The sequence below is a fragment of the Legionella fallonii LLAP-10 genome (genome assembly GCF_000953135.1).
Taxonomy (GTDB): Bacteria; Pseudomonadota; Gammaproteobacteria; order Legionellales; family Legionellaceae; genus Legionella; species Legionella fallonii.
The window spans coordinates 525,001-640,343 of sequence record NZ_LN614827.1 but is presented as its reverse complement, the minus strand read 5'-3'; the positions used below and the strand labels follow the sequence as shown (position 1 = coordinate 640,343).

Sequence of the window (115,343 nt, the reverse complement as noted above, 5' to 3'; positions counted from 1 at the left end):
TCTTGCTTTATAATACTAATTCATTACTGTCAGATCTAAAGAATAAATTTCAGACATTCCTCCAGGAATATTTTTTATCACTACTTTTAAATTAACCTCGTCACCAATATCTTCAAGTGGGACCAAATCGGCAATCAATTTATTTTCTTCTATTCGCAACCAAGTTGGAAGCTCATACTCTTCAGCAAAGTTAATCTCATAAGGAGCGTCATCATATTCAGGATAGATATCTCTATTCGCTACAAAATCATAGAAAAAAGGTTGCCCCGGATAGATCATTGGCAATATTGGGTTAGCTGCTTTAAACCGCGGTGTTCGTTCTTTATTTATATTTATTTGCAAAGGAATAGTTATCGGATCGGAGCTACCGCCCACTGAAGTAGTCGCTCGCAATGTCAGTTGAAATAATTGACCTGTAGCATCAGGAGGAATAGCCCCTTCTAAAACAGTAGGGTTAAGCGAGGAGACACTAAGCCAAGGCACTTCTGGTTCTACCTTATCGAAAACTACTCTAAGACTAGAATCATGAGCAGGATCATTTATATACTCAGATAAATCTTTATAAAACTGAGTACCTGCAACTTTTTTCAACTCAAACGCATCAATTACCGGTTTCATTGTCGGGTCATAAGCAATGGGAATTTTTATTGTCAGAGGATCTGAGTCGCCACCGGTATTAGAGGAAGCAATAAGAGTAACCTCCACTTCTTTGCCCGCTGCATACTTATCTACTTTGCCCACAAGCCGGGTATTATCTTCTTCTGAAATACTTAACCACTTAGGGTGGCTAAAACGGGGATCGATACGGAAAGTAATCTGATTGGTTACCATAAAGCCAATCTGTGGCTCAATTAATTCCATGAGATTGATACTGTATCGCTGCTCCGGTAAGGCACTAGCCATTGAGTAATGTTGTTTAAAAACAGGCTTATCTTTAGCATTAACATGAACCTCTATCTGCATATCAACAGGAGCCGCACTGCCATTAGCATTTTGTGCACCAACTGTGAAGAAATAGATTCCAGTACGTGTTGGTGTTCCTGCTATAGAAAAACTGGCCTGATCAAAGCGTAATCCATCTTGTTCGATAGGATTGACTACTCCTTGGGCTGGTAGACCGGCCCTCTGATTTTCATCATAAAATTTTACTGATGATTTGAGATTATATACAAAAGGTTGATTTGCCGTAGCTTCCTGAATAGGGATGGGCAACATGGATAAATTATGAGGCACGATAGTAATGGCTAAACTATCTGTTTGGCTTGGCTGATAACACATAGTGAGATTCGGTGTCCTCCCATCAGGGTGCGTTTGACAAAGAACAGGGCCGCCTGATAATCCACTGGCAGGTAGTGCACTGCCTATAATGGTTAATGTGAGCGTGCATGTAGAGCCTTTGGACCCAAGCGAACATGGACCGTTGTTTTGACTCACTCCTGTTTGTGGCGAGATGACCAGGTTATGGGGTTTGGATGAATTATTGATTATAGTGTATTTCACCGTGGTGGTACCTGTTGAAGTCACCGACGCTTTAGGTGGGAATCTGGTGTCTGGTACAAAACTCCATACAGAAATCCCCGCCTGCGCTGCAGCGGCAAAACAAAACGCATTTAAACCAATGCTCAATTGGCGTATTAAATGTACTAATTTCATGATGCACCTATGCGATATAGGTGATATGAATGATGAAAAATAACAAGGTTAAAATAATATAAACCTGATATTTTACAAAAAAAGATACTAGACATTCCGTTAATTTTGATTGTTGGCACTTACTTAATTTTTCCATGAGGTTACTCCTTAGTTTCTTCCATATGGCATTTCCAAGCCGATTGCAATCGTAAACAAAGGAGTAAAACACGTCAATTAGAAAGAAAAAAAATATTTTATTTTCATGAGGATATGCCGAAATTAAATCCAATTTAATAGACTTTTTTCCAAACTCTATGCAGTGAAGAAATACCGTGCGCAGAACCAGAGTCACTGCAATTAAGTTAATTTCACCTACTTCGGAACCGTTTGGACTGAGGAGGCCATAACCGTCAAGCTAATAACGAAATATCCTTCTAACGCCCTCTCCCTAACCCTCTCCCGCGATTGAGTATTAGATTCTAATAAAAACTCCTCGCGCGGGCGAGGGGACTGTTTGTGCCATCTGAATATTATTCTGTCTCTGTACTCCCTCTCCATCGAGAGAGAAGGGGGAATTTACTTCATTTCTTCCTTAGCTTGACGGCCATGGGTGGTAACCCCGCCACGAAGCATTGGGGCGCTTGACGCAAAACTTCGAGACGGCATAAATGCCTCCTCAGTCCGAACGGTTACGAAGTATACAAATTCATTAACTTAGTATGAGTTTTGGATAAGACAGAGTTTGTAGCCTGGGTGCAGCATTAGCGTAACCCAGGAGCAGGATTGACTTTATTGCACCGGATTGAATATACAAAGAATTTCTAATGCCGTGTTTATCCTGATTTTTGCTGCCACACCGTTTCTGGGTTACGCTAGCACTGATTTTCCTGCGATCTTATCCAAAACTCACGTTTACATAATGGCAGTGAGAACCATAATATACACGAAAGTCACAGGAGGATTCGACCACCAGATCGATGGCTCAGCAGTCTATTACAATAACGTTTCGCAAGAGGTCTATTAATTAATCTTTAGCATGGAGCACTTCATCGGCGGCACGTTCGCCAGAGCGTATTGCCCCTTCAATGCTACCGCTCCAGTCTGTTGCGGTTTCTGTAGCGGCCCAATGAATACGGCCACAAGGTTGGCGTAGAGCAGAACCAAAACCGGTGAGTACTCCCGTTGCGTAGTGGGCAAACATATCGCCGCGGCTCCATTGTTCGGCAGCCCAATCCAGATCTTTATAAAAAATAGGAGAAGCGGCTTTTAAGCCAAAGCGTTTGATGAGTCCTGTTATAAATAATTTGCGTCGCTCTTCGGCAGATATGGTTGCAAAATATCGTGCTGGAGGTCCAAAAATATACGCAGTAAGAACACCTGGTTTTCCTTCTCGTGGTGTCAGATCGATGGACGCTTGGGGTACTTCATCTAGATCAATTCCTTGACCTGTAAAGCCTTCTGTACGCCAAAATGGTTCTGGATAAACAGCATAACAGCGAATTGCTTGCCCTGCTGGGGAACGATCGAGAAGTTGTGATTTAATCAGAGGAAGTTCTGGTTCATAACTCATTCTTGCGGCAAGACATGGGGGCACTGCATTTATTACTCGCTTCGCTTGCACACAAAGTGTATCTGCAATGATTTCGACACCCTGTTCATTTTGCTTTATCACTCGTACCGCGGTATTCAGGTGCACCGAGGTATTTAATTTATTCATTAACTGTTCGGCAACTGCCTGCATCCCACCGACAACCACATCCTGCTGCGCTCCTCCTTTCGCTCCTTGAATCCATTCTAAACTTTTAAGTGAATGAATCATTTGCAGTGCATGTAATAGAGAGACTTCTGCCGGATCCGACATAAAAATCTCCGTGAAGGTAGTATGTAATATTTTTTTCGCGGTACGTGTTATTAAATTTCTGTAAGAATCTATCCAGCTACCGAGACTTTGTTTGTCATATTTTGGGGCTTTAGCGGCCATCCAGGGATTAGCAATTGGCACCTTGCTTGCCATTTTCTCCAACTTTTTCACTGCGAGGCCATAGTCAATAAGACTAAAAATATTAATCCTTGGTATTCCGTTGGAATATTTATATTTTTTTCCATTGAGAAAAATTAGATTTTTTCCTTGCGTGTATTGCTCGCAGGTTTCTAATTGCATTTCTTTGATTAGAGTATATAAACGATCGTGTCCTTCCCCGATAAATGTTCCTCCCCAATTCAGTGGAGTGCCATCAGGAAGAATTTCGGTATAAACTCGACCACCTACTCTATCTCGTGCCTCGAGAACCATCACCGAATGTCCTGCCTGCGTCAGTTTGTAAGCAGCAGCTAATCCAGAGAATCCTGCTCCGATGATACAAAACTCCGTTTGCATCTGTTCCATTTTATTAAGCCCCTGAGGTTACAGCGAATTGGAGATCAATTTTTTAAAGACATGCTGATTAACTAATAGACTATTTAAAATAAAAAATCTATTTTAATGATGGAAGTATGGTTCTGCTTCTTAGTCACATCAGTGCGTTGTGCTTTTCTTGCTATTGGTGGCTAAGGGTAAAGGTTATGGTCATTTATATTTATCGGGTCAGGGAAGGATCGTTGGTGTCAGATCAAGGAAGAAATGAGGTAAATTTCTCCCTCTCCCTCAATGGAGAGAGAATACGAAGTGGGATAATCTTTCGATAGCACGAAAAACTCCCTCGCCCGTATTGTGATATTTTACCCGAGCGAATGTGGTTATGAATAATTGAACTAATGCTCTTTTACAGGTAATAACGTCGGACAAATGGTTGCCCGGCCTACAACTTAATGTTGTGTCAAACTGCCCCACTGACCTAGTTCGTCAGTGGGGCTTAATAAACAACGTGAAGACATTAGATTTAAACCGCGCTAGTACACACTCTTTTATTAATCCACCAAGCAAGTAACACCGTGGTGAGTACCCCAAGATAAGTCCCCGATTCTTTCCAACCAGCTCCTACCAGTTGTAAGGCGTCGGGAGAGTGGAAAATAGAAAAGGGAATCGCTAAGAGGACATCCATAATGGCAGAACCAGCAACAAGCCCACAGGCGATCAACGTACCTTTTTGCTTTCTCGCAACTAGCTCGTCCTCATTATGATTGAGACGTTGTAGTCTTTTTTGCACGAATAATGCAATCATACCGCCTATAAATAGGGGGAAGGACGAAGCCAAGGGTAAATACATACCTATAGCGATACCTAGAATGGATAAATTGATCCAACGCTTTAATTTAAAAACATGGTTTACGAAAATAGCTAACAAAATGATGCAAGAACCAACCAGCATCATGGCCCAGGGCAGTGATTTTCTAAATACGGCTTCAGTGATTGCCGCCATAAGCGCTGCTGTTGGTGCAGGTAACGATTGACTGATATCCATACCCTCATGAGGCATAACCCCGGCAATACCATAAACATCAAATAGCAATTGCATTACTGGTGGTATAACCAAGGAAGAAACGATCACCCCCAATAACAACATGACTTGCTGTTTCCATGGGGTTGCCCCCACTAGCTGCCCGACCTTTAAATCTTGAGTATTATCATTGGCAATAGCTGCAATGCCAGTGACCACAGAACCTATGATTATGGTAATGGCCTCTGCCGCCTGAATTTGTTCCGCACTTAAAGGTAGAGGTAACAAATGATCTATGAAAGTAAGTAATAACCAAGCTGCGAACAACATACCAGCAATAACTACGGAGCTTCCTGGGCTTGCGGTCACCCCAACCATCCCGGAAAAATAAGCAGTAATAACCGAAAATAAAAAACCAATAACTAATACATAGACCACACCAAAAAATATAATGGTAGGAGAAAAACCATTTTCCAAACCAACTTGGCCTAGGGGAAATATAAACTGAAAAAATAAAAACAATATTGCCGCCATCATGCCGATACCCATGAGAATAAAAGGCATGGGAATATCTTTATCCGTGCGCGGTATTTGTTCGTTAGCTTTTTCTTTAGAAATAAATGCCTTAAACGAAATGCTGATACTTTTAGATAACGGCTTTATTAGTTTTACAAAGGTCCACATACCAGCAAATAACATGGCGCCTATTCCTAAATAGCGCATTTCGCTGCTCCATAGTAATGAAGAAGCTTGCTCCGGCGAATATTGATTTAAAAATTCAGGATACAGCTGGCTAACTATAGGTAAAGCAATTAACCAAGAAATAACTGCTCCCAGAAAAATGCTAATCGCCATATCATGGCCAACCAAATAACCAGCACCTATCATGGTTGCTGAAAAACCGGTGCCTAAACCAAACAATGAGCGCTTCACTACAAACCAATAGTTCCAGCTACTAGCAATTAATTTAAAACCTATTTGTAATAACTCAATAAAACCACCGATAAGGCCGCCAATAAAAATATCTTTTATTCCTCCCACCTTATCAGCAGATGATTTTAATACCTCAGCAATAGCACGACCTTCAGGGAATTTTAAGGCCTGTTCATTGACCAAAATACGGCGCAAAGGAATAGAAAACAAAACACCTAAAATACCGCCACAAGCAGCAATTAAAAAATTAGTTGTATAATCAAAATGATGCCAAAAGCGAATAATAATGAGCGCGGGAATAGTGTAAACAATCCCCCCTGCTACTGCCTCACCGGCAGAAGCAGCGGTTTGCACTGCATTATTCTCTAAAATGGTAGAATTTTTAAATAAGCGCAAAATACCCATTGATATAATGGCAGCAGGAATAGAAGCAGAAGTCAAAATTCCTAACTTAAGGGCAAGATAAGCATTGGACATAGCCAACAATACTGTCAGTATGATGGCTAATAAAATGACTCGAAACGTTAACTCTGCCACCTTCTGATTTGCTGCTATAAATGGAGTATCAGCCATTAATGACTCCACACTGTTGCAGAAATTTTAGGTTTCAACATGGAAGAGATTTTATCTAAAGGTATCGCAACAGTTTGTTCACCATAGACATAAGCAGCAACTTGATAACTGTTAAATATAATAGCGAGCCCTTTATCATTAAAAGACCAAACTTCGTAGTTCTTTTCTACAGGTTTAGTCCCTTCTTCTATCCATTTAGCATCCGATATTTTTTTGGCAGTAATGGCTTGCTTACAAAACGCAGCTATAGGTTTTAAATAATCAGCTCCAGAAGCAAATAAATCAGCCAATTTAACTGGATGTCCTTCAACAAAGTTTTCCACTACAACGTTATTTGCAGGATGAGCTGCGCCCCGATGATAAATAGAAACGTTAAAACGAACACTCAACGCTTTTTTAGATTCATAAGGCACTGAATAGGTAATATTCAATCCAGTTTTCCCTGGAGCATCCGCCGGTGTGTCGGCATCTTCAGCCAAACTTTTCATAAACTGGGCTTGTGTTTTATCTATGAATGCTTTGATTGTCGAATTCACTTCAGAAGATTGAAATCCTTGAGGATATTTAATATCAACCAAGTATTTATCAGTTTCTTTATTTATAGCTACCGGGGTAATTGCTTGAGCAACCATCGCATTCAACAAAAAACCTAATGAAAATAATATCCTTAATGAGCAGCGTGATGGGTTTTGCATTTCATTACTCCTAAACAGTATTTTTTATTGAGAGCCATTGTCCTTCAATCATGGTTCGATGTGGGACAGGACAGGCAAAATAATAACATAGTGCAGCACTATCATTTATAGACCATAAAACTAAATCAGCCACCTTGCCAGAAGCAATGCTCCCTACTTCTTTGTCGACACCTAATGCTTTCGCTGCCTGATAAGTCACCGCAGCTAAAACCTCGGGTACTGATAAAGAAAAAAACTGGCAAGCCATACTCATCATCAATAAGAGAGAAGTCGTTGGTGATGAGCCTGGATTACAATCAGTAGCAATAGCCATACCAACGCCCGCTTCGCGCAATAAGGCTACCGGTGGTTTCTGTTTTTCCTTTAAGAAATAAAAAGCGCCAGGAAGCAAAACCGCTACTGTATTTGCTTTTGCCATAGAAGATGCCCCAGCAGCATCGAGAAACTCCAAATGGTCACAAGATAAAGCGCCTAGTTCTGCGGCTAATGCACTTGCCCCCAAATTAGATAATTGCTCTGCATGGCATTTGATAGGCAAATTCAAAGCCCGAGCAGCAAGGAAAATTTGTTCTGTTTGCTCCAGAGAAAAGGCGATTGTTTCACAAAAAACATCCACGGCATCAGCTAAACCCGTTTCCTTGACTGTGGGTAACATATCCTGACACAAATAATCAACATAAGCCTGGCTATTACCTTTATACTCAGGAGGTATGGCATGAGCCCCAAGGAATGTTGTTTTTACTCTTAATCCAGTTATTTCCGCCAAACGCCGAGCAACGCGCAACATCTTAAGCTCATTAGCGAGATCCAGGCCATAACCTGACTTGATCTCAAGAGTAGTTACCCCTTCATTTTTCAAAGCAAGAATTCTTGGTAAAGATTGGGAGATCAACTCCTCTTCGGACGCCGCTCGAGTCTGTTGTACGGTAGAAATAATTCCGCCTCCGGCTTTCGCAATTTCTGCATAGCTCACTCCTTGGAGTTTCAATTGGAACTCGGCCGCTCTATTACCGGCATAAACTAAATGAGTATGGCAATCAATTAACCCTGGTGTAATTAATTGTCCTTGGCAATTTTCCTGGGATAGAGCCCCTGCAAAAAGTGCGGGGGGTAATTCAGCCTGAAGACCAGACCACTCTATCTTGCCATTTTTGATAGCGATGGCTTGATTTCGTAATTGCATCCCTTGAGAATCAATTGTGGTGACGTTAAGTAATAATTTATCGCAGCTATTCATTAAAAATCCCAATGTAATACCTGATGCGGCGGTCTTAACCAATTACTGTGATGCCCGGTATCATAGATATCCCATTCTTGGGATACATAAGTCCCTCGATCAACGCCTAGTAATAACCACGCTAAAAATTCCGCTACTGTTTCCGGTGCTATTAATCGACTATTTTCTTTTAGACGTCGATAAAAACGAGTGTGTTCTGGATCCATATTGACCCCAGTCCTTGCAATAGTCTGCATATCAGTATCTATGATTCCAGGTTTTACGCTTGCAAAAGCAACTGATTGTGACTCCAATTGCCAACACTGTGACAACATGGCTAAAGTGGCTTTGGAAGCACAATACGCTGACCATCCTTTAATAGCAAAATAAGCAGCCTGAGAACCAATATTTAAAACGCGACCATTGCTCAATTTATCATACAAAAGTTGTGACAAAAAAAACGGGGCATCCACGTTAGTTCGTAAGGTATGATGCCATTCCTCGTGCTTCATTTCTTGGATAGGCACTATAGGCCCCAAGGTACCGGCATTATTAACTAACCCAGAAAGTTGCGGCACATTATCCACATAGGCTTTAATTGATTGTAACCCTTCATTAGTAGAAACATCCGCGCAAAGATATTTAATTAATGAAGAAACAGATGCAGTTTCTTGCAATGCTTGCTCTCGGCGTCCAACGATTAATACCGCTTTTCCCTGTTTTGCTAAAGTCAGAGCTAGGGCTTTTCCTATACCACTGCCTCCGCCTGTAATAATAAACACACCAACTCCATCCGTTATCAATAAATTGCTGCAAATGATAACAGACATTAGATTAACTTGGGATATTTTTATCCTTATTGTAAGCTAGCCGTTATAAAAATAATCTGTAGTAACATCAGTCACAGGAGAATCCGATGTTTCCTCATCTTGCAAATTATCAACCAGCTAATCCTTCACTATGGCAAGGTCGGAAAGACACTTTAAATGCGGAGCGTTTTCATCAAAAAATTGCTTTTATCAATCATCCCGATGAGCTGATGTCACAAGAGAAAAAGACTATTTTTCTTGGTTTTGCTAGTGATGCTGGTGTAACACGTAACTTAGGAAGACCTGGAGCCAAACTAGGTCCGGATCAAATTAAAACACAATTGGCTAAGTTACCCTGTCCTATGGATGGGCCTTTTGTCGATCTAGGCACTGTCTTTTGCGATGGCGATAATCTAGAGTCGGCACAAAATCAATTTGCCGAATTAATAGGATTGTGTCATCACCGGGGGCATAAAACCATTGCCTTGGGAGGTGGACATGAAATCGCTTGGGCTCACTATCAGGGTTTGGCTTCCCATTATTCCAAATTAGGGATTATTAATTTTGATGCACATTTTGATTTACGTCCTTATAAGAAAGGGGATCTAGGAACCTCAGGAACTCCTTTCTCACAAATTGCTGAATACTGTAAAGAACGTCATTTACCCTTTGATTATTGCTGTATAGGTGTTCAAAAATTTGGTAACACCCCGACTCTCTTTCAAAGAGCGAATGAATTAAATGTCAGTTATCTTTTTGCCGAAGAACTCTTTGAAAAAAGTCAGGCCTGGCAAATGGCTTTTCTTGATGAGTTCATGCTGAATCTGGATCACATCTATCTGACCATCTGTCTTGATGTCTTAGCAGAATGCTTCGCACCCGGAGTAAGCGCGCCACAAGCCATGGGTCTTTTTCCTTGGCAAATCATACCCTTATTGAAATACATTATACAAAGTGGCAAAGTAGTAAGTTTTGACATTGCAGAGCTATCGCCACCACTAGACGAGGGGCAAAAAACTGCTAGACTAGCAGCTCTTATTATCGCAGAATTGCTAGATACTATTTAAGGAGCGTATTTCATGAAGAGAACCATGCTGTGGGGAGCTTTATTTACTTTGATGTGTACTCAAGTACAAGCAGAAGGGACTCAGCCACCTACGCAAACGCAAAACCCAGGTTCCGCCGCCATGCCAGTGACTAATCCAACACCGGTCACTACGCAAACCACACCGAATACACAACCAATGCAGGGAACTCAACAGGTTCAACCACAAGTACAAAACCCATCGCAAACAGTTGTTCAGCCACAAAATCAAGGCCAACCAACCCCTGCTCAAGTACAAAATCCACATCAAGCCCAACCAGGACAGCAAACCACAGTAACTCAACCACAAGCACAACCAGCTCCAGTGATCAATTGCGAATATAAAATTTCTGCGCAAACGAAAAGTATTGAACAATCTTTAGTTTTAACTTGGTCTGAAAAAGCAGTAGTGCAAGCCTTTGACTTTGCTCCAGCAACTTTAGATTCACAAATGCAAAAACTAAAACTTTGTTTTACTGAGCAAGGATGGGCGGGTTTTAATTCAGCATTAGAAAAATCAGGCAATATAGAAGCAATTAAAACACAAAAACTAACGGTAAGTAGCCAACTCGATGGCCAACCACAAGTAACTGAAGCGAAAGGCAATCAGTGGAAAATCACATTACCACTGCAAGTGGTTTACCAAAACGATAAAGAAAAAGTAACACAATTACTTAATGTTAATGTAACCGTTGGACGCAAAATGTCCGGGGATCTGGGAATTGCTCAAATGATCGCTACCCCAAGAACGCCTGGAGCTACGCAACAACCTAGTGGTTCAGCTACACCAAACAAAGAAAATCCTACTCCAACCACATCAGGTACTCCACCGACAAACCAGCAGCAGCCCACCACAACTGCACCTCACTAAATTTTATAGGGAAACGCAGCATTCTTAACAGTAGAATGCTGCATTATTTGATATAGGAAGATCATGCGCGCATTACCCACTGCTGTTTTCTGCTTGTTGGCTATCAATGCCCATGCAAACGTTATTCAATACTTTGCAGGATTAAGTTATAGCAATCCTTCAGGCTTGTTTAAAGTAAAAAAAGATTTATTCGTTATCGGTTCTACAAATAGTTATGCTGATCTAGGTTTTACTGGAAGTGTTCTTAATTTTAATACCTTGCAATATGGTTCCGGTGTAAATCATTCAAAAACATTCACCCCAATGCCTTATGGACGATTAGCAAAACGGTTAAATGAAAAAACAGTTGTTGGTCTTGATGTAACCGAGCCCTTTAACTCCAATTTGAATTCGGGCACAGATCGCTTTACTCGCTATGCCAATACTCAAAACTATCTTACTGATGTCGATGTCAGTCCTAAAATGTCTTATGCTTTAACCAAAAAGTTGCAAATTGGCGGAGGAGTAAACTTTAATTTTCTAGCCAATAATGAGGTGAATTTTGCTTTGCCAATAGGTCAATCAGCCTATGCTAACTTGGTTAATCCAACATCAAGCTTTGGTGTAGGATTTAATGTGGGAGCAACTTATTTTATAAACCAAACTAACTTTTTAGGCTTCACCTATTATTCTAGAATTAAGCAGAATACTACGGGAATAAGTACCCTCGGGCCTTTTATTAATCCTAGTCTCGCTCTTAGTTTCTATATGCCAACTACTATGGTTGCAAACTACGTTCATATTTTTAATCCCGAATGGCTCGCTAATTTTACAGTATATCACTCTCAGTGGAGCGCTAATCAATTTGTCCGCCTCTATAATACGGCATCGCCACCACCAATGAGTAATTTTTCTTTTAAAATGGGCTTTGGCAACTCGTTTGCTTATCTTGGTGCATTACGCAAGCAAGTCACCAAAGAAATGGGATTAACATTAGTTGGTATGAGAGATAATGGACCGGAAAGAAGTGATCTGAGAACAATCACTTTTCCGTCTTTTACACAGTACTTTATTGGCCTACAAGGGGATTATCATTTTAATAAGAGTACATCCATAGAGCTCTTATATGGGCATGTATTCTCAACTCCCAGTATTCAAAACCATGTGACTGTAAATAACAATGTAATTCCCTTTACCACAGGTAAAGTGAATATTAATGTTGATGTAGTTGATATACAACTAAAGGTTGAGGGTTAACTCTATCTTCCAATGGTAGTCGCTCGGTAATAGCGTTAGCTTAAGCCTTTGCAACGTAGCCCGTATTACTGGGCTACAATTATACGCCGCAGTAACGTCGGTTGGGCCAAAGGACACCCTCTCCCTTAACCTGATTCAACCATGTTTCCAAGACAATTAGATTTCCTAAGCTGTCTGTTAACGAGATCCCCAAGTTTTCATTGGAGCTTCGATTAAGAATTTGGTTATTGACTACATCAATTTGATAACTATAAAGCGGTTGGTCCGCTGTAATTGTGGTTTCTTTAGCATTGTTCTCAGTATAGGATTGAATGAGATATTTGTTCTCATTATCAGGAAGCCAGGGATTAGTTAAGACTTTTAAACTGCCATCGGTACCATACACATCAAACTGCCAAGACATTTCCCAATCATCAGCAGTTGAGACAACGGCCATAGCATCATCTGCAAATTTTAATAGAGCGCTTGCCTGATTATCAGTTTGCTTTTTTATATCGCATCGTCCTGTTGCAATAATTTCTACAGGCTCTGCCCGTGCAAGCAAGCGAATAAGTGATATGGGATAGCACCCTAAATTGCGAATACTGCCACCGGCTATGGGATTCGCTACCTGAGCAATATTTGCCGTATAAGTCGCAGTATATAATCTTATTGTGCCTAAAATGCCACTTTGAATTATTTCACATAATTGTGCAGTCAATGGATGACAGCGATACATCAATGCTTCCATACAAAAAACTTGTGTTTCTTCAATTACAGCCATCACTTCGCGTGCCTCTGCTGCATTGAGTACCAACGGTTTTTCACACAGTATGTGCTTGCCAGCCCGGGCGGCACGAATAATCCATTCTTTATGCAAATGATTGGGTAATCCTATATACACCACATCAATGTCTCGATCATCAAGAAGTGATTGAAAATCATCGTATGCTTTTGGAATTGTAAATTCATGCGCAAATCGTTGGGCGGAAGCCAGAGAACGACTGCCAACAGCAATTAATTGACCTGTTTCAGAAGTATGAATTGCCTTTGCCATTACTTCTGAAATAAAGCTAGTGCCTAAAATACCCCAATTAACTTCCTTCCCTAAAGTCATTTTATTTTCGTCCGTGAAGCTCCAATAAATGGAGGTTATTGTTGTTTAATGTTCGGGGGAGTTTGGACAAAGGAGCCTGATGTATCCTCAGACAGGAGCCCGACCTTGTCATCCAGAGAAACTTGCAACGAAGGATCTCCTGAATGTGACATAATATGTTTTGCAGGAGATTCTTCGCCACGCTCTGGATGACAGTAATAGTAAAAGTAGCAACTTATTGGCTGCAGTTCAAGACAGTTGCTACGTTGGATTATTTTCAATCCAACGTTTTCATTGGACTTAACGTTGTTGCACCGGCACCGCTCTTTTCACACCATTTTGATCTGGGTATGCAAGAATAGTCACTCTAGCGCCTACACGTAAAAACTCTTCGTTAAGCCATTTTGCAGCACTGGGAAGAATACGTACGCAACCGTGGCTTGATGGGTGCTCTGGGACTTCATAAGCTGCATGGATAGTAAATCCTTGATAAAAATACATGCAGTAAGGCATTTTTGCTCCACCTTTAGTATCGACTGGATACTCGCCTGAGCGACATTCCTTTCCTCGTTTATTATAGATACGGAAAGTACCAGTTACGGTTCTGCACGATTTAGATGAATCTTCTTCACAAAAATCAACACCTGCGGAACCACTCCCGGTCATCACACGCTTACCCTCTTCATCATAGGCAGCCCATGCAGACGCTTTAGGATCAAAAATAAACTCTTTTTCTCCAGTGGCTTTGATTTGCATAGGGAAATAATTGCGCCCTCTTTTATCCTTTAAATAATGAGTAGTTCTATGTACATATCCGGCGTCATCAGTAATTAAAGTAGATTCATCATATTCAACGCATGAGGATAAACCAAGACAAAGCGCTAAAGCCGCCCAAAACAACTTATTCATTTAAATTTTATCTCCACAAAAAAATTTCTATTCAGCCAGTTAAAGGGCTAAATGCGATGATTTGAATAGGGTCTTTTAGACCCTAATTATCTAGTCCTTTAGTCGTCTATACTTAATCCGCGATGGTTTAGTAGCATCATCACCTAATCGACGTTTTCTATCCTCTTCATAATCACTGTAATTGCCTTCAAAGAAAGTAATTTGTGAATCCCCTTCAAAAGCCATCAAATGAGTACAAATGCGATCTAAAAACCATCTATCATGCGACACCACAATGGCACATCCTGGGAAATTAAGAACAGCATCTTCCAATGCACGTAAGGTTTCTACGTCCAAATCGTTACTGGGTTCGTCAAGTAATAAAACATTACAACCGCTTTTCAATAATTTTGCCAAATGAACGCGGTTACGCTCCCCTCCAGAAAGCTGTGACATTTTCTTTTGTTGATCGGTACCTTTAAAATTAAATCGTCCAACATAAGCACGTGAGGGTATTTGGAAACTTCCCACTTGCATGATGTCATGACCGTCTGAAATCTCTTGCCAGACGGAGTTGTTGCCATTTAAGTCATCACGCATCTGATCTACATAGGCCAGTTTTACTGTCTCACCAATACGAATGGCGCCACTATCAGGTGCTTCTTGGCCGGTAATCATTTTCAAGAAAGTTGATTTACCCGCACCGTTAGGGCCAATAATTCCTAAGACACCACCTTTGGGTAATTTAAAATCTAAGTTATCGATTAAAATGCGATCACCAAAGGATTTACAAATCTTTTCCCCTTCCAATACTAAATCGCCCAAACGCTCGCCTGGTGGAATATAAATCTCACTGGTTTCATTGCGTTTTTGGAATTCTTTTGAATTTAACTCTTCAAAACGTGCTAATCGAGCTTTGTTCTTAGCGTGTCGGCCTTTGGGAGATGTACGAACCCACTCCAACTCTGCTTTAATAGAGCGTTGGTGAGCATCTTCTTGTTTTTTCTCCATCTCTAGTCGCGCTTCTTTCTGCTCCAGCCAAGAAGTATAATTACCTTTGTAAGGAATTCCCTCGCCTCTATCTAATTCCAAAATCCATTCCGCTGCATTATCCAAGAAATATCTATCATGGGTAATGGCCACAACTGTTCCTGGGAAGCCTTCCAGATAATGTTCTAGCCAAGCAACACTTTCCGCATCCAAGTGGTTGGTAGGCTCATCAAGTAATAACATATCTGGGTTGGATAATAATAATCGACATAAAGCAACCCGACGCTTTTCTCCCCCAGACAACTTCCCTACAATAGCATCCCATTCTGGTAATCTTAAGGCATCGGCTGCAATTTCTAATTTTCTATCCAAGTCCCAGCCGCCACCAGCTTCAATCTCATTTTGCAATTCACCCTGATCTGCCAATAAGGAGTTCATCTCATCATCACTCATTGGTTCTGCAAATTTCATGCTGATTGCATCAAAACGGGCTAATTTATCCTTCATTTCCGCCACGCCTTCTTCAACTATTTCGCGTACGGTTTTCTCTTGATCCAATATAGGTTCTTGCGCAAGGTAACCAATTTTAATGCCTGGTTGTGGTCTTGCTTCACCTTCAAATTGCGTATCAACACCAGCCATGATACGGAGCAGTGTTGATTTACCCGATCCATTTAACCCCAAGACACCAATTTTAGCTCCTGGATAAAAACTTAATGAAATATCTTTTAAAATAAATCGCTGGTTTTCAACGATTTTGCTCACCCGATTCATGGTGAAAATATACTGTGCCATAACTATTTTGCCTCTCTTAAAAACAAAGGTCTGTCGACAGAGCTGATCGCTGTGTCAACAATCCTACTACCAATCCAGTATCACTTTTCCAGATTGTCCTGAAGCCATAATTTCAAAAGCTTCCCGATAATCATCAACTGGAAAATGATGAGTCATGATGGGTTCTATATTCAAACCGCTTTGAATCATGGCAATCATTTTATACCAGGTTTCATACATCTCACGGCCATAAATCCCTTTGATAACCAAACCTTTAAAAATAACCTGATTCCAATCTATAGCAGTCTCTTGTGGAGGAATACCAAGCATAGCCACGTGACCGCCATGATTCATAGCCTTCATCAGATCATTTAAAGCCGTAGGATTGCCTGACATTTCCAAACCGACATCAAACCCTTCGGTCATACCTAATTCAGCCATCACGTCACTTAATTTCTCATGCTGAACATTAACGGCTTTAGTTGCCCCCATTTTACGGGCCAAGTCGAGTCGCAACTCATTCACATCGGTAATTACTACATGTCGAGCTCCGATATGTTTGACAATAGCAACTGCCATAATTCCAATTGGACCAGCACCAGTAATTAGTACGTCTTCTCCAACAACATCAAAGGCCAAGGCACAATGAGTTGCATTACCAAGAGGATCAAAAATTGACGCCTGTGCTCCAGTGATATTATCTGGAAGAACAATGACATTTGATGCAGGAAGAGATAAATATTCGGCAAAACATCCTGGTCTATTGACACCAACCCCTAAAGTGTTACGGCATAAATGACGTTTCCCAGCACGACAGTTACGACAAAAACCACAGGTTATATGCCCCTCACCAGAAACTCTTTGCCCTACTTTTAATCCCTGGACTTCCTGACCAACTTCAACAATTTCGCCATAAAACTCGTGACCTACTGTCATAGGAACCGGGATAGTAGCTTGCGCCCAATCATCCCAATTGTAGATATGGATGTCCGTACCACAAATGGCTGTTTTCTTAATTTTAATTAGTACATCATTAACGCCATATTCAGGAGTCGGCACGTCGTGCATCCAAATGCCACGCTCTTTTTTTGCTTTCACTAATGATTTCATGTAGCTCCTCAGAATAATTTCGTAAGGTTTACTAGGGGCTGCTTGTAATTCATCAGCTAAAGCCCAAATGTCTTGATTTTCTCGCAATGAAATACAGAGAATCAAAGCATTTGGGCCAAGATGATAGAATAATCAACAGCGCCTATATAACAGAAAATTCCTTGCCTACCGTCTCAAAAGCCTGAAGCGCTTTATCTAAATGATCCATATCAAGAGCAGCAGACATTTGAGTACGAATTCGCGCCAAACCTTTTGGCACTACTGGATAAGAAAAACCAACAACGTAAATACCTAATTCTAATAAACGATTGGCTATACGCCCGGCTAAAGCCGCATCACCTAACATGACAGGAATAATGGCATGTTCGCCAGGGATTAAGTTAAACCCTAATCGTGTCATCCCCTCACGGAAGTAACGACTATTACTTTTTAATTTTTCAGCTAAATGATTACTTTTCATCAAGTTATCTAAAACAACACAAGAAGTTTGGGCAATCATTGGCGCTAAGGTATTAGAAAATAGATAAGGTCTGGAACGTTGACGCAACCAATCGACGATGACACGATTTGCGGAAGTGTAACCGCCAGAAGCACCTCCTAACGCTTTACCGAGAGTTCCGGTAATAATATCAATTCGATCACTTACTCCGAAATGTTCTGGAGTTCCTCTACCTGTCTCGCCCATGAATCCAACCGCGTGAGAATCATCGACCATGACCATAGCATCGTACTTATCAGCCAACTCACAAATAGCAGGTAGGTTCGCCAGAATACCATCCATAGAAAACACGCCATCAGTAGCAATCAAACGAAAACGGGCGTTCTTCGCCGCAATTAATTGCTCCTCTAAGGCTTTCATATCATTATTGGCGTATCGGTATCGCGCAGCCTTACATAATCTAATTCCATCAATAATACTGGCATGGTTTAATGCGTCGCTGATTATCGCGTCCTCTTCCCCTAATAAGGTTTCAAAAAGACCGGTATTCGCATCAAAACAAGATGAATATAATATAGTATCTTCTTTGCCTAAAAATTGGCTGATCTTTTGTTCTAGTTGTTTATGAGGAGTTTGAGTTCCACAGATAAAACGAACAGATGCCATGCCATAACCGTATTCACTCAAGGCCTTCTGGCCTTCAGCAATTAATTGTGCATCGTTAGCTAAGCCCAAATAATTGTTAGCACAAAGATTGATAACCTCTTTATTATTGACCATTACATCTGCTTGTTGCTGACTAGAAATAATACGCTCTGCTTTATATAAGCCATCAGCTTTTAATGTTTCCAATTCAGTTTGCAAAAAATTAGTGAATTGCTCAAGCACTGTACTCTCCTTGGATAGCTAAAGTTGCAAATCATAACAAATTTTAAACATAGTCACCATGCAATACGGTTAAGAAAAATCAGAACTTTATTATTTTAGAACTAGAGCAATTGTATTAACCTAAGAAATATCTGGGGTTTACATGCTACAATAAATCAAATAGTGATTCTTAGCGCAATTGTTCTAAACTAATCACCCAATAAATTTGACAATTATGAAAACAAAATGATAATGTAATGCGCAATTTAAAATGATTTTGAGACTTATATGCCAAGTAATAATTTATCCATCACTGATCGCTATTTATCATCTTTTCGCTCTCGCAATGATGATTTTTCTTACAGAGCCATCAGAATATTAACCGCATTCCAAAAAGAACTTACTCACAATACCCCTGAACTAAATTCAGCTTATACTGATCTAGGCTATCATTATTGGTTAAATCATTTTGATAAAATCGAGATATCCAGCAAGGAATTGCCCAGTTATCTATTGATGCAAAAATTTATAGATGAGATAGAAAAATCAGGTGAAAAAACAACATTAACTGCTCTTTTTAAGAGATTCAATGAAGAAGCATTAATGCCCGCATTAAAAAAGTATCAGGAAGCTCTATATTCTTCTCTCTCATCTCTAACTCCAACTTCTCTAAGAGAATTAGAAACAATTTATAATGCTCTTGATTTCTGTCTTGAGAATCATTTAGGAAATAGACTAGAACAAATTAAAAGAAAAGGCTCGGGCATAATACAACAATTACAACAACAATTTAGTGAAGTGGGATTGACTCTTGAACTTATTAAAGATGGTTTTAATGCTGCCATAGATGTAGCTAGTGAGAATCAGGACTTACTCGTTGTAGGTATGTTTATGACTCAATTTAAAATCGTCTTAACAAATCAAAGGAACAAAACGAGTGACCTCCTTAGCTTAAAAGAAATAGCAAAGGAAGCCGAAAAACACCTATTGGAAATGCCTGAAATAAAAGAAGTGAAACAATTTCATTGGCTAATCAATTTATTTTGTAATTTTGTCAATAATTACATTGTCTATGCCTTCGAATCGCAACAAAGAAAAGATGTAAATAGATTTTTTAAACAATGGAATGAAGTAATAAACGAAGCTGAAAATCAAGAACTCTATGCAACCATACAAAGCTCTCGATAATCAAAACGGTTAAAGAACGTTAACTAGCATAGATTAAAACGATAGGGTGTCAAAACAGTCGCGTTAACCCAAGAAATATCTGGGGTTAACGGTCTATCATAAATCAAATCGTGAAAAGACAAAGAGTCAATGGAATAATGCCAGTTGGCAGCAACTAGCTATCTTACTCAGATTCACAAGTCAAGTGATTTTTAGCGTGATTGTCTTGATTTTCGAATATTAATCCTTAGCACATCAGTCAATTTCTTGCTAAAATCACCCCAAAGTTTTAACCTATACTCCCTTCGTAAAAGTCGTAATTTAATTAAAACAATACGAAGTATATAAACCCAATTAACTCGGTAGAACAAATGAGCAATCACAATGCACGTATTAACATGGTCAAACAACAGTTAAGGACTGGCGATGTTTTAAATGAATCTATCCTGGATTTATATGATCTAATTCCTCGTCACGAATTTGTACCAGAACTGTATACTCATTTTGCCTATTCTGACATGCAAATTCCTTTGGCTCATGACCAAAAGATGTTAACTCCTCTTGAGGAAGGAACCATATTACAAGCCCTGGAACTTCAGGGAACGGAAACTGTTCTAGAAGTAGGAACAGGTACAGGCTTTCTCACTGCGATGCTCAGTAAATTATGTAAACACGTAATCAGTATTGATTATTTTGCTGATTTCACATCTAATGCTGCGCGTAAATTACAAGCATATCAGTGTGATAATATTGAGCTAATCACCGGCGATGCATGTCGCGGATGGTTAGAAAAGGCACCTTATGATGTTATAGTGTTTACCGGCTCGTTACCAAAGCTAACCAAAACACACAAACTTCAGTTGTTACCTGGTGGGAAATTATTCGCCATAGAAGGCAAAGCACCTATAATGAAAGGGAATTTATACAGTTTGGATCATAATGATAATTGGCAAACATCATTGCTTTTTGAAACTGACATTCCCCCACTTTTGGATAACTTAAGGCCAAAAGAATTTGTATTCTAGGAACGTTTTGCATGAAAAAATCGTTGTTCTTTTGTATGGCATCTTTGTGTCTGACGACCCATGTCTATGCCACAGACCTCATGGATATTTACAAACAAGCCCTTGAGACTGATACGACATTTAAAAATGCTTATGATACTTATATGTCGAGTACAGAAGCTATTCCTCAAGCACGAGCAGCGCTTTTTCCTCAAGTTGGGATTAATACCCAGGCCGGAAGAAATGTTCAAAGAGTCGCTGATGGAATCTTTAGTTCCAATGTCTATTATGGCAATACTCAATGGCAAGTTACAGCTTCCCAGGCCGTTTTTAATTATCAAGCCTGGGCTAAAATACAACAAGCCAAGGCCTCTGTTAAAGCAGCTCAAGCAACATTTAACGATGCAGCTCAAAATTTAATTTTAAGAACCGCCAAAGCTTATTTTGATGTGTTGTTGGCTAAAGATACTCTAGAGTTTGCTGAAGCCAAAAAACGTGCCAACAAGCGTCAGCTGGATCAGGCAACACAGCGTTTCAACGTAGGACTGGATGCTATTACTTCGGTTTACGAAGCGAAAGCAGCTTATGATCAATCCATTGCTACTGTCATTGCTGCGCGCAATAACCAAATCAATCAAAGTGAAAATTTAAGAAAACTCACCAATCATGTGTATGATGAACTGTCTCGATTGAGAGATAGTAAAATCCCTCTGATTAAACCAGAGCCCAATAACGTTGATCAATGGATAGATACGGGATTAAAGCAAAACTATAAATTATATGCGGCCAAATATAATCTTGAGATGGCCAAAGAAAACGTAAAAGCCCTGTCAGCAGGTAACTGGCCAGTGTTTGCCATTCAGAGTAATGCCACACAAACACGTAATATATCCCGTGATACCAACTCCGTATTTGTTCCCTCGAAACAAACTCAAGCCAACATTGCCATTGCCATGAATTTCCCAATTTTCCAAGGTGGATTGGTTCAATCAAAAACCCGGCAAGCCCAATTTAACTATCAGGGCAGTAGTGAACAAATGGAGCAAACCTACAGAGATGTAGTGGTTAATAGTCGTATTGCATTTAACACCATTATTGACGGCATTAGTAAAGTCCGAGCAGACAGACAAACCATTATTTCACAAAAGAACTCTCTAGAAAGCACTGAGGCACAGTTTGAGGTAGGTACTCGCACCATGGTTGACGTAGTTAATTCCCAACAACGCCTATTTGAAGCACAACAGCAATTGGCAAGTGATCAATATAACTTGATTAATTCCATGTTAACTTTAAAATATCTTGCTGGTACATTAAACGTTAATGATTTAGAATTAGTCAACTCATGGTTAGCTACTACCAGGGTAAATGGATTTTATCCTGATAAAAACCTTGCTTCCAAATAACATATTCAGGTTGTTTTATGTCATCGAATTTATCTTCTGTCGAAAAAAAATTATTGCACTACACCGGTAAAGCAATTGCCGACTTTAACATGATCCAACGCGGTGATAGAGTCATGGTCTGCCTCTCCGGTGGCAAAGACTCATTCACCATGTTAACGCTATTAGAGCATTTACGGCGTCGCTCAGGAAATAAATTCGAGGTTTTTGCCTTCACTTTGGATCAAGCGCAGCCTGGATGGAATGATTCCGCACTGCGTCAATGGCTTGAAAACAAGAATATTCCTTATGAAATACTCAGCCGCGACACCTACAGCATAGTCAAAGAAAAAATTCCCGAAGGAAAAACCTATTGCTCTTTATGCTCTCGCCTAAGAAGAGGAATTATTTATCGCTATGCGGAAGAAAAAGGCTTTAACAAAATTGCTCTGGGCCATCATAGAGATGACTTGATTCGGACCTTAATGATGTCCATCTTATATAATGGTGACATCCGCTCCATGCCTCCTAAGTTATTAAGTGATAATAAAAAGCATATAGTCATTCGTCCTATGAGTTATGTTCAGGAAAAAGATATTATTGCTTTTGCCACAGCGCAGGCGTTTCCTATTATTCCATGTAATCTATGTGGCTCCCAAGAAAATTTAATGCGTAAGAAAGTAGCTCATCTGATTGATCAATTAGCTGCAGAGAATCCTAAAGTACCGAGTAATATTCTTCACGCGCTACAAAGTCTCAAACCAAGTCAATTAATGGATCAAAGCATGTGGAATTTTAAAAATTTGGAGCACGAATTAATTACTCCTCATGCTGATATTGAAGCCGAGGTTTTTCAAGCTGAAGAGTTTGAAATAATTGAGGATTAAGTGATTGTAGGTTAGGGAGAGGGAACGCTATCCTATTTATTCCTTTGTCAATGTAGCAACCTTGAACTGCATCCAATAGTTGCTATTTTTACTATTACTGTCATCCAGAGCGCGGCGAAGGATCTCCTGAAAAAAGTATTGCCCCCTTTAGGAACTCCTCTGGATGACTCGTAGTTCGGGCAATTAGTTGCCCGAACTACGAACAAATGCCTGGTTTGGGAGTTAATGACAAATACTGTTTCAAATAATTGACTTTATTACAATCTATAGTAGTCCAGTCATCTTTTAGAATTCCTCCGGTATTACCGCTATTAGGATTCCAATCCCAGTAAAACCAACTGGGCGAAACAGAATTTCCGTCTCCCATTTTAGTTAAATAGGTTGCTACATTGATTAGTGTTGCCACGTCTTGTCTATAGTACGGATCGCTAGGCTCAAATTTCCCACCAAACTCACCAACAGCGATAGGAAATAAATGGCAAGTACCATTGATACAAAAACCACTCTGATGGATATTATTTACATTAAAAAAATTATTAAACAAATAACCGTTTAAACGTGACCATGCAGCATAAGCCACTCCTTGATTTGAATGATCGGGGCCACCATTATTTGTTCCATCAGGCCCATAAATATGAGGAGAAATCACTATTTGATTAAGATAAGGAGCCGAAAGCAGCTGGGTAAAAAGGTTTTTAGGATTACTAATTCCTTGAGAAACCGTTACATCATCCGTAGCAAAACCATCACCCCAATTAGCGCCTAAAGCAGCTTGCCCTGTTCCTTCGATAAATAATAATTTGTTGGGATCAATAGCATAAATGGCCTGCGCTGCCGACATAACTCCTGTTCCCCAAGCAGTACCTTGAGCACTCCCTTCCCAAGTCAAGCCATGTGAATCAGGCTCATTGTACAGATCATATCCTACCATGGGATTATCACGAAACATTTGTGCAACACGTTGCCAACCGCTGATCCATTTTCCTTGGTTTGTCACGTAGGTATTGTCTTCATAGTGATCATCTATTAATACAAAAATGCCATTATCGGTAAATTGTTTAACGACCCATTGGAAGGTATGTAACGCGCTATCCCTAGGGACATTGGTATTGCAAGGACTACCTTTACAATAATTAGCAATACCACTAGGAGCGATGCTTGGATTGAAAATAAAATCAAATTGAAAAGGAATACGTACCGCATTAAATCCTAGAGATTTGATCTGACCCAACATCGTGTCAAAATCTGATTGCCATAATCCATTAACCACATGATTTTCATTATTAAACCCAAACCAGGAAACCCCTTTAAAAGTTATAGGGTTACCATTTTTATCAATAATATGACCATTCTTAGTAGTAAACGGTCCAATAGAACTGAGGCTATTAGCAACAGGCGTCACAGTAGACGTGGTTATATCATTATGAATACTGCTATTTACCCTATCTAAATCTGTAGACCTAGTGTCGCCCACTTTAAAGACAAAAGGTAACGAAGGTTGAGGGACATCAGTAGCAGCATTAAATTGAATAGTAAGCGGATTAGTACAATTAGGATCTGAAGGTAAAAACAATTCATCAGGTGTTTCTCCTCTCAATACTACTGCGGTACCCGCTTGATTTGCTACACGCCAACTTATCCCTAAATTTCCCCAGATATTGGTGGGCATTGGCGCCTTATAATTAAAAATAAATTCTATATTTTCTAAAGGAATGCTCTTGGAGGAGTTGTTGCATATGGAAATCGTTTCAACCCCTCGTGCATTATCTACAGTCACTTTAACCTGAGCAGGAGATAATGAAGTTTTAAACGGAATTGACAAGAGATAAAATGAGTCCTTTGACCATGCTGGTGACACAATATGAAAAGCAAATACGCTCATTAAGATAAGTCTTAGAAATTTTATCATTACGTTCCATTTTTAAATAAAATGGGTCACAGAATATCATTTTTAGATTATTTTTCAACCAACCTTTCCAATTAATATCACATTTGACTTAATTATTAATTTCTTGATTGATTTCAAACACAAAATAACTTACTGTAAACTAAAACAAATTGAACTAATTATTAATATTGAAGTTTTTCAGATTGACAATTTATTAAATTTTTTGGGAAATAAAGCAATAGAGAAAATAAGTTACTTTATGACCAATAAAAAAACAAATCTTGATTTATAAAATAAACACCTTAGTCTAAAAATAGGTTCCACCCCCTTTACAATAATGCAATCCACTCTTTACAATAATGCAACTTTGGATCCAGGAACTTTGAGATGATTGGAAAGAACATAATGAATCCGCGTAAATTTCGTGTATACACTAAACGCTATTTAAAATTTGATTTTGTAGCGGGAATAGTTGTATTCCTTGTTGCAATACCTTTATGTCTCGGTATCGCCTTAGCCTCTGGCGCCCCTTTATTTTCAGGAATAATAAGTGGAATAATCGGGGGGGTTATTGTTGGTACTCTAAGTGGATCTCATGTCAGCGTCAGTGGGCCTGCTGCTGGTATGGCTGCTGTCGTTGTTACTGCGATAGCTCATTTGGGTGATTTTAATACCTTTTTATTCGCTCTTGCTTTAGCAGGCTTATTGCAAATAATCATTGGTAGTTTTAAAGCAGGCTTTGTTGCTGATTATGTTCCTTCTAACGTGGTTCAAGGCTTGCTTTGTGCTATAGGTATTTTATTAATAATCAAACAGTTGCCTTTAGCATTCACTCTATCTGCCGACTATAATGAGCTAAAAACACATCTACTAGAGATTACAGAAGGATTCGCTATAAGCCCAATTTTAGCGCTTTATCACCATCTTAATTCTGGAGCCATATTAATCACTGTCGCATCATTAGCTATTTTAACTTATTTCGACTGTACAAAAAACAAACTACTAAAGGAAATCCCTGCCCCTATTGTGGTCGTTGTTCTGGGCGTACTGTTGAATGAGGTCTTTATTTGGAGTGACTCTTCGCTGGTACAAAGCTCACCCCAATTGGTCAATATCCCTAAAACAACGGGTTTGCATGACTTTTTTAGTCATCTGGAGTTTCCTTCTTGGTCTGCTTGGTCTAACCCCCAAGTCTATGTCTATGCTTTAATTTTAGGTATTGTCGCCTCTCTTGAAACACTACTTAATTTCAAAGCGGGTGAGCGCTTAGATAAGAAAAGACGCCATAGCTCCACAAATCAGGAATTGATTGCTCAGGGGGTAGGAAACATGGCTGCTGGTTTTATAGGCGGTATTCCCGTAACCTCTGTAATCGTCAGAACTTCAATTAATATTCAAGCTGGTGCTGCGACTAAAATGTCGACTATTTTGCACGGTCTTTTTATTTTATTTGCCGTTATGCTTATCCCAGGGGCTTTAAATAAAATCCCTTTATCGTCTCTAGCAGCAATATTAATTTATACGGGATACAAATTAAATAAACCCTCAATATACAGCAGTATCTATGCCCAAGGAATGGATCGTTTTATTCCCTTTATAGTGACGGTCATCAGTATTATTGTCTTTAATTTACTTGCTGGAATTTTAATAGGTCTATTTATCAGTCTATTCTATATCTTAAAATCAAATAGTCAGGCACGCATTGATATCTTTAAAGAAATTTATCCTAATGGAGTCACTAGCCGATTAGTGCTACCACAACAAATGACCTTCTTAAACAAAGCAGCCTTAATTGCTGAACTGGAATCCATCCCCAAACACTCACAACTTATTATTGATGCACGCTATAGCCAATACATTGATAAAGAAATTATGGAGCTGTTAGATAGATTTAAAGAAGAACAAGCCCCCACCAAACATATTGCCTTAAATTTAACTGGATTTAAGGACAGTTATAGAGTTCATAATTACATTGATTTCATTAATGTAACCACTTATGACGTTCAATCAAATCTCACTCCAGCCCAGGTATTGAATATTTTACATGAAGGTAACCAGCGTTTTCTCCAAGATATTCGTATTCACAGATCAAATCGCATAGACATTAAACATACAGCTAAAATGCAACACCCTATTGCTGTTGTTCTCGGATGTATTGATTCTCGGGTTCCAGTAGAAACTGTATTTGATATGACTTTTGGCGATATCTTTTGCGTACGCGTTGCTGGTAATGTCGTCAATGATGATATTTTAGCGAGTATCGAATATGCCTGTAATGTGGTAGGAGCTAAACTCATAGTAGTATTAGGCCATACTCGATGTGGCGCTATTCACTCCGCTTGCGATGGTATAGAAAAAGGGCATATTACTCAATTGCTGTCTAAGATTAAACCCGCAGTAAACGCTGAGACAAAAACTAAAGAGAACAGAACAGGACAAAATATTAATTTTGTTAATCATGTAACCGAACTGAACATTGCCAATACTCTGCAAAATATTTATCTGCAAAGTGATATCTTAAGAACTATGATAAAAGAGGATGAAATTGCCATGGTTGGAGCGGTATATGATGTAAATAGCGGCAGAGTGAAATATAAAAACTATGCTGAAGAATTCACCGCTTTAGGCAATGAAGAAAATAAAGAATTGGCTGAAAAACTCCAGCAAGTTATTACAGAAGCCAAAATAAAATAAGTTGAGTCCTATATAAAACCTGCTCACCTTGATATCCCTTCTCGGAGATGCACATCCTGGTCCCGCGGACAAAGCCGCGGGACATAGCAGGCAACACTTCAAATTGAAGATGCAAACCAGGCGATCCACCGAAATAACCGGCATAGTCTTGATGCACTAGCGCCCCCACTCCCTCATCATAATTCTCCAGGCAAATCATGACTCATAAACTGCACCCAAGTTTTTATTTTAGGTTGCATATAGCGCCCTGGATGATAGTACAAAAATACAGGAATCTGGGGCATACGGTATTGAACTAAAATTTCTACTAATTGTCCCTGAGACAATGCATTGGCTACTTGATAATGATGCAATGCGACTACTCCTAAACCGTTTATAGCAGATTCCAGCATGGCCTGAGCATCATTTAAATAGAGTATTGGCTTTAAATAAATGATTTCACCTGAAGAAAAAACCCAACAATCATTGGGCTCTCTCATGGTATGAGTAATATAACGGTGTTCTTGTAATTCAGCAGGATGCTCTGGTTGACCATGAGCAGTTATGTAGGAAGGAGAGGCACAAAATACATAACGTGTCGTCGTGATTTTTTTTTGAATTGAATTAGAGGCAACCTGCGCGGACATACCATAAACCACATCTAAGTCTTCTTCTAAAAGATGAGGTATTTGCTCTGCAATAAGCAAATCTAGAGTTACTCGCGGGTAGGTTCTCATATATGCTGATAAGCGAGGAATAATGAAATGCTCAGCGAAATAACGCGAACTTTTCACACGTAATAAACCAGAGGGTTCGTCTTTTGCCGCAGCAATAACTCCATCGGCCTTATCTAAGGCAAGTAACACATGTTGAACTTCATGGTAGTAAATGCTCCCTATTTCAGTCAAAGTGACTTGACGCGTCGTGCGATATAACAACGCCACCCCAAGCTCGGCCTCTAATAGCCCTATTTGTTTACTAACAGCCGCAGAAGAAATTTCTAATGATTTGGCTGCACCAGTAAAACTGGCACACTGCACTACCTTACAAAAAGTTTGGATAAGTCCTAAAGTATTCATCGGCCTTCCCTAAATTTTATCGCAAATTACTGCATGATAAGTATATAATGATTCCCTTTCAACTTAGACTTTTCAGGAGCAGAAATGCGTGCGTCTCAATGGTTCTTATCAACCCTGAAAGAAACTCCTAATGATGCGGAAATAACATCGCATCAGCTGATGTTAAGAGCAGGTATGATCCGTAAACTGGGTTCAGGTCTTTACACCTGGATGCCATTAGGCCTTAAAGTATTACGTAAAGTAGAGCATATAGTTCGTGAAGAAATGAACAGGGCTAATGCCATGGAAGTATTAATGCCTGCGATACAACCCGCTGAATTATGGCAAGAAACTGGGCGTTGGGATACTTTTGGTGGGCAATTGTTGACTATGAAGGACAGCAATGAAAGAGAATATTGTTTTGGCCCAACCCATGAAGAAGTGATCACTGATTTGATGCGCAACGAATTGCAGTCTTACAAGCAGTTGCCTGTTAACTTTTATCAAATACAAACCAAGTTTCGCGATGAAATAAGACCACGGTTTGGCGTAATGCGTGCGCGAGAATTTATCATGAAAGATGCCTATTCATTTCATTTAACTCTCGAAAGCTTGCAAAAAACGTATCAAAATATGTACCACGCTTATTGTCGTATATTTGATCGGATGGGGCTTAAGTACAGGGCAGTAGAAGCAGATACCGGTGCTATCGGCGGTTCCGCTTCTCATGAATTTCAGGTATTAGCTGACTCAGGTGAAGATCTAATTTTTTATAGTGATGCCAGTGATTATGCAGCTAATATTGAACAGGCAACTAGTTTAAAACCGCAGAAAGCAAGCCAACCAATTACTAACACCATGAGCTTGGTTGATACTCCAGCGCAAAAAACTATCGCGGAAGTCGCTAATTTCTTGAATATCGAAGCGAAACAAACGATTAAAACATTAATCGTTAAAGGTAGAGAACATCCGATGGTCGCTTTGGTATTAAGAGGCGATGATGAACTTAACGAAGTCAAAGCAATAAAAAATCATTTGGTTGCTACCCCACTCGTTTTTATAGATGAAGAAACCATATTAAAAACGTTAAAAACACCAATAGGCTCTATAGGCCCAGTTCAATTAGACATACCTGTCATTGTAGATCACAATGCTTTAGCAATGGATTCATTTGTTTGTGGAGCCAATCAAGCTGATAAACACTATATCAATGCTGCATGGGACAGAGATACTCGTTATCATGAAGCCTATGACTTACGTAATGTTAAAGAAGGAGATATAAGTCCTGATGGTAAAGGAACATTGCACTCTTGTCGTGGCATAGAAGTGGGCCATGTTTTTCAGTTAGGCGATAAATATGCAAAAGCAATGAATGCTGCGGTCATTAATGAGCAAGGCCAATTGCAAACCATGATGATGGGTTGTTATGGTTTAGGTATAACTCGTGTAGTTGCTGCAGCAATTGAGCAACATCATGATGCACAAGGTATTATCTGGCCTTTAGCTATAGCCCCTTTCCAATTGGTTATCATCCCTATTAATGGACATAAATCCCAAGCCGTTAGGGAACATGCTGATGCCCTGTATCAACAGTTTTCTGACTTGGGAATTGATGTATTGCTTGATGACCGTAATGAAAGACCAGGAATTTTATTTGCTGATAATGATTTAATTGGTATACCTCACCGTTTGGTTGTTAGCGATAGAAATCTGGAGCAAGGTTGCGTGGAATATAAGTCCAGAATATCCAGTGAGTCTCAACAAATCAATAGGGATATTGTGGTTGATTTCATTGCCAATCTGATTAATGTGACCTCTATATAAAGTGCCCTCGTAATGGTCTAGCGTCAGACCAAAGGCCTGACGCTACAATCAGTGCTGTTGTTTTTTACAATGCAGAATAGTCCAATAATTAAATAAATTAACTTTTTGGGAATTTAATAAATTAAATTGATCATAATCTAAAATGTGATGCATAGAAAAATCAGAGTTAAATCCTATTATATTATTGATATGAGCAAATTTTTTCTCTAGAAAGCGAGCGAGAGGTTTCTCCGAGGAAAAATGATTTACAAACACAATATCACTCGATGGTTTAGATACGCGGGCAACTTCATGCAGAAATGCATCGATATCAGGGACAACAGATGCAACATACATGGCCACTACAAAATCAAAACTATTATCTGGAAATTCTAAACTAGCCGCGTCCATAATTTTTAAATTAATATTAGTTTTTACTTTATCAGTAAGAACTCTCTCTTCAGCTTTCTTTAGCATCTTTTCTGAAATATCAACACCAGTAATATTCAAATCAGATCTATATAAAGGTAAAGACAAACCAGTACCCACTCCAAGCTCTAGAACATTTGCATTGGCAACCGCATTCTTATTTACTATATCGACAGTAACATGACGCCCCTCATTAAATACTCGGCCAAAAACAAAATCATAAAACCAAGCATAAGCATCATAAACTTTCCTTACTGATGAAAGAGACATACCAGCTCCTTTTTATTAAATTCTGCACGGCTATAAACACAAGAACTTATTGTAATAAAACTAAGCCCTTACAATTATAATGTCGACTAAACCAATAGATTTGTCAATTTGATTTAATGCGTAACAAACATGAAAGACTACGCTCAGAATAGAGGAATTATTTTCAGTTTAATCTGAGTTAATTATGACTCACTTCACAGCCAAGGGCTCTTGTGTGTCATTGGTCATTGTAGGTTGGACAATTTGTTGCCCAATGGCACTACTTTAAGGAAAGGAAAGAAAAATCGTAGTCCGTATTAGTGCAGCATAATACGGGAATGCCCTAGCTCAGTGCACTGAAATCCCGGATTACGCTGCGCTCATCCAGGCTACAAAAGCTTAAGGTAGTGCCATTAGACAATTTGTTGCCCAACCTATGTTATGATGTAAAAGCCTGTTCGGAGTATTAAACTTATTATCTCGCCCATTGAGAGGAAGATCATTTATTATCAAACTCTTAATATCCCACTCATTGTTGGTTCTTCACGCTCAATTGCATGCTCTTCGTTTGCAGCAGTTGGTGAAGACATAGGGTTCTCTTCAGTAGAAGGGGTTGAAGGAACAGAGGGAACAGAATGGATAGCCTTATAACTCCTAAGCTCTATTTCAAAATCATATAACTGATCAAGATTTGTAAATCTCTTTATAATAACGCGGCTTTTTCTTTTTTCTTCATTAATTTGTTGTTGTAAAAAATTAATTTTTCCCCCTAATAGTGAGTTAACACTACGAGCCGCCCGTTCATGGGCATTTAATTGAGTAGATAAAGTATCTATTAATGCATTTACTCTCGATTGCAGCATAGATCTTAATTGATCACTGGGCATTGTCCGCACAATAGAAAACTGATAAGCCAAATCTTCACTAGTTTCTCGAGAAGAAAAAGGACTAGCCAAAAATGACAGTACTTTTGAAAAAAAATTTTGTTCTTTTTGTGAAGCTAGTTCGTTTATTTTATTGTATAAAATAAGAAATTCCGCTTTTATTTTTTCACTTTTAAATTGAGCTATTTGTTCTAAATTAAGTTGAGTTATATCAAGCATCTTAACTAGCTCTTTATCATGAAAAAGATCCTGCTCCTCTTGAGAAAAATCACTTAAATCCCCTGACGCGACGTCTGCGAGAAAGTTTTTTAAACGATGTAATTGGCCTATCTGCTCATGGCAATTAGGAGGAAATAATTCTTTATCCAAAGGCTTATTCGGATCAGAGCGAAACTGAGGCAGTTGTTCTGTTTGCAATTTTTGCAAGGCGCTGATCCACTCATTAATTTGCATTCCCCGATTGACAAAACCTTCTTGTTCTTTATCCAACTCTGATAGCTGTGAATTGTAAATGAGAAAACTATCAAATAAAGGACAGGAACCAGTTCCTTCTATAATTAAATCAAAAAACTCATGAAATCCATTTTGACCATGATTTATAGTCACATTCTCTACTGTATAATCGCTTAGGGCATGTAGATTTTCACGCAATTGTTCAGCCTTGATTTTCAAATGTTTGCTCTCGTTGATCATTTCCTTATGATTTTGGGCAAACTTATCCCAAATACTGCGCAACGCCCCCCTTAGTTCAATCACTAATTTAAATAAAGAAGCGTCAGAGGGTAGGCCAGATAGATTCAATTCTTTACTAATCTTGGAAAGTAAATAATATAAATCATCTATAGCATAGACGGTCTTATTGTCACTTTGAATGACATGAAGTTGCTGTCTAATGTGATTCCACCGTGGATTATCCTGTAACCAATTGTTTTGACTTTCTAATTGTTCAATAACGGTATTAAACTGCGCTTTCATTACACGGGAATAGGCCTCTTCTTTGCAATCTTGAATAAAAGTAACATCCAATTGCTCATACCCGCTGCCAATTACAGTAAGGGTATCTAAAGTCTTTAACGTTTGATTAATCACATCACGCGTATTTCTATGACCAAAAGAAAATATCCATAAATCCTCGAGTTCAGCCTGATGATGGGCAAGTAGCTTATAAAGATCTTTAATTGCCTGTTTGCGAGTCGCAGTATCTATTGCATTTTTTACTGCATCTACGGCAACTAACAGATCTTGAGCGGCTGTTTTAACTGCGGTTCGTTCCAGCCAATACTCCAGCCCCCATCCTCTATTCTCCTCAAGGGCCCAAGATAAATTTTGTTCTAATGAATACGCAACATCAAAGGCAACATTATTAATATAAGTATTTTTTAGTTCTTCTAAATCATGAATTTCAGTCAATTGCAGACTAGAATAGTCATAGACTCTTAATAACTCGTTGATCATAGGTTGCATAAGATATCGTTCTGCTAAATTATCAAAATCAAACAAACTAAAATAATTATTTAGAAAACTGGCAATAGCTAAAAAGCTATCTATCCCTTTTAAACGTTCATTTAACATAGACTTGGATGCGCTACTTAAAGAAGAGGAATCGATCACTTGTGCAATTTCTGCAACTAGAAATTGAATCTGATTCTTGGCAAACACCAACTTATAGCGCTCCTTGGAAGCATCTGAATAAGCAAGCATGGCTCCATTCACATCTAAACCAAAATCCCCTGCTCTACTCATTTTCTTCTTTGCGCTAAAGATTGCTTTTCTTTTTTGACGGTCAGCTAATTGTTTTGCTTTTAATTGCTCTTCTAAAGATACTCTTTCTAAATAATGACAACGTAATTCATTGACAGAGCCTTTTTGAGTTTTTCCTACAGTTTTTCCCTTAAGAACATCACATTTTGTTTTCCAGATTGTAGCAACAGCTTGTTCATATTCCTTTAACGTCTTGTTTAGAATAGATGTTTGCAATTTCCCTTTTCTATCTCGTCTGATATAAGGATTAAAATATACTTTATCCGGATCTGAACTTGCCAAGCATTTAGTCCATTCTTCTTCTAATAAAGTCCTCAACTCCTCTCTGAAAACAAATAACTCGCTATCTAATCTTTTCCATTCATTTTTAGGATATAGTAAATGCAGCAACGCTTGCCATTCATCAATTTGTTGTAAAACGACTAATTGGATATCAGCAACAGCTTGCGTGTAATAACGCTCAATAGCAATTTCTTGACTTTTTTTACGATGAATTTTAGCTATTATGTCTATAGTACTGTCTTTCCCCTGCTCTGCTTGGTAAGACCAGGAACTAGAACACATTACCCGCTCCTCTTCATAGAGGACTACATAGCAACCAGGTCTATTTTTAGGCACTATTTGTTCAATAAATTTTCTTGTCTTATTGGGAGCTTCTGAATAAGTATGTATCCCCAAAAATCCACAATAATGATCGGTATTAAAGAAATGGCCTTTAGTTAATAGCGATGTGGCAATAGTAATTGTATTCGGTTGCCCCGCATGATTTGCTATCCAATCTGTTCTAGTTTCTTCACACTCATCGCCTGTGAATGCCCCTAATTGCACCGCTTTGCCATCTTTAGCAAATTGTTGGCTTAATTCTTGGAATAATTTCTCTACTTGATAAGCATCTTGAACTAATAAAACAATAGGTTGCCCTGATTGCGCCTGGGCAATGATACTCTTAATCTTTTGCAAAAGCGGTTCATTAATTGGTAAGTGATGGCAATCTAACTCTTCACGTTGATATTGCTCATGTGATGGCACGCGAATAGCAACCTCAATATTCAGCTCATTATTTTGTTTGGCGAGCTCCTGTTTCATAGTCGATTTACCAAAAATAGCCATAATACGGCCATTTTGTTTATAAAAATCAAATAACTCTTTAGAGGATACTGAATCGATAACTTCTTTTTCTGCGGTAATGAGAAACTGCAAAGAAGGATATTTTTTTTGTAATCGAGCATATAAAAAATGTTGTATTTCATGGCTAAAGAAAAAAGATTGTTGCTGCTTTTTTAAATAAACAGGAACTGCAACTGATGCCGATTGTTCCGTCGCATCAACGATAAAATCCTCTCCCTCTACTAATTGCTGCACTTTACAAGCTAAATTAATCCAGGAACTCAATGCTGTATCCGACAGCTCCTCTAATTGCTGTTTATGAATTGATGTCTTCGCATGGTTTTCAAGAAAAAGCTTTAAATAAATAACATCGAGCTCCTCATCCCATACTTCATCAGATAAGGTGTCTCTATTTCTGAACTCTTTTTGATTGATGAATTCATTAATTAAAGGATAAATCCACACATAAGGATTAAGTTGATGCACTTTTGATTGGTTGGCACTAGCTAATAAGTCAAATAATGTCCTGTTATTTAAAGAGGAACCATCCAATCCACTAATAATCACATTACTTGAAGGTTCTCTATTCCGGTCATCTGCAGTAAGAACCTCCTTTTCCTTTTGGGCACGTGAACGATACAACGCCAGATCAGCAATAGTCGTGTAATTTATACCATCAACCTGATAAGTGCCTGCCGGATCATCTGCTTCTACAGTAGCTGAAGGAATGTTCATCGCCGTAAAGAACAATTTTGCCCCCAACTCCCCATAATCTTTCGCTACCGCCTCCCGATAGGGAATACATACATCAACAGAACCTCCATCAGCGTTCACCCATTGCATCGCCGCACATAACAGCGTAACCAATTTTCTTTTTTCTTCTGGCTCTATTTCTATAAGGATGTTGTGTTGCTGATTATTCAAAGAAACTAGTACAGATAATATTTGAGTAGAATCAATAAATTGACCAGTAATGCGGAAGTATTGCTCTCTCATTACTGCAAGTAAATTTAATTGGGCTTTTAATCTAGATAATTTAGTGTTTTCACCAAAGATTGGAGTTCTTATCTGAACGGTTAATACCTTAGAAAGTTCACGTAATTCTAGCCGACTAAGCTTAGTTAAATCAGTATAGGTTTTATTTTTTACCATCAGAGGATGATCTTTGCCAATGGCATTGATATAAGTGACTTGTTGGGCCAATTCGTATTGCAATTCCGTGGTTAGATATTCTCTATTAACTGAATTGCGCATTTTGGCTATAACGCGCTGCACTTGTGATGTATCAAATTGTTGCTTAAGAATTTGCTCTGTAGACTGAATTATTCGGCCCTCAGCAGTATATTGAGGCGATCGCCTCTCCCAAGGATCTCTATCAAAAGTTTCTATATACGCTTTTAATTTTTTTCGCTCTTTTCCTAAAGCAGCAACAAATTGCTCTATATTGGGATAAGGTTTGTATCCATATAATTCCACAATAGAATTCAATAGAGTGCTGTGCTTTTCAAGTCCATCTTGCACGTCAAACAATAATCCTGAATGCTCGATCTTCTCATTTTCAGCAAGTGCAGTATGTACCATTATCCATTGCCTGATAATCTGATGATTGACCGTGCTTAGTTTATTTACCAAATTCAGATATCGAGACAAATCGTCCTGATGGCCAGCTCTACAATCATTGAGTAATAAAGTAAGCCAGGACGCTATAGAAGGAATATGTAGTATTTTCTCGTCAATAATCTTTTTTGTTTTTGCCATCGCAGAGTGAAGCAATTGCTCGTTAATCTCAGAGTCTTTTGTTTCGGAAGCCTGAATTACTGCTTCAAACATTGCTCTAATTTCAGGAATAGCATTATTTATTTTTGGTGTTCTCCGAGCGTCCTCAAATCGTTGTTGTACTTGAAAACGAACGGCTGTTTCCTTTTTCCCTTCGAGCCAATTTTGTTTTGCTTTTCTGATCTTAATAGGTGGTGTACCTTCACTTTTCATGTAGCTACTTCTCCTAAGGACATACGTCGTTATACCCTGCTTGTTAAACAGTTTAGTAAACGGTATGCCTTGTAAATATCGTATTCTCTTTTGTATAACCCACAAATTAGCTTTAGTGTCATCTATTCATGGTGAGCAGAATGCAACCGACAAACATTACCCAAAGATAGATTACCTAATCACAATTAGACTTCCTCCGGAAACTCGCTACAGAGAGAGAAGTGCGAGGAGCATACACGCATCGACGAAGCAACTCTCCTCTGTAATAGAGTTTCCACAGAAGTCTATTATGTAAAGGACACAGGCTAAGCACAAAGTCTAATAATTGCTTCGAATAGTAACACAGGAATACTACAGACCGTATGAAGAATTAGCTAAGATCTAATACTGCACTTAATAATTGGCGAGTGTATGGATGTTCGGGATGTTTAAGGATACGATGACAGCTCCCAAATTCTACTGCTACCCCATCTTTCATCACCAATACGTCATCAGCAATATAAGATACAACCCCCATATTATGAGTAATAAAAAGATAAGAAATTCCCGTTTCTTGTTGTAATTCTTTTAATAAATTAAGAATTTGTGCCTGTACAGAAACATCTAAAGCACTTGTTGGCTCATCGCAAATTAAAATATCCGGCTCTGTTGCTAAGGCTCTAGCAATACAAATCCGCTGTCGTTGGCCGCCTGAAAACTGATGGGGGTAGCGCTCTAAACTAGTGCTGGGTAAATTAACTTGATTAATCAGTTTCTTTAACTTTGTGTTGATTAGTGAATGTTTCACTCCTTGGGCATACATGCCTTCAGCAATAATTTCGCTAACAGTCATTCGAGGATTCATAGAGGAAAAGGGATCTTGAAAAATAATTTGTACTTGTTTTCTATATCGCCTCAATGCTCGACCTTTAAGAGAAAGAATATTTTGCTCTTTGTATCTGATTTCTCCTCCAGCCACCGGTAATAAACGTAACAAGGCTCGGCTTGTACTTGTTTTTCCGCAGCCCGACTCTCCTACTAAAGCTAAAGTTTTACCTTTTTGTAAATGAAAAGACAAACCATCAACTGCCTTAAAAATAACTTTATGGCGACTAAAAATCCCCTTTTTTTGCTCAAAATGAACTGATAAATCCTTAACGTTTAATATAGTTTCCGTCTGTTCATTGGTTACATTCCAAACCAGCTTATTTTTTTCCAATGGCGGTAACTGATTTAAATCAGGATATAAATGACAACGTAGCAAACGATTATTGATTACTTGTAATTGCGGTTCCTCTTGTTTACATCGCTCAAATACGTAAATGCATCGTGTATGAAAACGGCAGCCTGAAGGCAAAGCATCTAAAACAGGTACAGAGCCAGTGATCACTGATAATTTTTCTTCTCGTTTAGCAAAAGAAGGAAGTGAAGCGAGTAATTGTTGTACGTAAGGATGACCAACCTGAGAAAAAAAATCCTGTGCTGATGCTTGCTCTACTACTTGCCCAGCATACATAACACACACTCGGTCCGCCATTTCTCGAGCTACCCCTAAATCGTGAGTAATCAGCAATAAACTCATTTTATGGCTTTGCTGAATCTTTTTTAATAAAGCTAAAATTTGTGCTTGAATTGTTACATCCAAAGCGGTAGTTGGCTCATCAGCAATCAACACATCCGGTTTGCATGCTAATGCCATAGCAATCACTACTCGTTGTTTTTGACCTCCTGAAAGTTGATGAGGATATTGATGGATTTTTATATGTGGTTGAGGCATTTCCACTTCATTGAGTAAGCTTAAAAGTGCTTCTTTTAATTCAGTACGAGTAAAATCATGATGCCTGATGAGAATTTCAGAGATTTGCTCTCCTATGGTCATTACAGGGTTTAAAGAGGTCATTGGCTCCTGAAATATCATTGCCAGCCGCCGCCCCCGTAACTGCCTCATCATGCGTTCGGGTAAATTTAAAATATCAACTCCATTAACATACAATTGACTATCAACGCCATAAACCCCTGTTCGAGGCAACAAACGCATCATAGCAAGGGAGGTTAATGATTTACCACAACCCGACTCACCTAATAAAACTAAAGTTTCACCAGGGTATAAATTGAAACTAACCCTATCAATTGCAGAAATAGTTTTATGGCCACTTTGAAAAGCAACTGATAATTGATTAATTTCTGCAGTGTTTTCCATGATATAAATTAGATATTTATGATGATTCACTGTAACAAGACAATAGCGGCATTAGCAATAAGAGCATTTAAATTTACATGGATAATCTGTTTCTAATTGATGGATTATTGGGTTAAATTACAGAAACAAAGCAAATGGTTCATTAATAAAAGACACCTCAGTACGAGCTCCATATATCCCAATATTAAACTGTCCTTTTTTAAACATACGCATGATTTCAAATCCCGATAGCTAATTCCATTAATTTGCTCTGGTTAGTTTAAATTATAAACTAATGTTCGTTTTTGCAGCGAAGCCATGTATAAAGTCTTGTGGTTTTTATTGAACAAATAGAAGAAAATGAGTACAATTAATCGCAAATAAAAACATTCCCTGGTAGGCTATGAATAGCAATCTCTTTAATAAGCATTTCTTCGATCTTTCATTACACCAAGATCCAAATAACTTTCCTACAATTTATAATGAAGCGCCGGTCTATTTTGTTGCTGTTTCTGAACAAGATACCAATACGCAATTAGTCGAATTTAGACAGTCTTCCGCTTTTCCATTATTTAAAACTCAATTTGAACTATTATTAACGAAGATAGACGAATGGTGTTTTAATCATAATATCCAGGAAATTTTTCCTCAAAGAAATAATCTCTCCGCAATCTCAATATTTAAAGAAAATTTATTTGCTGAGAACAGACATTTTGATATTGGTGAAGCAGTGCTTTTTAACCAGGGGAAAAAAGCGCTCGAAGAATTATTTTTGCTTATAGAGAATAATCAAATTTCTGTTGATGGGAAAAAAAATGTGCTCTCTAATTTGCAAAAAGGGATTGTCGTTTGTGTTGGTGGTGTATTAACCAATGTAGTCGATGCCAAGGATGATTTAAAAGCTCATACAGGAATCAACGAAATCTTATATAAAATCAAAGTCACATTTATTCAACAAATAGCAATAACGGAAATTCGACAACGATATGGCAATACAGCAGGAAACGAGATTCACTATGTAAATGCCTATTATAATAGTGTAGCTAAAGATTATAGACTAAAACAAAAAGAAGATAATTTCATTCATTATGCATTAAAAAATATTAATTCAATTGACTTAGAAGAGTTTAAAAAGACGCTCAATGAGCGTTTTACTCCGAAAATAGTGTTTAATAATCTTATTGATAAGCTCAAAGAGGATTGGAACACACTCTATAATGCCCTTCTTAAGGATCTGGACAATAATCCTCGTATTCAATCTTCTGAATCAGAAAAACTAAGCCGCCTCTTTTTTTATCAGGAACAATGGAATCAAAAATATGCTGCCTTATTTGAACTCAGCATTTATGATTTAGGCAACGCACAAGACGATGGGGATTTCATACTCCATGATCTGATGATACTAAATTCAACGCTTATCCCCAAAGTAATAAAATATTTTAGCGAACGCTACCTAAATCAAGCAAGAAAACGTCTCCTGCCCATCAATGATAACGCTTATATCAGTTATTGTGATGAACTACTTTGGTGTGAAAACCAAGGTAATCCCGAATTAGTCACTCTAGAAATCATGCAACAGATTGATAAGGAATCTCTATCGCCTGAAGCGATGATTAACTACTGTTATGTGATGGAGCAATTGTTAGTGGAATATCCTAATGCTAAAGAACAACTTTTGCATCTATTAAATCCATTAAGTGATGAGTTTTCCCGTATTATTTTAGAGCATATGTTATTAACTCTTATATTTTTTATAGAAAAAAATGATTTGGCTCGTGGTTTAAAGGAGCGTTTTTATTCTGATACCAATCGATTGCATCAATTAATCTCTGCCTATCCTGATGTAATATTAAATTACTTATTTGAACTAAAAAACGCACACCACTTCCAAGATCCTGCCTTTATTAATGATGTTCTTGATGAAATGTATGATAATGAGGATGCAGGTGAAGCGACTACGCTACTTTGGTATTTAGTACATTATGGAATGTGGAGCTCAGTTGATCTATTAATCCAAAACCAATCAATTACTATCAAACAGTTAACAATTGCCCCAGTAAATGGAGTTTATCAAGGAGTTAATACGTTAAGACTTTTAGCTGATATGCAGCAATGGCACTTAATAAAAAAGCTTCTATCTCTTAAGCTCATTACTTCAGAACAATTAGATTCAATATCTCAACAAGGAAAGTATAAAAAAATGCCTGTGCTATGGCTTTTTGCTTGTTGCAATCAATGGGAAATAATCAAAGAGCTTATACAGCAAAATTTAATTACATCAATGCAGCTCTCTTTCTTAATTGAAGGAATGAATCTACTCTGGATTTTCGCAAATTATAGTCAATGGGAAATAATCCAAACACTGATCAACAAAAATTTGGTTAGTGCAGAACACCTGCTTTCCAAACCACAAGAGGGGCCCAATCAAGGAAAAAATATATTGTGGTTTTTGGCTGCAAATCAAAAATGGCAACTATTTGATGATTTTTTAAATCACTTTGTAATTACAGCAGAACAGTTATCCTCCTTAGCAGAACAAGGAGAAGATAAAGGCATCAACATACCGTGGCTTTTAGTGCGTTATGGTCAATGGCGGTTGTTCAAAAAGCTTTTAGAACAAAGGCTAATTACCTCAGAACAACTCCTTCCCGTGCCACAACAAAGAGAATTTCAGGGAAAAAATGTTCTGTGGCTTTTAGTGCTTCAATTCAAATGGGAATTTATTACAGAACTGTTAAAGCAAAAACGCATCACCTCAGAACACTTACACTTTACTCTCCAAGAGGGAAAAAATAAGGGACTACCTATAACATGGTGCTTAGCAGCTCATCCGCGTCAATGGAGCATATTTGAAGAATTGGTTCGTCAAAAGCTGATTACTTCAGAACAATTATCATTTGCACCACAAGAAGGTCCAAACAAAGGAGCCAATGCTCTATGGCTTTTAGCTTATAGGTGTCGATGGGAAATAATAGCAGAGCTAGTACAGCAAAAACTGATTACATCGCAACACCTTTCATCCATGCTTCACGAAGGTGATAAGCAAGGCATAAATGTATTGTGCTTTTTAGCTTATCATCGCCAATGGAGAACAATTGAAAAGCTTTTACATCAAAAGCTGATTACATCAGAACAGTTATCTTGCCTCCCACCTAAAGGGGCAGAGCAAAATGTAAATGTGCTATTGTCTTTAGCCTGTCACCATCAATGGAGTCTTATCAAAGAGTTATTGCAGCAAAAATTGATTACATCAGAACAACTCTCGTCTACTTTTTCTGATGGCCCCAGCCAAGGAAAAAATGTGCTCTGGCTTTTAGCAAGACATCAGCAGTGGGAAATTATAAAAGACCTTTTACATCAAAAGCTGATTACTTCAGAACACTTATATTCTTCCCCCAAAAAACAAACGAGCCTGCTAAGCTATTTTATCATCAGTAAACGGGAAAAAGATGAGGGAAAAAATGTTCTCTCATTCTTGGCTGCTCATCATCAAAAGCACATCTTTAATGAACTTTCAAAGCAAAATTTGATTAACAAAGAGCAGTTATCTTCCTTATGCCCACCAAAAGATAAAAAGGAAAAGAAATTCAAACATGGTTTATTTAAAGATCAAGCTCAGCAACAAAAAGAGAACACACAAAATACATCCCATAAAAGGCCTGGGACTAAAGATCGGGCTCCATTGAAAAAACGAGCATTAGTTTATAATTTAAACTAACAAGATCGGTGAATTCAACTTATCAATGCAACTTTTGTATATAAAACAAACAGTAGAAGAGATTAAACTTCACACTGTTTTAATACAGGAGTTCATTAATGGGTTACAAGCGTTTGGATTATCTTAGGCGTTTATATCCCATAGCTCAACTCCTGTACAAAATCAGCAAAGGATTTTACCTTAACTGAACTGATTGTTTTATATACAAAAGTTGCATTAACGAGTTGAATCCGCTTTCATAGTCTTCAATGATAGAAATTAAGCGTCTATCCGCATTCTTCATTGAGGTATTTTATGAAAGTACTCGGAATAATGCTCCAATTTATATTTCTAATTTAGAGCCTGTATTTCTACCATAGAAGAACTTGTGATTCCCAGGCGACTTGCAGCCGCATAAGAAAGATCTATAATTCGCGAACTATAAAAGGGGCCACGATCATTAATACGAACCACCACTGTTCGTCCATTTTTTACATTCTTAACTCGTAGTCGGGTATTAAATGGAAGCGTAGGATGTGCAGCCGTCATAGAATACATATTGTATCGCTCTCCATTAGATGTCTTATGATGATGGAGGCGTTTACTATAAAACGAAGCGAGTCCTCGTGCTTTGTACCCTTTTGCAGATCTAACAGGTGTATATACTTTACCCTTAACTTTATAAGAAGCTATTTCATGTCCGAGAGGCTTTGTTTTCATACAGGCGGTTAAACTAACTAACAATCCTGTAATGACAAAATATTGCATAGTTTTACTGGCTAATCTCATGCTTATCCTCAAATACCAAATGAGCCTGGAAACATAGCATATTGATTAAAGTCTGGCGACATATTCGTTGAATACTGAGAATACTATCTAATACTGGATCCTTTAACATAGATAGTCAGCATCTCCAAATTTATGACAATTATGCTATTTTATAAGTCATAACAAAGGGGTTGATTATTCGCATAATATGCCTCCGACTAAAATGGTAATTTGCTTACCTGAACCCCTAGTAGTAATCATTACTTTAAGCCCAACAAATCCTTGCCGATAGTTCATGTTTATACAGAGAATGCAAATGCTCTCCACCTGTGATAACTAATAAGTTATCTTTAGAAAAGTTCTTTAATGCATTCAGTTTAGTCATTAATATAAAAGTAAATCTATCTAATATCAGAACTAATCAGACTTAATATAGTTGAATTCATCGCTGAGGAAAAATTGCCCACGCCTACTCTAAACTAATTCATATTAATTGATATTCAACTTAATCTTGGAGTTTCTTGAAGCGCCAAGTGCTCAATTTCATCCATTTCACTTACATTTTTAATTTTGTTTCCATGAAATAAAATATCGAGTTCAGAAAAATCCTTCTTCAGACGAAATAAATGAATTGCACCTATTCTGCCTATATTGTTGAACTGTATGCTGAGCTGAGTAATTTCATTAAAATCGCTTAGTTGTTCACTTAAAGTAACCGCACCTTCATCCGTAATCTTATTCCTATCCAAATCAATGATGGTAGGGGTAGGTTTCCTTTGTTTTATCGTTTCTATTATTTCTTTGATTTCATAATCCTCGATTTCCATATCTACTAAACTTATTGTTGTCATATTCTTATTCGCAGTAATTTTTTCTAATATTTCTGGTCTCATATCGCCTCCACCTATTGTTTAATATTCCATAATATCTTTTGAGTATACTCCCATTCTTTCAATACTCTTAGTATAACAAATCATGGAATAGAAGGGCTTGGATCTGTATTGGAAAGGAATTTCTCTTGTTGTTTAAACATATCAGCTAATGCTTTTTCCGAAGAGGTTTTTATGCCAACTTTTCCTGTAAACCACCCTTGAGCTTTCTTTAACACATCATATTCGTATGAAGCCTCTATTTTCGTTTTTAAGTCAGCTAATTCTTTTTTTGAGGTGGTTTCCTCAATTTGCTGTCTAAAATCTTCTAAAATTTTGGTTTTTAAATGGTCACCTTTTAAATTTCCATACTTGCTTTTAAAATTTTTAAACTCTTCCGAACTTTCAGGTTTTTGAAATGATACATTGGATAGGTCGACAGTCCGTTTTTTATGATCTCTGCCAGACAAAGGATCGGACGTTTTGTAAGAATAATTATTCTTTATCCAATAAGCCTCTACTTCAAATATTCTAAAAGAATCTTTGCCAAAAACTAACTTCCGCAAAGCCCCCTTTTGCTGTTCCATTCCATTTTTGCACGCTACTAATGAATACTTAGGATCTACATGCGTTATATTAGTTTCAATACCTAGATTTCTGTTTAGAGAGATACTATTGGACACAACCACGTGCGACGTCGGCAGCCCCAATAAAGAGGAATCCTCCAATATGAGATTATCATAATTATCTTTAGCAATCCCCCAAGCATGATCAAGACATACATCCACTGCTGTTATGAAGGGAGTTCCTCCTGGTGTCTTACATCGAACTATATTATTAAAAGAAAGTTCGTTGATGTCTCCATTAACCGTTATTTGAGGTATTGATGCATGTTTTTTTAAATTATCAAATACAGGAAGTGCTGTGAAGTTACCTAATCCATCCGGGATTTTATATCGAACATCTATAGGTGAAGTATAACTTTTAACAATGAATTGAAAATCAGGTGGTTGACCGCAAGTGATATGGGGTGTCACATTCATTACCTTATCATCATTTGTTTTTACAGCAAAAGACCCAAGAATTAATTGAACCCCTGGAGAAAGGGTTTCCGCTTTCGCTGCGATTTTATTTTGTAATTCTTCAAATTCTTGCAAAGTAAGGGGTTCTTTAGTGTAAAAGAAGAATTCATTAGTACTTAAGCGAGTAATGTAATCAGGATTAAAGTCAGTCGTTCCAAGATAATAACAGTTTGCTTTATAGGTTTTTTCAGCATCATCCATTAGCTCACTAATGCTGCTATCTAACCTTACGATCATTTCTTCGCGTTCAGACAGAGTCATTGGGGAACGTGGCAAAGGATCGTTTTTTGTAAGAGCCTCACCCACTGGATTGTTATCTCCAATTTTTGCTACAACTACTTTTTCATGGATAACTGGTTTTCTTGGCATAGGACTATCTTGCATAATTGAAGACATGTATTAATTATAAACACAGAAATCAGTAATTACCCATTTTCCGCATTACTCTGATACTGATCAATAGCCAAAGCTGCTAAATTTGTTGCTTCTGTGAAATATAATACCAAACCATCTGCAGCATAGTTTTTTAGCACCTCTATTGCCTAATAAATGTATATATGGGATAATATTAGTGCGGTTGACTGATGAACTTAAAATCAGTTTGAGCGCGCGACCTATCTTCTCCTTAAGGAATATCGGAGAACTGGTACTCCTAGTTTTAATCATTGAAACGGGTTCGTCGCTGAGATAAGACCTAATGAAATAAGGGTGTGTTGTTACATCAGCATTCATTGAGCTTGGTTCAGCGCAAATAGCTCTTCTTTGCATCACCTGACTCATTTAGTCTTGTTACGTTTTCTAACCAGCATAACAAATAGATAAATTTATCTCTTTATTAAGCTTTTTAAGGGAAAAATCGTGCAAGATAAAATTGATTTCTCTCTCATTTCAGATTTTAAAGTACTAGCATTTGATGTTTCAGAGACGTTACAAACTGGAGATCAAGCAATTGGAGTTAAGGAGTAGGAAGTGTTATCAAAAACTGATAAATTCAACAATCAAGGCGAACGCGCTTTGCAAAATAAAGATTATAACAGAGCACTAGAATTATTTGATAAAGCACTAAAGAAAAACCCAAAAAATGGCCTTTTCTTCTATAATAAAGGGCTTGCGCATCTAGGGCTTGGGGAGTATCCCTCTGCTATTATTGCTTTTGAACAAGCTGAGCTTTTGGAGCCCGGATTGAAAGTTCAGATAAGCGGTAAAAAGAGAGAGGTTATAGCGTTATCGGCAAAGATGAGTCGAGAAGACCTCGATCAATACAGTACCCCTTCAGAAGAGTTTTTTCGCTTTGATCTTTGCTCAAAAACCTATCAAATGAAATTGGCTCAATTATGTCAATTTCACCAAAATCTAAAAACACTTAATTACGCTCAAAAAATTGAGTGGATTATTACGTTAATGGAGTTCTCCTTTTGCTATTACAATCGTGACATTAGCCCTATGCCCTTCGTAAATCCAGGTTTTATTGAATCAACAGAGTCTGGTAGAAAAAGACGTTTGAAAAAAATGGAACGAATTATAAAAATTCTGGTCGGAAAAGCAGAGGAAGGTCATCATGCAGAATTTTTTGACTCATACCTCTTAGCGATATGCAAAAATTTGGAAGATGATATATTTCTTCAAGACAGCCAATTAGTGTTTCGTATGATTTTTGAAGCAATGCATCAACTTCCCAGAAAGGAGCGCACTGAATTAATCGAGCACTTACCTTGGGGTACGAATTCTTGGTATTTTTTTGAATTTTGCAGCACTTTTTTTAAATCAAAGGAGTATACGAGTCCCATTCCCTTTGTCATAAGAAAAGAGGACCTTGAGGAAGAACTGGGTGATGGTAAACAACTCAAAGGCCCCTTAACTCATTTTCATCGCTCTTTAATGGAAGACAGCTGTCTGGTAAAAGCAGTAATTCCTGATCTTTTAGTTGATGACTTACCCAAACTACATCGTTTTTTCCTCTCTGTTAAAGCCAATTTGGCAAATCCCGCGTCTTTAATTGACCCATTAGAAGAACTAAATAATTTAAAACCCTTATTATGGTATTTTAAGCAATCTTATCAATTGGTTAAGTTAACGGCTCTAATACCAAGGGAATTTAATTCACCAATAACATTCCATCATCTTGATAACGAAAAAACTATTGAACTGTCCCCGTTAATAAATTTATTTATGCTCGATTACACTCCTGATTTTACTAGTAATATAAAAAGCAAACTCGCCTTCATTAGACGGATACAACTAATTGGTGAAATTTTCACAAGAAGAGGCTGGGGTGGGCAAGTAGACAGTATAGACTTCATGGATCCAGAAATCCTCTCGGATATTAGAAATGGGCTATGTCATGTTGAAGATCTTCATTCCACCGCTTTAATTGATGATCTTGAACAAAATAATGCAACCATAATGGCTTTATATTCTGAATTTGTTCATTTGCGAGAAGTTATCTATAAGGTGATCAAACAAAGACAGAATAGCTTTAGTCCTTGGCCTGATACCTCTACCCCTTTCCAAGAATGGCAAGGTCCAGTATATGCATATTGGGATACCGTCAAAGAGTATTATAAGGCTCCCACACCTTTTAATTTCAATACATTCATTCCTAACAAGACATTGCTTCCAGAGGCCAAAATGACCTCCTTTTTGCAAATGCTTAATCCAAATGCACCTTTATATACTAAAATGTGCAGAATGCTTAGCGGACAAGAAGCCTTTATTGAAGTCAGCAGTGAGGAATTACAAAGCCTTCTTAATCCTGGAATAAAAAAAGGCCCAGCTTCTAAAATTTTAAAAGCTGCTTTTAAAGAGTACAAGGCCCTAAGAGGTCAGGAGTCTAAAAAGATAACCGCACATAAAAAAGCACAGGAAGAAGGAATTAAAAGCACTAAACGAAGCACCATGGCTTCAGACTTTCCCTGTCTACGCCAGCTAGGTATCGCATCAATCAAGGAACTTCATTCACCAGATAAAATGGATTTAAATGACCTCCTTAATTTTCTAAAATCACGCCTCTCTCTTTTAGAACAATTATTTATTAGTTCTGGTATTAATCTTGCTGCAAAAAAATCCATCTGTATCGGATTTATTAACTCAATCATTATTAACGATATAGAAGCACAGTTGGCATGTTCTTATCTGATACCTCAAATCGTCTCAATACTTACCAAACTAGAAAAGTTACATCTTTTGGCAACAATTCATCCCCAATTACCTTCATGTATGGTTGAGCTGGTGAGTTTAAGAAATGCTCTTGAACATAATGACCCTGTTATTGACAGTAAAGACGATGCATTTATTCACATGCGAAGTAAAATCAGTCTCTTAATGGGGACGGTAACTTATGAATTACTCGTTACATTCTCTGAGCATATCATGACCGTTAATCCCGACTTATTAATTGATTTATCTGGGGATATTATTGAAGAGGAAGGAGAGAAATCAAAAAGCACCCAGGCATTAAATGTTTCAGGTTTAATCTATCCCCCAACGCAAACAATAAGCATTGTTGATGGGAATCCATTTGTATTCTTCCCCTCAGGGACATTAAATGAGACCTCAAATAATTCTTCCGTCAAAACAGAAGACCAGAAACCTCTGATGGACATGCAATGACTATTTGATTGTTCCATGGACGAATGGCAACTGTAAGACTTTAACCCTACGTCCCAGGTTCCTCGGACAGGCCATGGGACGTAGGTAAGTATCTTAGAGCCTATCCGAAAAATACCATTCTACTCGATGAGCCCTATGCTTGAGAAAATAGACTCTCAATAATCATAGCAGGAATGGAACGGAAATCTTATCGCGGTGATTTAACTGACAAGCAGTGGCAACTTATTGGACCTCATCTACCGCCAGAGAAAGAACGCGGAAGACCAAGAACAACCAATCTACGTGAAGTAGTTAACGCCCTACTGTATCAGTTAAGAACAGGCTGCCAGTGGGATATGATGCCCGAAGGGTTTCCCCCGAAGTCAACGGTAAACGGTTACTTCAATGCATGGAAACGTGATGGCACATTGGATGAAATAAACCGGGTTTTGCGCGAAAGTATCCGCGGGCGTAACCGTATGCCCAGTGCATCAATTATTGATAGCCAAACCAGTAAAACAGCTTCTGTTTCTGAATCTACAGGTTACGATGGAGCGAAGAAAACCAAAGGACGGAAGCGCCATATTGCCGTTGATGTGCTTGGTTTATTACTCGCTGTTATTGTGCACTCAGCAACAATTGATGAACGCAGTGGCGCAAAACTATTGATGCAGCGCGTGAAGCAATGGTTCCCAACTCTATTGAAGGTTTGGGCTGATGGCGGCTACACTGGAAACACGCTACAGAACTGGTTTTTATCCGTATGTCAGTGCATCCTCGAAATTGTTAAACGGCCGCGTAAAAAATTTCAAATTGTGAAATGGAGATGGATTGTTGAGCGCTCTTTTGGATGGCTAAACTGGTACAGAAGACTGAGCAAAGACCACGAATATTATGAAGAGAGCGCTGAAGCATCGATTAAACTTGCCTTTATCAATGTGATGATTCATCGACTTCAGCCCGGGTAGATATTTATAAATAAAGAGAGATTACTGGAGAACATTCAGCCTCCAATGGATAGGTATGTCTCGCTACGAAATTTATCTTCATTTTTTCATGAACTATTCTGAATCGGGTAATTTTAAATCTTGTGCAGATGATGTTGCTGTTCAAATAAAATCCATTCCCGACCCGGATCGGGCTATGCCACCGATTTTTCGGATAGGCTCTCAGGTATCACCCCTTGATTTAGCGCTATATTTGACCTATTAGTTGTTTTTTGTTACAATCAAGACCTATGATAATCAACAACCACTACTTTGAGGTTTATTGAAATGCAACAAAAATTTGACAACAAAGACACCGTGAATATGGATATCGATGAAGACGAAATGGATTATAGTTCTGAAGATGAAGGAACTAGTAATACAGATAGTGATGATGAAGTAACATGGGAACTATTGGAGACTTATAGAAATAAACAAAAAATGTTCATGCCTTACAAAATTGTTGAAAATGATAATGAAGATGAGCTGATAGCAGTTGTGGATGTAAAATTTTATACAGCAGAAGAGCTTCAGAGATGGCATAGTTCTCATGAAATTATTAAGCCAGGAAATAAGGTGGCGCAAGTTAAATATTGGCACAGTTCCAATAGCAATAATGGACTCATCTATTTACATCAACCTAATTCTGCTGTTTTCGAAAATGTACCTTCATTTGCTGATAAAAAATTCTGGATAGAAAGCGCTGTTGCCGGGGGTAGAATGTATCGTTTATTGCTTGGTAAGCCTCAACCAAAGATGCACGCCAGTTTCAATGGAGAAGAGTTTTATCGAGTATCGAAGAACATACCAAATTTTACAATGTGGGAATTTTTTGAAAGAAAATATACAAATAAAAAATTACAAACTGGTTTCATCAAAGGAAAACCAATAGTTGGATTAACCTCTATTTTTCTTATTGCGAATTTTTTAGCAGATATTGATAATAACAGTGAGAATTTTGGCTTGGCAGAATTAGATGATGTTTTGCATGCAGTAAAAATTGATCCCGAATGTTGCTTCAGTACCCCTTTTTACTATAATAATTATAACCGGGTTTTGCAGGGTATAAAAAATTTAAAAAGTAACGTGCCCCATCAATTATTCAATGAGCAGGAATTATTTGAAACATTAGAAATATTAATTTCCACTCCTTTGGAAGACTTTAAAACAATTATTGATAATACCTTTAGTGCTGAATACGCCAAAGAGAAAAATATCTATTTGAATCAACTTCAAATACGTCAGGGTATATTCAAACAAGCAGCCTTATCACTGGAAGGTTTTCAAGAGTTTTATCAAGAAAGACAGCTTTTAAAGACCCAACGTGAAGAAGAACAATATCAACGGTACATACAGTTGGTACAAAATTACGCAGTTGAAGAGCCACAACAGCGAGAAAGGCAAGAGCATCTTGAACACTTGATCATGGATATCGAGGTAGAACCCTCTCTGAGGGCAACAAATCCCTATGGTTTTTATAACCAAAGGCAGAGTCAAGAGCAAGATCCGATGTTTGTTTCATCAGTTAACGGATTCTCAAATTGTTGATAAAGCAAAACAACCAGAATAAAAATAAAGAGCAGGGGGGTTTGTCGCAAAAAATTTCATGCTCTGGTAGATTTGCCAGAGCCTATCCGAAAAATATCATTCTCCCTCATGAGCCCTATACTGAGAAAATGGACTCTCAATAATCATAGCAGAAAGAGATTACTGGAGAACATTCAGCTTCCAATGGATAGGTATGTCTCGCTACGAAATTTATCTTCATTTTTTCATGAACTATTCTGAATCGGGTAATTTTAAATCTTGTGCAGATGATGTTGCTGTTCAAATAAAATCCATTCCCGACCCGGATCGGGCTATGCCACCGATTTTTCGGATAGGCTCTAAACTGGCAATAAATAAATTGACCGAGCGCTGCCGCTTTGAATATTAGTTTAGCCCATATATTTTTATTACTTTTCTAGCATTATTTAGAGAGTTGTGTGTAACAAAAAAATAATTAATTCGGTTGTTTATTGAACAATAATTCTGCATTGACAACATTGTGATTCGTAGCATTAGAATTTGAATAAAAACCATAAAGCGAAAGACCTGCGCTTCCAACTAAAAAACCAGCCCCAAGGCCAAGGAAAATAGGGTTCAATAAAAGTATGCCCGCAATAAGCATCGCTCCGCCTGTGACCGCTGTTATCCCTATAATGCAATTGATATAAAAACTATTATCTATGGATGCATTTTCTTCTATAAGAAATGATGATACAGAATTAGAGTTGAGAGCTTCCGCTCTAGTTATATTTTTATTCTCTATTGGCTGTTTACTCAAGCTGCTGAATTTTTCGATTTGCCGATTGAGATCATAATTCCAAATATGCTCATGGCGAATCATTTCGAATAAGCCTCGGTTAATTTGGGCTTGCAGTTTGTCTAAAGGCGATTGGCTCAAACTGTTGTATTTATCTATCTGTAGATTCAAATCATAATTCCAAATGTGTTCATGGCGAATCATTTCGAATAAACCTCGGTTAATTTGGGCTTGCAGTTTGTCTAAAGGCGATTGACTCAAACTGTTGTATTTATCTATCTGTAGATTCAAATCATAATTCCAAATGTGTTCATGGCGAATCATTTCAAATAGACCATGGTTAATTCCAGACTGTAATTCGTGAAGTATTGGCATTGATTTACCCAAATTTAAATTTGGGTAAATTATACACACTTTGTGTTTTATAATATACTAAAATTTGTATGTGATTTTGTCCTGGTTCGCATTTGTCCCGTTTCTGTAATTCAACCCAACTGCGCCCTGATGCAAAAGCTACAAAGGCTCAAGGTTAAGTTCCTCAATGCATTGTGGTTTCACATTTATTTTGTTCTTTGTTAGAGGGTCGCTCTCCATAATGGTCCTCTGTTTCTGACTCCAAATTATCATCAAATAATGTTAATTGAGAGAAATTAAAGAAGGCGGGCATGCTGCGCTCAATAAAACCATTATTTTTCGTTGTCCGAAATCCTAAATCAAGGGTTAACTGAGTAATGGGATAGTGTCCTGGGGAACGAACAAAACAGTGCAAATCACGAGAGAAATAATAGCTAAAAAAAACAAACAAAAAGGATGTTTTATAATATAATAAATTTATACGTCGCTTCGCTCCGAGTGATTCACATCGTTCGGAATTAGTGATCCACTTCCTTAGGAATTACTGATCCACTTCGTAGGAATAGGCACCTGAATAGCCAAGTCAATATAGCGGTAATTTAGGATAAGCTTCCAGGCCTGTTAGTAAATTTATAAATGAAATGATTAAGAGGAAATTATCAGTAATGAACTTATGTAATGATGTATTGGAAGTAATTGGTAAATTTGGTAATTTTCATGACCTAACTATGCTTAAATGGACCTGTAAATCTTATGTCCATAATGCAAATTTAAATGAATATATCCTAAAAAATCTTGCAACATCTTTTAATTTGCAGTGGAACACTCATGACCTGAAACAATTTATTGCCACTACTTGCAATGAAAATTTTGAGACTTTTTTTTATAATTTATCAGCAGAGATACGTTCTCTTCTCCCATCCTTAAGAAGTGAGCACAATGAGTATAATTATATTAATTTATTCAAAATCACCTCTGGTAAAATAGATAAGAATTATATGATTTTTTTGAATTTTTTGGTCTCTCATGGTCTTTACCGATTACTTTTTTTATGCTGTGAGACAAATAAATCCTTACCCCGCATGGATATCATTTCTAGTGGACTAATATATGAAGTAGTGCAAAATAGTCTCTATTTTGATAAAAAAATAATTATGATCAATTACTTATGCTTGTTGGCTAATGATAAAATTAATTATAGTTATGCTTACAGTGGAGCCATGCGTCTTTCACCTTTAGCTAAGGCATTCACTTTAAATGATTTTATCATGATGAAGCTTCTATTGAACAAAGGAGCCAATGTAAATGAAATGACATTTTTTCCAGAGCAAAAAAAAATAGCTTCAGTAAAAGATATGGTCCTTAATAGAATTTCCACCCTTAATGATCTAATAGAAGGATTAGATAACAAATCCTCTAACGATACTGCGGTACAAATAAAGATACACGAGGCCTATCAAGAGCGTGATACTTTGATAATAACATTCAATTTAAATGAAGAACTCTCGAGTCAATGTTGCTCAATACTCTAAAATACTCCTATTATAGAACAGCGAAAGGCTTGCAAATAGAAATCTAATGCGCCTGATGAGTAGGTTAGAACAAATATTATAATGGGAGATGAAGATTATTCTTGACGTTACCAGAGTAGTACGACGCAGATACAAAGACGAGGTACTCACAGGGATTAATCGAGTAACCATGGCCGATATGTAGCATTATGCGGATGCCTGTGCTTTTATACGTCGGGGTGGTCACAGTTGGGTTTTATCCCCTGATCAATCAAAAAAAATTATTCAACTAGTTGGACGCCCCTGGATCTGTATTAAAATTAATATACCATCTCCTCAGAGGAATTGTAGAAAAAACAATAATTAAAAGCGAGGGGACTACATTTCTATTGAACACCGGCCATGTGGGTTTGGATCAATCTGATTACCAACGTTTGATGCGTAAGAAAAGAGTTAAACCTGTTTTTTTGTACATGATTTGATTCCAATAATGTATCCTGGATATTGTAGTTTCGGAGGAGAGCATCGACACAAGAAAAAGATAAACCATATTTTATCACTTAGGTATGGCATTATTACCAACTCTAAAGCCACATTTCGTGATCTATCTCAGTACGCTTATCAAACCCAGAAAATGCTGCCTCAAACGGAGGTTGCTTTGCTAGGCCTTGGATTTCCAATGAAAACTCCAGGTATATCCCCTTTAAATAACCCTTTCTTTGTGATATTGAGCACCATAGAGCCTCATAGGTAGATCGAGTAGGAGGAGCCTCACAGCTGCTCCGTCCTCTCACACCACCGTACGTGCGATGTCGCATACGGTCGAAGCAACACATGAGCCGCAGAAATTATTCATGCTCTTGGCATGGTTAACTTTTTATTTGATAAATCCCAAAACCCTCACCTTTCATCACAAGATTTATCTTCTTGGTTTGGTCTGTCTCAAAACACCATCAGTGCAAAAAGTAAATCTATACGTGATTTGTTTAAAATAAGACAAACGGATCCCAAGTGGACATTACCTAGCAAAATAGAAGATTACCCTTTTGTTTGGATGATTAGTGTTAATGGATTCATCGTTGATGTGCAAGAGGCTTCTTATGAAATACAAGAGCAAGCTTACTACCAAGGTATTATTCCATATATCCCAAAGGATAAGGTTATTCATAAACCATAAGCATGTTATGGTTCCTGAGTACCTAGACTATACTTAAATAAATCCACTATAGCTTTTTCGAGACTACGAAATGAAAATTGCAATAATTTTGCCTAATGTGGAATATACTAACATTCCTTTGGACACTTATATCAACTTGATAAAGTTGGCATTTCAAATATCATTATTTTGCTTAATGAAGGTGAGTTCCAAAAAGCACATACAACCAAGTTTGCAGTATTTGATCATACGGAGCCCCAAACGATTATAGAGCATTATCAGTCTCAAAGTGACCGACTAAAAATCGAGGTTATAAATAGTGGGAACGCTACTACAGAGCAAGAAAAATTAGATTTTTATGTGAGTCATGCAGAAGGTCAATATAAACTTAATCTCTTTATTTGCAAAGAATCCATACCTGGTGTAAGTGAAGAGTTAAGTGCTAAGCCACCGGTAACAGAAACTACTAAATACTCACTTATTCCTTTTTTTAAAAGCACGGAACGAAAAAAACTGCCTCTATTCCAAAGCCCTTGCTCCTCAGATCAAGCAGTTAAGCTCTTGCAACACGATTTAAACCCCTGTCTTTGTTATAAAATGGCTAATTTTGATGTGTTACATTATCAATGGCTATTTAATATTTTTGTTGAATTAATCAACCTTAAAATAAAATTGCATGAGGGAAACAAGGATGAGTTTTTGCCTCAGTTAAGCAAGTTAATTAAGGATTTCAATAAAAATATAATCGACTTGGAAAAGGCGGGAATTGATTTCGAAAAGACTAATAAAAAAGCATATAAAACACTTGATGAACCCGGTGTAATCAGACGATGGCAGCATGATAAAAATGTGAAAAAGAAGGAGAGCCTCGAGGATAATTTTCCTAAATTAATAGGTAAACTAGTCAAACTCTATGACAAATTAGCATCACAGAAAAATCTTAATCTTTTAAATGAGAAAGATGACAGCGTTAGTGAAGAGGATTTTTCTCAAAAAGATTTTATTGAACATATAGAAGGTAAACCGTTTGGCTAGGAAAATTGGACTTTGTCGCAAAAATCACAACAGGCGTAAGCCAAACTTATTTGGGACGCACTTATGCAGCGAGTCCATAGAACTGTTCAAAAATAGTTTGATTAGCGGATTCTTTGTGTTGCCATTTCCGGAGCATATGGTGGAGTTCAATCCCTGCCAATGTCGCCTCTGCAGAATGAAGCGCTTTAAGTCCTTTCATAGGCTTGGTGAGTTTTTTAACAAATCGATGGTCTTGCTCCACGATATTATTCAGGTATTTGATTTGGCGAACGGTGATTTGTGTAAACATACCGCCCCACATAATCAACAGCGTCAGATGGAGATTGATGGTATCGATACCGGCTTTATTGGCTCCACTTTTATCCATAGTTACTTTATCTGGAATACCGCTTGACCCAATAGCTTTCTCAAAAAGTGCTTGCGCAGCAGGCTCATCCCGTTTTTCTGACAACATGAAATCAACGGTTTGACCTTCTTTATCAACGGCCCGGTACAGATAAACCCATTGGCCTTTTACCTTGATATAGGTCTTATTCATCCTCCAATAAATCCCTACAGAGCGTTTGTGACGCTTGCGAAAAACCTCTTCCAACTGCGCTGCATAGCGGAGAACCCACCTGTCGTCAATGATCTACTTTCAGGCTCCGCTCCAGTGCCAGTTCCTCAACGTCACGATAACTCAATGAGTAGGCCAAGTACCATCTGACCAGCATTAAGATGATGTCACGTTTAAAATGCCGCCACTTGAAACTGAGCATCGTTGATTGTCCACAAGAAAAAAGGAGGATGCTATCTCAGTAGACAACTTTTTGCGACAAAGCCCAAATAAGAGGCAGGCCGCTCTTAAAATGCATCGATTTTCATTAAATTTTTATTTATACTCTGCGCTTTAAAAATATCCCCCTCTTAATGCCATCACTTATGGAAAAATTAGTGATGTATGTTTTAGTTATTGCTTTTATAAGGAATCATTGCGATGAAAGTCCAACTAATTGATTTAACGAATCAAAGTCTTCAGCAAATAAAAAGTTTTTTTGCCAACATCCCTAATACAGAAACTGAGCTGGAAATAAGTGGTGATTTTGATGGTGGTGTGAGTCTATTTTACACACTTTATTCGGATGTTGCGAATGCCCTTTCCTACCTCCCTAAACATATTACAACCGTAAAGTTCAGTGGCGAATATGCCATGCACGATGCCACATTTGAGGAATATTCGGGGCATGACGTTTATACCAAAACCCATTACAAAAATATTCATATTGGAAATGCGTTACCCCTATTCATAGCAGGCCTTCCTGACACGGTATCCAAGGCCTCCTTCGCCTTTAAATGCACTAACATTCCCAAAGGATTGATTGTTTATTCCATTGACGAACTCATCAATACAGTTAGTTCCGTACAAAGCAATATCACCTCTTTGGACTTATCCGGTATGAGTTTCGATGGTGTTACTAAAGATAAGATAATCAGATTATTTAGTAACATAACTCAAACGATAGAAGCCCTTAACCTTAATTGTTCAACGACCCTTTTGATAGACATACTCCAGGTGTTGCCTAGTACGATTATTCGTCTTGGCTTAAGAGGTATTGATTTAGGCGGTCAAAATGAAACCTACTTTATTAATTTTTTAAGCGTGCTCTCTCCCGATTTAGAGGCTTTAGATTTAGGGAACTGTAACTTAAATAAACTAAGTCCCGAGGTATTTCATACGCTAACTTCCAATTTACCGCCAAAATTGATTCAACTCGGTTTAAGTAACAATAATTTATTTGCAATGAAAATTACTCCAAAGAAATTCGCAAATTCTTTGCGCGCCATCACCCCTTCTGTTGTGGAGGTGGATTTAGGCGAGAATTATTTCTTGTCCATTAAGAGTAATCCTTTAGGGATTATTCTTAATGGTTTCCAAAAAACAGTGAAAAGGCTGCGATTAAGCCAAAGTGCCACTCCTCCGGTGCAAGGAGCCTCGCCCATGGATGGCAGGCAGATGGCAATTCAATTGAGTAAAATCCCTCCCCATATTGATACGGTTATTTTTAGTCGAATGAATTTCTTTGATTTATCCGCGAGTGAATTTTCAATAGGATTAAAAGGACTACCACCCACCGTACATACCTTGGATTTTAGCGAGTTAACCTGGAACTCCAGACCCTTCGAGGATTTATCGTGCATTTTTTCAAACGTTCCTCCCGAGATTTTTGCTATCAAATTATGTGGCAACAGGTTGCTAAGTACCAATCCAGAGGCGTTTAAAAAATGGCTTCATGCTTTTGCCCCTCAGATTAGGGAAGTTGATTTTTCCGGTAATGGTTTTGACCGGTTGCTGCCCTCCCAATTTAACCGTTTTTCAACCGGCATCCCCGGTCGTATACTTCGTATTATTCTGGATAAAAATCAATTTGCTTTACAAAATAATGGAGCGTTAGTTGCCTATCCCGCAACAAGACATCATCAAGGTCTGTTTAAACCGCAAGGGGTTATTCTCCATCACAAACAAGTAGCTGATTTTAAGCTGGTGATGATGCAGTTTTTAAAATCGTCTCATTTGTCTTTTAAAACGGTAGCTCTTATTTTTTCTTATGCGCTGGCCTCCACGGAACAAGAAAATAACCAGATGGAGCAGCAATTGGCGCTTGGACTGGTTTCGGAAAAGCGACCTGCACGTGTTACCCAGTTAATGAAGCAAGAATCCATTAATACAGCCCTTGCCCGCATTCATTTAGCATCAATGACCCAAGCATCTAAAACGGATTTAAGCCGCTGTGGATTAAATCGACTTGATAATTTAAAGAGTATTGAGACTCTTTTTTTGAAAATTTCCGATAAAAACACAGAACTGAGTTTAAGAGCCAATGGTTTTGGACAAACGGTAGAGACTCGTGCGTTTATTATTCAAGTGCTAGGGCTAATTCCTAGGAAAATAACCTACCTTGATTTAAGCGATAATGGCTTTGAATATTATAATGCCGAGCAATTAAGTGATTTATTTTCACGCCTACCGCCTACAGTGAAATGGGTTTCTTTAGGCCCGGAAAAGCCTTTAAGTCCAGCGGATCATATCGCCTTAAGGCAATATCCGGAGTCTTATGACGCGTTAATGACTAATTGTACCGATATCATGCAACAGGTTCGCGCTATTTTGGATGATTACACCAAAGGCGATTCTGCGTTCTGGCGAGCAATATTTTTTCATTGGAATCGTCACCATACCGAGGAAGTGGCTCAAATAGTAACCCGTATTGATGAAGGCTTAATCACTAACATCAGCGATGTACTCAGTGAACTCAATCTCATTGATAAAAGCAATGACATTGGTTCTTTAGCAAAACGAATCAGCTTCATGACGAAAACATCCTTGGCACCTAGAGACGATGAGCACTATGAGGGGATGGAAATGACCACGCTGACCTCAAATATTTCTGGATACCTAATGTAAGTGGTTTATTGACGGAGGGGCTGTATGGCCGATTATTACGCACAACTGGGGCTGACCCAGGATGCAAGCGAAGAAGAGATTAAAAAAGCGTACCGTCGTCTGGTTTTGGCGACACATCCGGATAGAGTGCCAGGAAAAGAAGAAGAGTTCCTGCGCATTCAGGAGGCCTACGATACATTAAGTGACCCTGAAAAACGACGCGCCTATAATAGAGGACTGTCTTCTTTGGGCGACAGTCTGGGGCATATAGAGCGTTTGGCACGTCAAGGCTTAAAATTTCATTTGGTTGAGTCTCCGGACTTGTATGACCATTATGCCTATATCAATGCATTATTTAATTGGACGGGTACAAAAGCATTAGTGGCGGGGCAAGACATATCGGAACAACACGATACTTTTTGGGAAATGATCAATTATGTGGATTACCGCCTATGCCGGAGACAAGAACGACTACATGCCATTTATCGTCGTAATCCCTCTGACGAAGTTAAAGCGCAACTTCGCCTTATTGATTCGCATTTAACTAAAATTTGTACGGTTGTTCCCGTTATTTTGGGATGTGATAAACGCAAACGCTTGTACGATTTAGCCATGGGGTTTAATCACTCTGATGAAATGCTGGAAATTGAACGCCTCATTGGCGGAAAAGACGTTTTAATTCAACACATTAACCAACAAAAGACAATTAACAGCGCGGAAGGAATTTTTGCCTTGCGCGACGCCCACTGTTTGACCCCTGCCAATTTTAAGCAATTAACTTTAATTGACTCCGAAAGCAATTTGTTCTCCTTGTCCATGATATTAGATAGGTTATGGGAGGTTAGTTTACTCACTCAGGGCAATTTCGAGCGACTGATGCAGCAACACCAACACGCCTGCGCAATTCATAATGGAGTAGGTCGTTTGCAATTAGTAGGCATTCTCAATCAAAAATATTTTGAAATAGTGGTCCACGCAGGAATAAAGGCCAAATCAGTAGGATCTGCCATTGGAGAATTACACCAGCTTGGCTTATTAAATGATGAAACGCTCCATACTGTAGCGCAAAAAAATCCTGAGCTGGATTTTTGGTCGCCCCTCTGTGATATGGAAAAGTCCGGGGAATTGAATGAAGAAACGTCGCGTTCTTTTTTATGGACTGGCCCTCCTGCGCTTCATTTACTGACCCATCGTCTTGACCAAATGATTGCTCATGGCGTTTATCTCATCAGCCAAGATGTTGGGAAAGGCAAAACCGCTCTTTTGCTGGGATTGGAACTTAAAAAGGATTTAAAAGCATTTTTTGAGCGCCCTCTTGAAGAGCAAAAAGAAAACCTAAGCCTTTTTAAAGAATCCTTTATGCATAAATTACATGCCAAAGATGACGAAATGGCGATTCATCGCGAGCAATGGAAAATCATTGTCGTCAATATTGCTATTGCTTTAACAGGAATAGGCTTAATTGCTTTGGGAATTCAATATGCTTTAAATAAGCGATGCTTTTTTGCACCTACTCAGCGAGAACAATTGATTGAAAATATAGCGCAAACTGAATGGTTGTCACCTGGTTGCTCCTGAAATCCATGGGAGGGATAAAAAAAAGTAACGCGCCTCTTCAAAACGAAATTACTGCTCGCAATCGCTACTTTTTTAGAACTGAATTATTGAATAATAAATGATGCGTTAATTAGAGAGTTCTTATGCTTGAATTTGAAGTTATGCCAACGAGTTATTACACCCTGATAATTGCGACAACTTCTGTGGTTATTTCTAAGCTTGCTTCTAGAAAACAACTAAAAAAATTTAATTAAGTACTGTCTGAATTAAAAACTGAATCGCAAAGGATGACACTTGAGATAAAAAAATGGCATAGACTACAAACCAAGAATAATGTCATCCCTAAGGCACAACATGATTAAAATTGATCACACGTTACTAAGTGAAGAGGCCTTGGAAAATTTAATTATTGATATCATTACTCGCCAAGGTACCGATTATGGGGAATATGAAATCGATATTCAGATGAAGAGAAAGCAACTATTGAACAACCTACGATCTGGAGATGCGGTCATAGTATACTGTTCCAAGGAAGATATTTGCGACATTATTAGACGAGAATATTTTCTTAACCTTAGTAATAGAGTTTTATCAGAAATTTTTAAAAGGTACTCTGATTAGTGACAAGCTTCATTATATGCGCTTGGAGCTGGATTAAACCTCAACATTTTTTAAACACTACCCGGGCCAGATAAAACATCGAGTCTTGATTTATGACTGGACAATCTCGTTGGTATTGGCCAACTCCTGTATACCCACATCCTGAACGCGCGCACCGTACTACCGGAATGCCTAGCCTAACAGCGTTCTCTAGTGCTAATGATATATGTTTTGGTTGATAACCCTTTCCAAATCCTGCACTGATGATGCCGGATATTCCTGAGGCTATTGATGCCTTAATTAATGAGTCATCCATACCTAAATGGCCATAAATGATTGAAATATTAGGTAAGATATTTTTTTCAGGTAAAGACAACTCACTTTGATAGGTATGCCTGTAAATAGGTTTTGACTTCAATATAAATTGACCGCCAATAATGTGTCCAATAACGCCATTACCTTCAGACGAGAAATTATTAGTTAAACCAGGGTTGCTTTTAACAGCATCTCAAGCAGTAACTACATAATCGTTAAACGTTATTAAAACACCCAATTGATCAATATCAACCATTTTTGGTATACGAGCTTATTAGTCTTCATCGAAACTACAGGGGTTTAGAGACCCATAGATGCGCAACCATCAATGACCTTAACCTAAATCTAAAATTAGCTATTTGCATTACATTGATGCCTGAGGAGAATGTGTTTGATTAGGTATAGGGATGTTACTATAAATTATTAAATCTTCAGTTGAGCTTTCTGATATTTCGACAGGCTCTAAATTGCCCTCTTTATCTCTTATCCAAACCCCTGTTTCTTCTGCGGCAAGTGGGTTGTAAGTAAAATTCCCAGCACAATTAACGATAATCACGCCATCGCCTTCAGCGACTTTACCACGTATCGTAGGAATAACATCGGCCACAATTAAATGTACATCGATTTGTTCACTTGTCTTTTGTTGTTCAGAGCTTAAAATTCCCGTTTTATGATCAGCACAAATCTCTATTCCAAAGCGAATACCATTTTGTGTAAAAATCGAAGAGGCATGACCTGGATAAAAAATACTGCTTCCCGTATCAAGATAAACTTCAGCCTCGACCTGTTTACTATAACGCTTAGGTTTATTATTTGGGGAATTGAAAAAAATAGGTGCTGTATTTTTTACTAATTTTTTATCTGCAATTTCCTCTTCAAACGAGAAAAAACCTCGGAAATGATTACGTTGCCATGATTTAACTGCACTCACATACTTTGTTTTTTTTGCTTCATCTTGTAAATCCAAAGTTTTTTCAACATACGCAGTACCGGGAATAATAATAGCCTGAGGATAATCTTTAGCCAGCTTTTGTAAACGCTTCTCAGCGTCTAACAACTCTGTCTTGGAGTTGAAATTCCCCAGCATCGCGTCATCCTTATTTAACAGAGTATATTCAGGACACATAAAAATAAACGTCACCTCCGAGCCCCCAGAATCTGATGACATAGCCCGCTCATAGGCCGCTTTGAATTTTTCTTCAAGCACGTCAATCCTTTCCTCCAGTTTTTTATCCTCAATGCTATAACCGGGATCCCACATAGCAACTGTAATTGTTTTCATCAAAGTTACCTCACTACTTTCTAAAAGTATAGTAAATTTTTTAAACTACTTGATGAAAAATCAATTACAAATGAACACAATTAAAACATATTATCCAGAGTTAAAAGTCTGTTGCAATTCTTAAGCATTAAAACATCGCTATCACTAGGAGGGAACTTTGAGTCAAAATCAAAAAGCAGACAGCAATATTTTTAGCAGTCGACCATAACGGTCGCAGTATTAATGCTCTAGTTTCTCAATATTTTTTTTCAAACAGCAACTTGAAAACAAAAACTTATTAGGGGAAGCACAAAATTTTCGTAATCAAGCCTCTCTGCTACTAATCAATCGATTAGTTTGTACATATTTATTACGCAAAGAAAAGCAAAGAAATATTTAATAGATTTTTAATTAGCTAGAAGCTGTATGGTGGTGAGTAGATAATAAACAGCTGAAATAAAGTACCTAACTAAACATAGAAAGAGGATAAAGGTCGGTTTTGATTTTACATGCATTAGATCTGATTATCATGGTAATCAGCCTTAGATAAATTTATAGCCCGGTTAATTCAACTCGTTAATGCAACACAACATTTAATGCTTTTCATTTCGATCATGACGTTAGTAGCGTTTTATTTCCTACATTCATAAACAATGCTAGAGTCACTTTCATCAAGACTTAAAGAACTATCAAAAGCCTTAATCGTTTTAATTTCTAAGTTGTAAGCCGATTTACCAGAATAAAATCACCCTCAGGCTTATGACATACAAGACCTCTCCAAACTCCAAGTTGATCAGGCACTATTTTAGATGTTTCTGCTTCAAATAATAAAATCCCATCATCATTTAAATGATCATAAAAAACCTTCAATGATTTTCTTACTGAGTCAAAATTAATAAGATGTCCAAATGAGCCGCTGGGAATAAAAATCAGGTTATATCTTTGTGTTCTATTTAAATCCTCAACAAATCCTTGCCATACTTCTGGCCTGAGATGCTGTAACTCTGCCTTAGCGTGTAAGGCATTAAGCATATGCTTACTGGCGTCAACCCCTATTACTTTGAAATTTTCTTTGAGGAGCGGGAGTAAAAATCGACCTGAACCACACATGGGCTCCATAACAAAACCACCCGCATTTGCGACATAAGAACGATAAAATACATAAGCATCTTCTGGTGGTTGAGGTCTTATTAAATCATAAAACTGTGTACATAAATTAAGGTAGCTATTTAGTTCATGTTGACTCATCAATTAAATAATTATCATGTGTAAGAAGACTCGCTTGCTTCACTTGAATTGAGGCAAGATATTCCAAGAACTCCTCCCGCGCATTTTCAGATTTTTTTCTATATGCAACAACTTTTCTAATATCCATGCTCTCTATACTTTTATTGGATATGAGCTCATCAAATATTGCAAAACCAAGATCTGCAATACTAACGATAGTATCCGAATTTTCTAAGTTTTTTGCGGCACGCTTATATTGAGTATTTAATAAATTTGCATAAGGAGTTGCATCTGCTAACAACATCAGGATTTTGTTATATCAAAAGGAGAAAAATTTTGTTTTAAAAACTCTACCGTATTGGAATTGGCTAACAGTGATAAATCTATATTCTCAAATAGCTTAATAAGTTCTTTTGGGGTGCTTCCAAAAGAACCATAATTTCCTTCGGGAAATTGTTGGTTCCTAAAGGTTTTCGACTTAGAAAGACCATCCCTATAACTTTCGATAAAGGAAGAATCATTTAAATCAGATACTACTTTTTCCATAATATCAGTAGAAATCCTTCCTCCATCAACGCTATGAACATATAAAGGTACACCAGCATCTTCACGAAAGGAGCGCTCGGTTGCTCTTAATGGTGATTGAGCTCCAATTAAGCCGAAATTGCCAATGGTCAAAGCTGGCTTATCCATAAAATGGATTTCATCAAAGAATAAGATACATTTTTTTAACGTTGTTTCTGATACTTGCATATCTGGGTAGTAAAGTACCTTTATTTTATCACGCATATCAGCATCCTTATTTCAGTACTAACAAACTTGCTGAAGAGAAAACTCAACATCAAATTCATCGTACAGAGCTTTAGGCATTAAGGGCGCCCTTCCTCTATGTATTTTATTTGGACTTTCTTCTAGTTTAACTAGACCATACTGCTCCATTGTTCGCAGGGTTCTCAGGATATTATTGGCCTTTCTTTTATATCCTGTTAGCGCCTCTAAATCAGAAACAGATTTAGGCTCATTTTCTATAATTAACTTCAAGAGCAGTTGATTATCTTCAGATAATACATGAGCTAATGACTTCATTGATGTGAACCAAATTTTTGGTTCATCTTTTTTAGGTTTATATATCCCCTTGGCAATCGCAAGGGTGCGTTGTTTATACTGCTCAAGAGACATAATGCCTATTCTTGCTTTATTCATTATTTACTCTCCTTAAGAGTTATAAGACGCTTATCTACCTCATTCCAAAAGTCTTCTAAAAGCTGTCCTGCATTAACATAATTATAAGGTCTTCCTTGATCCTTCTCATCATAATGCCAATGATCAAAGGTTCTTTCCGGGCTAACCCCTTTCTTTGCCCCATATTTTATTTCATGGCTATTATCAAAACCCAATATTCGATTATTGGATTTATCATGTAGAGTTAATGAATATTTAATACCCTGTTGTCGGCTTTGTGTTTTAATAACCTCGAACTTAACCCATAGGCCAAGAGGCTCATCAATGATGATTCTTTCACCATTGAGCTCTAATAAATTTTCTAATGTATGGTCAATTGCATTTATAATTAATCATATCACATGATGATATGTTTGCAATTATAAAGGGGGGTTTGTGGACACTGCTATTTATGAGGCTAAATAAAGCTGTTTTCAAGTGCTTGTCTATTTCTGGCTCACTTTCCTGTTTAAAGTCTGAAGATGAGCATCCAATTAACTGGAGTTTTATATGACTCTGCTTCATACCAATCCCGTATACCCATCATGAACATTAATCGACCTTTCTATTCTGGCAACTTGAATCACTTCTACAGTAGGACAATAAATAGAAATATTCTCAGTTAATGCAAAGGGCTCCGTTTACAAAAAAGATTAAACTTAGAAAATCTAAGCTTTCGGATAAATCTCAACTATATAGACCTATTGATTTCTATAAAAAAAGGCTGCAATCCTTGTCTGGTAAGGTGTGTAAGCCTATTTTAAAAGTAACGTGATCCATTTGCACCCGTATCCTGGGGTTCTAGGCGTAACCCGTCCAAATTTCCGGACAAATACTGATCACTGATCTTTGTTTTCAAATCTCTGTCGCGCAAATTCAATAGATTGATGTAATTTTTTCTGTAATTCTGCTTTTGGCGGTAGTGTTGTAATATATTCAGCAACATGAATGCCGCTTTTATCCAACTCTAGTAATTCGATTTGCTCATGTGTTTTTCCTGTGCACAATATGATACCCAAGGGCAGATTTTCATCAAGTTCTTGTTCATATTTTGCTAGCCAACGCAGATAAAGCTCCATTTGACCTTTATAGGCTGCGTCGAAGTCACCTAATTTCAACTCTAAAGCGCACGTTCTCCTAAGCCGCTTATTGCAAAATAATAAGTCAATGTGGGAATCTATATAATCAATTTGAATGCGTTTTTGCCGAGCTATAAAGCTGAAGCCCGTCCCCAATTCTAATATAAAGCGTTCGATCTCACGTAATATGGCATCTTCTAAATCTTTTTCGAGATAGCGATCTCTCATCCCAAGAAAATCCAGGACATAAGGATCTTTCAAGATCAAATCAGTGCTGACTTTACCAGAATCACGCAAGACTTCAATGCCAATCAATGCATTCTTGATCTGCTCGGCAAGCTATCATTAACCAGCATCTATCAAAAAAATCCTGGTGAATTACATACATCAAGCGATGGGCGAAAAGTCAGCGTAGTTGTTGAGTCATTGAATGCCAATAAATCATTTAAATACTTTGGAAGCGGCTCAGAATCTTCACTTTACTGCTTTATTGATGAGCTGAATCGTCTGTTTTATACTACGTCCATCAGTAGCTCTGAACGGGAAGCAGCCTATGTCGTCGATGGGTTATTACATAATCTTTCGATCAAAAGCACAATCTATTCCACTGATACACATGGTTATTCTGAAGCAATTTTTGGGATATTGAACCTGCTGGGGATTTATTTTGCACCCAGAATTAAAGGTCTGAAGAAAGCCACCCTATACAGTTTTAACTCTAGAAGCACCTATGAAACCAAAGGATATAAAATACTCCCGCATCGCTATATCGACACTGATTTAATTAAAACCAATTGGGATGATATTTTGCGTTTGATGGTTACGATTAAACTTAAAGCCACAACGGCTTCACAACTGTTCAAGCGTCTCAGTTCATATTCTAAACAACACCCATTGTACTGCGCCATAAAGGAATTTGGACGGATTATTAAAAGTCTGTTTATTCTTCGATATATTGATGATGTTGAATTACGGCAGGCTGTTGAAAAACAGTTAAATCGTATTGAGCTATCGAATAAATTCTCAAAAGCCATTCTGTTTGGTAACAACCAGGAAATTCAATACAGCAGCAAGGAGGAACAAGAAATGGTTGTTGGTTGCCAGCGCTTAAATCAGAATGCAATTGTATTATGGAATGAGTTATACCTTTCGCAAAAATTGGTTCTTTTAGAGAATGAAGAAAGCAGGAAAGTACTATTAACCATTATTCGCAATGGATCGACTTTAATCTGGCATTATGTCAATTTGCATGGGGAATATGATTTCACTCAGGATATTGAAGAGCAAGATATGTTGTTCGATATGGACAAAATATTGGTACTTAAAGTCGCTTAGCTATCTCATTGCCAGTTTGGGCTGGATATGTGGTAAAACCCCACCTTGCTTCTGTTGGGATCTCCAGTAGTACAACATGGACTCTTTAATACCAAGATCTTTCGCTACCTGAGATATGCCATCTTTAACCGCTCGCTCAAGCGCTTGATCTTTAAATTGAAGACTATATTTTTTACGTGCTACTTTTTGATCTGATTTATTATTGTTCATTATTCACCTCTGCTTTAGGAGTTTACTCCCTTAGCTAGGTGTCCGACAAATCAGGGCAAGATCACTCTTTTCTTACGTTATAAAAAGTTAAGTTGACGGCGCCGGTAAAACCGAATGATGTTCAAATGTCGGCAAAACCCATGGCCTTTAGTCCCAAGTCATTTAGAGTCTCTTTACCCAAAAACTCATGGTGCTTTCTTAAAAATTCTAGAAAGGCCCTAGCTACTTCCGGCTGATATTGCGTAGCCAACATTAAGGCATTCCAATCCTCATTGTTTCTTTGAATAAGCACTTCTTTTAAGGCTTCTTTACCCAGAAATTCATGATGCTCACTTAAAAACATCAAAAGCTCCTTGGCTGCCTCAAGCTGATCGTCTACCGCCAACATCAAAGCGTTATTACCTATACTGTTTTTTTGAACAAGCACCTCCTTGAGGAGGTCTCTACCCAGAAACTCATGATGCACGATTAAAAACTCTAGAAAGGCTTTAGCTGCCTCCGGTTGATAGCGTGCTGCCAACATTAAGGCACTCCAGCCGTCCTCTTTTTTTTGAACAAACACCTCTTTGAAGAGGTCTCTACCCAGAAATTCATGATGTTCACTTAAAAACTTCAGAAGCTCTTTGGCTGCCGCCGGTTGATAGCGTACTGCCGACATTAAGGCACTCCAGCCGCCCTCATCTTGTTGAAGAAGTACTTTCTTTAGGAGGTCTTGACTCAAAAATTCATGATGCTCACTTAAAAACCTCAGAAGCTCCTTGGCTGCCTCAAGCTGATCGTCTACCGCCAACATCAAAGCGTTATTACCTATACTGTTTTCTTGAACAAGCACCTCTTTGAGGAGGTCTCTACCCAGAAATTCATGATGTTTACTTAAAAACCTCAGAAGCTCCTTGGCTGCCTCCGGTTGATAGCGTGCTGCCGACATTAAGGCACTCCAGCCACCCTCATCTTGTTGAAGAAGTACCTTTTTTAGGAGGTCTTGGCCCAAAAATTCATGATGCTCACTTAAAAACCTCAGAAGCTCTTTGGCTGCCGCCGGTTGATAGCGTACTGCCGACATTAAGGCACTCCAGCCGCCCTCACCTTGTTGAACAAGTACCTTCTTTAGGAGGTCTTGGCTCAAAAATTCATGATGTTCACTTAAAAACCTCAGAAGCTCTTTGGCTGCCTCCGGTTGATAGCGTGCTGCCGACATTAAGGCACTCCAGCCGCCCTCATCTTGTTGAAGAAGTACCTTCTTTAGGAGGTCTTGGCCCAAAAATTCATGATGCTCACTTAAAAACCTCAGAAGCTCCTTAGCTGCCTCAAGCTGATCGTCTACCGCCAACATCAAAACGTTATTACCTATACTGTTTTTTTGAACAAGCACCTCTTTAAGGAGGTCTCTACCCAGAAATTCATGATGTTTACTTAAAAACCTCAGAAGCTCCTTGGCTGCCTCCGGTTGATAGCGTGCTGCCGACATTAAGGCACTCCAGCCGCCCTCATCTTGTTGAAGAAGTACCTTTTTTAGGAGGTCTTGGCCCAAAAATTCATGATGCTCACTTAAAAACCTCAGAAGCTCCTTGGCTGCCTCAAGCTGATCGTCTACTGCCAACATCAAAACGTTATTACCTATACTGTTTTTTTGAACAAGCACCTCTTTGAGGAGGTCTCTACCCAGAAATTCATGATGTTTACTTAAAAACCTCAAAAGCTCCTTGGCTGCCTCCGGTTGATAGCGTGCTGCCGAAATTAAGGCACTCCAGCCGCCCTCATCTTGTTGAAGAAGTACCTTCTTTAGGAGGTCTTGGCCCAAAAATTCATGATGCTCACTTAAAAACCTCAGAAGCTCCTTGGCTGCCTCAAGCTGATCGTCTACCGCCAACATCAAAACGTTATTACCTATACTGTTTTTTTGAACAAGCACCTCTTTGAGGAGGTCTCTACCCAGAAACTCATGATGCACGATTAAAAACTCTAGAAAGGCTTTAGCTGCCTCCGGTTGATAGCGTGCTGCCAACATTAAGGCACCCCAGCCGTCCTCTTTTTCTTGAACAAGTACCTCCTTGAGGAGGTCTCTACCCAGAAACTCATGATGCACGATTAAAAACTCTAGAAAGGCTTTAGCTGCCTCCGGTTGATAGCGTGCTGCCAACATTAAGGCACTCCAGCCGTCCCCTTTTTTTTGAACAAGCACCTCGTTGAAGAGGTCTCTACCCAGAAATTCATGATGTTCACTTAAAAACCTCAGAAGCACTTTGGCTGCCGCCGGTTGATAGCGTGCTGCCGACATTAAGGCACTCCAGCCGTCCTCATCTTGTTGAACAAGTACCTCTTTGAGGAGGTCTCTACCCAGAAATTCATGATGCTCACTTAAAAACCTCAGAAGCTCCTTGGCTGCCTCAAGCTGATCACCTACCGCCAACATCAAAGCGTTATTACCTATACTGTTTTCTTGAACAAGCACCTCTTTGAGGAGGTCTCTACCCAGAAATTCATGATGTTCACTTAAAAACCTCAGAAGCTCCTTGGCTGCCTCCGGTTGATAGCGTGCTGCCGACATTAAGGCACTCCAGCCGTCCTCATCTTGTTGAACAAGTACCTCTTTGAGGAGGTCTCTACCCAGAAATTCATGATGTTTACTTAAAAACCTCAGAAGCTCCTTGGCTGCCTCCGGTTGATAGAGTGCTGCCAACATTAAGGCACTCCAGCCGTCCTCTTTTTTTTGAACAAGCACCTCTTTCAAGAGGTCTCTACCCAGAAATTCATGATGTTCACTTAAAAACCTCAGAAGCTCTTTAACTGCCGCTGGTTGATAGCGTGCTGCCGACATTAAGGCACTCCAGCCGCCCTCGTCTTGTTGAACAAGTACCTGCTTTAGGAGGTCTTGACCCAAAAATTCATGATGCTCACTTAAAAACCTCAGAAGCTCCTTGGCTGCCTCAAGCTGATCACCTACCGCCAACATTAAAGTGTTATTACCTATACTGTTTTCTTGAACAAGCACCTCTTTGAGGAGGTCTCTACCCAGAAATTCATGATGTTCACTTAAAAACCTCAGAAGCTCCTTGGCTGCCTCCGGTTGATAGCGTGCTGCCGACATTAAGGCACTCCAGCCGTCCTCATCTTGTTGAACAAGCTGCTTTTTTATTATGGCCTTATCCATAATCCAATAATTTTTTGATAAAAATGGCAATAATTCCTTTAATTTTTTAGGTGTGTCGACTGAATAAAGTAAAGCTGTCGATTGATTGGCGTCGCCTATTTTTTCAATCCATGCACTAGAATGAGCTGAGCATTCTACGTATTCATCAGAATCCTGGAGAAATTGGGTACGGAATAAAATCCAATCACCTCTTCTAACATCCATTGCATCAATACCTTCTAAGTAAACTATTGCTAACAAACTAAAATCGAGTTGAAGTTGGCGTATGTCATTATGCATGCTTTCTATCTTAATACATTTTGTGTCTGTCAGTTGACCTGCTTGATTTTTGAAAGTCAGCGAATCACCCTGCTGTAATCTTCCTTGCACACATCTGCATACTAGAACTTTTATTCCATCTCTTTCAAAAATATCTTCTATAAATCCTTTGAACGGTTTTAACCTGGGCTCGATTGGCAGAGGGATCTCAAACGATTGCGTTGAATTATAGTTATCATGCTGCATTAGCTTTTTTTTCAATTCTAATACTTCTTTTTTACCACTTTCATCGACTCCATCGTGTAATATATCCAACCATTTTTTGTAATCAAATTTGCCTAACAAATGCATCATGATTTCTTCTGAGGCATTAAGAAAATCCTCAAAAAATGGCATCTCTCGGATATAGAGAAACGTCGAATCGGTTACTTTATAAAATAAATAGCTTTCCCACAGTATATTAAGTTGCTCTAGGGCAGGTTCAAATTCATTAATGTCAAATAATAATCCTGCATAGCTGAATCTCATTTTCGATAGTTTGTTTGAATTTTGCTCTTGAGCATATTGGACTGCCTTGTGGAAATTATTCTTTGCATTGGGAAAATCATTGTGCCGCATTTGGGCTACCGCTAAATTCATCCAATACACATAGTAATCGCTAATACTGCTCGCTGTTTCAAAACAAAAAATTGCATTGGGATATTCTTGTTTATTCAAATAAATCAAACCCATAAAATTGTTAGCTTGCGCCTTAAGGGTTAAATCTGAATCATTGAGAAATCGTTCTAGTACATTGCTTGCCGTCACGATATCATCTTTTTTCAACGCGGATACTGCTTCTGAAAGGGAGGGATGATAGTTTTGTTCCATAGTTCACTTCAATATTCTTCATTAGTTATGACTTAACTATAGTAACCATTCACGCCCCTTGCAAAGGTACACCTCGTTGCTAGTTTTTAATTTTCTTTCAAGTCAGTATTTATAAGGTTTTGTTGCCGTATAGTGTTGCCGGTTCAAAGTTAATAGAATTGGAGAGTCTCCTGGATGAAGCCGCGCTACAACTGGATCCCTACTGAATTATTGCAATCTGACTTCAATGAATTTATCTCTCCGCATATAACCATTGGTCTACGAGAACCAAAACCAAAAATATCATATTTTAAGATGTTTAACTATTTTTTGGGTCCATACATGACGATGCCGTGCCCATCAGCCTACCAGGCCTTACGCTCCGGAACTTGCGCTGTGATGCAAAAATACAGATAAAATTTATTACTTATTTTACTTTATTGAAACAACTTTAGAGGGGCAATCAGATGATTTTAAATTTTTTTATGCATAAAACGAGTTTCGATAAACTTAATTGAGTTATATATACTGTTAGTCAATTATCAACCCAATTTCTTTGGGGTTTTTGCATCACGGCGCAAGTTCCGGAGCGTTAGGCCTTACAGGGGTTAATTCCATATAGCGCTGGTTTACCAGCATCACCTTCTACAACCCTTATTCAGCAAGGCTTATAAAGCGAACATTGATGGTTTCATCCTCTAACAGTAATTTCGCAACCTCATGAATATTAATAAGTTTTTCTGATTTGCAAAATGTAAATGTCCCAAGCATATTAAAATGTTGCCAAGCAACCGGTGATAATCGTTTAATTTCATTGCATAATGCCTCATCACCACGTTGTTTAGCCTGCTCTAAAAGAGCTGATAATAAAGCAGTATTGTAATAAATCATGCAACAAGCCAAGATTTTATTGCGCTGATTATTAATTTCCAGCATTTTGTCAGTTTTTCCTAACAATTGCTTGCCACTGATTTTGAGTATGGCTGAACGTAACTGATGAAATGCTTCACCCCTATTTAATGCACGGTGAACACAACGTCTCATTTCAACATCATCAATATATTTAAGCATATAAATGCTCATAATAATCTTATCAAACTCTATCAACGCCTTCAGAGTAGAGTTTGTTTTGGTATAAGAGGATAGTTTTCTTATCACCGTACTTTGTGAGGTTTCTTTCATTGCAATGGATGCGATAATTCTTAAGATATTATCCCATTCATCAATAATTAATTGTTGGCTTATTTTTTTAGAGGGTTTTATTAAAAATTACTGTATTCGCTTGGCTTTTTAAAGGCTTTTCTGTTTATTTTGGTGAACCTCGGCATAAAATCATATCCAAACAAATACAGCAGTGCGAAATTAACTCGATTAATGCTATGCATGTCTCCAGATACGGCTGTAATCCTTTTTGATTTTCACCCATATTACTAGGGACTGAGTGTATAAAAATGTTAATTGGCACTCAACTTTAGCCGAAAGATCTCACCTTTCAATTCAATCGTATCTCCTGAAACCATCTTTTTTCTTTTCTGCTTTTCTATTACGCCGTTTACCAATACAGTGCCAGCAGCTATCATTTCCTTAGCTTCTGCTCCACTCGAGGCGATACCTTCAAATTTGAGAATTTTAAAGAGTTCAACATGATCTTTATTAATGAAAACATCTTTCATATTATTTATTACTCCAGTAATTATGAGTTTTTGCAATCTTTACTTTTTAAGGGAAGCAAGATAAAGGGTTTCAATTTCAGTCCTTGCCCATGGTGTTTTGCGCAAGAATTTAAGGCTTGATTTGATGCTGGGATTGGAAGAGAAACAGTTAATCTTGACTCTTTCCGCCAAGCCTTCCCAGCCATAACAAATCAACAAACTATTTAAGATAACTTCTAGGGTAATACCGTGCAGTGGATCATTATTAGTTCTATCCATCAACCATACCTTTTTTTGTTGTACATTAGGGGGTTAGTCTAGACCTCGCTAAACTCTACTACTTCAAATACTATTAATCGGACTTAACAGGCCGTTCGAGTCAATAACAATTCGACCGCCATCTAAGATAAAATATATTGAATTCCATGATCATGAGCTAAACGCAGTAGTTTAAGATTGGCTCCTTTGGGGTGCACCTCTCCTCTTTCCCACTTTTGATAGGTAGATGGAGTAACATTCAATATTTTAGCCATTACAGCTTGGCTAACTTTTTCTTTAATTCGCATTTTCTTTATTTCTTGTGCCTCAAGTTCTTTAACTTCACTTAAGTTAAGCATTTCTATTTCTTTAATAGTAATTGCATCTAATCGAAGATCTCTGGCTGTTTCTAACATAGCATCAATAATTTTACTCATTTTCAACCCCCACTAATGCCCCCTCTTCTATCAGCTTATCAATTTCTACATCAGAATAAGCTAACAAAGATTTAGCAACAATTTTAAAAGCTTTTTCTTCATTAGAAGAAATATGGCTCCGTTGCAAAAACGAGCCATGGTTTATAATTAATCTACTTTTAGCTAAGAATATGGTAATCCCATGCGCTCCACAAAACCTGCTGCATTTAAATGGCGTCATTTCCAGGGAGAATTGATCCTACAATGTGTACGCTGGTATTGTAAATACGGTATTAGCTACAGGGACTTAGAAGAAATGATGGGTGAGCGTGGTCTTGAGCTGGCTCACACCACCATTTATCGCTGGGTTCAACACTATGCGCCGGAAATTAAAAAACGGCTTGAGTGGTACAAAAAGCGTTATTCCAGACGTTGGCATTTGGATGAGACCTATATCAAGATAAAAGGCGAATGGAAGTACCGGTATCGAGCCATTGATGAGCGGGGGAATACTATTGATTTTTATCTCTCTCACAGACGCAATGCAATTGCCGCTAAACGATTCTTGAAGAAAATGATAAAGAGCAATCCCACGTGCGATATTGGTGTTATTAATACCGATAAAAATCCAGCGTATGGGCAAGCCATTAAAGAGTTAAAAGGAGAAGGTGTTCTTTCAGAACATGTGGAGCATTTACAAATAAAGTATCGTAATAACAGGCTGGAAGCAGATCACGGAAAACTCAAGCGACTTATAAAGCCTGTTAGAGGGTTTCAGTCCATGAAAACTGCCTATGCAACGATTAAAGGATTTGAAATTATGCGTATGTTTAAAAAAGGGCAGTTCAACATGTGGATGTATGGTACCCGTACGGAAGTATCCTTTATCAATGAACAATTCGGTCTATATAGCTGAAATCTGTCCAAAACTTAAGATTTCGTTCGCTTAATATTTTTTGCAACGGAGCCGGACAAAATTATTATAAGCTTTCACATAGGTTGTCAAAATATGTAAAGGAGTATGGGCGAATGAAATTAAGTGACGATGGCAAGACGCTACTTAAGGTGACTAATAGGGATATCAAAGAAGATGGCTCTTTTGATTTTCCAGCAGGAGTTACCTCAATCGGAGATAATGCATTTGAGGGTTGTAGTGTATTACAGCGCATCATTATTCCCAAAGAGATTATTACGATAGGAGAATATGCATTTTATAAGTGTAGTAAATTAAAACACCTCGTCATTTCCGAAGGAGTTACCTTTATTGGATTTCGTGCATTTGGCAATTGCAGCGGATTGGAGGTAATAACTATTCAACCAGGAGTAACCACTATTGACGGCGACGCATTTTTTGGTTGCAGTAGGGTACAGAGCATCACCATCCCCTCAGGAGTAACCTCTATTCGAAGCAGTGTATTTGAGGATTGCAGTGGATTGCAAACAATAACTATTGCGCCAGGGGTAACTTCTTTTCGCCACTTTTTATTTGCGGGATGCAGTGGATTGCAAAACATCACCATTCCAGACGGAGTTACCTATATTGGGTATTGTACATTTTTGGGGTGCAGTGGATTACTAAACCTCACAATTCCAAAAGGAGTTGTTACTGTTGATATGTGGGCATTTAAAGGTTGTAGCAGTTTGCAGACAATCACCCTCCCAGAGGAGATTGTTTTTATTGATAAAACAGCATTCAATAATTGCCCCAGCTTGCATAGTATTGTGATTGCAAGCCAAAACGAGGAGGTTAAAAAGCGAATTATTGCCTTACTGCCTGATTTTTTAAAATCCAAAGTAACCACAAAAGACCTGGCGGAAGTGGCTTTTAAAATCCGAAAAACCCAACTGTCTCGCCTGCTGAAAACCCCAGAAATCAATCCTTTATTTCGTTTTTTTCATGTGAAGTCACACCATAGTTCGAGTGTGCATGAAGAAAATGGAATAGAGCAAGAATGCAGCAAATTACCCGGTGAGATGTTCCAGGAGATAAATCAATTTTGTGATGATAATCGCTATTATCAGAAAGCACAAAGACACATACTGTGTGTTCCTTTACCGACAAATGCAGGGGCATTACAAGATTATACAAATAAGATAAAAGAAATCATCAACGAATGCATAAGCAAAGCAAAAGAGTTCAAGCGGCAGGTTGATGCGGTAACTGATAAGAAAGCGATACAATGGTGCAGCATGATTTGAGTCTGTAAAGATAGAGGTTTTTATCAGCAAACAGGCATAGATCGGGTCAAGACCTCATGGCGTCATGACCAAGACCTGTTTTGTTAATAATTAGTACTTTTCGATTTATTATGAACCGTTCGGGCTGAGGAGGCATTTATGCCGTCTCGAAGCCGCACAGCAGAACGATTGGGCAAAGAAATTCTGTTCAAGCAACGACGTTCAAAGCTCAACCCCAGTTCCTATATCAGCAAGCGTAGCCCGTATTAGCGCAGCGTAATACGGGGATCATTCTTGCGTCAACAGTTTAGTTAATTTCTATAATCATCAGAGCGTCTTTTGATTGTATCAAAAGTCATGTTGCATTAGCGAATTCAATCCGCCCTGAACGGAAATCCTGTTGGGTCTGATTATACGATTAATCAGACCTAATTATCCGCCTTTATTTTTATCTATGAGTCTCAGAACCATGTGTATCATTAGCAGAAAATGATAGAACAAACCGCTATAAAAAATTGAAGTATTATAGTTTGTTTTTTGCCCAGAATTAAAATGACGTATACCAAAATTATTTAATAAATTAAATATATCACTTTCATCTTGTTTTAAATTTAATTCTTTAATTTTAGGACGTAACAACTCTAAAACATCAGCTAACTCACGAATACCATCCCTTCTCTCTTCTACCTTACGACCTCTTCTATACTTATCTACAGCATGATTTATTTTATTCTGTATGAGTTGGCTATCCTCTATATTTTCTGGAACAGTTGCTTTTAATAAATTATCAAAACCTCTTTCAACTAAAATTAAGATGCAACCTTGGTCGCTTAGCTCATATCCATCAGAATACTGCTTTAATAACTCATTCATTCTTAATTGATATTCTTTTCTTGCTGTTACATTATCGAAAGCTTTGTAGCGATGATAACCACAGTTGTTATATGAATGGTAAATACCATCTGAGGGGATAGAAATGCAATCATACAAAAATTCGATCATATCTAATACATCATCTTCTGTATAAAAATGTATATATTCTTCTAATGGCCATAAATTATTGCTTCCTAGCTTAAGCAATAAACGTGAAGCAATTGCAGTATCATCTCCAAGCACGCCAGGAACATCGCCTTCATCAGTGCACCAATAGCCCATATATTCGTAAAAATAATCTTTCTTTTTAAATTCAGTGTAAACACTGAGAAACAATTGTTTTAATGTATTTAAATCAAGTTTTACTCGGGACCTTTTACCAGACCTTACGGAATAATAATCCTCATCTCTCATTTTAAAAAACTCTTCGCCATGGTTATATCGTTATGCTGCATTTTCAATTTCTACGATCAAACCCAAATGATCTCTATCAATCATATCTTGCAAACATAGACGAACGAATTGCTTTTTTGAATAACCTAATATATCCGCATATTCAGCAGCTTTTTTAGGGCTAATAATTCTTCTGCCATGTTCTATATCACATAAAACCTGCCTTGAAACACCCAGTGTTTTAGCAAATTCAACCTGGCTTAATTCCTCTCCCTGACGAATAGCGAGAATAAAAGAACCCAAAGTTAATTTTTCACCTATAAGATTTTCAAGATATTTCAATGTTTCTTGTGTGTCTTTAGTAATCATGTTTGCTCACCTCAATAATTTCTACAATTTCCATTTGTCCCTCTTTATCAATGATATAAATAGCGCGATAGGACTTTGATAATCTAATCCAGCGCTGCCCTTTACGCTCTCATTGCAACGGCTCATCATGAAAACCAGGTATTTTTCTAACTTCACTTAAGCCATCATGACCTACCGCATTAATCCAGGCAGTTAATTTGACAATAATATGTTTAGGAAACCTCTTTAGGCTGGGTACTAATTTCTTCCTTATCACAACATTATAAATTTCCAAGCCAGTCTCTTTTTATTATTCTTAATAAATTGTACACATTTTTTGTGTACATGTCAAATCACAAATAATAATGCATATGATAAAGTACTAAATTGGGTTAAATTACCGATCTGGGGCAAAAGCGAACTACAAACAATAATTTTTGTATGAAATTTGTTATTCCATGTCCATAGTGGCGTATTAGTTGCTCAATGTGAGCAACTAATATTTAAAACAGGCCAGTTATAGCCAACTGTTCGCATAATTAGTTTCGAATGAAAGCGAATCTAAAGAGAACTGGTCTTTGACTTATCAATCTCATTTCAGCTCCAATATTAATCAATATTATTTAAAATAAAACATCTCTTGCATTTTATGGTGCAAAATTAAGTCAATTCGCTTTTGCCCCAGATCGGTAATTTAACCCAATGTAGTGCAACCGAATTATTTCTGAGGAAGAAAGCTTCTTTAAAATTCTTTATGAAGCGATTACAATCCGATTAATTTGTAATTTATTTCATTACTTTCTAAAAATATTGGTAATGATGGAGGACAGGTAACTTAGCAATCTTATCAAAATGCAGCTTGGCTGTTGAAAAAGATTATAAGTTTATCCATTCTCTTTGTTCCCGATGAAAACCTCTTCTCGTTTTATCCAGGAAATCTAAAAGCGGTTAACGCTTATTTTCTTATTCGATTCGTCAACTGACCGAACTCTTGTTTGTCTTCACAATCCGAAGCAGAGAGAAAATTGTGTAATCGATGTCACGTACGTCTTTATGTATTGCAAGGAATTAAGTAATGAAAAAATTTAGTCAATCTGAATTTAAAGAAAAATGTCATCCTTTGTTAATTAAAGAACAGATATCCAAGATGGTTCATGATCTACGTGAATTGCATGCCTTTTTAGATTTTTATGGTGTTCTGAGCGATGAGCTAAGCAATAAAAGTTCGGAACTCTTATCATATAAAAATATTCATATCTTTCTGTCCTTAAAAAAGAGGGTAGACAATCTAAATAAATTTTATAACCATGATGTTTTTCTTGCTAAGATTTCCAGTCAAAATATACTTGATAAAGAACAACTTGGGCAACATTGGGCTGATTTTTTTTTAGTGTGCCAAGAACTCCAAACAACTATTGTCAACACTTTTGATAATAGACTTCGCTTTACTGATAAAAGTCTTAACGCAGGAGACATATCCAAGCAGAGTATTGAGGATGAGCTGTGCCAATTAACAACACATCTTTATAGTCAAATCAAGGAATTAAAGTTAAAAACTCATGAATTAATTGTGTTTTTGAACGCTTCTGAATTAACTGAAGAAAAAACCTCAATTTCTTCCGCTATACCACCACATGAAGAGCATCTTTTTTTTTCGATACCAGAAGAAGTACAAGTCAGTATTTTGACTCATTTGGATATAGAAGATTTATTAGCAGCCCAGATTGCATCAAAAAATTTATCGAGAGTGGCAGCAACAGCTTTTGCTGTACGCTTTAAAAAAAATCCAGCTCAAGTCATATCTCATTTAAGTCAAATAGCACCCAAAGAAGCCTTTGACTTTGTTGAAGGTTATCGACGTACAAGTGAATACAAGGCTCTAAAAAGCCTGGTTGAGAATAAAATGCCGATGTCTGATCACGAAGTAGCATGTTACATGCTAACTCGACACCATAAAGTGCTCCCTGACATCGAACAATTAAGAAATGTCTCTAATGCGCCATATCTCGATGAGAGGACGAGAGTGCATCTACGTATGTATGCCCCGGAGGTTGATAGAGAAAAATCAACTGCATTATTCGATTTATTTAAGACAAATTTTCCTAAAACTTACCTCAATTTTTTACCTTTAATCGAATTTAATCAGGTAAATCTGGCTGGTGCTGATTTATCGCATGCGTCGCTATCCCATTTTCGTTTTGGCTGTAAGAATATGTCTGCAATGATCTTGTTTCAAGCAAATTTAAGCTATGCGGATTTGAACTCAAGCTTACTGAATCAAGCAAATTTGCGGCAAGCAAAACTTCTTCATGCTATTCTAGTAAACGCCTGTTTGGATAATGCTCTACTTGAAAAAGCAAACTTAAGCCATGCAAATATGCAGAACATCACACTTAGACAAGCAAATTTGAAGCAGGCAATTTTGAGATGGGCTGATTTGAGTGGTTCCGTGTTTGAGGGCACTTTAATTGAAGGGGCTGATTTTACAGGCACAAACTTAGCTGGTGCTCGGTTTATTAACGTGGATATGCGCACAATAGATTTAAGTCAACTCAATGTTGAATGGACTTATTTGAAAAAGGTGCGTCTGGTTCCTGAGGCAGTTCTTGAACATCCGGAGAAATTGGAAGATTTTTTTAACTCATTTGAAAAAAATTTTATGACTCATACTCCTGGAAGTAGGATGAAATGGCGTATCCAGATGTTAAAGGATCTGAAACGATTAATGATTCCATCTTCACTCAAGCCTGAAACCAATATGCTGTTTTTAAAAAAAATACTCGCTCATTATCCTCCTGAAACATTCTCAAGCACTATTTTTATCAAAAAGCATCCATTTAAACATCTATTTGAACAATTTGAATTAACCCAAGCGAATCATTCATTGGACGAGGTAGAGCGTCCCTTGCAAGACGAAGTAATTTCCATATTAGATGAGCTCCAGTATCGTATTGATAATTCTTCTGTTGGTAAGTGCATTTCATTGTTGGGCTTAGAAGACAGATTTGCTCAATGTTTCGCCCAGGTACCTGAATTAACTAACGTGAATCAAATTTGTCAGTTATCCAGCCATCATTTTTTTCTTCTTCAACTGATCTACTTCATAAGAGATCACGATTCAAAAGGTCACAATTCAGTGTTGAATCCCTATTTAGTGAATTATCCCCAAAATAATCTGGGGGGACCGCAGGATCCAAAGCATTATGCCAGTCAAATCTTTGATGGCCAGTTGTTTCACCTTGAGCAGTTACAAAAAATTCAACCCGAAGAGCTTGAGACTTATCTTTACGGGGATGAGGATTTTGTTATCAAGCGAAGCGGACCCTTCAGCTTAAATAGAGTCAAATTAGGCGGGCTATTCATCAGTTATAACCCATGTGGAAAAAGCAATTGCTCATCTAAAGTTGAGATTATAGATTTTCAGAACAGGCGATTAAAATTTCTTTTGAATTTCTATATTGGACGATATTCTTGGCTACACGCAGGAATGTACTTTCCTTTGAACCTATTCGAGGGTTTGGCGGTGACTACTGTTCCTGGTGGAGATTTAAACGCCAAGAACATCTTTGAAGCGCGAGCAGGGCTCGAACTGAGAGCAAGCATTACTTATTATATTTTTGCGACGCAAAAAGGCCCTATACCTGACTTGATTCCAATCACGAGAATCGTGCCACGCCCTGAAAACAAAAATACTGAAGCCTGCATAAATACTCGGGATGATAAAGATGAAATTCCTTTACTGGGAGAGAACCGTTATGGCTTATATCACCGAAAAGAGAACGACTCTTGTTTATTGGTAGCTGAAAAAATGCTTTGCGTGCTGACATAGGTAAATTTGAGGTCACTGTTTTGTGACCTCAAATCAAGCTTGTTGTTGGTTGTTTCATTGACGGCGCAACGACGTCAAAATCCGTTAGTAAGGACACCCAACAGATGTCGAATAACGTGTCATGGTTATTATTTGGGGTATGGCAATCATCCGAGTCGAGTAAGGGACATGACAATCATCCGAGTGAAAAGATACTCTAAGGCTTGTTTTGAATTAAGATCGTCCTGTTTTACTGATAATTATCCATGTAAAGGATTATAAAAGGATGCATTCCACTATATAAAAGAATAAAAATAAAACCTTCTGGTAAAAATTATTTCTAATTAACGTGATTTTTAGGCTTAGAGTATCTTTTCACTCGGATGATTGCCATACCCCAAAAACAGGGGGGCTAGCCCGGAACCCCAGAAATTTCCGGACAATTTTTAGTCATTCCAGAAGCCTTTGATTGATTTGCAGCCATTTCTGAATCAATCCCAAATATACTACTTATATTCTTAATTATTTTATTGTCTATGGCAAAAAGCAGCTATCCGGCAGAGGGGATCGTGAAATTGAGATAAGTAATCAGTGTGGGCGACTGCTTGCAAATGCCATTATTCACTACAATTCCGCAATATTATCCAAACTAAAATTGAAATATGAAGCAGAGGGTGATCATAAGGCATTAGCCATGTTGAAAAAAGTTTCACCTGTAGCTTGGCAACATATTCATTTTCAGGGGCACTTTATTTTTTCTGGTGATAAGATCATTGATCTTGATGCAATAATAAATAAAATTTTCTTTCATGGGGTAAAAAAGAGAAGTATGGCTAAAAACTGTCCGAAAAGTTCTGGGTTTCCGGCCTAGAACCCCTAGGGGCAATCTTTTATTATAATCTCTCTACAGCGAGTAGTGCCCCACGACAAGCTGCTTTAGCAGCAATGGCACTCGTAATTGCCATTTTACCCTATTGTTTAGCTAGAGCTGGAGCGGAATCTGAAAAAATAGCGGAAGTGAAGGAAAAAACAGAATTACAGAAGGAAATAAATTCCACACTTTTAGATCATTTTATTCTCCATAGAATTTCACTGCTCTTTACTCTTACAAATATTGAGCATTTAAGTACTCCCACATATGAACAAATAATGAATCGGGTAGATTATCTAAAAAAATTGTTTGATGAAGATTTAATTAGTAATGATGAATATGAGCAAGCAAAAAATTATCTTTTAATTACTTTAAAAGATAATCTAAAACAACGAATTGATTCATAAAAAATTATGGGTATATAAATAATTAGCAAAAAATTGACATAGCACAAAACTGAAATTGATTTGATGTTTGGATAATTCAACAGGTCATGAAAAAGTAGATGATTAAATCATGTGTTTTTGGGACATCCATTTTATTAAAATCTAATTTTTACAGTAATCAGACTTAGTGACAAGGGTTGGCGACTTTAGCACCCTGCCCTTGAGCAAGAGAGCTTAAATGAAAAGCACATGAAGCTCGGGATGTCGTGCAGCCATAAGTCTACACCATGCTAGAAACATCCATATCCCAACTACTCTAATCACACATGGGAATAAGTTTACCGCTTACTAATGTAGACCAAGAAGAAGCAGGACAATTGCTAGGCATTGTACTCGGTAAACACCAAAACTGTGCTGTACCTCGAGTTTGTTTAATAGCACAGGAATCCCATTGAGGAACGCTTAAGTATTCCGGTGCTGGTGTTGCAAAAACGTTTATATTGAATTGCAGTAACAATAGACAAATTATGAAACTATTTAGAATACTTTTCACTTCAGCTCCTTGAAAGTTTAAAATCCAGTATTAGACTCTATTACAGAAGAACTCATCAAACAATCGCTGAATTCTGCAATGAAAAATAGAACAGTTATAGTCATTGTTCATAGGCATTCAACCCTTCTGTCAATGGATACAATTGTAGTTATAGATCAAGGTAAAATTATAGAGCAAGGTAGCCACAGTGAGCTTATTATTTTGAATGGTTTTTATAAAAAACCTATGGGATGCACAAAGTGGCCATAGCCTTATTTAAAATGCTCCGTTGCAATACATTAACAAAGATCTTGGTAGATTATAAAACCGTAAATTTTGACACGAATGGGGTCACTACCCCATCATATGCTCCTTGATTATTTAAAAAAGAACATGCCTGTGACACGAACCATAAATATACTTCACTCAAAGGACGAACTTTTACATGAAACCTCACTATCTTCTCAGTTTATGCAGCCTATTATTAATGAGTCAGGCAAAATTTGCATACAGCGGCTTGTTGTTTAATATAACCAGTACTGGAGGTGCCCCAGGAGCTATATCACTCACACTTTGTCTTAATGGAAAAGGGCCACTATCTTGTCAAAATTATAGTGTTGGTAATTTAAATTTAAGTATATTAAGCACTATACCAAATCACACCTACGCTACCGCTGGCATAAAAATTAATACTCCAGGTTATAAACTGAGCGGTTGTACTATGACAAACAATGGGTATTGTTTATTCACTGTCAGTAATACATCTGCAGCAAGCATTGCTATTACTAATACTAATAATACGAACGCTCCCTGGTATCCTTCTTTACAAGCATTCGAGCATTATAACTCGGGTCGCACACATGTGTTTCCTCAAGCAACGTTTGGTGGTTCCATGAATGGATCCAATATAGTGAATACTCTTAGGTCTCACGCCCTAGCCTACCCATCCGGATATAATATGTCCTATCTGAATTCAAATCTTGCTTATATTTATGGAGGAGGATATGGAGATGTGGCAGGTTCAATTGGCGCATATGTTGCTCAGGTAAATCCCGTTACCCTGCAGTCTATATGGTATAACCAACTTATTAACATAGCAAATCCACTTTCACCCAACTATGGGGAGTGGGATTATCCTGGCTCTCTAGGTATTCTAGAAGATGGATATCTTTACGTGAGTTATGGTTACCGGCTGGCAAAACTTGATCCAGCGACTGGTAGGGTTATTTCAACCCTTGTCCTTCCGACTGGAGAAGGACTTCCCGAAAACACTTCATTCAATGGTTTCAATGCAACCGCAGATGGAACTATTATAATGAAATCAGTGTATCGTCAAGCAGGATGTATTATTCAAGGCCCAGATGCATTATTGGATTGTCTTGATCCTACGGATGTACCCCCATCTATTCTTGTTTCCGTGAATCCAAAAACCATGCAGTGGATACATCAAATTACGTTACCAAACCCTGTAGGCGCAAGACCGACTGTGACTCAGTACAATGGTAAAGATTATGTTTATTTACTCGAGGCCACAACTGCTATTCGCTATCTAGTTCAGGACGGTATTTTCATACCTGATCACACATGGAATCCGGGAACTATCACATTAACAGGCCAAACATTGTGCACCTCATTTGTCGTAGTGAATGATTGGGTGGTGGCTCAAACTAATACGCTACCTGCTACAACCGCACTTAGCGTTATCAGCATTAATCAAGGCAATGCTGCGAATCAATTTTCTATTCAACCCTTTTTGGGAGATCCCATTCCTACAGAGATTGCCACCGCATTTTCTCCTGCAATAAGCTGGGCGCCTATGTCAGTTTCCGGTGATCCAGACACCAATTTGATCTATGCAACCGACGCATTACCAGGGAAAATTGCAGCCATTAGCATTTCTGATAACGGATTACATGTCGTTTGGAAAGCTGCTCAGAGAACGACCGAGTTCACAGCACTTATCAACCCCCCGTCAAGCCGTGTCGTCGTGGGTACAGATATCCCTAACGGAGAAATTCCGGGTAATAACCACAATGATTATGCCGTGTGGAGGAATGCATTAACCGGTGAAGAAATTGCTCGTTCGCCTCTATTGCCGGCAATGACTCAAGGTACGATGATTCAACCTTATTATTCAGGAGAGATGTTTTATGAAGGCCAACTAGGAGACTTGATTAAATTAGTGCCGGTCTTTACTAATCATTGAAAGAAAAAGTGCGGATTAAAAAATTCCGAAAAAATCTGTCTCATCCAATAACATCTATTTTATTCAGTCGGCAGTTAAATAATAATGACTGCCACCGAACCTCTGGAAGAGCCAAATTTTTGCGTCAGAGCGCAAGTTCCGGAGCGCTAGGCCTATGATGAGCAATTTTTATCAGTTGAGACTTATCCAAAAAACTGAGCGATAAAAATATCGGGACTAAACCCAATATAGTCTAGTTTCACCCTTAATCAGACTTAACAGGCCGTTCGAGTCAATAACAATTCGACCGCCATCTAAGATAAAATATATTGAATTCCATGATCATGAGCTAAACGCAGTAGTTTAAGATTGGCTCCTTTGGGGTGCACCTCTCCTCTTTCCCACTTTTGATAGGTAGATGGAGTAACATTCAATATTTTAGCCATTACAGCTTGGCTAACTTTTTCTTTAATTCGCATTTTCTTTATTTCTTGTGCCTCAAGCTCTTTAACTTCACTTAAGTTAAGCATTTCTATTTCTTTAATAGTAATTGCATCTAATCGAAGATCTCTGGCTGTTTCTAACATAGCATCAATAATTTTACTCATTTTCAACCCCCACTAATGCCCCCTCTTCTATCAGCTTATCAATTTCTACATCAGAATAAGCTAACAAAGATTTAGCAACAATTTTAAAAGCTTTTTCTTCATTAGAAGAAATATCACTTTTGGCATTCTTCTCAAAACCAAAAACAAAAAAACAATGTTTACCTTTTTTGAAAGCAACGATACTTCTGGTACTACCACTTTTTCCTCTTCCTTTGTTGGCAACACGCTTTTTAATTACACCACCACCATAATTGGCTTCATAAATTTCAATAGCAATTTCTTTAGCAGCGATGTTAAGAGATTCATCACTAACTCGATTTTTTATAGCCCATTTGTCGAAATGTTTAGTTTTTATTATTTTCATCAAAAATGCCTTCTATAGTAATTATTACTATAGCAAAATTTACTATACTTTACAAATATACGATCAAATAAACGGGGGTTTTATTTACTACTCTACCCTTCCAAGAGTTAATTTTTAAAAGACTTATAAAACATGACCTTTAAAAGTCAATAATTATGGTTAACTTATCTAAGTTGCGTTATTATCATTTTTAATGAGATAATTTACTTAAGAGGCCATTATGCTGATCGGATATGCACGAGTCTCCACAGATGATCAAAATTTAGATTTACAACATGATGCTTTAAAAAAAGCTGGCTGTGAAAAATTTTACACTGATCAGATGACTGGTAGCAAAATCAATCGACCAGGTCTAGAAGCTGCAATTGAATTTGCAAGAAATGGTGATGTTATTGTCGTTTGGAGATTAGATAGATTAAGTCGTTCCCTTAAAGATTTAATTGAAATGGTTTCATTGCTGGACTCCAGAAAAATTGGATTAAAAAGTTTGCATGAATCTATTGATACTTCTTCTATTTCCGGCAAGTTAATTTTCCATATTTTTGGTGCTTTAGCTGAATTCGAACGTAACCTTATTCGTGAAAGAACACATGCAGGTTTACAGGCAGCAAGAGCGAGGGGCAGGAAAGGAGGAAGACCTAAAAAGTTGTCAACTGATAAAGCACAATTAGTAATTCAACTTTACGAAGGAAAACAACATAGTATTAACCAAATATGTAAGTTAATTGGTATTTCAAAGCCCACGCTGTATAAGTATTTGAAATAGTCAGATAAATATTAATTATTATTGGAAATTAAATATATGTTTTCACATAACACTGTATTAATTCTTGGTGCAGGTGCAAGTTTAAATTATGGATATCCTACTGACGCTGAACTTAATAGGAAATGAAGATGTTAACTAGAGAAGAACGCATTATTGTAAGTGCATTACATTGGTATTTTGGGGTTTTATTGTCAAAACCCAAAATAGATAATGATATTAAACATTCTACGATGCTTGGTTCATTAATAGCACAACTCAACGGTTATTCAGAGTTAATGTATGTGTGCGCCTTAGCTAACGGAGAAACGGGTTTAACAAAAGAAAAAGAGCATGAATACGTAGGGAGAGGTTTTGTTGATCCCTTTTACCGTTTAACTCATTCCAATGATGATTGTTTTTATTATGCTTATAACTTCTTAGGAGAAAAAGATAAAAATGATTTTACAGGAATTCAAAGAATAAGAAGTTTAGGTTGTGATAAACAAGGAATGGAGGCTTTAGGAATCTTGGTAATGATGATCATGACACAACAACTAGAGAAATTGGGTTTTGAGTCTATGATACCTCCTGATTTGGCGAAAACGTTTGGGAAAAAACGGTATATTGCTGATCTAACTCGTGAGCAACGAATCAGTTTAGTGTCATTTTCTCCAGAACAGTTAAATGATTTGTATGATAGCCTCGGTGAGCTACTTGAAGTAGGTAATCAGGAGCAAAATACACAAGAGCAAAGTCTAAACGAAAACGATCTGAACTTAGATATTAGCATGATGATTTTGGGTGGTTTTATTGCTGCGGCAGGAATTGCCGCTGTAGCCCTTGCATTTACTGTGCTTAATGCAGCAACTATGGGAATTGTGTTGGCGGCAGCTGGTAGTGTTGCAATCCTCAGCGGTATAGGTTTCTTTGCTAAGAGCGCATATAACTGCCTCTCCTCCACTAATGAATCATTAAGTTGTTCCCTAACCCCATAAACTTGTATGGAGCATTTCAATATAAGTTTGATTAAGGCTCGAATTACTACGGCCAGATCCTGAGGGGATACCTAGGGATCCATCTTTTAAGGTAGTACTATTAAGACAAAATTAGACATTCAATGCGTAATTAAGTCGAACAACAATTTGATTTGTATTCAGCCTCATGTTGGCAGTTAATGGTGTGAAAATGAAACCACTATTAGGGGGCTTACTTACAGGATCGGAGCCAACACGGTACGATTTTTTCCCATAGTCAGGTTTTACCGCATATCCAGCCCAAACTGGCAATGAGATTTACTGAGTGATTTTTTTGATCAATTTCTCCAGAATATCAACATTATTTATATTAGAGAGAACCTCATCGAAAAGTGCTAAGGTTTCAGGATCATGTATTTCCAGATACTGGAATGCTTTTTTGGGTCCTTGGCATCGTAATTTTCTAAAAACAAAATAATCTTCAAGAATTGTGTTGATTGCCCATATTTGACGGTATTTTCCTTCCAGATCTCTGGTAGATGCCCTTGCCAACATTTTTTGATACCAGACTTTACGCACTGAAAATTCATCCGGAGTAATGGATTCAGGTAATTTTATGGCAACAGACAGTTTTTTAATAGCTTTGTACCAAAATTTTCTCTTTCTATAATAACGATACCATCGGACATGCATAAATGTTCATCGGCAATCGTATCAAAAGCATTTTCCGGATAGACAAAAAGGTCATGATAAATGCCATGTTTTTTGTCAAGGCGTGCAATGCGTTTTTTTCTCCTATTTTCGCAATCCCTAATGGCAGCGGGAGGACATATAAATTACCCCATGTTCCATTGAACTCCAAGCCCAAGTTATAATATTTTCACAATCGGTTTTATTTATGTATTTTTATGACGCTTTTTGAAGAAATTTATAGTGCCGCAATAAATCAAAAACTTGAACAGCTCTCAAACTTCAGGTCTATCGATATTCTAAATTATAGTGGCAATGTTCTAAATTATAGTGATTTAACACCTGCAGGACAATTAGCTTCCGAAGGTAACTTGAAGCTTGCCATGATGCTGCATACAAAGTTTCACGCCAATGTGCATCTTATCGCTCGGGGCGCAGCTTGTGGCGGGCATTTTGAATTTGCCATGGAATTGTTCAATAAACATGGCGCCAATGTGCATTCTATCGCTCGGGGTGCAGCTTGTGGCGGGCATTTTGAATTTGCCATGGAATTGTTCAATAAACATGGCGCCAATGTGCATTCTATCGCTGGGGGCGCAGCTTGTGGCGGGCATTTTGAATTTGCCATGGAGTTGTTCAATAAACATGGCGCCTATGTGAATGCTATCGCTTGGGGCGCAGCTCAGGGCGGGCATTTTGAATTTGCTATGGAATTGTTCAATAAACATGGCGCCAATGTGAATGCTATCGCTCAGGGCGCAGCTTGGGGCGGGCATATTGAATTTGTTATGAAATTGGTCAATGAACATCGCGCCAATGTGAAGTATGCCTTTCAGGAGATACCTAGATATTTTAATAATGTATCAAGTGTGATGCAATACATACTCCCTATAGAAAATGCTGCATACCGAAAAAAAATCATCGCAACATTTAAAAATGAGCCTACTGTCAATACTGTTGTAAAAGAGGCGCTTCCGCGCATTGCCCAAAAAATTGATAATATATATCACTTCAAACAAACCTATGGCGTTGGAATGCAGCAAGCGCAATTTTTACAGATGTACCCTGAAATCCGTGCATTTATGATTCAGTGTTATGCACCGCTTATTAATAATGGGCGTTGCACAAAGATGCCATATGCTTTACCTAAAGAGATTTTCCTGCTTATTACTCTCTTCTTGGCACCGGCTTATATGAATTTTGAAGGCGTTGAAGAGTTGTTATTTAAGCTACAACAACAAACGTTGATTAACGCCTTAAATAGCTACATAACACCTGTCGGACGATTCAGTCAATGGTTTATTGGAAAACCGGTACACCAAGAGCGCGCTCAAAGCATTCAATACGCCATTCAAAAGACAAAGAATTTAGGTGAAATGACTACCCTGCTTTGCAAACAACATAACATGTTTTCTGGGATTGATAAATACAATTCAGCGGGTGAAACACCGCTGATAATTGCAACATCAAAGGGAGATATTACTAAAGTTGAGGACTTGTTAAAAGCAGGTGCAAATCCAGATAAACCTGAATTGAAAAATAAGCGAACTCCTTTGTCAATTGCGGTATTAGCTAACCGTGAAGACCTAATCAAATGCTTACTTCAATACCATGCTCGAACTGATCTAGCAGATATTGACGGGAATACACCTTATCATCATCTCGCGCGAAATAATGGCTGTAATGTTGAAATGATACGCCTGTTATCTTCCGGACCTGTAGCTCCTGAGCCAGCCAAGCATGAAAAACCATTGGAAAACGATACACAAGATGCATATTATTCATTATTGCATCACTCAATAAGGCGATTAGATTAGTACTTGCGAGTGCCCACAGCGCTCGTTCCCATGCCAAACAGTCCAATATTCGGGTTCTAATGAGCCACCCACCAAGTTGTCAACCGGTTGTTAACTTCCTTATCCGAAACCGTGGTTTTCATTTAGCACATTTAACGAAGCATTAACTCAGTTTTATTCTGCCGTAAGGCTAAGGCATCAGCGTCATTATTATATGACGCGCTACTTAGTAGAAGTACTAAATATATATGCTTTTATTGGTACACCTAGCATCCCATCCATACAGTAGAGGCAAATACGAGATTAAAAGAAAACAAATAAATCATAAAATCAACAATCCGCAGCAAATTTGCTTCTTTTTTAAATGAATCTTGATGCAGAAAAGATCTAATACTAATCGAATTGATATATATGTAATCGTCCTATTGAGTTAAACCCATTTTAGGAGCATTTAATCTCTTTATAGGAGAGATCTATTGATACATTGGACATCTCTTATCTATGAGAAAATACTACGCTCATATAAAATCTTATCTATACCAAAATTGCGATTTTCATCCTTCTATAAAAATGGATACCAGGGAGGAAGTATCTTCACAATATCGCTCTTTAAACCATCGTTTTGCGGATTTAACTAAATCCACTCAATGGTAAATTTTATAAATGTGGCGATAGCTACCCCATTCTATTTTTTTAATTCGTTCTATATAATCTGCACGTTTACTCTAAAATACCTAATAAATAGAACCACGCTTTAAAAGGGCATTGTTTATGGAAACAAAAATAGAAATAAATTCTGACTCGGAAAACGAAGTAGAACAGAATCCTGCCTCAGAAAATGAAGTATATCAAATCTACTCCTTCCCCAAGAACTCTAATTTCTTTAAATCAAAATCGACTAAGTTTATTGAAGATGATAGTAAATCAGCTATGAATTCAGCTAGTTGTAAACAATTTGCTCTTACAGAGACTGAAGCTAGTGAACTTCAAAAATGCAAACTCTCTAATAGTGAAATTGACGAAAAAGTACAAGCTCTAGGAAAGTTGCAGAAAAAAAACAATGCTCAAATAAAAGCTATTAGATTCACAGATGACGATGAATTAAAAAAATTATTAGAGGAAAAGATAACTAATAAACATCGTCATGAAATTATTTGTCATATCGATAGAATTGATAGAAAGGTAGAAGTAACTATTAAAAACTGCGAAGATGAATATGCGATATCAACAATTTTCAACAATTTTTTAAAGTCTTCTCCTTCAATAAAAAGAGAAGGACGAGCAGAAGATATTGATAATCACTTACGCCTTGTAGTTACATTTAAATTACATGAAAGAGATCGTTTAGTCGAAGGACTTAAGCTAAGTAACGAAGCTTATAAAATCCCCGAGGCACGACAATATTTTCAAGGTTGTTAAGTATTAAATGACAAATATTTTATTTTGCTATTGGCTTCAAGGATATTTTGAAATCACTTCGAAGCCATTCTTGGAAGTCACACATATAAAGAAAATACAAACTCAAATTTTAAATATCAAAGAACAGTTATCCTCTGAAGTTCAATGGATTAACAATGTATGTAATTATTTAGAAGAGATGGATTATAAAGAGGAAACCCTTAATCATTTTATGCCACTAATTCAATTTTCACTCAACTCAATGTTCTACCATTACATCGATAATAGCAAAGACATCGATTACACCATTGATGAATTTCAACGTTTACATAAGGAAAGAGCAGAGTGAATTGTGAACAGTTCCAAATGTGGGTAAAGGGTTATCTAGATCTTTCATCTGAAACATCTCTTTCCATTAAACAAATAAAAATTATTTACCACCATGCTTTGTTGGTTAAAGTAATAAATAAAATTAATGATTCACAAATGGATGATATTATTTGTTTCCTCAACGAACTCAAAAAAGAAAAAGGAAATATTTTGAGAAAAAGATTAGATTTTTGCACACAATTAAACTTTAATAATCGTTAATGTGGGAAAATTTTAAATTTAGATTTTCTCCGTTGTGTTTATCGGTTTAGGCCCTAGAATATCTTTGTAAAACAAGAAGGACCGAACAATGTCAGTGCATGCACGCGTAATAGGATTAATACCTGTGATACTCATACTATTTTTACCATTATTATAAATAAACATCTTTTGAACGATGGCCTAAGGTGAGACTTTTTAATCATTTTAAATTAGTTAACAAATGAAGGTAGAGCAAAATTAGGTCATGAAAAAAATTACATAATTAATTTATTAAATATTAATAATGAATTTTTACAGCCTAATGGATCTGCTAACCACAAAACAAATAAAATCTTATCTATCACAATCTTTAGATTTTTTTCACCTAACGTATGTTATGAACGCTAGCTTTCTTTTCTTGAAAGCCCTTCTTTGTGATAGATAAGGTGCGTTATCTATCTCAAATAATACCAACGACTAATTTATTTGGATAATGAGCATAGCTTTTTATTTCTTAGCCACTTATCGCAGTTTGCGATTTTTTGTCGTCATATGCTATAATTACTTTAAGCATAATAGTGGAGATAAAACATGGCTCAATCGGTAAGATTATCAGATACATTAGTTAAACAAGCCAAAGCTATTGGTGAAGTAATGTCTCGCTCTGGGGCTGGACAAATTGAACACTGGGCAAAAATAGGAAAAATTGCAGAAGAAAATCCTGATTTATCCTATGAGTTTATTAGAGACAGTTTGCTGGCAAAAGCGGAAATAGATAATGGATTGGTTGATGACTATGAATTTGACCATTAAGCAATCTAACTCCTTTAAGAAAACTGTAAGAAAACTACCTAAACAACATAAAGCTATCCTCGATGAGGAAGTTAGGAAATTAGTAAATAATCCTGTTCTCGGAGAACGTAAAAAAGGCGACTTAGATTTTTTAAGGGTTCATAAATTCAAACTGTTAAACCAAGAGGTATTATTGGGCTACATGTTTGAAGAAGATGAAATCATATTGACCTTGTTGAAATTAGGAACTCATGAAAATTTTTATCGAGATATCAAAAATAACATCTAAAAAATTACTGTAGAAAATGTATTATTTAAATAGATCACTTGTTGCCGCGGCTATGGCAGGATGTAATCCAATCCCTCATACGCTTTTAAGATTTGCTCTGGACTCTCGGGAGAATCGCTATTTTCTAACTGTTCCAAGAAAATTTCTTTGATTGAGCGCAAAGTAACGAGAGCGTCTTTAATATTTTCCTGAACCCACTCTTGAATTTGTTCTATCGAATGTTGGTTAATAACCTAATTTTATTTTTGCGTATTGTTTATAGTTATCATACTGATGTAAATCGTTCCCAAATAAATCAATTAATAATTGATCCATTTTTTGTGGTGCGTATAATAATTCTGACTCACTTCCCGAAATAATTTTAGCTATATTAATCTTTTCTATGTGCTCGATATAACGATCTATCCGAGGTAAAGCATTCTGCATTTCTGTAAAAGAAGGCTTAGCTATTAATTTTTTACTCATTGTATTCCTATCATGAGGCATACTTTAACTCTACAATATAATCAAGATGTTGGCGTCTCAATTGATCTCTTATCAATAACTCTATAAGGGGCTCGATAGAATAACCAAGAGCATCAGATACTTTTTTTGCAAAGCTATTCCTACATCTTTTCTGTTATGCTCAACATCACTAAGAAACTGCTTCGAAACCCCTACTCTATTAGCTAATTCTATTTGAGTTATTTCATCGCTCATTCTCAAGGAGCGAACAAGTCCACCAAATGTCATTTCATTCCATATATCTTTGGTGGCTTCCAAAGCATTTAAAGTATCATTTCTCTTAGTACTCATGGGGCATTACCTCCGTCACTTCAACAAACTCAATTGCTCCATCCTCTTTAATAATGTAGATAGCTCTCCATTGCTTATTTAAACGGATGGATCTCTGTCCTTTCCTGTCTCCTAACAAGGGCTCATCATGCCAACCAGGTCTTTTTCGTGTTTCCTCCAAACCCACATGATTTACCGCTACTACCCAAGCACGAAATTTTTCCTGAAGATACTTAGGCATTGTCTTTAAGTCTTTTAATGCATTTTTTGTTATTTGTTATTTGTACTTCGGTTATCACACTAATACTCTTTTTATTTTAATAGCACATGTACTTTCAAGTTAATGGTGCTAATTGTTCTTAGCAAATAATACGGTCGTTTAATGAGACTAAGTAATTAAAATATGTGAATTTGAAATTTCTAAGCAAAATGATGTGTTCTATCAAAAAAATCCAGGCTTTTTGATAGGAGTCCTGAGAGCGATATATATCAATCAGGTGTCCTTATTGAACATTTTTGATGTGTTTAATAAATGGTACTAAATTCAGAAAATTAAACAAAAAATAAATGAAGCAGTTTTTTAAACCGATATAACCCACTAACTGTTCATTAAAACAGTCGCTTTAAATGTACTTAATTCATCTATTAAATTCTGCAGCAATTTGTTCCGTAACCTCTAACTGCTCTTAAATGTCATCTTATTTTTTAAAAAGATTACTATTAAAACCTTTCTGATTCCCATTTAAATTAAATAAGGACAACAATCAAATGAGAGTTATTCAACCAAAAAACCGTTGCAGAGCAGCTGTTATATAGCACAATTCAAATTGTCGATGATTCATTTCAGTTTAAATTTAATGAATCATTAAGAGTTGAATTAATATTAACTAATAAACATATTGTTGGTAATAAGAAACTGCAATTTCACATTCATGAAGCAAAAAATACTACTGGAACTCCTGAGGTAACAAAACAATCATTCTCATTAGTAGTTGATGATTTCTCTGCTCTTTGGATACCACATCCAAATGAAGATGTTGATCTTGGTGCATTGCTATTTATGCCAATAAGAAATTATGCAAAAGATATTTTGAAAAAATAAATTTATGCTGTTTTTTTAAAAGAAACTCTTAGAGGATTTCTCCAATCAGGTAAAGGATCATTTGAATAGAAATTGAAAGTTGTCAAAAAAATATGTTTCTTTGCCATTTTCATATAAGCACTGCCCATTTCTCATTCTTCACTTCAAAACAAGTTGAAGCAATAATGTAATTTTTATAGACAATTAGTGCGCATATTATTTAATATTTCCTTAATTTTAAATAAGTATACTTCGTACTAAATATTTACTTATGAATAAAAATAATGCCAAACCACCGATGTTAATGATACCCACTTGAGAGTTAATGTTTCTAAAAAAGCAATTTTCAACTCAATCCCAAAGAGAATTTCTATAAGACTTTAACTAAGTGCATTTAGCTGTCGGTTTGCACTAAATAGTTCTAAAAAGTTTATAGTTTTATTTTAATCAAAAAAATCAAAGTGAGTAATTTATGTACGATCAAAAGCTTGTTTGCCACAGTATATCAAATATTCTAGCCCTTCCGGAAAAAGGCTACATTCCTCCAAAGGAGGGCTCTTCTTTCTCCGCCGGAGACACTCATGGAAATGCAATTGCTCTGGTAAGATATCTATACGAGGCAGGTATAATTAACATCAGCCAAGAACAATATATTGAATTAATAAAAATTTACGAGATTGACTCCCTTATAAGGGATCGCAGTGCTTTAAACCAAAAGGTTTTGCAACGTTTTAGGGATATTTTACGTGACGGATTTTCACATGCCCACGTTCCGAACGGCGTCACTTTGCGTTGTTTTGGAGACATGCTTGCAGACAGGGGAAGCAATGATCTTCTGTCCCTGCTTACCTTATTGGAAATGCGTTTGGCTTTTCCTGAGTTACGTGGCGTTATCCTTCTCTCAAATCATGATAAATGCTTATTAAGTAATTACTTAAGAGGTGCATTAGCCCCTGGAAAAAAATTAACTATGGAGTTATCTCCTTGCAATTCTCTTACTCGATTGAAATGGTTAATTGATAATCACATTATTTCCTATGATGAAGTGGAGGATATGATTCAAAAAGCTTATTTACCTGCACTCAAACTTGTAGATTATGTCCGTAAAGAAGATGGCAGTATTGATATTATGAGTCATGCTCCTTTAACTTTAAGTGCCATAGATAAAGCAATGCATGAGTTTCTTCCTGCTAATCACCATAAGGATATCTACGCATCGGCGGATGATGTAGCGTATGTTTTAGATCAATTAAACATTATATTTTCTGAGGGGCTAATGGATAAAAAAAGCCCTATGTATCAGGCCCTCACAACACCTCCTTCTAAAACAAATCCAATATATAACTTTATTTGGCCACGTTTGACTGATATTGGTCCAGAAATTGAGGTTCCATCTTATAATTGCCGGTTTCGACATGGTCATGATGGCTCGCCTGGAGAAATAAAGATTCACGGGGTAACTTATATTGGATATAACAGTATTTTTGGTAAGACCACCCCACAGCAATGGAGACAAGCTGAAAATGCACAATTGACAATGAGTTGTATAGGAGGCTTATCAGAGCAAAAAATGGTTGGGGATGAAATGGATGAAGCTATTGGTGAGGTTTTTAATGCCGAAATGAGTCCTACAACAATAATTTTAGAGACTGATACCAAAGCATCTCTTCCATCCGATGAAATAGGTACTTGCTATTTGTCTAACCCGTTGTCTATCAGTGCTTTTGATAATTCAACTGAAGTGGCTGAACAGGTTCTAATGACATTTAAAACCCTATCCACCCTTTCTCTTAATAACTATATAAAAAATAGAGGAAGTTACACTCAAACAGAGTTGGGAGAGAAGCTTTGGACAGGAGTTGCATCAGCCCGTAATTACGTTCGTGGTTTTTTTAAAGCAAGCTTAGTGGATATACCCCAGGTACCCAAAGCCCTTGAATTGAAACAGCACATTAATGCGTTAACAGTTGATAATTTAAAGGATAACTGGCCAATTATAGCTCAGGAACTTATTGAGGCGGGACAGCTAACTCAAAGTGGAGAGTATGTAATAGTTACCAAAGGAATTGATCAGTATTTTAATACGAATGTATTATCAGATCATACTTTGAAATCTTCCATACAAAATAGTCACTCTTTCTTTTAGCGATGATTGAGGTGACAAAAAGGAATTATACTTAATTTTTATATGATATCGCCACAGGGATGTGGTTCATTGTGATCTTCCCTCGAAATACCGGACCCCAACTTTATGCGGCTAACTCAAATTCATCTGGTGTCTGATATCCCAGAGTTGAGTAACCAGTCGTGTCCCCATGCTCCAGCCAACTATCTTTCTATTGTATAGGTCATAACAGTCGCTAAATAAATCCACCCTTCATTGGCGAAAAACACGGCTGCTTTTTTTAGTATTTCACGTTCCTCTTCAAGCTCGGCAATCCGAGATCTCAGACGCCTCAACTCTAATTCTTTCCCTTTAAATTGGAGTTGATTAGTGAACGCTGCTTCTCGTTTCTTATGAAACGGCTTACGCCAGTTATATAGGTTGTTTTCAGCACCCCCACGCTCCTTTGCAACGGGCCTTACTGACTTATTGCTTTGCTAGCTCTACTGCTTTTATTTTAAATTCTTTTGTGTAGCTGTTGTTGCTCATTATAACTCCTCGTTCTGGGGATTATACCCAGTCAACAAGGTGTACTGTTAATCGAGGGAAGTTCAGAGACTTAGTAATTAAAATATGTGAATTTGAAATTTCTAAGTAAAATGATGTGTCCTATCAAAAAAATCCAGGCTTTTTGATAAGAATCCTGAGAGCGATATATATCAATCAGGTGTAATCTTTTAATAATTTTTTTAAGAGCGTTTTTCACAAATAGCTAATCATAAGATTTACCCAATGGGAAATTGAGCGTCGTAAAACCGTTCGTCGTTGCTTCATTGCAAAGTTTCTCCATCCCGTAGTGTTAAATAATAATGCTCTAAATCGACTATTGAACGCCTCAGCACTGCCATTTGTGCTTGTACAATGTCTTCTGTACTAATCCACTGTTGACCATTTGCACGTTTATTTAATTCAATGCGTGTGTTTAATAAAAATTGGGCGATAGTTGCTTGAATACTGGCGCTTATTTCATCTTCGTGCGGTTTCGATTCCTCAAGAAATTTTTGGATTAATTCCTGATTATTTTGTATGAATTCTCTTTGTGTTTCTTCTGTCATATTTACCTCATTTGTTTCTAATTCAACACCCTTACACATCCTTTTAATAGTCATTTATTTAAGTTTAAACATTAATTCTTCTGGTTTGTCTCCATAAGCTGCCATTATACACAATAATTGGCTGCGTATTTTTATATCTTGCTTTACTTATCTATCAATTTTTCTGTAGCGAGGATTAATAGCAATTGTTTTGGTTTTAGGCCTAGTGTGTACGTAGCCCCTGTTTTCGGTCAACATTAGTTCCCATTTGCGAGATGTAGTTGTCATTATCCCCCTTCAGGTTTAAATTCATTATAGATGGAGTGTCTTGGGATTTGAATCAATTAGATAAAGTTAAATTGTACGCAAAAATATAAATATTAAGTGCGTTATGCACAAATAAAACCCCGTAATCTTGGCTGAAAACAGGAGCTACGTACACACTAGGCCTTTTACAAGAAGATTTACTTTAGGATTGCAAAGATAGCTCGCTGCAATAGGTTCGCGACAGCATGGACAGTTTTTCTTGGGAATATTTTCCAACGTTTCCAGATCAAAGATACTCATACAGCAGAGTAATATAAAAGGAGGAAGGCCTTATAAAATGACTTCTGACATTAGATTAAAGGGGTAAATAGCCTGACACAAAGAGGCTAGATGACTCTATAATTATAAATCTAAATCTTTTCTTAGATAAATTCTGTCATGGCCTAACAAATACTTATCAAGTCGGCCAATTATGGAAAATCCCTGTTTTATATAGAAATCAACTGCTTGAAAAGCATAAGTATCAACAAATATTTTCTTAATATTTTTTATGGCTGCCTGTTCAATTATGGCAATGATTATTTGATAAAAAAACCCATAGCCCATATATCTCAAAGGTTTCAGGCTTTAGGAAAATCCGCACTGGATCTCGCCTCTGGTTACCGGCCAGTTTGGCAAACCCAAGTTAAAAAGTACGATTAAGTCCGTCTGTTTCTGAGTGTATCAATAATAGTCTGGGGATCGCGCGGGCGCATACGGTCAAATCCCTCATGAACTCGATTGCCCCCGGAAATGTTGCTCAATTTATCGGGTGAAATTTTTTTTCCAGATTGATTATTGTTTCGTTTAGACTTTTTCATAACCACTCCTAAAAACAGATAGATCTAGAGTAATTATAGACATTATAATTATAAATTGCCTATTGGAGATTTTTATTTAATCACTTGAAACCCGATTATTTGTAAATCAGTAATATCCGGGACAACTTTGAATAAACTAAAATCATTTATCTAAATAACTATATGACAAACCGCAGTTTAATTAACTGGAAAGAAAGCGTTTAAGTGAATTTGATAACTTTAATTTTCCATAAAAAACCAGAAGCTTCTATTAATTTAACTCATTGAAATTTTGTTTCATGAGTTCTGTTGATCGAGTTAATGTTGCCGCAATCGCAGATTTGGTGTAATGAGCCAACACATAAATAAGCCTCATGAAAAGGATTCTTTTGGGAAACGAAAAATGGCAGGTGTCTTTTATCCATAAATATTTTTTGCCTAATTATTGTTTCAGCGAGCATAGATACTGTCTTTAGGTAGTAACTCCATAGTTTTTTTGATTAGTAAAAATGATTTAAGCGTATATATTGTAATCTTCAATTTTTCTAGTTGCTTAAGATAGGCGAATAATTTTCCTCATAACAGATTTGAGAGTCTTTATAAGCCCTGTAAGCAAACATCCCTAAGCCAGCCAAACCCAATGCAGCACCAGTCACGGCCACTGCTGTACTGATGATTCCACTTAATGCCACTAATGCAACCGCTACAGCAGCGGCACCCAAGGCTGTCGCAAAACCAGCTAATATGTACATGCTCCAATCATGAGCAAATTTGCTATTGTATTCACCAAAAACATCACGAAAAACCCCTATAAAGCGATGCTCCGAATGGTCTATAGCAGTGGATTTCTCTCCAGCACACCAATGACTTCTTGCTACAAGCTCTCTAACATCAGGTTTTTTTCGCTTTACTATTGAGTCTTCACCACACAATTCATTCATACGATCAATAATTTCCATCACCGATGCATCTAAAGCTTTATTTCTCTCTTCGAGATCCTCATGCTTTTTATTGACGATATATATATCAGCGCCCTGAGCGTTACTGGCTGTATACTTAAAGAAACCCGGTCCCACTGTTTTACGTTCAGAGGCAAGCACTACTTCTCGTGTTCTATTTCGTTCTTTAATATCTCGATTAACTCGCCTATTCATTAGATCTTGGTAACATTCAGTAGTTACATTGACGAGAATGGATGGGAGTTTTTTATCTACAAAGTTTTGATAAAAATATTGAGCAAATATTCCCTCAATTATCACTACATCACAAGGAGAGATCTCTTCCCAGGCATGATATTTATTAGTAACAAAAGAAAGGCAGGATTTTCGTATGCTATGGCCTTTACTTAATTCTGTAACATCTCTACTCAAGCGATCTAAATGCAGCATATGGGGAACATCGAAATTAGTTGTCGCCCTAAACGTTTCATTGTCAACATTGTCCGGTCTTTCATGGAAGTAGTCATCCATTTTCAATTCATTGGCATTGACTCCAATCGTCCGAAGTTTTTTTAACAAATGTTCTGCAATACTTGATTTACCACTAGCAGAGGCACCACCTATAAAAATAAACAACATAGCAGATCTTTTTTAATCATTCTGAGTGGCTTGATTATCCTATAAAATTAATCTTATGACTATGAATCTTTTACAAATATAGGTTTAGTGAAACGCATCTTAATAGTCTATTAGTTTGAGCTGGTTAGGTTAACTTAACGTGAGCTCCGAGGGCGAAAAAATAACTCATTGAAAATATTGAATAATCATTTCTGTAAGTCAATTTTGGCTATAGTAACCTGGGTGCATTATAGATATAAACATGGCAGAATGTCGAAAAAAATAATGGTATCATTAACACATGTTATCACTGTTGGAAACTATAAAGGAAGACAATGTTCTTGCTTTAAAAGCTCTTTTAGACAATGAACTCTCCGTCGATCATATTTGGGATAACGGCTATTCTATTTTACCACACGCAGTGTATTCGAATAGCCTTGCTTGTACCTTGTTGTTGTTAGAGTGTGGGGCAAATATTAATTTTACTGGGGATCATGCGGCATATTTTTGCGAACCCGTTTCTTCGTTAGCTTTAGCGATTAGACAAAATAATTTACCCTTTGCTCGATTGTTAATTACCTTTGGCGCCTCTCGTGGCCTGGCAATGACGGCACTTGATGAGAAAGAACAAACAGATTTAGCGGCATTAAGTGGGGATCTTTTTTTATTTATTTAGCGATTAATGCAATGTAGTTGCTGATAATGCTCAAGGGAATAGAGTCAGGAGTGTGACAAGCATTGAAACGAAAAGGTACTCTAAGCATTTTGTTCATGGCATTTAAAATAGTTAGTACCTAATCCAGGTAAAAGCTGATCTGAAAAAAATGGTTCTTCTAGGCCAAGCAGATTTTTATTTGAAAAAAAAGTCTGCACTGATATTAAATTTCTTTTTTAATTCAGATATAAGTCGTTATCTTTCACAAATACAACCTTAATATTATTGCTCTATAATTTTTTAAGGATGAAGATTTGTAATTATTAAAAACACTCTTTAATAATGGGTCACAAATGGACTTAAGTTCTTGGCTAAATGAATTAATATGGAATTAAATTTCACATTAGGGTATTTTTAATTCCGTTGCTTGTCGTACTCCTAATTAGACGCTTACGAAGGTATGGCAGCTTGAGAAGCCGCATTGTAAAAAAGTAGATAGGACATTGAGACTACATAATGCAATGATAAACCATGCCAAAATGTTTGCTAGCAATGCGGTTTTTGGATGAGATTTGAGAAGAGGCTCACTTAGGTAATCGTCAAAACCAAGTATACAAAATCGAATAGCGTAGGCTAGCAGTAATAAGATAGAAAATACAATCGACCAAACTGGCATATGCAATCCGAGGAAAGCCGAGCCAATATAATCATGACCAGGTCTTGGATAGATATCAAGTAAAGTTTGGCGTGCGCTAATAATTAATAATAAAATGATGGAGATCAATGTAAGGCCTTCATAACGCATTGAATAACCATTTCGCAAATTGAGAATAACACCAAAGCAAACGCCAAAATAAGCAACTCGTTGTAACAAACAAAGTGGGCAAGGATATTCGCCATGAACCAATTGCATATACATTGCTGTAGTCAGAATGAATGCCATTGCCGCTAAAATCAATAATGAATAAATGTAATTTAATTGAATTATATTATTTTCAGATGTTAGTCGATGCAGAATGTTTTTAAACACAAATATATCCTCCATTATTTATGTTTGAATCCATGGCATTTTGAAGCCATATTCAGGGGAGTAAATTTCAAATAAGAAAAGCCACACAACTAACAACAGTGTTAGAAGAAAAAAACTCAGAGCAATACGTTCGCATCGAAACCATGCGAAAAGTAAAGAAATAAGTAACAGAGTAAATATAACAAGCATCATCTATCTATGCATCCATCTATACAATTTTATCAATATACAACTCGAACCGAATCCTATGCAATCTATTATTAGTGTACTTCGGGCAGAATTTAAAGGTAAGTTATCTATATCATTTAGAGCAGAGTTATTGAATAAAGAAATCCTTCTATATAAACTCATAATTGAATTAGAAATGTCTGTAAAAAATTTTCAAAGGTTCTAATGAGCGTATTTAAACACTTCATCCCCAAATTAATTATATGGATCACGTTATTAAGTACTTCTTTTGCCACAGATTTAATTGTTAACGACATCACTCTTATAAATCCAATAAAGGTGAAAGAAATAGTTTTCCCTAAATCTGCAAATGAAGTAAGTCAATTAATTAAAAAGCATAATGCTCCGATTTCAATCGGTGGAGGAAGATTTAGTCAAGGAGGTCAAATCGCTACAGACAATACCCTCTTTATTGACATGCGACATATGAATCATATTGTATCTCTTGATAAAGAGAATCATTTAATCACAGTAGAATCAGGAATTACTTGGAGAGAAATTCAAGAATTAATCGATAAATATGATCTATCTCTTAAAATCATGCAGTCATTTTCCAACTTTACTGTAGGAGGTTCACTAAGTGTTAATGCACATGGAAGATATGTTAATGAAGGGGCAATTATTAGATCGGTTGACTCAATTAAAATGGTGCTTGCAGATGGGGAAATCCTAACAGCAAGTAGAAAAGAGCATTCTGATATATTTTTTGGCGCAATTGGAGGATACGGTGGACTTGGCGTTATAGTGGAAGCAACTCTTTCTCTGACTGACAATACTCCTATAGAAAGAATTGCTAAAAGAATGAAGTTATCCAGTTATAAAGACTATTTTCTACAAAATATTCGTTATTCACATAATGCAATATTCCATAATGCGGATTTATATCCCCCTAATTTCGAATATATCAATGCAATAACATGGGTAAAAACTAATAAACCTGTAACAATAAAAGAGAGGCTAGCGCCTCAACAGCGCCCATTACCCTATCAAGAATTCCTATTAAATTGGATATCTGATACAAAGTCAGGTAAATATTTTAGGCAAATCATATATGATAGATATGCCAATTTACGATCCATTGTCGAATGGCGAAATTATGAAGCAAGTTACGATGTGAACAGCATTGAGCCTGCATCACGTAAAACCTCCACTTATGTCCTTCAAGAGTATTTTATACCAACTGATCATTTTGATTCTTTTACAAAAAAAATGGTCACCATTCTTAAAAAGAATCAGGTCAATGTATTAAATATTTCTATTCGACAAGCTCTACCAGATCATGAATCTTATCTTTCATGGGCTAGAACTGAGGTGTTCTCTTTTGTTATCTATTACAAACAAGGGGTTACGAATGCAGATAAATCAGAGGTTAAAAAATGGACTTCTTTATTAATCGATGCCGCATTAGAAGAAGGAGGAACATATTATTTACCTTATCAAATAGTTGCGACCAATGAGCAGTTTTTAAAAGCATATCCTGGAGCAAAAAAATTTTTTAAACTGAAGAGTACTCTTGATCCCCAATATAAATTTAGAAATAAACTTTTCGATCATTATTATACAAAAACATCATAGACTGTTGTGGTCTAATGGATTAGCTCTCCAAAAGCATCAACGTCCGCTAATATTCTGCGTTACTATTGAACCAATTAGCAAAGCGTCTAGAGTGACCAAATATGATTGAACAACCCCTCCACCCATGAAGAAGTAAATAACCCTAAGCTAGATATTGTGCTGCCAGAGCTTTGAGTCGTGCCCTGGCTTTTTCATCCATACGTGGTTTATCTCGGGTGGTTAATCTACAAAACCAACGATAGGCGATATTATAACGGATTTCCTCAATCAGCTTTCTAGTAGATTTTATCGAATATAAATATCCTAGAAGGATCATTCTAAAATATAGTTCTAGTGCGATTGATGGCTGACCATGCATCTAAATCGCAACTTTTAAAAAACGCAAATTAGATCACCAGATGATTGTTTTATAAATAAATTTATCACTTTTTACAACAGGCCAGTACGTTATCTGTCACAACTATTTAATATAATATAATTCAATGTTATATTTTTTCCACACAAGAAAAAATAACGACACATAGTTAAAATTGTGTTACAATAGTATTTATTTTACTCATTTTTTTCATGCCTAATAATCCCAATTACTATAAAGATCAAATAAGTAATACTATACAATACGGTACTACTCCCACTAATTATTTTGATGTAGCACGACTTTTACGTCATCTACCAGCGTGGAAAAAATCTTCTGAAACCTGTATAAGAAAACCCAAAACGCTCATTATTAATCAAACAGACATACCCGAATGGGATTATAATACAAGCATTATCGTCGCTGAGCGTCTTGCAGCACTTATAGAGCAGGGTTTTGACATTTACGGTGTTAAAAATGATAGATCCTTGGAAAAACTCAACCCCAGAAATCTTAAGCCTGCACTCAAGCCTCGCAAAAAACTTAAAATTAGTGATGCAGAGTTGAAAACTCATGCAGAAAAGACGCTGAGCTTGGGGTATGATGAATTATTCGTGCTCAATCAGAAAGAATTAGAAGTACTCATAGAGGGAGATGAAGAAGATTACGCTCCTTATTACGACGAGAATGAATTAAATTTAAACCACTCTAATTTAACTATTGCTTCACTGAATAAACTCCTGAATCTAAGAAAAGATAGTATAACTCTTCTTGATCTTTTAGGCTGTCTTAATTTAAAGAATGGAAGTATTACCCCCCAATTAAAATTACCTTTTTTGGAGGTTCTGCGTTTAGGTAGTTCTATTGCTAAACCTAGTTCTGTTTTTAATGGAGAGAACGTAAATAGAGGAGTTACACTTAATTCAGAGTCCATCAAGTGTTTGATAGAATCAACAGACCAATTACGTGAATTAAGTTTATGTGACGACTTTGATCCTCTTATTCTTAATTCAATTCAAACTCCTGAACGATTAGAAATATTAGAGTTATTCTATCAACCACAACTTGATCAACATTCTCTAAAAAAACTTCTGCAACGCGCCCTCAAATTGAAATACCTGGATTTAAGTGGATGTACACTTACCCCAACCTTCTTCCAAAATTTAAGGTTAGACTCATTAGAGGTTTTAAAATTAACTCTTCCAACTGACGTCGATATAGATGCGTTTGTTAATTTTTTGAAGGCGGCATCGCATCTTAAAACACTAGGATTATTTATTGATGAAAAATGTACTGACCTAAATTTCTTGAAAAACTTAGAGTTCGGATTACTGGAAGAATTTGCCGTCTCTGGTAAAATATCACAAGATTCTTTATTCGTTTTTTTAAAAAAGCATGCCCCTAGACTGAAATATCTTTATTTAGGTGGCTATCAAGAGTTCCCTGAAGTGCTTTCTAAAGATTTAGATTTTAGGGCACTAGAACAAATTGACTTATCCGCGTCCAATATTAATACCGAGATTCTTACACGTTTTGTTAAAGGAGCGTTTCGTTTAAAAAAACTATCTTTGAACGATTGTGAGCATCTTTCCACTCCCTTGCCAGATGGTATCAATCTAAGCTCTTTAACCGATCTTGATCTAAGCTTCTCAACAATTGATGGAGCATTTCTAACAAAGCTTTTAAAGCAAGCTCCTCGAATAACCAAACTTAACGTATGTGACTGCAACAATCTTCTGCCAACCCTAACGGAAGATCTCAACACAAGCTCATTAGAAGAACTTAATATATCCCATATAGAAGCAGCAAACTCTGATTTTTTAGTAAAATTTCTAAAGAATGCTTCTCAATTGAAGAGACTTAACTTAGGTTTCTGCGAAGAGTTGGATGCTCTACCCTTAGAACTATTATGCCTCAACTCACTTGAAGAGCTTATTGTATCTGGCACTCCGATTAGCACCCAAGCTTTAATTTCCATTTTAGAAAAAACACCCCATTTGAAGAAATTGGATATTAGTGGCTGCCCTAATATTGATCTAAAGGAACTAAAACCCTATTTACCGCCCTCTTTGATACTGTGTTCACCTTTATCTTTTTCCTATAACAATCTCTTGCAAGACAGCCTTCGCATGGACGCAGACACCTCTTTTGTCCCACAAACATATCATGTTAAAAAGCTATTTTATGCAGCAAATTCAGAGGTTGATCCGGAAACTTCTCTGTACAGACAACAGGTGTTTCAAAAATTAACGGTCAACTCTAAAGATTGCTCTGTTGCTAATGCCTTTGAATTGAATGTTGATCCACAGAGTAAGCAATTACGCAACCTGTCCTTAGATAAAAGTGCTGAAGATACTTGGAATCTTATGCCTTCGCAGATGGATGCTAAGGCTCATACCTACTACTCCAAGCAGACTATTGCAGCGCACGAGCACTGGCAACCTTTAGCCTCCTTGTCCGCCCAGGAAGAAATGCTGCACTATCATTTAAGTGATGATAAAGCCTCCATCGCTATAGCCTATTCTCAAAGAGATAATTTGTATTATGTCAAAAACACCTCCGGAAAACAGCTTTCTATGGATTTTCTGGTCCGTGTTCCAAATGATCTGTCTATATCCGATTTACCCATAGATGTGAACAATAAAATACAAGAATGCCTTAACTTTGGGGCTAAAGCATTAAAGCGCATACCGCAGCCGGCTACAGGAAATGATTACCTTAATGCTTTATCGGAACAGAAATTAGGGGCTTGCCGACATAGAGCTATAGCTTTTAAAGCCTGGATGGAGACATATCATCCTGAAATTCCAGTACGAATTATTCTAAATACATCGCATGCCTTTGCTGAAGTCCAATGGAAAGGAGTCTGGATTACTTGCAACTTAGGAGGCTATCCAAGTCGACTAAACATTGATACGTCCAACGCTCCATCAGCCTCTAAAGAATTAAAAGGTTCTGCTGCTAAAGTTGAATTGACGTCTTCTGGTGAGACTAAGGTTGTTAACCCTCCTAAATGTATTTATTTTCCTCCGAGAACTCAAAAGGCGTTACCTAAATCGGGCAAGCAGTACATTCAAAACTTATGTACATCAGAATCTAAAAAACTATTAATTGAGTTAAACGATGAAGAAGCCTTAAATGCTTTACGATATGGTATTCAATCCTTTAGTCATATTACTTCCAGACCTTGCTTTTATGTCAATTCACCTGAAGATTTAATCTGCTCCTCGGCATACATTCAAAAGATAGGGGATAAGGGCTATCCTCATCCAGGACCAGGAGGCCGCCTCCATGATTTTTTAATGAAGCATGGGAGTCAAGCGCCTATTATTCTCGTCAATTATGCTCATTTTACTCCTAGAGATATAGTGAGATTCAATGCCTTAATTGATAAGGAACGCTCTGCCGATGGCACTTCTCTTCCCGAAAAGGCCAAAATTATAGGGCTTACTAATCCAGATGGTCCTAATGCTTATCAAGGCTCTGATTTTTATTCTCGTTTTAATCTGGTAGAGGAGTGTCCTCTTCAACCTGCTGATTTTGTTCAAGCCCCGCCTCCTCCTGCAATGGCTACCCACTCGGAAGGAGCAGCTGAAGTAGTGGAGTTTTTTGGAGGTGCTTTATGGGAGGAACAGGTCTTTGGGGCTTGGCGCTTAGAAGGTAATGCCTTGCATTTTGTAGAGGGCTCCTTGGTTAAGGCTTTAAAATCTAATAAGCCTATAGAGTTGCGCAATGCTCCCTGGGACAATGAAGATTTTCTGCGCTTTTGGCAGGAAATGATTTTGTATCAAGAAATTAGGGGGCCTTACGGTGATATCCTTTTGCCGAAAGAAATTCAATATACTCAAAGTCAAGGCTATTCCTGGGCTCAATTAAAAAACAACCTAAATTTAGTAAGTGCCGAGCATGTACCCGAAGATACTCTGGTTTTAAATCCTACTTTATTACCGGAATGGTTTTCTCGTTATGCCTGCAATAACCAGGATAAAACCTTAACCACTATCCCGGGTTTTTTAGAACAACATCAAGGGGCTACTATTAATGCCTACTTAACGGCACCGCTTACCGAACATGCCTGGGCTCGTTTACTGTCCTTTTGTCAACAATATAACAAACACTTGAATTTACGTTGTGCTCCAGGGGTTTCTCTACCCAATAGTCTGCATACACAGCCTTCTAACACTATTCTCACGTCAACTCCTATGAAAGTTGATTCATTGCCCTCTAAGGATTTTGCCGTATATAGCTCGGACATCGATTGGACGCTCACCCAACTAAACGCTGATGTGGTATTAGATATTTCTGAGGCTCAGTCTTCTAGTCTACTCAACAATATTCAAGCCGAGGTCAATATGAAGACCTTAGAATTGAAATTTGAAGAACAGATTGGTGCATTGATTCCGGCTTTAAACCAAGGAAAAACTGTGGTTTTGAAAGGAGAGTTTTCTGCAGAATTACAGGATAGGCTAATGCCTTTTATGTTACAGCGAAGACAACAGGCTTCCGGTCAACTCATTCTTTTAAGCACAAAAACTCAAAGTTCTGGTCTTATTCCCCAATTGAAGCATGAAGTAAAAGACTTAGAAAAAGAAGCTTGGTTAGAAAAAAAATATCCCGGCTGTTTTAGTGAAGAGGAATTGAAGAGCTATTCCTTTGTTCATTTGCAAGCCATAGGACAGTATCGTTTATTGCATCCTAAAGCTCCCTATGAACTGGCTTGGTTGGGAATGAAGACCTTGACCTCCAGTCAAAAAGGGGTGGCTTATAAGGATAGACTCCAGGCAGTAGAGTTAGCTTTGCAACATAATCCATTCGTGTTCATCGCGGGAAAAACCGGCGTAGGCAAAACCTCGTTTATACGTTCCTTTTGGAAAAGCAAGCATCAGGCCTTGCACGAGGGTGAACAAGCTCTTAAAGACTGGGTCTTTGATACACGCCCTGGATTAAAAGTACTCTTCATAGATGAAGCGAATATGGCTTATACGCAGTGGAGCATGTTTGAGGGGTTATTACATAACCCTCCTACTTTGTTGATTGATAATAAACTAATAAGATTAACCTCAGAGCATAAGGTCATTTTTGCTGGTAATCCTCAAGCTTATGGCGGAGATCGCCAACTGCCTAGTTTTTTAGAGCGCCATGGTAATAGTCTTTTATTTGAGCCATTGCCCCAAGAGGTGATGTATCAAGAACTGTTAGCTCCTCTATTTCCCCATAAAGACAATGTTCAACCTTTATTGGATGTGATGTCTTTTCTTGAACATTGCTCTACTCAAGAAGTACTTATTAGTCCTAGAGAGCTGCGCACCATGGCCCTATGGACTCATGCTTACTGCAAAGCTCACCCAGAAGCTTCGGTCCAAGAAGTGGCCCATTATTATGCCTATAACTTCGCTTTGCCTCTGGTACCCAATGAACATCTGGATGCTTTTCAAAAGATCTATCCTCAAGCTCCTTTTATAAAACATGCTCATGTTAAACCGCAGCATTTGCAGCTCAATACTACCAATCAACCTGCTTGGCATGCATTAAGCGATTTAATCCAACTTAGAAGATTGAGACAAACTGCTCCCAAAACCTACTTTGGGGGTATTAATGGTCTAATGCTAGAAGGAGAGCCTGGGTTAGGTAAATCCGAGTTAGTCATTCAAACCCTGCTGGCTCAGGGTTTAACGAAAGGTAATCCTAAACAAAATAATGCCGGAAAATCAGTATTTTATACAATACCTGTCAGTATGCCTTTGACAGAGAAGGAAGCCCTCCTACGCAAGGCCTTTGATGAAGGAGCCGTCGTTGTCATCGATGAGATTAATACAGGCCCCAGCATGGAACGTCTCTTAAATACGCTGCTACAAGAAAAAACTCCTGAAGGAAACGATGCCAACTGTCCTGGATTTACTCTTATCGCAACTCAAAACCCTTCTAATCGCGCTGGACGAACTAAGCAAAGTAATGCTCTAAAACGACGCCTACATTATGTCAACATACCCCCTTATACTCCGGAGCATATGCTAGAGATCCTTTTAAACAAAGGCTTAATATTGGAAACTGCCCAAGCGATGCTGGAAGAATATCTTACACTACAAAAAACAGATCCAACGAAATGGTGCTTTAGGGACCTTATCACTCGAGCAGAGGAAGAACTTGAAGCCTTAGCTAAGGGACGTAAGAGCTCTTCATTATCCCTAGCCCCCTTTATTGCTCAAAAAATAGAGAAATTAAAAGAGATGGCTATTGATAAAAAAGATACTTTGCTGGCTGACTTTATTAAAGCAAAAGAGGATGAAGCCCCAACCCTAGAGACAGAGGAACAACGGTGGAAGTTTAATAAAACTATAGAAGATACTTATGCAATTGCGTATTCACCTCAAGTCAAAGCCATAGAACGATTAATAGAAGAATACCAAAGCAAAACAAATTGGTGGGGCTTTTTTTCCTTAGAATCAGCCCCCTCTAAAGCTGCTCGTATTCAAGCGGCCTTTCTTAAGGTACCTCTTGAAGAGAGACATATTGTACTAAGTCAGAAATCGCCTGAAGCTAGGGAGTTTTGTAAGGTTTTGGCGGAACATAGAAATATATTTAGTCGTTTATATTATGGAGATGCCGTGGATCTTAAAACTCAAAGAATTAGAAAAGAATATGCGGCTGAAGCCTTTAAGTGCTTGGCTCAGACTATGGAAGATTTAGAACATGAACAAAACCATCCACCGCACAGCTTGTTAAATTAATTTGGAAAAACGCTATTTGGCACTAATCAGTCCCTGATTCGGGCTGAAATAATGGGGAGTGGCTACTCGACTTATTTAAAAAATATAACCACTAAAGCGTTAAAACCATCATATATTGATCATAAAAATGATTATCAATTTTAATAGATGAGGTAGGGATAACAAAACGCAGAACAGGTACTTTATTTTGGTAAAGCAAAAAGCCGAATTGGTAAAACAAAAAAAGCGGCTAAAAAGCCGCTTTCGGAATAAAACCCTGGCGATGTCCTACTTTCGCATGAGGAGACCTCACACTATCATCGGCGCTGATTCGTTTCACTACTGAGTTCGAGAAGGGATCAGGTGGTTCCAAATCGCTATTGTCGCCAGGAAAACTGTTTAACCCCCAGAGGAAGGTGCTAATGACTCATTAACAACCGCCCGACAGGGTCTGGTAAATCTTGAGGTAACACATCATTCGTATCATTCTCTAAGCGCCTATTGTAAAGCGACTCAGATTATATGGTCAAGACAATCAGCCAATTAGTACAAGTTAGCTTCACACATTACTGCGCTTCCACACCTTGCCTATCAACGTCGTAGTCTTCAACGGGCTTCATGGGAAAACTCATCTTGAGGGGGGCTTCCCGCTTAGATGCTTTCAGCGGTTATCCCGTCCGAACTTAGCTACCCGGCGATGCCACTGGCGTGACAACCGGTACACCAGAGGTTCGTCCACTCCGGTCCTCTCGTACTAGGAGCAGCTCCTCTCAATTTTCCTACGCCCACGGCAGATAGGGACCGAACTGTCTCACGACGTTCTAAACCCAGCTCGCGTACCACTTTAAATGGCGAACAGCCATACCCTTGGGACCTGCTTCAGCCCCAGGATGTGATGAGCCGACATCGAGGTGCCAAACACCGCCGTCGATATGAACTCTTGGGCGGTATCAGCCTGTTATCCCCGGAGTACCTTTTATCCGTTGAGCGATGGCCCTTCCATACAGAACCACCGGATCACTAAGACCTACTTTCGTACCTGCTCGAGCCGTCACTCTCGCAGTCAAGCACCCTTATGCCTTTACACTCTTGGTACGATGTCCGACCGTACCGAGGGTACCTTTGTGCTCCTCCGTTACTCTTTGGGAGGAGACCGCCCCAGTCAAACTACCCATCATACACTGTCCTCATCCCGGATTACGGGACCAAGTTAGAACCTCAATAACAACAGGGTGGTATTTCAAGGTTGGCTCCATGAGAACTAGCGTCCTCACTTCAAAGCCTCCCACCTATCCTACACAGTGATTATCAAAGTCCAGTGCAAAACTATAGTAAAGGTTCACGGGGTCTTTCCGTCTAGCCGCGGGTACACTGCATCTTCACAGCGATTTCAATTTCACTGAGTCTCGGGTGGAGACAGTGTGGCCATCGTTACGCCATTCGTGCAGGTCGGAACTTACCCGACAAGGAATTTCGCTACCTTAGGACCGTTATAGTTACGGCCGCCGTTTACCGGGGCTTCGATCAAGAGCTTCTCCGAAGATGACCCCATCAATTAACCTTCCGGCACCGGGCAGGCGTCACACCCTATACGTCTTCTTACGAATTTGCAGAGTGCTGTGTTTTTAATAAACAGTCGCAGCCACCTGGTCTCTGCGGCCCTCACCAGCTTTGTTTAGCAAGTAAACTAACCAGCAAGGGCGTACCTTCTCCCGAAGTTACGGTACCATTTTGCCTAGTTCCTTCACCCGAGTTCTCTCAAGCGCCTTAGTATTCTCTACCTGTCCACCTGTGTCGGTTTGCGGTACGGTTCTCTATAAGTTATGGCTAGCAGCTTTTCCTGGAAGCCGGGCATTAATGACTTCTCTGTACACCGAAGTGTCAGAACCACTTCGCACCTCAGAGTTAATAGTAAACCGGATTTGCCAAGTCTACCCCCCTACATGCAAGTACCAGGACAACCAACGCCTGGCTCATCTAGCCTTCTTCGTCCCCACATCACCACTTATAAAAAGTTCAGGAATATTAACCTGATTCCCATCGACTACGCTCTTCAGCCTCGCCTTAGGGGCCGACTCACCCTGCTCCGATTAACGTCGTGCAGGAAACCTG

General features: G+C 37.7%; 87 protein-coding genes, 2 rRNA genes and 4 pseudogenes (1 of these 93 running past the window's edge). 37 read left to right on the top strand and 56 right to left on the bottom strand.

Annotated features, from left to right (window positions below; genetic code table 11):
• Positions 1-15 precede the first annotated feature (15 nt).
• The 6 genes from LFA_RS02560 to LFA_RS02535 all read right to left on the bottom strand — a co-directional run bounded on the left by LFA_RS02560 (position 16) and on the right by LFA_RS02535 (position 9,256).
• Complete coding sequence (locus tag LFA_RS02560) at positions 16-1,653, bottom strand: hypothetical protein (RefSeq protein WP_045094789.1); 1,638 nt, start codon at positions 1,651-1,653, stop codon at positions 16-18.
• 1,003 nt (positions 1,654-2,656) lie between these two features.
• Entirely contained in the window at positions 2,657-4,018 is a 1,362-nt protein-coding gene (locus tag LFA_RS02555; RefSeq protein WP_045094788.1) for a flavin monoamine oxidase family protein, read from the bottom strand.
• Between the two features lie 493 nt (positions 4,019-4,511).
• Positions 4,512-6,515 (bottom strand): OPT family oligopeptide transporter, encoded by a 2,004-nt coding sequence (locus LFA_RS02550; protein WP_045094787.1) that lies wholly within the window; start codon positions 6,513-6,515, stop codon positions 4,512-4,514.
• A complete protein-coding gene (locus LFA_RS02545) occupies positions 6,515-7,210 on the bottom strand; it encodes a DUF3298 and DUF4163 domain-containing protein (protein WP_045094786.1) in 696 nt (231 codons plus the stop codon). Before LFA_RS02545 ends, LFA_RS02550 begins: the two co-directional genes overlap by 1 nt.
• Before the next feature lie 10 nt (positions 7,211-7,220).
• The gene (gene hutI / locus LFA_RS02540; protein ID WP_045094785.1) at positions 7,221-8,447 is read right to left on the bottom strand and encodes an imidazolonepropionase; all 1,227 of its coding nucleotides are present in this window, start codon (positions 8,445-8,447) and stop codon (positions 7,221-7,223) included.
• Positions 8,447-9,256 carry an SDR family NAD(P)-dependent oxidoreductase gene (locus LFA_RS02535; protein ID WP_407927627.1) on the bottom strand — a complete coding sequence of 270 codons (810 nt, stop codon included), beginning with the start codon at positions 9,254-9,256 and terminating at the stop codon, positions 8,447-8,449. The genes hutI and LFA_RS02535 overlap by 1 nt, the downstream gene beginning before the upstream one ends.
• Positions 9,257-9,342: 86 nt before the next feature.
• Here LFA_RS02535 and hutG point away from each other — a divergent pair, with 86 nt between their 5' ends.
• From hutG to LFA_RS02520, 3 genes are all read left to right on the top strand, one after another.
• A complete protein-coding gene (gene hutG / locus LFA_RS02530) occupies positions 9,343-10,302 on the top strand; it encodes a formimidoylglutamase (RefSeq protein WP_045094784.1) in 960 nt (319 codons plus the stop codon).
• Between the two features lie 12 nt (positions 10,303-10,314).
• On the top strand, positions 10,315-11,190 hold the full coding sequence (locus tag LFA_RS02525) for a DotI/IcmL family type IV secretion protein (protein ID WP_045094783.1): 876 nt from the start codon (positions 10,315-10,317) through the stop codon (positions 11,188-11,190).
• Between the two features lie 63 nt (positions 11,191-11,253).
• The gene (locus LFA_RS02520; protein ID WP_045094782.1) at positions 11,254-12,426 is read left to right on the top strand and encodes an OmpP1/FadL family transporter; all 1,173 of its coding nucleotides are present in this window, start codon (positions 11,254-11,256) and stop codon (positions 12,424-12,426) included.
• 79 nt (positions 12,427-12,505) lie between these two features.
• Here LFA_RS02520 and LFA_RS02515 read toward each other — a convergent pair whose 3' ends face one another.
• The 5 genes from LFA_RS02515 to LFA_RS02495 all read right to left on the bottom strand — a co-directional run bounded on the left by LFA_RS02515 (position 12,506) and on the right by LFA_RS02495 (position 18,590).
• Positions 12,506-13,522: a Gfo/Idh/MocA family protein gene (locus LFA_RS02515; protein ID WP_045094781.1), complete on the bottom strand. Its 1,017-nt coding sequence runs from the start codon at positions 13,520-13,522 to the stop codon at positions 12,506-12,508.
• Between the two features lie 279 nt (positions 13,523-13,801).
• Positions 13,802-14,410 carry a L,D-transpeptidase gene (locus LFA_RS02510; RefSeq protein WP_045094780.1) on the bottom strand — a complete coding sequence of 203 codons (609 nt, stop codon included), beginning with the start codon at positions 14,408-14,410 and terminating at the stop codon, positions 13,802-13,804.
• A 90-nt stretch (positions 14,411-14,500) separates the two neighbouring features.
• The gene (ettA, locus tag LFA_RS02505; RefSeq protein WP_045094779.1) at positions 14,501-16,174 is read right to left on the bottom strand and encodes an energy-dependent translational throttle protein EttA; all 1,674 of its coding nucleotides are present in this window, start codon (positions 16,172-16,174) and stop codon (positions 14,501-14,503) included.
• A 66-nt stretch (positions 16,175-16,240) separates the two neighbouring features.
• Positions 16,241-17,263 (bottom strand): L-threonine 3-dehydrogenase, encoded by a 1,023-nt coding sequence (gene tdh / locus LFA_RS02500; protein WP_045097361.1) that lies wholly within the window; start codon positions 17,261-17,263, stop codon positions 16,241-16,243.
• A 142-nt stretch (positions 17,264-17,405) separates the two neighbouring features.
• On the bottom strand, positions 17,406-18,590 hold the full coding sequence (locus LFA_RS02495) for a glycine C-acetyltransferase (RefSeq protein ID WP_045094778.1): 1,185 nt from the start codon (positions 18,588-18,590) through the stop codon (positions 17,406-17,408).
• Between the two features lie 267 nt (positions 18,591-18,857).
• On the opposite strand from LFA_RS02495, the gene LFA_RS02490 reads away from it, so the two are divergent.
• The 4 genes from LFA_RS02490 to ttcA all read left to right on the top strand — a co-directional run bounded on the left by LFA_RS02490 (position 18,858) and on the right by ttcA (position 23,006).
• Positions 18,858-19,757 (top strand): hypothetical protein, encoded by a 900-nt coding sequence (locus tag LFA_RS02490; RefSeq protein WP_045094777.1) that lies wholly within the window; start codon positions 18,858-18,860, stop codon positions 19,755-19,757.
• Positions 19,758-20,107: 350 nt separating this feature from the next.
• The gene (locus LFA_RS02485; protein WP_045094776.1) at positions 20,108-20,761 is read left to right on the top strand and encodes a protein-L-isoaspartate O-methyltransferase family protein; all 654 of its coding nucleotides are present in this window, start codon (positions 20,108-20,110) and stop codon (positions 20,759-20,761) included.
• A gap of 11 nt (positions 20,762-20,772) precedes the next feature.
• Positions 20,773-22,143 (top strand): TolC family outer membrane protein, encoded by a 1,371-nt coding sequence (locus tag LFA_RS02480; protein ID WP_045094775.1) that lies wholly within the window; start codon positions 20,773-20,775, stop codon positions 22,141-22,143.
• A gap of 17 nt (positions 22,144-22,160) precedes the next feature.
• Positions 22,161-23,006, top strand: coding sequence for a tRNA 2-thiocytidine(32) synthetase TtcA (ttcA, locus tag LFA_RS02475; RefSeq protein ID WP_045094774.1), 846 nt, complete (start codon positions 22,161-22,163; stop codon positions 23,004-23,006).
• 196 nt (positions 23,007-23,202) lie between these two features.
• On the opposite strand, the gene LFA_RS02470 is transcribed toward ttcA, so the two are convergent.
• A complete protein-coding gene (locus LFA_RS02470) occupies positions 23,203-24,915 on the bottom strand; it encodes a glycoside hydrolase family 5 protein (RefSeq protein ID WP_084602093.1) in 1,713 nt (570 codons plus the stop codon).
• A gap of 366 nt (positions 24,916-25,281) precedes the next feature.
• Between LFA_RS02470 and LFA_RS02465 the strand changes: the two genes are divergently transcribed.
• On the top strand, positions 25,282-27,588 hold the full coding sequence (locus LFA_RS02465) for a bifunctional SulP family inorganic anion transporter/carbonic anhydrase (RefSeq protein ID WP_045094772.1): 2,307 nt from the start codon (positions 25,282-25,284) through the stop codon (positions 27,586-27,588).
• A 176-nt stretch (positions 27,589-27,764) separates the two neighbouring features.
• Here the strand turns inward: LFA_RS02465 and LFA_RS02455 are convergent, their stop codons facing one another.
• Positions 27,765-28,646 (bottom strand): LysR family transcriptional regulator, encoded by an 882-nt coding sequence (locus LFA_RS02455; protein ID WP_045094770.1) that lies wholly within the window; start codon positions 28,644-28,646, stop codon positions 27,765-27,767.
• Between the two features lie 84 nt (positions 28,647-28,730).
• On the opposite strand from LFA_RS02455, the gene LFA_RS02450 reads away from it, so the two are divergent.
• A complete protein-coding gene (locus LFA_RS02450; RefSeq protein WP_045094769.1) occupies positions 28,731-30,449 on the top strand; it encodes a proline--tRNA ligase in 1,719 nt (572 codons plus the stop codon).
• A 48-nt stretch (positions 30,450-30,497) separates the two neighbouring features.
• Here the strand turns inward: LFA_RS02450 and pmtA are convergent, their stop codons facing one another.
• The 3 genes from pmtA to LFA_RS02435 form a co-directional block, all read right to left on the bottom strand.
• Positions 30,498-31,127 carry a phospholipid N-methyltransferase PmtA gene (gene pmtA, locus LFA_RS02445; protein ID WP_045094768.1) on the bottom strand — a complete coding sequence of 210 codons (630 nt, stop codon included), beginning with the start codon at positions 31,125-31,127 and terminating at the stop codon, positions 30,498-30,500.
• A gap of 488 nt (positions 31,128-31,615) precedes the next feature.
• A complete protein-coding gene (locus LFA_RS02440) occupies positions 31,616-36,847 on the bottom strand; it encodes a hypothetical protein (protein WP_045094767.1) in 5,232 nt (1,743 codons plus the stop codon).
• Between the two features lie 370 nt (positions 36,848-37,217).
• Positions 37,218-39,026: an ABC transporter ATP-binding protein gene (locus tag LFA_RS02435; RefSeq protein ID WP_045094766.1), complete on the bottom strand. Its 1,809-nt coding sequence runs from the start codon at positions 39,024-39,026 to the stop codon at positions 37,218-37,220.
• A 382-nt stretch (positions 39,027-39,408) separates the two neighbouring features.
• Here LFA_RS02435 and LFA_RS02430 point away from each other — a divergent pair, with 382 nt between their 5' ends.
• Entirely contained in the window at positions 39,409-42,723 is a 3,315-nt protein-coding gene (locus tag LFA_RS02430; protein ID WP_045094765.1) for a hypothetical protein, read from the top strand.
• Positions 42,724-43,053: 330 nt separating this feature from the next.
• Here the strand turns inward: LFA_RS02430 and LFA_RS02425 are convergent, their stop codons facing one another.
• The 3 genes from LFA_RS02425 to LFA_RS02415 all read right to left on the bottom strand — a co-directional run bounded on the left by LFA_RS02425 (position 43,054) and on the right by LFA_RS02415 (position 45,790).
• Positions 43,054-43,491, bottom strand: a complete 438-nt coding sequence (locus LFA_RS02425; RefSeq protein ID WP_045094764.1) for a septal ring lytic transglycosylase RlpA family protein — start codon at positions 43,489-43,491, stop codon at positions 43,054-43,056.
• A gap of 479 nt (positions 43,492-43,970) precedes the next feature.
• On the bottom strand, positions 43,971-44,363 hold the full coding sequence (locus LFA_RS02420; protein WP_045094763.1) for a leucine-rich repeat domain-containing protein: 393 nt from the start codon (positions 44,361-44,363) through the stop codon (positions 43,971-43,973).
• Between the two features lie 80 nt (positions 44,364-44,443).
• A complete protein-coding gene (locus LFA_RS02415; protein ID WP_172653450.1) occupies positions 44,444-45,790 on the bottom strand; it encodes a hypothetical protein in 1,347 nt (448 codons plus the stop codon).
• 600 nt (positions 45,791-46,390) lie between these two features.
• Here LFA_RS02415 and LFA_RS02410 point away from each other — a divergent pair.
• The 3 genes from LFA_RS02410 to LFA_RS02395 all read left to right on the top strand — a co-directional run bounded on the left by LFA_RS02410 (position 46,391) and on the right by LFA_RS02395 (position 51,543).
• On the top strand, positions 46,391-49,030 hold the full coding sequence (locus LFA_RS02410) for a tetratricopeptide repeat protein (protein WP_045094761.1): 2,640 nt from the start codon (positions 46,391-46,393) through the stop codon (positions 49,028-49,030).
• Positions 49,031-49,203: 173 nt separating this feature from the next.
• Complete coding sequence (locus LFA_RS02405) at positions 49,204-49,977, top strand: IS5 family transposase (RefSeq protein WP_045094760.1); 774 nt, start codon at positions 49,204-49,206, stop codon at positions 49,975-49,977.
• 306 nt (positions 49,978-50,283) lie between these two features.
• Positions 50,284-51,543, top strand: a complete 1,260-nt coding sequence (locus LFA_RS02395; RefSeq protein ID WP_045094758.1) for a hypothetical protein — start codon at positions 50,284-50,286, stop codon at positions 51,541-51,543.
• Between the two features lie 454 nt (positions 51,544-51,997).
• Here the strand turns inward: LFA_RS02395 and LFA_RS02385 are convergent, their stop codons facing one another.
• On the bottom strand, positions 51,998-52,675 hold the full coding sequence (locus LFA_RS02385; protein WP_045094756.1) for a hypothetical protein: 678 nt from the start codon (positions 52,673-52,675) through the stop codon (positions 51,998-52,000).
• Positions 52,676-53,319: 644 nt separating this feature from the next.
• On the opposite strand from LFA_RS02385, the gene LFA_RS02380 reads away from it, so the two are divergent.
• From LFA_RS02380 to LFA_RS02370, 3 genes are all read left to right on the top strand, one after another.
• Positions 53,320-54,186 carry a hypothetical protein gene (locus LFA_RS02380; protein WP_045094755.1) on the top strand — a complete coding sequence of 289 codons (867 nt, stop codon included), beginning with the start codon at positions 53,320-53,322 and terminating at the stop codon, positions 54,184-54,186.
• Between the two features lie 826 nt (positions 54,187-55,012).
• Positions 55,013-55,342 (top strand): DUF6398 domain-containing protein, encoded by a 330-nt coding sequence (locus tag LFA_RS02375; RefSeq protein WP_331709340.1) that lies wholly within the window; start codon positions 55,013-55,015, stop codon positions 55,340-55,342.
• 168 nt (positions 55,343-55,510) lie between these two features.
• Positions 55,511-56,356, top strand: coding sequence for a hypothetical protein (locus tag LFA_RS02370; protein WP_045094754.1), 846 nt, complete (start codon positions 55,511-55,513; stop codon positions 56,354-56,356).
• A gap of 61 nt (positions 56,357-56,417) precedes the next feature.
• Here LFA_RS02370 and LFA_RS02365 read toward each other — a convergent pair.
• Positions 56,418-57,114, bottom strand: a pseudogene (locus LFA_RS02365) (IS6 family transposase).
• Positions 57,115-57,332: 218 nt separating this feature from the next.
• On the opposite strand from LFA_RS02365, the gene LFA_RS20445 reads away from it, so the two are divergent.
• The 3 genes from LFA_RS20445 to LFA_RS02350 all read left to right on the top strand — a co-directional run bounded on the left by LFA_RS20445 (position 57,333) and on the right by LFA_RS02350 (position 61,955).
• Entirely contained in the window at positions 57,333-59,798 is a 2,466-nt protein-coding gene (locus LFA_RS20445) for a DUF5617 domain-containing protein (RefSeq protein WP_045094753.1), read from the top strand.
• A 24-nt stretch (positions 59,799-59,822) separates the two neighbouring features.
• Complete coding sequence (locus tag LFA_RS02355) at positions 59,823-61,355, top strand: J domain-containing protein (protein WP_045094752.1); 1,533 nt, start codon at positions 59,823-59,825, stop codon at positions 61,353-61,355.
• 333 nt (positions 61,356-61,688) lie between these two features.
• Positions 61,689-61,955, top strand: coding sequence for a YheU family protein (locus LFA_RS02350; RefSeq protein WP_045094751.1), 267 nt, complete (start codon positions 61,689-61,691; stop codon positions 61,953-61,955).
• 40 nt (positions 61,956-61,995) lie between these two features.
• Here LFA_RS02350 and LFA_RS02345 read toward each other — a convergent pair whose 3' ends face one another.
• The 8 genes from LFA_RS02345 to LFA_RS02305 form a co-directional block, all read right to left on the bottom strand.
• Positions 61,996-62,352 (bottom strand): L-asparaginase family protein, encoded by a 357-nt coding sequence (locus LFA_RS02345; protein WP_045094750.1) that lies wholly within the window; start codon positions 62,350-62,352, stop codon positions 61,996-61,998.
• Between the two features lie 261 nt (positions 62,353-62,613).
• Positions 62,614-63,531: a hypothetical protein gene (locus LFA_RS02340; RefSeq protein ID WP_045094749.1), complete on the bottom strand. Its 918-nt coding sequence runs from the start codon at positions 63,529-63,531 to the stop codon at positions 62,614-62,616.
• A gap of 693 nt (positions 63,532-64,224) precedes the next feature.
• On the bottom strand, positions 64,225-64,758 hold the full coding sequence (locus LFA_RS02335; RefSeq protein WP_052673826.1) for a class I SAM-dependent methyltransferase: 534 nt from the start codon (positions 64,756-64,758) through the stop codon (positions 64,225-64,227).
• The gene (locus LFA_RS02330) at positions 64,745-65,041 is read right to left on the bottom strand and encodes a hypothetical protein (RefSeq protein WP_084602092.1); all 297 of its coding nucleotides are present in this window, start codon (positions 65,039-65,041) and stop codon (positions 64,745-64,747) included. The genes LFA_RS02335 and LFA_RS02330 overlap by 14 nt, the downstream gene beginning before the upstream one ends.
• Entirely contained in the window at positions 65,041-65,526 is a 486-nt protein-coding gene (locus LFA_RS20235) for a hypothetical protein (RefSeq protein WP_231865890.1), read from the bottom strand. Before LFA_RS20235 ends, LFA_RS02330 begins: the two co-directional genes overlap by 1 nt.
• 21 nt (positions 65,527-65,547) lie before the next feature.
• Positions 65,548-65,940 carry an HVO_A0114 family putative DNA-binding protein gene (locus LFA_RS02315; protein WP_045094747.1) on the bottom strand — a complete coding sequence of 131 codons (393 nt, stop codon included), beginning with the start codon at positions 65,938-65,940 and terminating at the stop codon, positions 65,548-65,550.
• Positions 65,940-66,206 carry a toxin-antitoxin system TumE family protein gene (locus tag LFA_RS02310; RefSeq protein WP_269447746.1) on the bottom strand — a complete coding sequence of 89 codons (267 nt, stop codon included), beginning with the start codon at positions 66,204-66,206 and terminating at the stop codon, positions 65,940-65,942. The genes LFA_RS02315 and LFA_RS02310 overlap by 1 nt, the downstream gene beginning before the upstream one ends.
• A 591-nt stretch (positions 66,207-66,797) precedes the next feature.
• Complete coding sequence (locus tag LFA_RS02305; RefSeq protein ID WP_231865889.1) at positions 66,798-67,352, bottom strand: PDDEXK nuclease domain-containing protein; 555 nt, start codon at positions 67,350-67,352, stop codon at positions 66,798-66,800.
• On the opposite strand from LFA_RS02305, the gene LFA_RS02300 reads away from it, so the two are divergent.
• Positions 67,239-68,372 (top strand): Tn3 family transposase, encoded by a 1,134-nt coding sequence (locus LFA_RS02300; protein ID WP_197541210.1) that lies wholly within the window; start codon positions 67,239-67,241, stop codon positions 68,370-68,372. The two genes, LFA_RS02305 and LFA_RS02300, sit on opposite strands and share 114 nt — an antisense overlap.
• On the opposite strand, the gene LFA_RS02295 is transcribed toward LFA_RS02300, so the two are convergent.
• From LFA_RS02295 to LFA_RS20440, 8 genes are all read right to left on the bottom strand, one after another.
• A complete protein-coding gene (locus LFA_RS02295; RefSeq protein ID WP_052673824.1) occupies positions 68,373-68,582 on the bottom strand; it encodes a transposase in 210 nt (69 codons plus the stop codon).
• A gap of 121 nt (positions 68,583-68,703) precedes the next feature.
• Positions 68,704-72,861, bottom strand: a complete 4,158-nt coding sequence (locus tag LFA_RS02290) for an ankyrin repeat domain-containing protein (protein ID WP_045094745.1) — start codon at positions 72,859-72,861, stop codon at positions 68,704-68,706.
• 633 nt (positions 72,862-73,494) lie between these two features.
• On the bottom strand, positions 73,495-74,085 hold the full coding sequence (locus LFA_RS02285) for a Tn3 family transposase (protein WP_269447745.1): 591 nt from the start codon (positions 74,083-74,085) through the stop codon (positions 73,495-73,497).
• Between the two features lie 17 nt (positions 74,086-74,102).
• Positions 74,103-74,246: a Tn3 family transposase gene (locus LFA_RS20590; protein ID WP_407927630.1), complete on the bottom strand. Its 144-nt coding sequence runs from the start codon at positions 74,244-74,246 to the stop codon at positions 74,103-74,105.
• 48 nt (positions 74,247-74,294) lie between these two features.
• Positions 74,295-74,513, bottom strand: a complete 219-nt coding sequence (locus LFA_RS02280) for an RNA-binding S4 domain-containing protein (protein ID WP_045094743.1) — start codon at positions 74,511-74,513, stop codon at positions 74,295-74,297.
• Between the two features lie 39 nt (positions 74,514-74,552).
• Complete coding sequence (locus tag LFA_RS02275) at positions 74,553-74,771, bottom strand: VF530 family protein (RefSeq protein ID WP_157010252.1); 219 nt, start codon at positions 74,769-74,771, stop codon at positions 74,553-74,555.
• A gap of 122 nt (positions 74,772-74,893) precedes the next feature.
• A complete protein-coding gene (locus tag LFA_RS02270; protein WP_045094735.1) occupies positions 74,894-75,187 on the bottom strand; it encodes a helix-turn-helix domain-containing protein in 294 nt (97 codons plus the stop codon).
• Positions 75,180-75,314: a hypothetical protein gene (locus tag LFA_RS20440; protein WP_269447738.1), complete on the bottom strand. Its 135-nt coding sequence runs from the start codon at positions 75,312-75,314 to the stop codon at positions 75,180-75,182. The genes LFA_RS02270 and LFA_RS20440 overlap by 8 nt, the downstream gene beginning before the upstream one ends.
• Before the next feature lie 54 nt (positions 75,315-75,368).
• Between LFA_RS20440 and LFA_RS02265 the strand changes: the two genes are divergently transcribed.
• Entirely contained in the window at positions 75,369-76,082 is a 714-nt protein-coding gene (locus LFA_RS02265; RefSeq protein ID WP_045094742.1) for an IS6 family transposase, read from the top strand.
• 113 nt (positions 76,083-76,195) lie between these two features.
• Positions 76,196-77,365: a leucine-rich repeat domain-containing protein gene (locus LFA_RS18730; RefSeq protein ID WP_052673823.1), complete on the top strand. Its 1,170-nt coding sequence runs from the start codon at positions 76,196-76,198 to the stop codon at positions 77,363-77,365.
• Between the two features lie 411 nt (positions 77,366-77,776).
• Here the strand turns inward: LFA_RS18730 and LFA_RS02255 are convergent, their stop codons facing one another.
• The 3 genes from LFA_RS02255 to LFA_RS20230 form a co-directional block, all read right to left on the bottom strand.
• Positions 77,777-78,631, bottom strand: coding sequence for a hypothetical protein (locus LFA_RS02255; protein WP_045094741.1), 855 nt, complete (start codon positions 78,629-78,631; stop codon positions 77,777-77,779).
• Positions 78,632-78,661: 30 nt separating this feature from the next.
• Complete coding sequence (locus LFA_RS02250; RefSeq protein WP_045094740.1) at positions 78,662-78,979, bottom strand: helix-turn-helix transcriptional regulator; 318 nt, start codon at positions 78,977-78,979, stop codon at positions 78,662-78,664.
• A gap of 109 nt (positions 78,980-79,088) precedes the next feature.
• A complete protein-coding gene (locus tag LFA_RS20230) occupies positions 79,089-79,253 on the bottom strand; it encodes a hypothetical protein (RefSeq protein ID WP_231865888.1) in 165 nt (54 codons plus the stop codon).
• 780 nt (positions 79,254-80,033) lie between these two features.
• Between LFA_RS20230 and LFA_RS18725 the strand changes: the two genes are divergently transcribed.
• The 3 genes and pseudogenes from LFA_RS18725 (at position 80,034) to LFA_RS02225 (ending at position 84,044) form a co-directional block, all read left to right on the top strand.
• On the top strand, positions 80,034-82,787 hold the full coding sequence (locus LFA_RS18725) for a pentapeptide repeat-containing protein (RefSeq protein WP_052673822.1): 2,754 nt from the start codon (positions 80,034-80,036) through the stop codon (positions 82,785-82,787).
• 469 nt (positions 82,788-83,256) lie between these two features.
• Positions 83,257-83,559 (top strand): annotated as a pseudogene (locus LFA_RS02230) (Tn3 family transposase); the annotation flags it as partial.
• A 152-nt stretch (positions 83,560-83,711) separates the two neighbouring features.
• A complete protein-coding gene (locus LFA_RS02225) occupies positions 83,712-84,044 on the top strand; it encodes a hypothetical protein (protein WP_045094738.1) in 333 nt (110 codons plus the stop codon).
• Between the two features lie 295 nt (positions 84,045-84,339).
• Here LFA_RS02225 and LFA_RS02220 read toward each other — a convergent pair whose 3' ends face one another.
• Complete coding sequence (locus LFA_RS02220) at positions 84,340-84,576, bottom strand: hypothetical protein (protein WP_045094737.1); 237 nt, start codon at positions 84,574-84,576, stop codon at positions 84,340-84,342.
• Positions 84,577-85,000: 424 nt separating this feature from the next.
• On the opposite strand from LFA_RS02220, the gene LFA_RS02215 reads away from it, so the two are divergent.
• Positions 85,001-86,761, top strand: coding sequence for a hypothetical protein (locus LFA_RS02215; RefSeq protein WP_045094736.1), 1,761 nt, complete (start codon positions 85,001-85,003; stop codon positions 86,759-86,761).
• A 293-nt stretch (positions 86,762-87,054) separates the two neighbouring features.
• Here LFA_RS02215 and LFA_RS02210 read toward each other — a convergent pair whose 3' ends face one another.
• Positions 87,055-87,348, bottom strand: a complete 294-nt coding sequence (locus LFA_RS02210) for a helix-turn-helix domain-containing protein (RefSeq protein ID WP_045094735.1) — start codon at positions 87,346-87,348, stop codon at positions 87,055-87,057.
• Positions 87,341-87,712 carry a type II toxin-antitoxin system RelE/ParE family toxin gene (locus LFA_RS02205; protein ID WP_045094734.1) on the bottom strand — a complete coding sequence of 124 codons (372 nt, stop codon included), beginning with the start codon at positions 87,710-87,712 and terminating at the stop codon, positions 87,341-87,343. Before LFA_RS02205 ends, LFA_RS02210 begins: the two co-directional genes overlap by 8 nt.
• Positions 87,713-87,932: 220 nt before the next feature.
• Between LFA_RS02205 and LFA_RS02200 the strand changes: the two genes are divergently transcribed.
• Together LFA_RS02200 and LFA_RS02195 are read left to right on the top strand one after the other, a co-directional pair.
• Positions 87,933-88,478: a recombinase family protein gene (locus LFA_RS02200; protein WP_045094733.1), complete on the top strand. Its 546-nt coding sequence runs from the start codon at positions 87,933-87,935 to the stop codon at positions 88,476-88,478.
• Positions 88,479-88,606: 128 nt separating this feature from the next.
• Positions 88,607-89,452, top strand: coding sequence for a hypothetical protein (locus LFA_RS02195; protein ID WP_045094732.1), 846 nt, complete (start codon positions 88,607-88,609; stop codon positions 89,450-89,452).
• Positions 89,453-89,749: 297 nt separating this feature from the next.
• On the opposite strand, the gene LFA_RS02190 is transcribed toward LFA_RS02195, so the two are convergent.
• On the bottom strand, positions 89,750-90,124 hold the full coding sequence (locus LFA_RS02190; RefSeq protein ID WP_052673821.1) for a hypothetical protein: 375 nt from the start codon (positions 90,122-90,124) through the stop codon (positions 89,750-89,752).
• 215 nt (positions 90,125-90,339) lie between these two features.
• On the opposite strand from LFA_RS02190, the gene LFA_RS02185 reads away from it, so the two are divergent.
• From LFA_RS02185 to LFA_RS02160, 5 genes are all read left to right on the top strand, one after another.
• Positions 90,340-91,938: an ankyrin repeat domain-containing protein gene (locus tag LFA_RS02185; protein WP_045094731.1), complete on the top strand. Its 1,599-nt coding sequence runs from the start codon at positions 90,340-90,342 to the stop codon at positions 91,936-91,938.
• A 750-nt stretch (positions 91,939-92,688) separates the two neighbouring features.
• Positions 92,689-93,336: a hypothetical protein gene (locus LFA_RS02180; protein ID WP_045094730.1), complete on the top strand. Its 648-nt coding sequence runs from the start codon at positions 92,689-92,691 to the stop codon at positions 93,334-93,336.
• Positions 93,337-93,343: 7 nt separating this feature from the next.
• A complete protein-coding gene (locus tag LFA_RS02175) occupies positions 93,344-93,664 on the top strand; it encodes a hypothetical protein (RefSeq protein WP_045094729.1) in 321 nt (106 codons plus the stop codon).
• Positions 93,665-94,476: 812 nt separating this feature from the next.
• Complete coding sequence (locus tag LFA_RS02165) at positions 94,477-94,698, top strand: ParD-like family protein (protein WP_045094727.1); 222 nt, start codon at positions 94,477-94,479, stop codon at positions 94,696-94,698.
• Positions 94,676-94,966 (top strand): type II toxin-antitoxin system RelE/ParE family toxin, encoded by a 291-nt coding sequence (locus LFA_RS02160; protein WP_045094726.1) that lies wholly within the window; start codon positions 94,676-94,678, stop codon positions 94,964-94,966. Before LFA_RS02165 ends, LFA_RS02160 begins: the two co-directional genes overlap by 23 nt.
• A 225-nt stretch (positions 94,967-95,191) precedes the next feature.
• Here LFA_RS02160 and LFA_RS02155 read toward each other — a convergent pair whose 3' ends face one another.
• The 3 genes from LFA_RS02155 to LFA_RS02145 all read right to left on the bottom strand — a co-directional run bounded on the left by LFA_RS02155 (position 95,192) and on the right by LFA_RS02145 (position 96,014).
• Positions 95,192-95,431 (bottom strand): hypothetical protein, encoded by a 240-nt coding sequence (locus LFA_RS02155; protein ID WP_045094725.1) that lies wholly within the window; start codon positions 95,429-95,431, stop codon positions 95,192-95,194.
• An 81-nt stretch (positions 95,432-95,512) separates the two neighbouring features.
• Positions 95,513-95,761, bottom strand: a complete 249-nt coding sequence (locus LFA_RS02150) for a helix-turn-helix domain-containing protein (RefSeq protein ID WP_231865887.1) — start codon at positions 95,759-95,761, stop codon at positions 95,513-95,515.
• On the bottom strand, positions 95,751-96,014 hold the full coding sequence (locus tag LFA_RS02145) for a type II toxin-antitoxin system mRNA interferase toxin, RelE/StbE family (RefSeq protein WP_045094724.1): 264 nt from the start codon (positions 96,012-96,014) through the stop codon (positions 95,751-95,753). The genes LFA_RS02150 and LFA_RS02145 overlap by 11 nt, the downstream gene beginning before the upstream one ends.
• A 1,279-nt stretch (positions 96,015-97,293) precedes the next feature.
• On the opposite strand from LFA_RS02145, the gene LFA_RS02140 reads away from it, so the two are divergent.
• Positions 97,294-98,967, top strand: a complete 1,674-nt coding sequence (locus LFA_RS02140; protein WP_045094723.1) for a hypothetical protein — start codon at positions 97,294-97,296, stop codon at positions 98,965-98,967.
• A 182-nt stretch (positions 98,968-99,149) separates the two neighbouring features.
• On the opposite strand, the pseudogene LFA_RS20585 reads toward LFA_RS02140, so the two are convergent.
• The 5 genes and pseudogenes from LFA_RS20585 to LFA_RS02125 all read right to left on the bottom strand — a co-directional run.
• Positions 99,150-99,401: pseudogene (locus LFA_RS20585) on the bottom strand (transposase); the annotation flags it as partial.
• 354 nt (positions 99,402-99,755) lie between these two features.
• Complete coding sequence (locus tag LFA_RS02135) at positions 99,756-100,040, bottom strand: hypothetical protein (RefSeq protein WP_045094722.1); 285 nt, start codon at positions 100,038-100,040, stop codon at positions 99,756-99,758.
• A 648-nt stretch (positions 100,041-100,688) separates the two neighbouring features.
• Positions 100,689-100,892, bottom strand: a complete 204-nt coding sequence (locus tag LFA_RS02130) for a GNAT family N-acetyltransferase (RefSeq protein ID WP_052673820.1) — start codon at positions 100,890-100,892, stop codon at positions 100,689-100,691.
• A gap of 92 nt (positions 100,893-100,984) precedes the next feature.
• Positions 100,985-101,146, bottom strand: coding sequence for a hypothetical protein (locus LFA_RS19700; RefSeq protein ID WP_157010249.1), 162 nt, complete (start codon positions 101,144-101,146; stop codon positions 100,985-100,987).
• Positions 101,147-101,670: 524 nt separating this feature from the next.
• Positions 101,671-102,702 (bottom strand): uridine kinase family protein, encoded by a 1,032-nt coding sequence (locus LFA_RS02125; RefSeq protein WP_052673819.1) that lies wholly within the window; start codon positions 102,700-102,702, stop codon positions 101,671-101,673.
• 280 nt (positions 102,703-102,982) lie between these two features.
• Here LFA_RS02125 and LFA_RS02120 point away from each other — a divergent pair, with 280 nt between their 5' ends.
• Positions 102,983-103,357 (top strand): ankyrin repeat domain-containing protein, encoded by a 375-nt coding sequence (locus LFA_RS02120; RefSeq protein ID WP_045094721.1) that lies wholly within the window; start codon positions 102,983-102,985, stop codon positions 103,355-103,357.
• Between the two features lie 421 nt (positions 103,358-103,778).
• Here the strand turns inward: LFA_RS02120 and LFA_RS02115 are convergent, their stop codons facing one another.
• Positions 103,779-104,366 carry a disulfide bond formation protein B gene (locus tag LFA_RS02115; RefSeq protein WP_052674046.1) on the bottom strand — a complete coding sequence of 196 codons (588 nt, stop codon included), beginning with the start codon at positions 104,364-104,366 and terminating at the stop codon, positions 103,779-103,781.
• A 393-nt stretch (positions 104,367-104,759) separates the two neighbouring features.
• Between LFA_RS02115 and LFA_RS02110 the strand changes: the two genes are divergently transcribed.
• Positions 104,760-106,169 (top strand): FAD-binding oxidoreductase, encoded by a 1,410-nt coding sequence (locus tag LFA_RS02110; RefSeq protein WP_045094719.1) that lies wholly within the window; start codon positions 104,760-104,762, stop codon positions 106,167-106,169.
• Between the two features lie 142 nt (positions 106,170-106,311).
• Here LFA_RS02110 and LFA_RS20435 read toward each other — a convergent pair.
• A pseudogene (locus LFA_RS20435) lies at positions 106,312-106,524 on the bottom strand (transposase); the annotation flags it as partial.
• Between the two features lie 212 nt (positions 106,525-106,736).
• Here LFA_RS20435 and LFA_RS02100 point away from each other — a divergent pair.
• Positions 106,737-113,252, top strand: a complete 6,516-nt coding sequence (locus LFA_RS02100) for an AAA family ATPase (protein WP_045094717.1) — start codon at positions 106,737-106,739, stop codon at positions 113,250-113,252.
• A 254-nt stretch (positions 113,253-113,506) separates the two neighbouring features.
• On the opposite strand, the gene rrf is transcribed toward LFA_RS02100, so the two are convergent.
• Positions 113,507-113,622: ribosomal RNA gene (gene rrf / locus LFA_RS02095) — 5S ribosomal RNA — on the bottom strand.
• A 131-nt stretch (positions 113,623-113,753) separates the two neighbouring features.
• A 23S ribosomal RNA gene (locus LFA_RS02090) occupies positions 113,754-115,343 on the bottom strand (it continues 1,307 nt past the right edge of the window).

Bases quoted from the DNA above. Each gene is read 5' to 3' on its own strand.
- LFA_RS02440 (WP_045094767.1), bottom strand. From the start codon at position 36,847: ATGAAAAGTGAAGGTACACCACCTATTAAGATCAGAAAAGCAAAACAA.
- LFA_RS18725 (WP_052673822.1), top strand. From the start codon at position 80,034: ATGAAAAAATTTAGTCAATCTGAATTTAAAGAAAAATGTCATCCTTTG.
- LFA_RS02125 (WP_052673819.1), bottom strand. From the start codon at position 102,702: ATGTTGTTTATTTTTATAGGTGGTGCCTCTGCTAGTGGTAAATCAAGT.
- LFA_RS02340 (WP_045094749.1), bottom strand. From the start codon at position 63,531: ATGAAAACAATTACAGTTGCTATGTGGGATCCCGGTTATAGCATTGAG.
- ttcA (WP_045094774.1), top strand. From the start codon at position 22,161: ATGTCATCGAATTTATCTTCTGTCGAAAAAAAATTATTGCACTACACC.
- LFA_RS20445 (WP_045094753.1), top strand. From the start codon at position 57,333: ATGAAAGTCCAACTAATTGATTTAACGAATCAAAGTCTTCAGCAAATA.
- LFA_RS02355 (WP_045094752.1), top strand. From the start codon at position 59,823: ATGGCCGATTATTACGCACAACTGGGGCTGACCCAGGATGCAAGCGAA.
- LFA_RS02490 (WP_045094777.1), top strand. From the start codon at position 18,858: ATGCCAAGTAATAATTTATCCATCACTGATCGCTATTTATCATCTTTT.
- LFA_RS02250 (WP_045094740.1), bottom strand. From the start codon at position 78,979: ATGATTACTAAAGACACACAAGAAACATTGAAATATCTTGAAAATCTT.
- LFA_RS02465 (WP_045094772.1), top strand. From the start codon at position 25,282: ATGATTGGAAAGAACATAATGAATCCGCGTAAATTTCGTGTATACACT.
- LFA_RS02290 (WP_045094745.1), bottom strand. From the start codon at position 72,861: ATGGAACAAAACTATCATCCCTCCCTTTCAGAAGCAGTATCCGCGTTG.
- LFA_RS02205 (WP_045094734.1), bottom strand. From the start codon at position 87,712: ATGAAAATAATAAAAACTAAACATTTCGACAAATGGGCTATAAAAAAT.
- LFA_RS02520 (WP_045094782.1), top strand. From the start codon at position 11,254: ATGCGCGCATTACCCACTGCTGTTTTCTGCTTGTTGGCTATCAATGCC.
- LFA_RS02395 (WP_045094758.1), top strand. From the start codon at position 50,284: ATGCAACAAAAATTTGACAACAAAGACACCGTGAATATGGATATCGAT.
- LFA_RS02195 (WP_045094732.1), top strand. From the start codon at position 88,607: ATGTTAACTAGAGAAGAACGCATTATTGTAAGTGCATTACATTGGTAT.
- LFA_RS02545 (WP_045094786.1), bottom strand. From the start codon at position 7,210: ATGCAAAACCCATCACGCTGCTCATTAAGGATATTATTTTCATTAGGT.
- LFA_RS02180 (WP_045094730.1), top strand. From the start codon at position 92,689: ATGGAAACAAAAATAGAAATAAATTCTGACTCGGAAAACGAAGTAGAA.
- LFA_RS02450 (WP_045094769.1), top strand. From the start codon at position 28,731: ATGCGTGCGTCTCAATGGTTCTTATCAACCCTGAAAGAAACTCCTAAT.
- hutI (WP_045094785.1), bottom strand. From the start codon at position 8,447: ATGAATAGCTGCGATAAATTATTACTTAACGTCACCACAATTGATTCT.
- LFA_RS18730 (WP_052673823.1), top strand. From the start codon at position 76,196: ATGAAATTAAGTGACGATGGCAAGACGCTACTTAAGGTGACTAATAGG.
- hutG (WP_045094784.1), top strand. From the start codon at position 9,343: ATGTTTCCTCATCTTGCAAATTATCAACCAGCTAATCCTTCACTATGG.
- LFA_RS02555 (WP_045094788.1), bottom strand. From the start codon at position 4,018: ATGGAACAGATGCAAACGGAGTTTTGTATCATCGGAGCAGGATTCTCT.
- LFA_RS02415 (WP_172653450.1), bottom strand. From the start codon at position 45,790: ATGCCAAGAAAACCAGTTATCCATGAAAAAGTAGTTGTAGCAAAAATT.
- LFA_RS02455 (WP_045094770.1), bottom strand. From the start codon at position 28,646: ATGAATACTTTAGGACTTATCCAAACTTTTTGTAAGGTAGTGCAGTGT.
- LFA_RS02120 (WP_045094721.1), top strand. From the start codon at position 102,983: ATGTTATCACTGTTGGAAACTATAAAGGAAGACAATGTTCTTGCTTTA.
- tdh (WP_045097361.1), bottom strand. From the start codon at position 17,263: ATGAAATCATTAGTGAAAGCAAAAAAAGAGCGTGGCATTTGGATGCAC.
- LFA_RS02275 (WP_157010252.1), bottom strand. From the start codon at position 74,771: ATGGATAGAACTAATAATGATCCACTGCACGGTATTACCCTAGAAGTT.
- LFA_RS02185 (WP_045094731.1), top strand. From the start codon at position 90,340: ATGACGCTTTTTGAAGAAATTTATAGTGCCGCAATAAATCAAAAACTT.
- LFA_RS02135 (WP_045094722.1), bottom strand. From the start codon at position 100,040: ATGACAGAAGAAACACAAAGAGAATTCATACAAAATAATCAGGAATTA.
- LFA_RS02515 (WP_045094781.1), bottom strand. From the start codon at position 13,522: ATGACTTTAGGGAAGGAAGTTAATTGGGGTATTTTAGGCACTAGCTTT.
- LFA_RS02470 (WP_084602093.1), bottom strand. From the start codon at position 24,915: ATGATAAAATTTCTAAGACTTATCTTAATGAGCGTATTTGCTTTTCAT.
- LFA_RS02420 (WP_045094763.1), bottom strand. From the start codon at position 44,363: ATGAGACCAGAAATATTAGAAAAAATTACTGCGAATAAGAATATGACA.
- LFA_RS02155 (WP_045094725.1), bottom strand. From the start codon at position 95,431: ATGAGTAAAAAATTAATAGCTAAGCCTTCTTTTACAGAAATGCAGAAT.
- LFA_RS02435 (WP_045094766.1), bottom strand. From the start codon at position 39,026: ATGGAAAACACTGCAGAAATTAATCAATTATCAGTTGCTTTTCAAAGT.
- LFA_RS02100 (WP_045094717.1), top strand. From the start codon at position 106,737: ATGCCTAATAATCCCAATTACTATAAAGATCAAATAAGTAATACTATA.
- LFA_RS19700 (WP_157010249.1), bottom strand. From the start codon at position 101,146: ATGAAAAAGTCTAAACGAAACAATAATCAATCTGGAAAAAAAATTTCA.
- LFA_RS02130 (WP_052673820.1), bottom strand. From the start codon at position 100,892: ATGGGCTATGGGTTTTTTTATCAAATAATCATTGCCATAATTGAACAG.
- LFA_RS02405 (WP_045094760.1), top strand. From the start codon at position 49,204: ATGGAACGGAAATCTTATCGCGGTGATTTAACTGACAAGCAGTGGCAA.
- LFA_RS02335 (WP_052673826.1), bottom strand. From the start codon at position 64,758: ATGAGTCAACATGAACTAAATAGCTACCTTAATTTATGTACACAGTTT.
- LFA_RS02330 (WP_084602092.1), bottom strand. From the start codon at position 65,041: ATGTTGTTAGCAGATGCAACTCCTTATGCAAATTTATTAAATACTCAA.
- LFA_RS02215 (WP_045094736.1), top strand. From the start codon at position 85,001: ATGAAACCTCACTATCTTCTCAGTTTATGCAGCCTATTATTAATGAGT.
- LFA_RS02160 (WP_045094726.1), top strand. From the start codon at position 94,676: ATGACTATGAATTTGACCATTAAGCAATCTAACTCCTTTAAGAAAACT.
- LFA_RS02315 (WP_045094747.1), bottom strand. From the start codon at position 65,940: ATGAATAAAGCAAGAATAGGCATTATGTCTCTTGAGCAGTATAAACAA.
- LFA_RS02380 (WP_045094755.1), top strand. From the start codon at position 53,320: ATGAACTTATGTAATGATGTATTGGAAGTAATTGGTAAATTTGGTAAT.
- LFA_RS02480 (WP_045094775.1), top strand. From the start codon at position 20,773: ATGAAAAAATCGTTGTTCTTTTGTATGGCATCTTTGTGTCTGACGACC.
- LFA_RS02535 (WP_407927627.1), bottom strand. From the start codon at position 9,256: ATGTCTGTTATCATTTGCAGCAATTTATTGATAACGGATGGAGTTGGT.
- LFA_RS02190 (WP_052673821.1), bottom strand. From the start codon at position 90,124: ATGCATGTCCGATGGTATCGTTATTATAGAAAGAGAAAATTTTGGTAC.
- ettA (WP_045094779.1), bottom strand. From the start codon at position 16,174: ATGGCACAGTATATTTTCACCATGAATCGGGTGAGCAAAATCGTTGAA.
- LFA_RS02485 (WP_045094776.1), top strand. From the start codon at position 20,108: ATGAGCAATCACAATGCACGTATTAACATGGTCAAACAACAGTTAAGG.
- LFA_RS02510 (WP_045094780.1), bottom strand. From the start codon at position 14,410: ATGAATAAGTTGTTTTGGGCGGCTTTAGCGCTTTGTCTTGGTTTATCC.
- pmtA (WP_045094768.1), bottom strand. From the start codon at position 31,127: ATGTCTCTTTCATCAGTAAGGAAAGTTTATGATGCTTATGCTTGGTTT.
- LFA_RS02525 (WP_045094783.1), top strand. From the start codon at position 10,315: ATGAAGAGAACCATGCTGTGGGGAGCTTTATTTACTTTGATGTGTACT.
- LFA_RS02200 (WP_045094733.1), top strand. From the start codon at position 87,933: ATGCTGATCGGATATGCACGAGTCTCCACAGATGATCAAAATTTAGAT.
- LFA_RS02295 (WP_052673824.1), bottom strand. From the start codon at position 68,582: ATGAACAATAATAAATCAGATCAAAAAGTAGCACGTAAAAAATATAGT.
- LFA_RS20235 (WP_231865890.1), bottom strand. From the start codon at position 65,526: ATGCGTGATAAAATAAAGGTACTTTACTACCCAGATATGCAAGTATCA.
- LFA_RS02140 (WP_045094723.1), top strand. From the start codon at position 97,294: ATGTACGATCAAAAGCTTGTTTGCCACAGTATATCAAATATTCTAGCC.
- LFA_RS02165 (WP_045094727.1), top strand. From the start codon at position 94,477: ATGGCTCAATCGGTAAGATTATCAGATACATTAGTTAAACAAGCCAAA.
- LFA_RS02175 (WP_045094729.1), top strand. From the start codon at position 93,344: ATGACAAATATTTTATTTTGCTATTGGCTTCAAGGATATTTTGAAATC.
- LFA_RS02425 (WP_045094764.1), bottom strand. From the start codon at position 43,491: ATGAGATTAGCCAGTAAAACTATGCAATATTTTGTCATTACAGGATTG.
- LFA_RS02225 (WP_045094738.1), top strand. From the start codon at position 83,712: ATGGCACTCGTAATTGCCATTTTACCCTATTGTTTAGCTAGAGCTGGA.
- LFA_RS02350 (WP_045094751.1), top strand. From the start codon at position 61,689: ATGATTAAAATTGATCACACGTTACTAAGTGAAGAGGCCTTGGAAAAT.
- LFA_RS02385 (WP_045094756.1), bottom strand. From the start codon at position 52,675: ATGCCAATACTTCACGAATTACAGTCTGGAATTAACCATGGTCTATTT.
- LFA_RS02150 (WP_231865887.1), bottom strand. From the start codon at position 95,761: ATGAGTACTAAGAGAAATGATACTTTAAATGCTTTGGAAGCCACCAAA.
- LFA_RS02265 (WP_045094742.1), top strand. From the start codon at position 75,369: ATGCGCTCCACAAAACCTGCTGCATTTAAATGGCGTCATTTCCAGGGA.
- LFA_RS02255 (WP_045094741.1), bottom strand. From the start codon at position 78,631: ATGAGAGATGAGGATTATTATTCCGTAAGGTCTGGTAAAAGGTCCCGA.
- LFA_RS02560 (WP_045094789.1), bottom strand. From the start codon at position 1,653: ATGAAATTAGTACATTTAATACGCCAATTGAGCATTGGTTTAAATGCG.
- LFA_RS02430 (WP_045094765.1), top strand. From the start codon at position 39,409: ATGAATAGCAATCTCTTTAATAAGCATTTCTTCGATCTTTCATTACAC.
- LFA_RS02270 (WP_045094735.1), bottom strand. From the start codon at position 75,187: ATGAGTAAAATTATTGATGCTATGTTAGAAACAGCCAGAGATCTTCGA.
- LFA_RS02110 (WP_045094719.1), top strand. From the start codon at position 104,760: ATGAGCGTATTTAAACACTTCATCCCCAAATTAATTATATGGATCACG.
- LFA_RS02210 (WP_045094735.1), bottom strand. From the start codon at position 87,348: ATGAGTAAAATTATTGATGCTATGTTAGAAACAGCCAGAGATCTTCGA.
- LFA_RS02550 (WP_045094787.1), bottom strand. From the start codon at position 6,515: ATGGCTGATACTCCATTTATAGCAGCAAATCAGAAGGTGGCAGAGTTA.
- LFA_RS02280 (WP_045094743.1), bottom strand. From the start codon at position 74,513: ATGAAAGATGTTTTCATTAATAAAGATCATGTTGAACTCTTTAAAATT.